General features: G+C 72.9%; 100 protein-coding genes and 8 tRNA genes (2 of these 108 cut by a window edge). 60 read left to right on the top strand and 48 right to left on the bottom strand.

What is annotated here, in order from left to right; translation table 11 throughout:
* The 3 genes from ACIA8R_RS07450 to ACIA8R_RS07440 form a co-directional block, all read right to left on the bottom strand.
* A protein-coding gene (locus ACIA8R_RS07450; protein WP_357706638.1) for a sugar ABC transporter permease crosses the window boundary here: on the bottom strand, positions 1-791 show its 5' portion. 124 nt of this gene lie to the left of the window's left edge; 791 of the gene's 915 nt are visible here — the first part of the coding sequence; it begins with the start codon at positions 789-791; its stop codon lies off the left edge, out of view.
* Positions 788-1,819 (bottom strand): LacI family DNA-binding transcriptional regulator, encoded by a 1,032-nt coding sequence (locus ACIA8R_RS07445; protein WP_357706639.1) that lies wholly within the window; start codon positions 1,817-1,819, stop codon positions 788-790. Before ACIA8R_RS07445 ends, ACIA8R_RS07450 begins: the two co-directional genes overlap by 4 nt.
* Before the next feature lie 306 nt (positions 1,820-2,125).
* Positions 2,126-3,352 (bottom strand): MFS transporter, encoded by a 1,227-nt coding sequence (locus tag ACIA8R_RS07440; protein WP_357706640.1) that lies wholly within the window; start codon positions 3,350-3,352, stop codon positions 2,126-2,128.
* 23 nt (positions 3,353-3,375) lie between these two features.
* Between ACIA8R_RS07440 and ACIA8R_RS07435 the strand changes: the two genes are divergently transcribed.
* From ACIA8R_RS07435 to mihF, 3 genes are all read left to right on the top strand, one after another.
* Positions 3,376-4,611 (top strand): ROK family protein, encoded by a 1,236-nt coding sequence (locus ACIA8R_RS07435; RefSeq protein WP_397037126.1) that lies wholly within the window; start codon positions 3,376-3,378, stop codon positions 4,609-4,611.
* A 108-nt stretch (positions 4,612-4,719) separates the two neighbouring features.
* Positions 4,720-5,124: a heme-binding protein gene (locus ACIA8R_RS07430; RefSeq protein WP_397037124.1), complete on the top strand. Its 405-nt coding sequence runs from the start codon at positions 4,720-4,722 to the stop codon at positions 5,122-5,124.
* A gap of 102 nt (positions 5,125-5,226) precedes the next feature.
* Entirely contained in the window at positions 5,227-5,532 is a 306-nt protein-coding gene (gene mihF, locus ACIA8R_RS07425; protein ID WP_043641121.1) for an integration host factor, actinobacterial type, read from the top strand.
* Positions 5,533-5,674: 142 nt separating this feature from the next.
* On the opposite strand, the gene ACIA8R_RS07420 is transcribed toward mihF, so the two are convergent.
* Together ACIA8R_RS07420 and ACIA8R_RS07415 are read right to left on the bottom strand one after the other, a co-directional pair.
* Positions 5,675-6,322: a response regulator transcription factor gene (locus ACIA8R_RS07420; protein ID WP_358285518.1), complete on the bottom strand. Its 648-nt coding sequence runs from the start codon at positions 6,320-6,322 to the stop codon at positions 5,675-5,677.
* Positions 6,313-7,560, bottom strand: coding sequence for a sensor domain-containing protein (locus ACIA8R_RS07415; protein ID WP_357706645.1), 1,248 nt, complete (start codon positions 7,558-7,560; stop codon positions 6,313-6,315). The genes ACIA8R_RS07420 and ACIA8R_RS07415 overlap by 10 nt, the downstream gene beginning before the upstream one ends.
* A 186-nt stretch (positions 7,561-7,746) precedes the next feature.
* On the opposite strand from ACIA8R_RS07415, the gene ACIA8R_RS07410 reads away from it, so the two are divergent.
* From ACIA8R_RS07410 to ACIA8R_RS07400, 3 genes are read left to right on the top strand one after another with little or no spacing between them, the layout of a single operon-like run.
* The gene (locus ACIA8R_RS07410) at positions 7,747-9,012 is read left to right on the top strand and encodes an acyltransferase (protein ID WP_397037121.1); all 1,266 of its coding nucleotides are present in this window, start codon (positions 7,747-7,749) and stop codon (positions 9,010-9,012) included.
* A 37-nt stretch (positions 9,013-9,049) separates the two neighbouring features.
* Positions 9,050-9,589: a GNAT family N-acetyltransferase gene (locus ACIA8R_RS07405; protein WP_397037119.1), complete on the top strand. Its 540-nt coding sequence runs from the start codon at positions 9,050-9,052 to the stop codon at positions 9,587-9,589.
* A complete protein-coding gene (locus ACIA8R_RS07400; protein WP_397037341.1) occupies positions 9,586-12,093 on the top strand; it encodes a DEAD/DEAH box helicase in 2,508 nt (835 codons plus the stop codon). The genes ACIA8R_RS07405 and ACIA8R_RS07400 overlap by 4 nt, the downstream gene beginning before the upstream one ends.
* A gap of 131 nt (positions 12,094-12,224) precedes the next feature.
* On the opposite strand, the gene ACIA8R_RS07395 is transcribed toward ACIA8R_RS07400, so the two are convergent.
* Positions 12,225-12,788, bottom strand: coding sequence for a hypothetical protein (locus tag ACIA8R_RS07395; protein WP_397037117.1), 564 nt, complete (start codon positions 12,786-12,788; stop codon positions 12,225-12,227).
* Positions 12,789-12,796: 8 nt separating this feature from the next.
* Here ACIA8R_RS07395 and ACIA8R_RS07390 point away from each other — a divergent pair, with 8 nt between their 5' ends.
* Entirely contained in the window at positions 12,797-13,300 is a 504-nt protein-coding gene (locus tag ACIA8R_RS07390; RefSeq protein WP_357706650.1) for a DUF2087 domain-containing protein, read from the top strand.
* Positions 13,301-13,317: 17 nt separating this feature from the next.
* On the opposite strand, the gene ACIA8R_RS07385 is transcribed toward ACIA8R_RS07390, so the two are convergent.
* Positions 13,318-14,238, bottom strand: coding sequence for a helix-turn-helix domain-containing protein (locus tag ACIA8R_RS07385; RefSeq protein ID WP_397037115.1), 921 nt, complete (start codon positions 14,236-14,238; stop codon positions 13,318-13,320).
* A gap of 41 nt (positions 14,239-14,279) precedes the next feature.
* Here ACIA8R_RS07385 and ACIA8R_RS07380 point away from each other — a divergent pair, with 41 nt between their 5' ends.
* Positions 14,280-15,059 (top strand): phytanoyl-CoA dioxygenase family protein, encoded by a 780-nt coding sequence (locus tag ACIA8R_RS07380; RefSeq protein WP_357706654.1) that lies wholly within the window; start codon positions 14,280-14,282, stop codon positions 15,057-15,059.
* Between the two features lie 56 nt (positions 15,060-15,115).
* On the opposite strand, the gene dusB is transcribed toward ACIA8R_RS07380, so the two are convergent.
* Positions 15,116-16,225, bottom strand: a complete 1,110-nt coding sequence (dusB, locus tag ACIA8R_RS07375; protein WP_397037112.1) for a tRNA dihydrouridine synthase DusB — start codon at positions 16,223-16,225, stop codon at positions 15,116-15,118.
* Between the two features lie 79 nt (positions 16,226-16,304).
* On the opposite strand from dusB, the gene ACIA8R_RS07370 reads away from it, so the two are divergent.
* The 6 genes from ACIA8R_RS07370 to ACIA8R_RS07345 all read left to right on the top strand — a co-directional run bounded on the left by ACIA8R_RS07370 (position 16,305) and on the right by ACIA8R_RS07345 (position 18,854).
* Positions 16,305-16,940: an ACT domain-containing protein gene (locus tag ACIA8R_RS07370; protein ID WP_364096385.1), complete on the top strand. Its 636-nt coding sequence runs from the start codon at positions 16,305-16,307 to the stop codon at positions 16,938-16,940.
* A 48-nt stretch (positions 16,941-16,988) separates the two neighbouring features.
* Positions 16,989-17,060, top strand: a tRNA-Gly gene (locus ACIA8R_RS07365).
* A gap of 16 nt (positions 17,061-17,076) precedes the next feature.
* Positions 17,077-17,150 (top strand) — tRNA-Cys (locus tag ACIA8R_RS07360).
* Position 17,151: 1 nt separating this feature from the next.
* Positions 17,152-17,226 (top strand) — tRNA-Val (locus tag ACIA8R_RS07355).
* A 176-nt stretch (positions 17,227-17,402) separates the two neighbouring features.
* Positions 17,403-18,023: a maleylpyruvate isomerase N-terminal domain-containing protein gene (locus ACIA8R_RS07350; protein WP_397037110.1), complete on the top strand. Its 621-nt coding sequence runs from the start codon at positions 17,403-17,405 to the stop codon at positions 18,021-18,023.
* Positions 18,024-18,107: 84 nt separating this feature from the next.
* Positions 18,108-18,854 carry a hypothetical protein gene (locus tag ACIA8R_RS07345; protein ID WP_364096379.1) on the top strand — a complete coding sequence of 249 codons (747 nt, stop codon included), beginning with the start codon at positions 18,108-18,110 and terminating at the stop codon, positions 18,852-18,854.
* 76 nt (positions 18,855-18,930) lie between these two features.
* Here the strand turns inward: ACIA8R_RS07345 and ACIA8R_RS07340 are convergent, their stop codons facing one another.
* The 5 genes from ACIA8R_RS07340 to ACIA8R_RS07320 form a co-directional block, all read right to left on the bottom strand.
* Positions 18,931-20,928, bottom strand: coding sequence for a DUF5107 domain-containing protein (locus ACIA8R_RS07340; protein WP_397037108.1), 1,998 nt, complete (start codon positions 20,926-20,928; stop codon positions 18,931-18,933).
* Entirely contained in the window at positions 20,925-21,764 is an 840-nt protein-coding gene (locus ACIA8R_RS07335) for a carbohydrate ABC transporter permease (protein ID WP_364096373.1), read from the bottom strand. Before ACIA8R_RS07335 ends, ACIA8R_RS07340 begins: the two co-directional genes overlap by 4 nt.
* An 11-nt stretch (positions 21,765-21,775) precedes the next feature.
* Positions 21,776-22,696 (bottom strand): carbohydrate ABC transporter permease, encoded by a 921-nt coding sequence (locus ACIA8R_RS07330; protein ID WP_397037106.1) that lies wholly within the window; start codon positions 22,694-22,696, stop codon positions 21,776-21,778.
* The gene (locus tag ACIA8R_RS07325) at positions 22,696-24,012 is read right to left on the bottom strand and encodes an ABC transporter substrate-binding protein (RefSeq protein WP_397037104.1); all 1,317 of its coding nucleotides are present in this window, start codon (positions 24,010-24,012) and stop codon (positions 22,696-22,698) included. The genes ACIA8R_RS07330 and ACIA8R_RS07325 overlap by 1 nt, the downstream gene beginning before the upstream one ends.
* Positions 24,013-24,090: 78 nt before the next feature.
* Positions 24,091-26,292 carry an RICIN domain-containing protein gene (locus ACIA8R_RS07320; protein ID WP_397037102.1) on the bottom strand — a complete coding sequence of 734 codons (2,202 nt, stop codon included), beginning with the start codon at positions 26,290-26,292 and terminating at the stop codon, positions 24,091-24,093.
* 245 nt (positions 26,293-26,537) lie between these two features.
* On the opposite strand from ACIA8R_RS07320, the gene ACIA8R_RS07315 reads away from it, so the two are divergent.
* A complete protein-coding gene (locus ACIA8R_RS07315; RefSeq protein WP_357706759.1) occupies positions 26,538-27,524 on the top strand; it encodes a LacI family DNA-binding transcriptional regulator in 987 nt (328 codons plus the stop codon).
* Between the two features lie 28 nt (positions 27,525-27,552).
* Here ACIA8R_RS07315 and ACIA8R_RS07310 read toward each other — a convergent pair whose 3' ends face one another.
* Both ACIA8R_RS07310 and ACIA8R_RS07305 read right to left on the bottom strand, forming a co-directional pair.
* A complete protein-coding gene (locus ACIA8R_RS07310) occupies positions 27,553-28,143 on the bottom strand; it encodes a phosphatase PAP2 family protein (RefSeq protein ID WP_357706667.1) in 591 nt (196 codons plus the stop codon).
* Between the two features lie 39 nt (positions 28,144-28,182).
* Complete coding sequence (locus ACIA8R_RS07305; RefSeq protein ID WP_357706761.1) at positions 28,183-29,169, bottom strand: LacI family DNA-binding transcriptional regulator; 987 nt, start codon at positions 29,167-29,169, stop codon at positions 28,183-28,185.
* 202 nt (positions 29,170-29,371) lie between these two features.
* Here ACIA8R_RS07305 and ACIA8R_RS07300 point away from each other — a divergent pair, with 202 nt between their 5' ends.
* The 4 genes from ACIA8R_RS07300 (at position 29,372) to ACIA8R_RS07285 (ending at position 33,605) form a co-directional block, all read left to right on the top strand.
* Complete coding sequence (locus tag ACIA8R_RS07300; RefSeq protein WP_397037100.1) at positions 29,372-30,217, top strand: sulfotransferase family protein; 846 nt, start codon at positions 29,372-29,374, stop codon at positions 30,215-30,217.
* Positions 30,214-31,392, top strand: a complete 1,179-nt coding sequence (locus ACIA8R_RS07295; RefSeq protein WP_397037098.1) for a glycosyltransferase family 4 protein — start codon at positions 30,214-30,216, stop codon at positions 31,390-31,392. The genes ACIA8R_RS07300 and ACIA8R_RS07295 overlap by 4 nt, the downstream gene beginning before the upstream one ends.
* A gap of 126 nt (positions 31,393-31,518) precedes the next feature.
* The gene (locus ACIA8R_RS07290) at positions 31,519-32,418 is read left to right on the top strand and encodes a D-alanyl-D-alanine carboxypeptidase family protein (protein WP_397037096.1); all 900 of its coding nucleotides are present in this window, start codon (positions 31,519-31,521) and stop codon (positions 32,416-32,418) included.
* Positions 32,419-32,549: 131 nt separating this feature from the next.
* Complete coding sequence (locus tag ACIA8R_RS07285; RefSeq protein ID WP_397037094.1) at positions 32,550-33,605, top strand: oxidoreductase; 1,056 nt, start codon at positions 32,550-32,552, stop codon at positions 33,603-33,605.
* Between the two features lie 30 nt (positions 33,606-33,635).
* Here ACIA8R_RS07285 and ACIA8R_RS07280 read toward each other — a convergent pair whose 3' ends face one another.
* Both ACIA8R_RS07280 and ACIA8R_RS07275 read right to left on the bottom strand, forming a co-directional pair.
* Positions 33,636-33,968 (bottom strand): hypothetical protein, encoded by a 333-nt coding sequence (locus ACIA8R_RS07280; RefSeq protein ID WP_364096352.1) that lies wholly within the window; start codon positions 33,966-33,968, stop codon positions 33,636-33,638.
* A gap of 54 nt (positions 33,969-34,022) precedes the next feature.
* Positions 34,023-34,652, bottom strand: a complete 630-nt coding sequence (locus ACIA8R_RS07275; protein ID WP_397037092.1) for an alpha-ketoglutarate-dependent dioxygenase AlkB — start codon at positions 34,650-34,652, stop codon at positions 34,023-34,025.
* A 190-nt stretch (positions 34,653-34,842) separates the two neighbouring features.
* Between ACIA8R_RS07275 and ACIA8R_RS07270 the strand changes: the two genes are divergently transcribed.
* The gene (locus ACIA8R_RS07270) at positions 34,843-36,189 is read left to right on the top strand and encodes an MFS transporter (protein ID WP_397037090.1); all 1,347 of its coding nucleotides are present in this window, start codon (positions 34,843-34,845) and stop codon (positions 36,187-36,189) included.
* A 47-nt stretch (positions 36,190-36,236) separates the two neighbouring features.
* Here ACIA8R_RS07270 and ACIA8R_RS07265 read toward each other — a convergent pair whose 3' ends face one another.
* The 5 genes from ACIA8R_RS07265 to ACIA8R_RS07245 form a co-directional block, all read right to left on the bottom strand.
* Positions 36,237-36,776 carry a CGNR zinc finger domain-containing protein gene (locus ACIA8R_RS07265; protein WP_357706681.1) on the bottom strand — a complete coding sequence of 180 codons (540 nt, stop codon included), beginning with the start codon at positions 36,774-36,776 and terminating at the stop codon, positions 36,237-36,239.
* Between the two features lie 59 nt (positions 36,777-36,835).
* Positions 36,836-37,792 (bottom strand): hypothetical protein, encoded by a 957-nt coding sequence (locus ACIA8R_RS07260; protein ID WP_397037087.1) that lies wholly within the window; start codon positions 37,790-37,792, stop codon positions 36,836-36,838.
* A 5-nt stretch (positions 37,793-37,797) separates the two neighbouring features.
* Positions 37,798-38,751, bottom strand: coding sequence for a TolB family protein (locus ACIA8R_RS07255; RefSeq protein WP_397037085.1), 954 nt, complete (start codon positions 38,749-38,751; stop codon positions 37,798-37,800).
* A gap of 73 nt (positions 38,752-38,824) precedes the next feature.
* Positions 38,825-39,187: a DUF2203 domain-containing protein gene (locus tag ACIA8R_RS07250; RefSeq protein WP_357706685.1), complete on the bottom strand. Its 363-nt coding sequence runs from the start codon at positions 39,185-39,187 to the stop codon at positions 38,825-38,827.
* A gap of 10 nt (positions 39,188-39,197) precedes the next feature.
* Positions 39,198-39,887 (bottom strand): GntR family transcriptional regulator, encoded by a 690-nt coding sequence (locus ACIA8R_RS07245; protein ID WP_397037338.1) that lies wholly within the window; start codon positions 39,885-39,887, stop codon positions 39,198-39,200.
* A gap of 82 nt (positions 39,888-39,969) precedes the next feature.
* Here ACIA8R_RS07245 and ACIA8R_RS07240 point away from each other — a divergent pair, with 82 nt between their 5' ends.
* Entirely contained in the window at positions 39,970-41,301 is a 1,332-nt protein-coding gene (locus ACIA8R_RS07240; RefSeq protein WP_397037083.1) for an MFS transporter, read from the top strand.
* 80 nt (positions 41,302-41,381) lie between these two features.
* On the opposite strand, the gene ACIA8R_RS07235 is transcribed toward ACIA8R_RS07240, so the two are convergent.
* Positions 41,382-42,680 carry an MFS transporter gene (locus tag ACIA8R_RS07235; RefSeq protein WP_364096328.1) on the bottom strand — a complete coding sequence of 433 codons (1,299 nt, stop codon included), beginning with the start codon at positions 42,678-42,680 and terminating at the stop codon, positions 41,382-41,384.
* 256 nt (positions 42,681-42,936) lie between these two features.
* Here ACIA8R_RS07235 and ACIA8R_RS07230 point away from each other — a divergent pair, with 256 nt between their 5' ends.
* The 4 genes from ACIA8R_RS07230 to ACIA8R_RS07215 all read left to right on the top strand — a co-directional run bounded on the left by ACIA8R_RS07230 (position 42,937) and on the right by ACIA8R_RS07215 (position 45,222).
* Positions 42,937-43,644: a hypothetical protein gene (locus ACIA8R_RS07230; protein WP_357706689.1), complete on the top strand. Its 708-nt coding sequence runs from the start codon at positions 42,937-42,939 to the stop codon at positions 43,642-43,644.
* Between the two features lie 41 nt (positions 43,645-43,685).
* Positions 43,686-44,234, top strand: coding sequence for a GNAT family protein (locus ACIA8R_RS07225; RefSeq protein WP_357706690.1), 549 nt, complete (start codon positions 43,686-43,688; stop codon positions 44,232-44,234).
* 72 nt (positions 44,235-44,306) lie between these two features.
* On the top strand, positions 44,307-44,786 hold the full coding sequence (locus tag ACIA8R_RS07220) for a hypothetical protein (RefSeq protein WP_397037080.1): 480 nt from the start codon (positions 44,307-44,309) through the stop codon (positions 44,784-44,786).
* A gap of 31 nt (positions 44,787-44,817) precedes the next feature.
* Complete coding sequence (locus ACIA8R_RS07215) at positions 44,818-45,222, top strand: nitroreductase family deazaflavin-dependent oxidoreductase (RefSeq protein ID WP_357706693.1); 405 nt, start codon at positions 44,818-44,820, stop codon at positions 45,220-45,222.
* A 3-nt stretch (positions 45,223-45,225) separates the two neighbouring features.
* Here ACIA8R_RS07215 and ACIA8R_RS07210 read toward each other — a convergent pair whose 3' ends face one another.
* On the bottom strand, positions 45,226-45,723 hold the full coding sequence (locus ACIA8R_RS07210) for a hypothetical protein (RefSeq protein WP_397037078.1): 498 nt from the start codon (positions 45,721-45,723) through the stop codon (positions 45,226-45,228).
* Here ACIA8R_RS07210 and ACIA8R_RS07205 point away from each other — a divergent pair.
* Positions 45,722-46,090, top strand: coding sequence for a PH domain-containing protein (locus ACIA8R_RS07205; RefSeq protein ID WP_357706696.1), 369 nt, complete (start codon positions 45,722-45,724; stop codon positions 46,088-46,090). The genes ACIA8R_RS07210 and ACIA8R_RS07205 overlap by 2 nt on opposite strands.
* A 66-nt stretch (positions 46,091-46,156) precedes the next feature.
* A complete protein-coding gene (locus ACIA8R_RS07200; protein ID WP_397037076.1) occupies positions 46,157-47,308 on the top strand; it encodes a hypothetical protein in 1,152 nt (383 codons plus the stop codon).
* 62 nt (positions 47,309-47,370) lie between these two features.
* Here ACIA8R_RS07200 and glgA read toward each other — a convergent pair whose 3' ends face one another.
* Entirely contained in the window at positions 47,371-48,546 is a 1,176-nt protein-coding gene (glgA, locus tag ACIA8R_RS07195; RefSeq protein WP_397037074.1) for a glycogen synthase, read from the bottom strand.
* Between the two features lie 236 nt (positions 48,547-48,782).
* Between glgA and glgC the strand changes: the two genes are divergently transcribed.
* Positions 48,783-50,018, top strand: a complete 1,236-nt coding sequence (gene glgC, locus ACIA8R_RS07190; RefSeq protein WP_352329862.1) for a glucose-1-phosphate adenylyltransferase — start codon at positions 48,783-48,785, stop codon at positions 50,016-50,018.
* Between the two features lie 250 nt (positions 50,019-50,268).
* Here glgC and ACIA8R_RS07185 read toward each other — a convergent pair whose 3' ends face one another.
* On the bottom strand, positions 50,269-50,577 hold the full coding sequence (locus tag ACIA8R_RS07185; RefSeq protein ID WP_364096307.1) for a hypothetical protein: 309 nt from the start codon (positions 50,575-50,577) through the stop codon (positions 50,269-50,271).
* Positions 50,578-50,842: 265 nt separating this feature from the next.
* Here ACIA8R_RS07185 and ACIA8R_RS07180 point away from each other — a divergent pair, with 265 nt between their 5' ends.
* Positions 50,843-52,174 carry an amidase gene (locus tag ACIA8R_RS07180; RefSeq protein WP_364096304.1) on the top strand — a complete coding sequence of 444 codons (1,332 nt, stop codon included), beginning with the start codon at positions 50,843-50,845 and terminating at the stop codon, positions 52,172-52,174.
* Between the two features lie 144 nt (positions 52,175-52,318).
* Here ACIA8R_RS07180 and ACIA8R_RS07175 read toward each other — a convergent pair.
* The 6 genes from ACIA8R_RS07175 to ACIA8R_RS07150 all read right to left on the bottom strand — a co-directional run bounded on the left by ACIA8R_RS07175 (position 52,319) and on the right by ACIA8R_RS07150 (position 57,913).
* Positions 52,319-52,394 (bottom strand) — tRNA-Pro (locus tag ACIA8R_RS07175).
* Positions 52,395-52,615: 221 nt separating this feature from the next.
* Positions 52,616-53,692: a mechanosensitive ion channel domain-containing protein gene (locus ACIA8R_RS07170; protein WP_364096301.1), complete on the bottom strand. Its 1,077-nt coding sequence runs from the start codon at positions 53,690-53,692 to the stop codon at positions 52,616-52,618.
* 205 nt (positions 53,693-53,897) lie between these two features.
* On the bottom strand, positions 53,898-54,848 hold the full coding sequence (locus ACIA8R_RS07165) for a tripartite tricarboxylate transporter substrate-binding protein (protein ID WP_397037070.1): 951 nt from the start codon (positions 54,846-54,848) through the stop codon (positions 53,898-53,900).
* A gap of 108 nt (positions 54,849-54,956) precedes the next feature.
* On the bottom strand, positions 54,957-55,730 hold the full coding sequence (locus tag ACIA8R_RS07160; RefSeq protein ID WP_397037068.1) for an SAM-dependent methyltransferase: 774 nt from the start codon (positions 55,728-55,730) through the stop codon (positions 54,957-54,959).
* 62 nt (positions 55,731-55,792) lie between these two features.
* Positions 55,793-57,613 (bottom strand): glutamine--fructose-6-phosphate transaminase (isomerizing), encoded by a 1,821-nt coding sequence (gene glmS / locus ACIA8R_RS07155; protein ID WP_364096292.1) that lies wholly within the window; start codon positions 57,611-57,613, stop codon positions 55,793-55,795.
* A 12-nt stretch (positions 57,614-57,625) separates the two neighbouring features.
* Entirely contained in the window at positions 57,626-57,913 is a 288-nt protein-coding gene (locus tag ACIA8R_RS07150) for a hypothetical protein (RefSeq protein ID WP_357706707.1), read from the bottom strand.
* Positions 57,914-58,133: 220 nt separating this feature from the next.
* Between ACIA8R_RS07150 and ACIA8R_RS07145 the strand changes: the two genes are divergently transcribed.
* The 5 genes from ACIA8R_RS07145 (at position 58,134) to ACIA8R_RS07125 (ending at position 60,625) form a co-directional block, all read left to right on the top strand.
* Complete coding sequence (locus ACIA8R_RS07145; protein ID WP_364096288.1) at positions 58,134-60,167, top strand: peptidoglycan recognition family protein; 2,034 nt, start codon at positions 58,134-58,136, stop codon at positions 60,165-60,167.
* A 90-nt stretch (positions 60,168-60,257) separates the two neighbouring features.
* Positions 60,258-60,329 (top strand) — tRNA-Gly (locus tag ACIA8R_RS07140).
* Positions 60,330-60,344: 15 nt separating this feature from the next.
* Positions 60,345-60,415, top strand: a tRNA-Cys gene (locus ACIA8R_RS07135).
* A 47-nt stretch (positions 60,416-60,462) separates the two neighbouring features.
* Positions 60,463-60,534, top strand: a tRNA-Gly gene (locus ACIA8R_RS07130).
* A gap of 19 nt (positions 60,535-60,553) precedes the next feature.
* Positions 60,554-60,625, top strand: a tRNA-Val gene (locus tag ACIA8R_RS07125).
* Between the two features lie 252 nt (positions 60,626-60,877).
* Here ACIA8R_RS07125 and ACIA8R_RS07120 read toward each other — a convergent pair.
* Complete coding sequence (locus ACIA8R_RS07120) at positions 60,878-61,057, bottom strand: hypothetical protein (RefSeq protein WP_364096285.1); 180 nt, start codon at positions 61,055-61,057, stop codon at positions 60,878-60,880.
* Between the two features lie 124 nt (positions 61,058-61,181).
* Between ACIA8R_RS07120 and ACIA8R_RS07115 the strand changes: the two genes are divergently transcribed.
* From ACIA8R_RS07115 to ACIA8R_RS07105, 3 genes are all read left to right on the top strand, one after another.
* The gene (locus ACIA8R_RS07115) at positions 61,182-62,423 is read left to right on the top strand and encodes a serine hydrolase domain-containing protein (RefSeq protein ID WP_364096282.1); all 1,242 of its coding nucleotides are present in this window, start codon (positions 61,182-61,184) and stop codon (positions 62,421-62,423) included.
* Positions 62,424-62,609: 186 nt separating this feature from the next.
* The gene (locus ACIA8R_RS07110) at positions 62,610-63,824 is read left to right on the top strand and encodes a glycosyltransferase (RefSeq protein WP_397037065.1); all 1,215 of its coding nucleotides are present in this window, start codon (positions 62,610-62,612) and stop codon (positions 63,822-63,824) included.
* 158 nt (positions 63,825-63,982) lie between these two features.
* Positions 63,983-65,806, top strand: coding sequence for an ArnT family glycosyltransferase (locus tag ACIA8R_RS07105; protein ID WP_397037063.1), 1,824 nt, complete (start codon positions 63,983-63,985; stop codon positions 65,804-65,806).
* Positions 65,807-65,877: 71 nt separating this feature from the next.
* Here ACIA8R_RS07105 and ACIA8R_RS07100 read toward each other — a convergent pair whose 3' ends face one another.
* Entirely contained in the window at positions 65,878-68,733 is a 2,856-nt protein-coding gene (locus ACIA8R_RS07100) for an ATP-binding protein (RefSeq protein ID WP_397037061.1), read from the bottom strand.
* 285 nt (positions 68,734-69,018) lie between these two features.
* Here ACIA8R_RS07100 and ACIA8R_RS07095 point away from each other — a divergent pair, with 285 nt between their 5' ends.
* From ACIA8R_RS07095 to ACIA8R_RS07065, 7 genes are all read left to right on the top strand, one after another.
* A complete protein-coding gene (locus ACIA8R_RS07095) occupies positions 69,019-71,301 on the top strand; it encodes a TOMM precursor leader peptide-binding protein (protein ID WP_397037059.1) in 2,283 nt (760 codons plus the stop codon).
* Between the two features lie 39 nt (positions 71,302-71,340).
* A complete protein-coding gene (locus ACIA8R_RS07090) occupies positions 71,341-72,699 on the top strand; it encodes a SagB family peptide dehydrogenase (protein WP_397037057.1) in 1,359 nt (452 codons plus the stop codon).
* A gap of 54 nt (positions 72,700-72,753) precedes the next feature.
* The gene (locus ACIA8R_RS07085) at positions 72,754-73,566 is read left to right on the top strand and encodes an HlyD family efflux transporter periplasmic adaptor subunit (RefSeq protein ID WP_357706722.1); all 813 of its coding nucleotides are present in this window, start codon (positions 72,754-72,756) and stop codon (positions 73,564-73,566) included.
* Positions 73,567-73,608: 42 nt separating this feature from the next.
* Positions 73,609-75,969, top strand: a complete 2,361-nt coding sequence (locus tag ACIA8R_RS07080; RefSeq protein WP_397037055.1) for an NHLP family bacteriocin export ABC transporter peptidase/permease/ATPase subunit — start codon at positions 73,609-73,611, stop codon at positions 75,967-75,969.
* A gap of 4 nt (positions 75,970-75,973) precedes the next feature.
* Positions 75,974-78,901, top strand: coding sequence for an NHLP bacteriocin export ABC transporter permease/ATPase subunit (locus ACIA8R_RS07075; protein WP_397037053.1), 2,928 nt, complete (start codon positions 75,974-75,976; stop codon positions 78,899-78,901).
* A 19-nt stretch (positions 78,902-78,920) separates the two neighbouring features.
* Positions 78,921-79,247 carry a YciI family protein gene (locus ACIA8R_RS07070; RefSeq protein WP_357706727.1) on the top strand — a complete coding sequence of 109 codons (327 nt, stop codon included), beginning with the start codon at positions 78,921-78,923 and terminating at the stop codon, positions 79,245-79,247.
* Positions 79,248-79,316: 69 nt separating this feature from the next.
* On the top strand, positions 79,317-79,661 hold the full coding sequence (locus ACIA8R_RS07065; RefSeq protein ID WP_357706729.1) for a YciI family protein: 345 nt from the start codon (positions 79,317-79,319) through the stop codon (positions 79,659-79,661).
* A 22-nt stretch (positions 79,662-79,683) separates the two neighbouring features.
* Here the strand turns inward: ACIA8R_RS07065 and ACIA8R_RS07060 are convergent, their stop codons facing one another.
* Genes ACIA8R_RS07060 through ACIA8R_RS07050 form a run of 3 tightly spaced genes read right to left on the bottom strand, consistent with a single transcriptional unit; the run spans position 79,684 to position 81,970 of the window.
* The gene (locus tag ACIA8R_RS07060; protein ID WP_189646391.1) at positions 79,684-79,869 is read right to left on the bottom strand and encodes a hypothetical protein; all 186 of its coding nucleotides are present in this window, start codon (positions 79,867-79,869) and stop codon (positions 79,684-79,686) included.
* Positions 79,866-80,717: a class I SAM-dependent methyltransferase gene (locus ACIA8R_RS07055; protein ID WP_397037050.1), complete on the bottom strand. Its 852-nt coding sequence runs from the start codon at positions 80,715-80,717 to the stop codon at positions 79,866-79,868. Before ACIA8R_RS07055 ends, ACIA8R_RS07060 begins: the two co-directional genes overlap by 4 nt.
* A complete protein-coding gene (locus tag ACIA8R_RS07050) occupies positions 80,714-81,970 on the bottom strand; it encodes a cytochrome P450 (protein WP_397037048.1) in 1,257 nt (418 codons plus the stop codon). The genes ACIA8R_RS07055 and ACIA8R_RS07050 overlap by 4 nt, the downstream gene beginning before the upstream one ends.
* A gap of 305 nt (positions 81,971-82,275) precedes the next feature.
* On the opposite strand from ACIA8R_RS07050, the gene ACIA8R_RS07045 reads away from it, so the two are divergent.
* Genes ACIA8R_RS07045 through ACIA8R_RS07035 form a run of 3 tightly spaced genes read left to right on the top strand, consistent with a single transcriptional unit; the run spans position 82,276 to position 84,501 of the window.
* A complete protein-coding gene (locus tag ACIA8R_RS07045) occupies positions 82,276-82,650 on the top strand; it encodes a hypothetical protein (protein WP_357706732.1) in 375 nt (124 codons plus the stop codon).
* A 40-nt stretch (positions 82,651-82,690) separates the two neighbouring features.
* Positions 82,691-83,647, top strand: a complete 957-nt coding sequence (locus ACIA8R_RS07040; RefSeq protein ID WP_397037045.1) for an ABC transporter ATP-binding protein — start codon at positions 82,691-82,693, stop codon at positions 83,645-83,647.
* Positions 83,644-84,501 carry an ABC transporter permease gene (locus tag ACIA8R_RS07035; protein WP_364096250.1) on the top strand — a complete coding sequence of 286 codons (858 nt, stop codon included), beginning with the start codon at positions 83,644-83,646 and terminating at the stop codon, positions 84,499-84,501. The genes ACIA8R_RS07040 and ACIA8R_RS07035 overlap by 4 nt, the downstream gene beginning before the upstream one ends.
* Positions 84,502-84,513: 12 nt before the next feature.
* On the opposite strand, the gene ACIA8R_RS07030 is transcribed toward ACIA8R_RS07035, so the two are convergent.
* Positions 84,514-85,707: a cytochrome P450 gene (locus ACIA8R_RS07030; RefSeq protein WP_397037043.1), complete on the bottom strand. Its 1,194-nt coding sequence runs from the start codon at positions 85,705-85,707 to the stop codon at positions 84,514-84,516.
* A gap of 51 nt (positions 85,708-85,758) precedes the next feature.
* Between ACIA8R_RS07030 and ACIA8R_RS07025 the strand changes: the two genes are divergently transcribed.
* From ACIA8R_RS07025 to ACIA8R_RS07010, 4 genes are read left to right on the top strand one after another with little or no spacing between them, the layout of a single operon-like run.
* Complete coding sequence (locus tag ACIA8R_RS07025; RefSeq protein ID WP_397037041.1) at positions 85,759-87,006, top strand: flavin monoamine oxidase family protein; 1,248 nt, start codon at positions 85,759-85,761, stop codon at positions 87,004-87,006.
* Positions 87,003-87,917 (top strand): Rieske 2Fe-2S domain-containing protein, encoded by a 915-nt coding sequence (locus tag ACIA8R_RS07020; protein ID WP_397037039.1) that lies wholly within the window; start codon positions 87,003-87,005, stop codon positions 87,915-87,917. The genes ACIA8R_RS07025 and ACIA8R_RS07020 overlap by 4 nt, the downstream gene beginning before the upstream one ends.
* Positions 87,914-88,735 carry an alpha/beta hydrolase gene (locus ACIA8R_RS07015; RefSeq protein ID WP_364096240.1) on the top strand — a complete coding sequence of 274 codons (822 nt, stop codon included), beginning with the start codon at positions 87,914-87,916 and terminating at the stop codon, positions 88,733-88,735. The genes ACIA8R_RS07020 and ACIA8R_RS07015 overlap by 4 nt, the downstream gene beginning before the upstream one ends.
* Positions 88,713-89,348 (top strand): VOC family protein, encoded by a 636-nt coding sequence (locus ACIA8R_RS07010; protein ID WP_364096237.1) that lies wholly within the window; start codon positions 88,713-88,715, stop codon positions 89,346-89,348. Before ACIA8R_RS07015 ends, ACIA8R_RS07010 begins: the two co-directional genes overlap by 23 nt.
* Here ACIA8R_RS07010 and ACIA8R_RS07005 read toward each other — a convergent pair.
* Positions 89,331-89,492 (bottom strand): hypothetical protein, encoded by a 162-nt coding sequence (locus ACIA8R_RS07005; RefSeq protein ID WP_357706742.1) that lies wholly within the window; start codon positions 89,490-89,492, stop codon positions 89,331-89,333. The genes ACIA8R_RS07010 and ACIA8R_RS07005 overlap by 18 nt on opposite strands.
* Before the next feature lie 164 nt (positions 89,493-89,656).
* Between ACIA8R_RS07005 and ACIA8R_RS07000 the strand changes: the two genes are divergently transcribed.
* From ACIA8R_RS07000 to ACIA8R_RS06990, 3 genes are all read left to right on the top strand, one after another.
* On the top strand, positions 89,657-91,030 hold the full coding sequence (locus ACIA8R_RS07000; RefSeq protein ID WP_357706743.1) for an NAD(P)/FAD-dependent oxidoreductase: 1,374 nt from the start codon (positions 89,657-89,659) through the stop codon (positions 91,028-91,030).
* Positions 91,030-91,641, top strand: coding sequence for a hypothetical protein (locus tag ACIA8R_RS06995; RefSeq protein ID WP_397037036.1), 612 nt, complete (start codon positions 91,030-91,032; stop codon positions 91,639-91,641). Before ACIA8R_RS07000 ends, ACIA8R_RS06995 begins: the two co-directional genes overlap by 1 nt.
* A 122-nt stretch (positions 91,642-91,763) precedes the next feature.
* Positions 91,764-92,591, top strand: coding sequence for a hypothetical protein (locus ACIA8R_RS06990; protein ID WP_397037336.1), 828 nt, complete (start codon positions 91,764-91,766; stop codon positions 92,589-92,591).
* Positions 92,592-92,692: 101 nt separating this feature from the next.
* On the opposite strand, the gene ACIA8R_RS06985 is transcribed toward ACIA8R_RS06990, so the two are convergent.
* Both ACIA8R_RS06985 and ACIA8R_RS06980 read right to left on the bottom strand, forming a co-directional pair.
* Positions 92,693-92,998, bottom strand: a complete 306-nt coding sequence (locus ACIA8R_RS06985; protein ID WP_357706747.1) for a DUF6401 family natural product biosynthesis protein — start codon at positions 92,996-92,998, stop codon at positions 92,693-92,695.
* 66 nt (positions 92,999-93,064) lie between these two features.
* Positions 93,065-94,225, bottom strand: coding sequence for a 4-hydroxybenzoate 3-monooxygenase (locus ACIA8R_RS06980; RefSeq protein ID WP_397037034.1), 1,161 nt, complete (start codon positions 94,223-94,225; stop codon positions 93,065-93,067).
* Positions 94,226-94,305: 80 nt separating this feature from the next.
* Between ACIA8R_RS06980 and ACIA8R_RS06975 the strand changes: the two genes are divergently transcribed.
* Positions 94,306-95,058 carry an IclR family transcriptional regulator gene (locus ACIA8R_RS06975; RefSeq protein ID WP_357706750.1) on the top strand — a complete coding sequence of 251 codons (753 nt, stop codon included), beginning with the start codon at positions 94,306-94,308 and terminating at the stop codon, positions 95,056-95,058.
* Positions 95,059-95,173: 115 nt separating this feature from the next.
* Here ACIA8R_RS06975 and ACIA8R_RS06970 read toward each other — a convergent pair whose 3' ends face one another.
* On the bottom strand, positions 95,174-96,940 hold the full coding sequence (locus ACIA8R_RS06970; protein WP_364096221.1) for a thiamine pyrophosphate-dependent enzyme: 1,767 nt from the start codon (positions 96,938-96,940) through the stop codon (positions 95,174-95,176).
* 87 nt (positions 96,941-97,027) lie between these two features.
* On the opposite strand from ACIA8R_RS06970, the gene ACIA8R_RS06965 reads away from it, so the two are divergent.
* From ACIA8R_RS06965 to ACIA8R_RS06955, 3 genes are all read left to right on the top strand, one after another.
* Complete coding sequence (locus ACIA8R_RS06965; protein ID WP_397037031.1) at positions 97,028-97,915, top strand: SDR family oxidoreductase; 888 nt, start codon at positions 97,028-97,030, stop codon at positions 97,913-97,915.
* A 102-nt stretch (positions 97,916-98,017) separates the two neighbouring features.
* Positions 98,018-98,644, top strand: a complete 627-nt coding sequence (locus tag ACIA8R_RS06960; RefSeq protein ID WP_357706755.1) for a cupin domain-containing protein — start codon at positions 98,018-98,020, stop codon at positions 98,642-98,644.
* Positions 98,641-100,059 (top strand): NAD(P)/FAD-dependent oxidoreductase, encoded by a 1,419-nt coding sequence (locus ACIA8R_RS06955; protein WP_397037028.1) that lies wholly within the window; start codon positions 98,641-98,643, stop codon positions 100,057-100,059. The genes ACIA8R_RS06960 and ACIA8R_RS06955 overlap by 4 nt, the downstream gene beginning before the upstream one ends.
* Before the next feature lie 149 nt (positions 100,060-100,208).
* Here ACIA8R_RS06955 and ligD read toward each other — a convergent pair whose 3' ends face one another.
* Positions 100,209-101,405 carry a non-homologous end-joining DNA ligase gene (gene ligD, locus ACIA8R_RS06950; protein ID WP_397037026.1) on the bottom strand — a complete coding sequence of 399 codons (1,197 nt, stop codon included), beginning with the start codon at positions 101,403-101,405 and terminating at the stop codon, positions 100,209-100,211.
* Positions 101,406-101,434: 29 nt separating this feature from the next.
* A complete protein-coding gene (locus ACIA8R_RS06945) occupies positions 101,435-104,641 on the bottom strand; it encodes a BTAD domain-containing putative transcriptional regulator (RefSeq protein WP_397037024.1) in 3,207 nt (1,068 codons plus the stop codon).
* Positions 104,642-104,696: 55 nt separating this feature from the next.
* Here ACIA8R_RS06945 and ACIA8R_RS06940 point away from each other — a divergent pair, with 55 nt between their 5' ends.
* Positions 104,697-105,977, top strand: a complete 1,281-nt coding sequence (locus ACIA8R_RS06940) for an FAD-binding oxidoreductase (RefSeq protein WP_397037022.1) — start codon at positions 104,697-104,699, stop codon at positions 105,975-105,977.
* 36 nt (positions 105,978-106,013) lie between these two features.
* Here ACIA8R_RS06940 and ACIA8R_RS06935 read toward each other — a convergent pair whose 3' ends face one another.
* Both ACIA8R_RS06935 and ACIA8R_RS06930 read right to left on the bottom strand, forming a co-directional pair.
* Positions 106,014-106,757 carry a crotonase/enoyl-CoA hydratase family protein gene (locus ACIA8R_RS06935; protein ID WP_397037020.1) on the bottom strand — a complete coding sequence of 248 codons (744 nt, stop codon included), beginning with the start codon at positions 106,755-106,757 and terminating at the stop codon, positions 106,014-106,016.
* A gap of 35 nt (positions 106,758-106,792) precedes the next feature.
* Positions 106,793-108,445 carry an acyl-CoA dehydrogenase family protein gene (locus ACIA8R_RS06930; protein ID WP_364097749.1) on the bottom strand — a complete coding sequence of 551 codons (1,653 nt, stop codon included), beginning with the start codon at positions 108,443-108,445 and terminating at the stop codon, positions 106,793-106,795.
* Positions 108,446-108,476: 31 nt separating this feature from the next.
* Between ACIA8R_RS06930 and ACIA8R_RS06925 the strand changes: the two genes are divergently transcribed.
* Positions 108,477-109,196, top strand: a complete 720-nt coding sequence (locus ACIA8R_RS06925; protein WP_397037018.1) for a PaaX family transcriptional regulator C-terminal domain-containing protein — start codon at positions 108,477-108,479, stop codon at positions 109,194-109,196.
* 207 nt (positions 109,197-109,403) lie between these two features.
* On the opposite strand, the gene ACIA8R_RS06920 is transcribed toward ACIA8R_RS06925, so the two are convergent.
* Entirely contained in the window at positions 109,404-110,261 is an 858-nt protein-coding gene (locus tag ACIA8R_RS06920; protein ID WP_397037016.1) for a hypothetical protein, read from the bottom strand.
* A gap of 64 nt (positions 110,262-110,325) precedes the next feature.
* Positions 110,326-110,329, bottom strand: partial view of a glutamate--cysteine ligase gene (locus ACIA8R_RS06915; protein ID WP_397037014.1) — the end only. The gene runs 1,394 nt beyond the window's last position; the window shows 4 of its 1,398 coding nt (coding positions 1,395-1,398); the start codon falls outside the window, past its right edge — the gene reads right to left on this strand; its stop codon occupies positions 110,326-110,328.

Raw genomic sequence — 110,329 nt, 5'->3', positions numbered from 1 at the left:
GCGAACAGCATGGGCAGCCGGGTCTGGCCGCCGGGCCCGCCCTGGGTGAGCACGTAGACCAGGCCGAACTGGTTGATGTTCCACACGAAGTCGAGCGAGGTGATCGACACGATCACCGGCCGGAGCTGCGGGAGCGTGATGCTCCAGAACCGCCGCCAGCGGCCGGCGCCGTCGACCTCGCCGGCCTCGTAGAGCTCCTTGGGGATGCCCTGGAGGCCCGCGAGCAGCACGACGGTGGTCTGCGGCATGCCGGTCCAGACGCCGACCACGATGATCGCGGGCAGCGCGAGCGAGAAGTCGGCCAGCCAGTTGACGTGCGTGCCGAGCAGGCTGTTCAGGATGCCCGCGTCAGGGTGGTAGACGAGCTTCCACATCAGGCCGATGACCACCGGCGGCATCGCCCACGGCACCACCGCGAGCACCCGGGCCAGGGTCCTGAAGCGCAGGTTCTGGTTGAGCAGCACGGCCAGGCCGAGCGCGGCCAGGAACTGCAGCACGGTCACCGAGACCGACCAGATCGCGCCGATCCGGAACGAGGCCCAGAAGTCGTCGTCGGTGAGCAGCCGGCCGAAGTTCTCCAGGCCGACGAAGCTGGTCTCGTGGACGCGCGTGTTGCGGGCGTCGGTGAAGGCCAGGCCGATGCCGTACAGGAGCGGGCCGATGCTGAACAGCGCGACGGGAACCAGCGCGGGCAGCATGAGCAGCCACATCTCGCGGTTCCTGCGCGACTTGGGGCGCCGCCGGGAAGGCGGGCGCCGGGGCGGTGCCGCCGTGGTCACGGTCGCGGTCACGTCCTGCCTCCCTCATGTCCGTAGGTCTCGCCCGCCGTCGAGGCCCGCACCACCAGGCGCGGCGGCACGGTGATCACGCGCGGCGCGGCGTCGTCGCCGTTCAGCCGGTCGAGCAGCAGCTCGGCGGCGGCCTTGCCGCGCTCGGCCGAGCCGAGCGAGACGCTCGACAGCGACGGCCAGGACGCGGCGGCCAGGTCGGTGTCGTCCATGCCGACCACCGCCACGTCGTCGGGCACCCGGCGGCCGGCCGCGCGCAGCACGTCCAGGGCGCCGAGCGCGATCAGGTCGTTGGCGCACATCAGCGCGTCGACGTCGGGCGCCCGGTCCAGCAGCTCGGCCACCGCGCGGCCCCCTTGCGCGCGGTAGAAGTCGCCGATCTGGACGAGGTCGTCGTCGTAGGGCAGTCCGAGCTGCTCCAGCGCCTCGCGGTAGGCCGCGCCTCGCGAGGCGCCGGGCCAGGTGTCGGGCGGGCCGTTGACCAGCGCGATGCGCCGGCGGCCGAGCGCGTGCAGGTGGTCGACGGCGAGCCTGACGCCGGTACGCGAGTCGGCCCGCACGTTGTCCACCGGCGTGCCCTCCGGCACCGTGCCGATGATCACGACAGGCGCCCTGGCCGCGGCCAGCATCTGCAGGTGGGCGTCGGTGACCCGGAGCGGGCTCATGATCAGCCCGTCCACGTACCGCTCGCCCAGGCTGTGCAGCACGTCGATCTCGTCGGCCACGACCGCGTCGGTCGAGTGCAGCACGAGCCGGTAGCCGGCCGCCTTGAGCACCGGCTGGATCTGACGCAGCATCGCCAGGTAGGCGGGGTTGCCGACGTCGGCCATGGCGAAGGCCACCTGGTGGGTGCGCCGGGACTTGAGCGACCTGGCCACGGCGTTGCGCACGTAGCCCAGCTCGTCGGCGGCGGCCATCACCTTGCGCACGGTCTCCTGCCTGGTCGGCAGGCCGTTGAGGACCCGCGAGACGGAGGCGATCGAGACACCGGCGCGCTCGGCGATCGTGGTGATCGTGGGTCCGTCGGCCAAGGCTGTCCTTCCAAGAAGGTAAACGTTTACGGGAAAGTGTCTGTAAACGTTTACCGTGTTTCGCACATGAAACCGGCCCGTAACTTCGGGGTCAAGTCACGATCCCATAACGCCAGGTCAGCGGGCATATCGGCAAAAGAAGAGCGCCCACTCCCCCGGGCTCGGGGAAGCGGGCGCACAAGGACCCGTGACGGCGGGCGCACAAGGACCCTTGGCGGCGGGCGCACAAGGGCCCTTGGCGGCGGGCGCGCGACGGCCCGTGACGGCGGGCGCGCGAGGGTCGGCGGCAGTGGGCGCCCGCCGGGGTTACGCGGGACGTTCGGCGGGGACGGGCGCGGGGGCCGTCCGCCCGGTGAGCGAGCGGATCGCCGGGGCGCCGCTGAGCGCGACGACGGCGGCCAGGACGGCCGGGATGATCAGCGCCACGGGCAGCGACTTCGTCGCCTCGGCCACGTACCCGAGGACCGCCGGGCCGAGCAGCAGCCCGCTGTAGCCGAAGGCCGTCACCATGGCCAGCGCGCGGCCCACCGGACCGCCCGCCGCGCCGACCGCGCTGAACAGCACCGGCACGACCGTGGCCAGCCCCACGCCCGCCAGCGCCCAGCCGGTCCACGCGCACACCACGCGCAGCGCCCCGCCGAAGACCGGCGCGCCGAGCACCAGGACGTACCCCAGGGTGGCGAAGCCGCCGGCGAGCTGGATCGTGCGCACCGAGCCGAGCCGGGCCCTGATCGGGTCGCCGAGCAGGCGGATCGTCGTCATGGCGACCGAGAAGATCGTGTAGGCGAGCGGCGCGGCGGCCGGGTCGGTGTTCAGCACCCAGCGGGCGTGCAGCGCGGCCCAGTCGATGGCGGCGCCCTCGCTCAGGTGCCCGGCGAAGGCCGCGACCCCGAGCAGCGCGATGAGCGCCCACTTCAGCGTGCCGCCACTCTCACCGCCGTCCGCCTCCTCGCCGGCCTGCCGGGCGGCGTCGGGCAGGAGCAGGCGGCAGGCCAGCAGGTACAGGAACGGCACCACGATCGCCGCCGTCACCAGCAGCGCCTGCGGGTCGATCGCCATCCGCAGCACGAGGGACGTCAGCAGGCCCCCGGCCGCCCCGCCCAGGCTCCACGTGCCGTGGAAGGCCGAGATGATCGGCCGGCCGTAGACCCGCTCGACCTCGACGGAGTGGGCGTTGATGGCGACCTCGACCACCCCCAGCCCGATCCCGAACAGCAGCGCCAGCGCCATCAGCGCCCCGTACGAGGGCGCCAGCGCGGGCCCGAGGAGCAGCACGGCCGACAGCGGCCCGCCGACCCAGCACACCCGCCGGCTCGACCACCTGTCCACCAGCCGCCCGGCCACCAGCATCGACACCAGCGCGCCACCGGAGATCAACAGCAGGACGGTGCCCAGTCTGGCGGCGCCGAGGCCGAGGCGGTCGTTCAACGAGGGCAGCCCGGCCGCCCACAGACCCATCACGAATCCGCTGAGAGTGAAGAGACCGAAGACTCCGACACGAGCCCGTTTGGCATCAATGAGGCTTTTGTTCACGCCAAGAGCATAAGCTGTGAGGTGTGAGAAGTGCTACGACGAGCGGCGAACTTCGCGCGCACAACCGGGTCCGGCTGCTGCGCGCCGTGCACGACTGCGGGGCGACCCGTACCAGGTCGCAGCTCACCCGCGACCTGAACCTGGCCAGGGGCACGGCGTCGGTGCTCGTCGCCGGCCTGGCCGAGGACGCCCTGCTGCACGAGGAGCCCGCCGCCGGGCACACCAGGGGACGGCCCACGCAGGTGCCCGGCCCCCACCCGCGGGGCCCGCTGGCCCTGGCCGCCGACGTGCGCGAGGACGCCTGGGAGCTGGCGGCGTGCGAGCTGGGCGGACGGGTGAGCGTCCTGGAGGTCCAGCCGCACGACGGCACCCCGGAAGGCGCCCTGGCCTCGCTGGGCCAGGCGGTGTCCGACCACCTGTCGCGGCGGGTGGTGGGCCTCGGGGTGGCGCTCGCGGGCCCGGTCCGGCACGACGGGCTGGTCGACATCGCCCACCTGGGCTGGCGGTCGGTGGACGTGCCCCGGCTGCTGGCCCTCGGCCGGCGGGCGTCCGGCCCGGACCCGGTCGTGGTGGGCAACGACGCGGGCCTGGCCGCCCTGGCCGAGGCCCGCCGGGGACGGCTGCGCGGCGTACGGCTGGGCCTGCACCTGCACGTGGACTTCGACCTCGGCGGCGTCCTCGTCGTGGACGGCCGGCCGCTGGACGGCGCGAGCGGCCCCGGCGCCGAGTTCGGCCACATGCCGCTGGGCGGCGGCGACCGGCCGTGCGCGTGCGGCGCGACCGGCTGCTGGGGCCAGGAGGTGGGCGCGAACGCGCTGCTGCGCCACGTGGGCCTGGCCTACGGCGGCGGCCGGGGCCGCGCGCAGGCGGAGGAGGTGCTGGCCGGCAGCCGGGAGGCGGTCGAGGCGGGGGCCCGCGCGCTCGGCCTGGGCATCGCCGCCCTGGTCAACGCCCACGATCCCGAGGTCGTCACGCTCTCCGGGCACGGCCCCGCGCTGCTGGAGCGCGCGGGCGAGGCCCTGACCGGCTCCTGCGCTCCCGCGCTGATGGCCATCCGGCGGGAGCGCCCGCCCCGGATCGAGGCCGCCGCGCTCGGCTGGCGCGGCACGCTGCTGGGGGCCATGGAGTCGGTCTTCGACGCCTTCCTGACCCCCGAAGGGCTGGAGAGATGGCGTGAAACAGGCCCCGACCAGGGCGCCGACACGCCCGGATCACGAAATGTGACGCATTCCACCCCAAAGCAGAAAATCCTGCAATAGCGCTCGGCCGTACGAGCCCCGACCAGGCGATCTTGCGGGCCCCGGCCCCGCCGCTGTACGGATGGAAGAGCCCGGCGCGCTCACGACCATCGACGGGGGTGGGAACGCATGGATCTGGAACTCGCGCTCCGCATGACCGAGGCCGCTCTGAAGCAGGCCGTCCGGGAGGGCGCGCTGGTCTCCGTGGCGGTCGTGGACGGGGGCGGACATCTGGTGTCTTTCCAGCGTATGGCGGGTGCGGAGATCGCCGGGCCGGTGCTCGCGCCGGGCAAGGCGTACACGTCGGTGGCCCTTCGCACGGCCACCGCCGACCTGGCTCCGCTGGTGGCGCCGGGAGGGGAGCTCTTCGGCCTGACGGGTGACCGATTTGTCTGTTTTGGAGGTGGTGTCCCCCTCTGGGCGGACTACGGCGAAGGGGAACGCGTGGTCGGCGGCGTAGGGGTCAGCGGCGGCACGATCGCCCAGGACGTGGCGTGCGCCGAAGCGGCCGCCCTGGTGTGGCGGACTCGTTGAGCGGGCGCTTTCCGCAACACGAACCGCTGGTATCCGCCATGATTAGCCACTGCACCACGGGAAACACTTTCCCGAACCCAACTCCCCGAGGAGAGAAACGAGATGGCACTTCCCACTCTCACCCCCGAGCAGCGTCAGGCGGCTCTGGCGAAGGCGGCCGAGGCCCGCGCGGCCCGCACGGCCCTGCTCGCCAAGGTCAAGGCGGGCGAGCTGACCTTCGCCCAGCTCCTGGAGCGCGACGACGACATCGCGAAGAAGATCAAGGTGTCCCAGGCCCTGCGCGCGGTCAAGGGCGTCGGCCCGGCCAAGGCCACCGCGCTCATGGAGGAGGCCGGCGTCGACGAGAAGCGCCGTCTCGGCGGCCTGGGCGCCCAGCAGCGCAAGAAGCTGGTCGACGCGCTCGGCTAGAACCGGGCGGCCGGGTCCGCGCGCCACGGCGCGCGGGCCGGCCGGCGACCCCTCGTAGGGCCAGGAGGGGCCGGAGAGCGGCGAGCGCTCCACGGCGGGCCCGGCCGAGGGGTCAACCTCAGGCAGTCGATCTCAGGGGAGGTCAGGACCGCAGGTAGGCCAGCACGGCGAGCACGCGGCGATGCTGGTCGCTGTCGTCGGCGTAGAGGCCGAGCTTGTTGAAGATGCTCCTGATGTGCTTCTCCACGGCGCCGTCGCTGATGACGAGCTGCCGCCCGATGGCCGGGTTGGACTTGCCCTCGGCCATCAGCCCGAGCACCTCGCGCTCGCGCGGCGTGAGCTGCGCCAGCGGGTCGTCCTTGCGTCTGCGGACCATCAACTGGGACACCACCTGCGGATCGAACACGGTGCCCCCCGCCGCCACCCGCCGCAGCCCCTCCAGGAACTCGTCGACGTCGACGACCCGGTCCTTCAACAGGTAGCCCACCGCGCCACGGGCGTCGGCGAGCAGGTCGTCGGCGTAGGAGACCTCGACGTACTGCGACAGGATGAGCACCGGGGCGCCGGACACCCTGCGCCGGGCCTCGACCGCCGCCCGCAGCCCCTCGTCGGTGAACGACGGCGGCATGCGCACGTCGACCACCGACACGTCGGGTCTGTGCTCGACGATCGCCTCCACGAGGGCGTCGCCGTCCCCCACGGTGGCGACCACCTCGCAGCCGAACTCCTCCAGCAGCCTGACCAGGCCCTCCCTGATCAGAACCGCGTCATCGGCCACGACTACCCGCACGGCACCTCCGCCACGATCACCGTCGGCCCGCCGTCCGGCGACCGAACGGTGAGCTCCCCGTCAACGGCGCGGAGCCGGTCGGCCAGACCGGCCAGGCCGTGTCCCTTGGCGACGTGTGCGCCGCCCACCCCATCATCCCCGATCGTGAGCATGAGGACGTCACCGATGCGGGCGAGCTGGACCGTGCAGATGGTCGCGCGGCTGTGTTTGGCCACGTTGGTGAGGGTTTCCGCGCAGACGAAGTAGATCGCGTTCTCGGTCGCCGCCTGGAAGCGGCCCACGGTCTGCACGTCGAGGTCGACCGGCACCGTGCAGCGGCCGGCCAGGGCCGCCAGGGCGGGCGCGAGGCCGCGGTCGGACAGGATGGGCGGCGCGATGCCGCGCGAGAGGGCGCGCAGCTCGTCGAGCGTCTCGCGGGTGGCGCTGATCGCCTCGCCGATCGTGGCCGAGGCGGCCTGCGGGTCCTTGGCGAGCTGCCGCTGCGCCCTGGACAGCTCCATGGCCAGCGAGACCAGGCGCTGCTGCGGGCCGTCGTGGATGTCGCGCTCCAGCTTGCGCAGCGCGTTGGCCTCGGCGGAGACGGCCGCCGCCCGGCCCTCGGCCAGGTCGTCGATGCGCTCCTGCAGCTCGGCGACGCCGGTCAGCAGCGCCCGGCCGAGCCCGGCCCTGACCAGCGCGGCCCCGCGCACCATGAACGGCATGATGAAGGCGAACACCAGGCCGAGCGAGACGTAGAAGATCGTGTTCACGACGTAGCCGGTGCCGATCCCGAGCAGCTGGGGCAGCTCCATGTTGCCGGGGATGCGCGAGGTGATCAGGCCGTAGAGCGGGTAGGTCAGCCCGAGGATCGGGATCGCCCAGAACACCACGGTCAGCACGAACGCCAGGACGGCGAACGGGAAGTTCAGGACGCCGTGCAGCAGGTCCAGCCACGACTGGCCGTTGGTCAGCGGGTTGACGATCCGGCGGAAGCGCCCCGCCCCCTCCGGCGCCGGACGGTAGCGCGGCCGTACGGGCGGCCGCTTGAGCACGTCGGACAGCCAGCCGCGCTCGGCGTCGGCGAAGCCCCTCGCCACCAGGAGCGTGCCGGCCAGCAGCGGCACGCCGATCCACACGACCGCGGTGCCGACGCCCGCGGCGAAACCGGCAATCATGATCACGAAGCCGATGACGGCCGTCGGGAATCCGACCAGCGTGTAGCGGGTGTCGAGAAGGACACGCCTCATCAGGGAGCGCATGCAATGAAGGCTAAGTCCCCCGGCGGAGCGGTACGAGCCGGTACGCAGGCGTCCGGTGGTAGGGCCAGCCCTACCACCGGGGGTGGTGTGATCTTGACCTGAAGAGTGCGGCCTGCGGCAATGTGCGCGAGCCCCCGGGACGGAAGCCTTGAGTCATCCGCTCCCCCGCTCGAAACGAGGCTCCCCATGACCGTCCTGCTCGATCGTCCGGCGCCGGTACAGGCGCCGGTCCGGGCGCCGCGCGCGACGGCGCGGGACCCGTTCATCGACCTGCTGCGCGTGCTCGGCATGGCGCTCATCGTGCTCCAGCACTGGACGATCCCCGTCCTGTCCTACGAGGGCGGCCGGCTGACCACGGGCAACGCGCTGTCCACGCCGGGGGTGTGGGTGGTGACGTGGCTCAGCCAGGTCATGCCGCTGGTGTTCTTCGCCGGCGGGGCGGCCAACGCGATCAGCCGCGGCCGGTCGGCCAAGAGCGACCAGGAGTGGCTGGCCGGACGCCTGCGCAGGCTCGCCTGGCCGTTGCTGCCGCTGGCGGCGGTGTGGATCCCGCTGCCCCACGTGCTGCTCACGCTGGGGGTGCCGGAGCAGCCGCTGGAGGTGGGCGCCAAGCTGACCGGGCAGTTGCTGTGGTTCCTGGCCGTGTACCTGATCGCGGTCACGGTCACGCCGTACGCGCTGCGTCTGCACCGCAGGTTCGGCGTGCTCGTCCCCGTCGCGCTGGCGGCCGGGGCGGCGCTGACGGACGTGGTGCGCTTCTCCACCGGCCTGGAGGCGGCCGGTTACCTGAACATCGTCTTCGTGTGGCTGGCCGTGCACCAGATCGGCTTCTTCTACGCCGAGGGCCGGGTGCGGATGGCCGGGTTGCTGGCGGCCGGCGGGTTCGGCGTGGCGGCGCTGCTGGTCGGGTTCGGCCCCTACCCCGGCAGCATGATCGGCCTGCCCGGCGCCGAGGTGTCCAACATGGCCCCGCCCACGCTGGCCATCCTGGCCGTCGGCGTCGGCCAGATCGGCCTGGCCGTGCTGCTGCGCCCCTGGCTGGTCCGGCTGCCCCTGCGCCGCGTCCTGGACTGGGCCGGCCCGCGGATCATGACCGTCTACCTGTGGCACATGCCCGCGCTGTTCGCCGTGACCGGCGTGGTCGTGGTCCTGCTGGGCGTGGAGACGCCGGAGCCGGGCAGCCTGTCCTGGTTCACCGGCTGGCCGGTGTGGTTCGGGATGTTGTGCCTGGTCATGTGGGGGCTGGTACGGGCGTTCGCCAGGTTCGAGACCCCACCGTCGCTGCCGTACGGGAACGCCGGCCGGGGGGCCATGCTGGTGGCCGCCGGGCTGGTCGGAGCCGGGCTCCTGACGCTGACCGTGGGCGGCTTCGCGCCGGGCGGCGGCCCGTTCCTGGCGGTGCTGGCGGTGCTCGGCGGCCTGCTGATGACGGCGCCCAAGGCCCGCGCGTAACACCGACGAAATCCGTCCCCGGCCACAATCGGGGACCATGACGATGATTCGCGACCTGACCGAGGACGACGTGCCCGCGGTGGCCTCCATCTACGCCCATTACGTGACCGGCGGCGTGGCCACGTTCGACGAGGTCCCGCCGGAGGCCGGCGAGTGGCGGGCCAGGGCGGCGGCGCTCACGGCGGCGGGGCTGCCGTTCCTGGTGGCCGAGGACGACGGCGTGGTCACCGGTTACGCCTACCTCGGCCAGTACCGGCCCAAGCCCGCCTACCGCCACAGCCTGGAGGTCTCGATCTACCTCGCGCCCGGGTCCACCGGCCGCGGGCTCGGCCGCCTGCTGCTGGGCGAGCTGATCCGGCGGGCGCCGGCGACCGGCGCGCGCTGCCTGATCGCGGTGATCGCCGACGGCGGCGACCCGGCCTCGCTGCGGTTGCACGCCGCCTTCGGCTTCGAGGACGTGGGACGGCTGAGGAACGTGGGGTTCAAGCACGGCCGCTGGATCGACACCGTGCTGCTGCAACTCGACCTCCCTCAGGGGGCGGCGGGTTCGACCATGCGGCAATCTTCGGCAGGATAGATACCGTGAGCCTTCTCGTTGACCGCCTGCCGGAAGAGATCGACGCCGATCCCGACGCCATATTCGACGCGTTCGTCGCCTGGAACGCCGAACGGGGGCTCACGCTCTATCCCGCCCAGGAGGAGGCCCTCATCGAGGTCGTCTCCGGCAGCAACCTGATCCTCGCGACGCCGACCGGCTCGGGCAAGTCGCTGGTGGCCGCCGGAGCCCACTTCGCCGCGCTGACCCGTGACGTGCGCACGTTCTACACCGCGCCGATCAAGGCGCTGGTGTCGGAGAAGTTCTTCGACCTGTGCGCCGTCTTCGGCACCGACAACGTCGGCATGATGACCGGCGACGCCAGCGTCAACCCGGGCGCGCCCATCATCTGCTGCACGGCCGAGATCCTGGCCAACGTGGCCCTGCGCGACGGCGCGGCGGCCGACATCGGCCAGGTCGTCATGGACGAGTTCCACTTCTACGCCGAGCCCGACCGCGGGTGGGCCTGGCAGGTGCCGCTGCTGGAGCTGCCCGACGTGCAGTTCGTCCTGATGTCGGCCACGCTCGGCGACGTGTCGATGTTCGAGCGCGACCTGACCAGGCGCACCGGGCGGCCCACGTCGGTGGTCAAGCACGCCGAGCGGCCGGTGCCGCTGGTGTACTCGTACCGGATGACGCCGCTGCACGAGACGCTGGAGGAGATGCTCACCACCGGGCAGGCCCCCGTCTACGTCGTGCACTTCACGCAGGCCGCCGCCATGGAGCGGGCCCAGGCGCTCATGTCGATCAACATGGCGACCAAGGCCGAGAAGGAGGCCATCGCCGCGATGATCGGCGGCTTCCGGTTCACCACCCGGTTCGGCCGGGCGCTGTCGCGGCTGGTCAAGCACGGCATCGGCGTCCACCACGCCGGGATGTTGCCCAAATACCGGCGGCTGGTCGAGCGGCTGGCCCAGGCCGGGTTGCTGAAGGTCATCTGCGGCACCGACACGCTCGGCGTCGGCGTCAACGTGCCCATCCGCACGGTCCTGTTCACCGCCCTGTCCAAGTACGACGGCAACAAGGTGCGCCGGCTGCGCGCCCGCGAGTTCCACCAGATCGCCGGCCGGGCCGGCCGCGCCGGCTTCGACACCATCGGCTACGTCGCCTGCCAGGCCCCCGAGCACGACATCGAGAACGCCAAGGCGCTGGCCAAGATCGGCGACGACCCCAAGCGGCGGCGCGGCTACGCCCGCAAGAAGCCGCCGGAGGGTTTCGTCGGCTGGAGCGAGGAGACGTTCGAGAAGCTGCAGCAGGCCGAGCCCGAGCCGCTCAACTCCCGCTTCAAGGTGAGCAACGCGATGCTGCTGGCCGTGATCAACCGGCCGGGCGACTGCTTCCAGGCGATGAAACACCTGCTCACCGACAACCACGAAGACCGCAAGTGGCAGCGGCGGCACATCAGCCAGGCCATCGCCATCTACCGGTCGCTGCTGGCCGGCGGCATCGTCGAGCAGTTCGCCGAGCCCGACGAGCAGGGCCGCCGGGCCCGGCTGACGATCGAGCTGCAGGAGGACTTCGCGCTCAACCAGGCGCTGTCCACGTTCGCGCTGGCCGCCTTCGACCTGCTCGACCGCGAGTCGCCCTCGTACGCGCTCGACATCGTCTCGATCGTCGAGTCCATCCTCGACGACCCCCGCCAGATCCTGTCGGCCCAGCTGAAGAAGGCGCGCGGCGAGGCGGTCGCCCAGATGAAGGCCGACGGCATGGAGTACGAAGAGCGCATGGAGGCGCTCGCCGAGGTCATGTACCCGATGCCGCTCGACACCCTGCTGCTCGGGGCGTACGAGACCTACCGGCGCGGCCACCCGTGGGTCGGCGACTACACCGTCAGCCCGAAGTCGGTGGTGCGCGACATGTTCGAGCGGGCCATGACGTTCGGCGAGTACATCCAGTTCTACGAGCTGGCCCGCTCCGAGGGCACGGTGCTGCGCTACCTGGCCGACGCCTACCGCACGCTGTCGCGCACGGTCCCGGAGCACCTGAAGACCGAGGACCTGGTCGACCTGATCGAGTGGCTGGGCGAGCTGGTCCGGCAGGTCGACTCCTCGCTGATCGACGAGTGGGAGAAGCTCACCAACCCCGAGGAGGCGCTGGAGCGCCAGGCGCAGCTGGAGACCAAGGTGCGGCCGGTCACGGCCAACCCGCGGGCCTTCCGCGTGCTGGTGCGCAACGCCATGTTCCGGCTGGTCGAGCTGTGCGCCATCGAGAAGGAGGACGAGCTGGAGGAGCTGGCCCCCGACGTCGACTGGGGCGCGGCGCTCGACGCGTACTACGCCGAGCACGAGGAGATCTTCACCGACGCCGACGCGCGCGGGCCCGCGCTGCTGCGGATCGAGGAGGAGAGCGGCCTGTGGCGGGTGCGCCAGACGGTCAAGGACCCGGCCGGCGACGGCGACTGGGGCATCGACGCCCAGGTCGACCTGACCGCCTCCGACGAGGAGGGCCGGGCCGTGCTGCACGTGCTGGGGCTCAACCGGCTCTAGAGGCTCCGCGAAAGAGAACAAGCCGTGTGCCGGAACGGACTGGCAAGGGCGTTCCGGCACCGGCTTGTCGCTTCATTGTCAGGCGGCGAAGTTAGGCGTCCGGTCATGACGATGTCTCAAGATCGAGACATTCAGCACTCCGCCAGGTCGCAGACCTTGGCGAGCATCGTGCCCGCGTCCTTGCGCTGCTGCCTGAAGTCGGACTTGGCGGGCTTGCCCCACTCACCGCCGGCCGTGTAGAGGATCAGGGCGTTCGCGCGGCGGGTCACGACGGCCCGCTCGCCGCCGACGGCGGGCTTGCCGTGGGAGTAGGCCTGGCCGACGACCTGCAGGCCCTCGTCGCCGAGCGCCAGCTTGGCGACGCTGTACCGGTAGCCCGCGGTGCCGCAGGTCCGTACGGCCGTCCTGAGGTCGCCGACCGCCTTGCCGGCGGCCTCCGGCGAGGAGTAGAGGATCACCTGCTCGGACTTGGAGTAGTCGGGCACCGACGTGTACACGATCGTCCTGGCCGCCGTGCGACCGGCCAGGCCCAGCCCGGCCTTCTGGCACGGGTTCACGACGAGCTGCGCGTTCTTCTTGCCCGACACCGTCCAGCTGTGCTCGGGGTTGGGGTCCTTCTTGGCGGCGGCCTTCTCGTACAGCAGGAAGTTGCCCGGGATGGCCAGGCTGGCCGCGACGAACAGTGCTGTGATCATGGGACAAAATGGTAGGGGTGAGCGACGAAAACCTCAGACGCGTGCTCGGGCTGCTCTGTCAGGACGACACCCTGCGCGCACTCGCGTCCCTGGTGCTCGGTGACACCGGCGATCTGCCCCCGAAGGCCCTCGACCGCCTGGCCAGCGGCGGCCTGGCCGAGCGCGGCGACGACGGCAAGTGGCGGGCGCGGCCGGAGCGGTTCCGCGAGCTGCTGCGGGAGCAGGCCGAGCCCCCCGCCGAGCTGAGCGCCGAGGAGCGGGTGCTGCGCACGTTCCTGGTCGACGGCCGGCTGACCACCATGGGCATGCGCCGCGACAAGCGGCTGGTCGTGCTGCGCTACATCTCGCGGGTGTTCGAGCCCGGCGTGCGCTACCCGGAGAAGGACGTCAACGTGGCTCTGCGGGCCTTCCACGACGACTTCGCGGCGCTGCGCCGCTACCTGGTGGACGAGGGGATGCTGTCCAGGGAGGGCAACGTCTACTGGCGCAGCGGCGGGCCGGTCGAGGTGTGATGCCGGAATGAGCGCGGTCAGGGGCGGCGCAGGCGGGCGCGGTAGTCGCGGGGCGGGAGGCCGTACTCGCGCCTGAAGGCGCGGCTGAAGTGGAACGGGCTGACGAAGCCCGAGGCGGCCGCCACCTGGCCGACGTCCAGGTCGGTCACCTCCAGCAGGCTCGCGGCGTGCCGCACCCGCGCCTTCCGTACGGCGCCCATCGGGGTCTGGCCGGTCCGGGCCGCGAACACGTGCGCGAACCTCGACGGCGACAGCGCCACGGCCCGGGCCAGCGAGGCGACCGAGTGCCGGGCGCCGGGCTCGGCGGCGATGAGGTCGAGCGCGCGGCGCACCCGTTCGTCGCCGTCCTCGGACCCGGGCGCGGGCACGGCTCCGGCCGAGGCCGTGGCCAGCACCAGCACCTCCTCCACCGCGCCGAGCACCAGCTCACGCGCGGGGCCCGACCTGACGACCGCCGGCGGCGGCGCGGTCGCGGCGGGCGGACCGGTGGGCGGGCCTGTGGGTGGACCGGTGGGCGTGGCGTCGCCCGGGATCCAGCGGGCGTCCTGGAGTGCGCGGCCGAAGGCCCGGTCGACGCGCTCACGCACCCCCGCGGGCACGCCCTCGACCAGGTGACAGCCGGTGGCCACGGCGTACGGCGCGAGCCAGCCCGTCCAGGAGGGACGCGGCTGGAAGTGCACCCACCAGAACCGCCACCGTTCCGCCCCCGGCGCGACCCGGTAGCGCTGCGGCGAGTCCGGCCCGAGCACCGCCAGATCCCCCTCCCGCACGGTGAACGCCGCCCCCGCCTGCTCGACGCGCCCCTCCCCCGCCTGGGTCCACAGCAGGAGCCAGCTCGGCGAACCGTGGGGGCGGCGCGCGCCGTAGCCGGCCGGCTGGTCGAAGTGGCCCACGATCGTCAGCTCGGCAGCAGGAACAGACAGGTTCTCAGCGGTCACGGTCATACCGTCCCACGAGCCGGGTCCCTACCGTGAAGGGCATGAGGCTGAACGACTTCCACGACCGGGGGTACGTGCTCGTCCCCGCGCTGCTGGCTCCGGAGGAGGTGGCCGAGCTGCGCGAGGAGTTCATGGCCCTGCACGCCGGCGGCCCGATCCCCGGACATTTCACCCCTCGCCCCCAGGATCCGGGCGCCCCCTACGACGTCCTGCGCGACTACCCCCGGATCATGCACCCCCACCAGGTGAACGACGTCGCCCTGCGCTACCTGCTCGACGCCCGCTTCGCCGAGATCCTGCGCGAGCTGCTCGGCGAAGAGCCGATAGCAGCCCAGAGCATGTTCTACTTCAAGCCGCCGGGGGCCCGGGGGCAGGCGTTGCACCAGGACAACTTCTACCTGCGCGTCGAGCCGGGCACGTGCGTGGCCGTCTGGGTGGCGCTCGACCAGGTCGACCGCGCCAACGGCGGCCTGGAGGTGGTCCCCGGCACCCATCTGATGGACCTGTTCTGTCCCGAGGAGGCCGACCAGGATCTCTCCTTCACCCGCGAGTACGTCCCGCCGCCCCCGGGCCTGGAACGGGCGCCCGTGGACATGCGGCCCGGCGACGTGCTGTTCTTCAACGGCAGCCTGGTGCACGGGTCGGAGCCCAACACCACGGCCGACCGGTTCAGGCGCAGCTTCATCTGCCACTACACCGGCCGCTCGGCCGAGCGCATCTCGGCCTACTACGAGACGCTGACGATGGACGGGGAGCGCGTGCTCCTGGAGCCGTCCACCGGGGGCGGCCCCTGCGGCACCGAAGCCACCGGCCCCCACTGACCGCACTCACATCACCGGGCGGGACACCGGCCGGGGCGCCCGCCGGTGTGCCGCCGTCAGCCGCCGGATATGTCGGACTCCGCCTCGTCCGGGACCACGCAGTCCCACGGATCGTCGAGCCACCCGTCAGGCAGTTGCACCTTCTGACGCTCGCCCGACTTCCCCCGGGGCGTGTCGGTGTTCGGCGGCCACGGCTGGTCGTGGTCCAGCCCGGCCAGCCCCTCCCGGAGCCCGTCGAGCGACTCGGCCGTGGCCAGCTCCCGCCGCAGCGCGCTCCCGACCTCGAACCCCTTCAGATACCAGCCGACGTGCTTGCGGAAGTCGGCGATCGCGTACCGCTCGATGTCGAAGCACTCGGTGAGGCCGGCCGCGTGGCGCTCCATCATCCCGGCCACCTCGCCGAGCGTCGGCCTGACCCGCTCGGGGCTGCCGTTGAAGGCGTTCTCCAGATCCTTGAACAGCCACGGACGCCCGAGGCACCCACGCCCGACCACCACGCCGTCGCACCCGGTGCGCGCCACCATGCGCAACGCGTCGTCGGCGGACCAGATGTCGCCGTTGCCCAGCACCGGGATCTCGGGCACGGCCTCCTTCAGGCGCGCGATCGCCTCCCAGTCGGCCACGCCGCCGTAGTGCTGCCTGGCGGTCCGCGCGTGCAGCGCGATCGCCGCCACGCCCTCCTCGACCGCGATGCGGCCCGCGTCGAGGTAGGTCAGGTGGTCGTCGTCGATGCCCTTGCGCATCTTCATCGTCACCGGCAGCGGCCCCGCGTTCGCCACGGCGGCCCGCAGGATCCGCCGCAGCAGGTTCCTCTTGTACGGCAGCGCCGACCCGCCCCCGCGCCTGGTCACCTTGGGCACCGGGCAGCCGAAGTTGAGGTCGACGTGGTCGGCGAGGTCCTCCTCGGCGATCATCCTGACCGCCCGCCCGACCACGTCGGGATCGACCCCGTAGAGCTGGAGGCTCCTGGGCCGCTCGGACTCGGCGAACCTGATCATCCTGAACGTCTTGGGATTGCGCTCGACCAGCGCCCGCGTCGTGATCATCTCGCACACGAACAGCCCGGCGCCCTGCTCCCGGCACAACACCCGGAACGCCGCGTTCGTGATGCCCGCCATGGGTGCGAGCACCACGGGCGGCCATACCCCAATCGGCCCAATCTTCACTCCGTCAGTTGTAGCGCAGCTCAGGCCGGAAGCGGTATTCGCCGGATAGGCTGTGGACCGGTATCCCAGGGAGGGATCGATGCTTCTTCGCGTGCGCGTGGCGCTGCCCGACCGTCCAGGATCTCTGGCCCAGGTCACCAAGGCCCTGGGCACGGCGGGGGCCGACATCACCCAGGTCACCGTCCTCGACCGGGGCGCCGGCACGGCGGTCGACGACATCACCGTCTTCTGCCCCGAGAGCACCCCGCGGGAGGTGCTGGTCAAGAGCCTGGAGAGCGTCGAGGACGTCCATGTGGCGGGCATCTGGCCCACTCGTGAGACCGCCGGCACCTATCCCGAGCTGGAGATCCTCAAGTACATCACCCTGGCCGGCGACCGCGCGCTGACCACGCTCGTCGACTCGCTGCCCGTGCTGTTCAGCGCCGACTGGGCCGCCACGGCCGCCGACCACGGCGTGGTCTACGCGAGCTGGCGCGCCCCGCAGGGCCTGGCCGTCCCCAGCCCGGCCCCGCCACGCCCGGCGGCCCTCACGCTGGACGGCGGCGCGCACGCCATCCACGCCCCGCTGCCGCCGCTCGCCCTCACCCTCCTGCTGGCCCGCTCCGAGGGCCCGGCCTTCCACCGCATCGAGGTCCACCGGCTCACCCGGATCCTGGAGATCTTCCTGAGCCTGCCGGCCACCGAACGCAGCGTCGCCCGCCAGCTCCGCAAATAGCGGGAGGCATCTGGTCTGAAAAGGCGCTAGAGTTAGGCACGCAACAGCGCGGAAGTGGCTCAGTGGTAGAGCATCACCTTGCCAAGGTGAGGGTCGCGGGTTCGAATCCCGTCTTCCGCTCGGAGTGGTTCGACTCGGTGGAGTGGCCGAGAGGCGAGGCAGCGGCCTGCAAAGCCGTCCACACGGGTTCAAATCCCGTCTCCACCTCCAAGGACGATTAGCTCAGCGGGAGAGCGCTTCCCTGACACGGAAGAGGTCACTGGTTCAATCCCAGTATCGTCCACCACGCTCCAAGGCCAGACTCGGAAGATCGGGTTCTGGCCTTTTCGCTGTCCGCTCCCCGATTCGTGCTTCAGGTGGACACCTGACGCCCGCGGAGTGGCGGGCGGGCCTCCGGGGCGCCCGTACCAGCGGGGCCGCCCGTCGGGGCGTAAGGGGCGGGCCGGGGGAAGGAACGTCCCCATGGACATCGAACGTGCCCGCGCGGCCTTCGCCGCCGCCTACCGCGAGCTCACGGTCGCGGTGAACGAGTCGGACCTGCTCAGGCCCACCAGGTGCGCCGGATGGGCCGGGGTCGACCTGCTCTTCCATGTGCTGTGCGACGCCCAGCGGGCCCTCGTCGCGTTCGCCACCCCCGCGGACGGGCCGCCCGACGTGGACCACGTCACCTATTGGAGCTCCTTCCAGCCCGCCGCCGAGGGCGCGGACGCCCACGCCTGGTGGGTACGCAGATCCGCCTCCGCCTTCGCACGGCCCTCCGGGGTGCTGCGGGTGTGGGCGGACACCGCCCCCGCCGCGGTGCGGGCCGCGCTCGCGGCCGACCCCGCCGGGCACGTCGCCACGCAGGGGCACGTGATCGCCGTGCCCGACTTCCTGGCGACCCTGGCCACCGAGGCCGCCGTCCACCACCTGGACCTCCAGGCCGGACGGCCGCCGGCCCGGGAGGCGCTGGAGCTGGCGGGCGAGACCCTCGACGGGCTGCTGGGCGCGGATCGCCCGTCCCATCTGGACCTGCCCGCGTACGTGCTGGAGGCCACCGGACGGGTGCCGTCGGCCGACGAGCGGTTCCCGCTGCTGGGGTGAGCGACGTCCGGGGGGCGTGGTATCGGCCCTTGTGTGAGGCGGCCGTGCTCCGGCCGTGACCGGCGCGCGGCATGATCGCTGCTCGTGAAGAAGACGATGATCGCCGCCCTGGCGGCCTGCGCCTGTGTGCTGACGGCGACCGTGCCCGCCCAGGCCGCCCCCAAGGACCCCGTACGCGCTCTCAAGGCCAAGCTCGCCACCGGGCACGGCGTGCGGTTCACCGAGACGACCATGCTCTCGGGCGAGAAGAAGGCCAAGATCCAGAGCCGCAAGGGGACCTTCCAGTTCAACGCCAAGGGCGTGGCGGCCTCCGACATCTCCGCCGTCCCTGTGGGCCGTCCCCGCGAGCGGACGATCAGCATCGGCAAGGTCAGCTACACCTCGGGCGGCATGTACGCCGAGCGCCTGCCCGAGGGCAAGTCCTGGCTCAAGGGCAACGGCCTGCTCGGCGGCGGCAGCGGCTTCTTCGGGCAGGTGATCAACCCCGTCGAGCCCACGACGCTGGCGGCGCTGGTCAAGAAGGGCGCCCTGCGCGGGAGCACGCTCACCGGGAAGATCACCTTCAAGGAGCTGGCGAAGGTGTCGCGCTGGTTCGACGCCTCGATCCCGCTGCGCATGCACGACGACACGAAGGTCTCCTACACGCTCACGCTGACCTCCGCCGGGCTGGTGAGCAGGGTGAAGTCGTCGTACGCGGCCACGGGGATCTTCGACACCAACCAGTTCGAGGGCGGGACGATCACGATCGACAGCCGCTTCACCGGGTGGGGCGCCAAGGTGTCCATCAAGGCGCCGGACTCCGAGAAGGTGACCTCCGACAGCGGCGAGTGACCGCCCTCCAGGCGCTGTGGCGCACGGGTACGGAGGTCCGGCGTCCGTACCCGTGCGGGTCTTCGTGAGGGACGGCTCAGAGGTCGTCCGGGTGCATGCGGAAGTCGTAGCGCTCGGGCAGCGGGCCGGTGGTCAGGCGTGACCAGGTGTCGTGCAGGGCGGGCTCTCCTTCGCGCAGGTCGTCGACGTCGAAGCCGGCGTCGAACAGCGCGCGGGCGCCGTCCCGGTCCCCGGCCGCGAGCAGGGCCCGGGCGCGCAGCAGGACGATCCGGCCGGTCGGGGGCAGGGTGTCCAGGACGGCCAGGCACTCCGCGTGCCTGCCGGCGTCCAGCAGGGCGACGGCGGCCTCCACCGCCAGGGCCCGCCTCAGAACGGCGACCTCCGGCACGGGCGGCCGGGCGTCGGCGTCCACACTCTCCGGCGCGGGCGGCCGGGCTGCGGTGTCCGGAGCCTCCGGGGCGGGGTGTGCCTGGTGGAGGGCGGTGAGGTGGAGGGTGGCGCGGTCGTCCGGGTCCGGGGTGGCGTGGGCCAGGCAGCGGGTCGCCCAGGGGTTGGGGCGCAGCTCGGCGGAGCGCCGCCACGCTCGTACGGCCTCCTCGCGGTCCCGCGCGTGCCAGGCGGCCACGCCCAGGTGGTAGGCCGTCACCCAGGTCTCCGGCGCCTGCTCCAGCAGCCGCCGCCACGGCCCGGACACCAGGCTGTGCCCGGGGTCCGCCGCCACGTCGGTGCGAGGAGGTTCGGGAAAGGCGCCGGTGGTGAGGAGGGTCTGCCAGGGGGACTGCGCGGGGCCGAGGGCGGATTCGGGGAAGGGGATGCCGGGCGTGCGCACGCCGGTGCGCAGCGTTTCCAGGGCGCCCCAGCCGGAGCCCTCCGCCAGGATCCGGGTGGGCTCCTGGTCGGCGTGCGGCCGCCACTTGTGCCAGGCGGCGGTCACCTCGGCGGCCGGCAGCCGGGCCGCCAGCTCCGCCTCCGCCGCGCGCACCGCCGCCGCCCAGTCCGGGCCGTGCACGGCCTCGGGGTCGGCGCGCAGCGGCCCGTACGCCTCCAGCCACGAGAACTCGCCCCCGCCCGGCAGCGGCACGTGTTCGAGCTGGGTACGGGCCAGCCCCGCCTGGATCTCCAGGTAACCGCCCGTGCCGGGCTCGGTGAGCCATTCCTGCCAGCGACGCCCGCCCCGCCCGCGTCCCCACAGGAAGAGCTTGCGCCCGCGCAGCAGCCCGGTGGACGTCTGCACCAGGCCCGCGCCGGAGCCGTCGAGCGCGGCGATCCAGGGACGGCGGTCGCCGAGCTCGAAGAAGTAGTCGGCGGCGTGGCCGGCGCGGGCCGGGTAGCTGCGGTCCAGGCCGTCCCAGGCCGGGAAGGGCACCTGTTCGAGCCGCTCGGTGTAGCCGAAGTGCCAGGCCGTGGCGGCCGGGGCGAGCACGCGGGTCCGCCCGGTCTCGGGGACGGCGATGTTCGACCACCAGTACGCCGGCACCTCGTGCCCGTGCGGGTTGCGCATGCGGACGCCCACGTAGAGGAAGTCCGACCCGCGCGGCAGCCAGAAGTCGACCTGGTACGGCAGGTCCCGGGTGCGCTCCCACTCCCACACGCGCAGCATCGGCGTGCCGTCGGGCCCCTCGGCCTCCCCGGCGAAGACCGGACGGCAGGTCAGGGTGGTGTGGCCGGTCGAGCCGGAGTTCCACTCGACGCCGCCGGAGAACCAGGCGCCGGTCAGCCCGAAGTTGGCCGGTTGCAGCACCGGGTTCCGGTAGAGCAGCTCGCCGTGGTCGCGATGGACCAGCGAGTACAGCCGTCCGCCCCAGCCGGGCAGCACGGTCGCGGTCAGCCGGTCGTTGGCGAGCTGGATCGCCTCGACCCGGCGGGGCCGGCGCGCCCGGTCGTAGCCGTCCTGCGTACGGCAGGGCAGCACGGAGGCGAGCCTGCCGTAGGAGAGCTGGAAGGCCATGTCGGGCGGCGCGCCGGCGACCGTGACGGCGTGCCCGGCGGCGTCGCCGAGGGGCGGCAGCGGGTTGTCCGGGCCGGGCAGCGCGACCGGCAGGGTGATCGTGGTCCGGCGGACGGTTGTCGTCATTTCCCCATTCCCAAGGTCATGCCTTCGGTGACGCGGCGTCCGACCCAGGCGAAGAGCACCACCATGGGCAGCACGACCACGCAGACGCCGGCGAACATGCCGCCCCAGTTGGTGCCGGTGTACTGCTGCTGCTGGGCGAAGCCGATCAAGGCCACCGGCAGCGTCTCCTTCTCGTCATCCTGCATCAGCACCAGGGCGAGCATCGTCTCGTTCCAGGACACGATGAGCTGCAGCACGAAGACGGTGACCAGCCCCGGCCGGGCGACCGGGACCACGATGCGCAGGAAGGTCCGCCACACCCCGGCGCCGTCCAGCGCGGCGGCCTCCTCCAGCTCGCCGGGCAGCGACCGGAAGAAGCCGGTCAGCAGGAAGACGGTGAACGGCATGGCGGTGCCGACGTAGGCCAGGGTGAGGCCGGTCAGGGTGGAGGTGAGCTCCAGGCTGCTCAGCATGAGGAAGATCGGCAGCAGGATGACCTGCGTGGGCACGCCGGTCCCCAGCGCGAACAGCAGCGTGAGCGGCCGTCCGGCGCGGTTCGTCGTCCGGGTCAGCGCGTAGGCGGCCGGCGCCGCGACCGCCACGGCCAGCAGCGAGGACAGCACGCCCACGACCGCGCTGTTGACCGCGGCCCGGCCGAAGTTCCCGACCTCCAGCGCGGTCAGGTAGTTGTCCGGCGTCGGCGGCATCGGCAGCCGCCACGGATGGTCGAACACCTCGCGGGTGCTCTTCAGCGAGGTGATCAGCACCCAGGCCAGCAGCGCCACGTCGGCGGCGACGACCGCCCACACGGCCATTCGCACGGGCGCGAGCCCCGTCAGTCTCAGGGTCGGTCTCATGGTCTGCCCTCTCAGAACCGGACGGCTTCACGGTCGAGCGCCCGCCGCAGCAGCAGCACCACGGCCGCCGCGATCAGCAGGCTGACCAGCGCGCTGGCGGCGGTCATCCCCAGCTCGGGCGGCGAGCCCGAGCCACCGTACGTGGCCGCGTAGCTGTAGAGGGCGACGGTCCAGGTGCTGCTCGGCGGGGTGCCCGCGGTGCCGCCGCCGAACACCAGCACCAGCTCGAACACCTTGATCGAGCTGATGGTCCACAGCAGCGCGCAGACGCTGAAGACGTCCCAGCTCAGCGGGATCGTGACGTGCCGCAGCCGCTGCCAGGACGTGGCCCCGAGAAGCGCGCAGTCCTCGTAGAAGTAGGCGGGGATGCGGTCGACGGCGGCCATGATGATCGTGGTGTAGTACCCGACCGCGGCCCAGATCGCCACGATCAGGATGAGCGTGAACGTGTTGTCCACGGCCAGCCACTTGGGCGGGTCGCTCACCCCGAACACGCCCCTCAGGACGGTGTTGACCAGCCCGTCGGGGTTGAACAGGAAGCCCGCCACGATCGCCGGGACCAGCGCGCTGACGATGTTGGGGAAGAACAGGATGTTGCGCGCGACCAGCCGCCCGCGCATCTCCCTGAGCACCATCGTGAGCGCGAAGCCGGTCACGAACGTCACGCCGCCGCCGATGACCAGCAGCTTCAGGGTGTTGAGCAGCGCGGTGTGGAAGACCGGGTCGCCCAGCAGGCGGGCGTAGTTGCGCAGCCCGACGAAGCGTGACTCGCCGTACCCGGCGGTCTGCTGGAGGCTGATCCACACCGCGTAGCAGGCCGGTCCCAGGACGAAGACGGTCAGCAGCGCGAGTGCCGGGGCGACCATGGGGACGAAGGCCCGCTGCCGGGCCCGTCCGGCGGGGCCGGGCCGCGGCTCGGGTGCGAGCGCCATCAGTCGCCCTGGTTCTTCCAGAAGGCGGCCTGGACGGCGGTGATCTTGTCCACGAACCCCTGCGCGGTGAGCTTGCCGTTGAACAGCTCGCCCACCGTCGGGTAGTAGACCTTGTCGGTCCAGCCCGGCACGCTCAGCCCGGACGCGAACGGATACGTGGCGGGCACGCCGTCGAGCTGCTTCTTCACCCCGGCCAGGGCCTCGGGCACGTACGCGTCCTCGCGCGGCGAGAGCACCGAGGCGGTCCTGGCCAGCTCGTCGGCGAAGGTCTTGGTCGTCATGTAGGCGATGAACCGCTCGCCGGCCTCGACGTTCTTCGCCTTGACGGGCATCGCGAAGCCGAACTGCACGACCTCCTCGCCCTCGGCCGGGCCGCCGACCTCGGGGAAGGGCATGGAGGCGGGCCTGAACCCGGCCTTGGCGTACGAGCCGACCTCGCTGGGCAGCCAGGAACCCATGATCATGAAGGCGGCCCGGCCCTGGGCCCAGTTCTTCTGCTGCTCGGGGTACTTGCCGGCGTCGTACCCCTTGAGCAGGTAGCCCTCCTTGGCGAACTTCTCGATCTGCCGAGCGGCGGCCAGCACCTCGGGCTTCTTCCACGACTGCCCGGTCCGGTCCTCGGCGATGGCCTTGAGGCCGTCGGCGCCGATCGTCCGGTACAGGTAGTAGTTCATCCAGTAGGAGTCGGACCAGTACTGCTCGCCGTCGGCCGTGAGCGGGGCCGTCCCGGCGGCCTTGAGCCTGCCGAGCAGCGCCAGGAACGCGTTCCAGTCCTTCGGCGGCGGCTCGGTGAGGGTGGCGGCGTCGTAGAACAGGCCGATGCCGGCGACGCTGTAGGGCACCATGTACGGCTCCCCGCCCGGCAGCCGCAGCGCAGGGCTCTGGAGGTACTTGGCCGGGATGACGTCCTTGACCTTCTTGCCCGCCTCGCCGGGCACGTCGGCCTCGTACACCTGGGCCAGGCTCCGGGCCACGCCCGGAGTGACCATGAACGGCCGGATCGTGTCGTCGGACTGGTCGACCACGTCCGGCACCTTGGACGTGGTGAGCGCGGCGGGCAGCTTCTGCTTGACCACGTCGCGGCCGGCCCACTCCACGCTGACCTTGATGCCGGTGGCCCGCGTGAAGCGGGTGATCGCCGCCTGCAGGGCCACCTGCTGGGGCTCGCCCTGCTTCCACATCGACCAGTAGACGAGCTCCTTGCCCGGCTCGTCCGGGGAACCGCCGCCGCAGGCGGTGAGCAGGCCGAGGGCCAGCGCGCCGGCGGCGAGGCCGGCGAGCGTCCTGCGGGAGGGGAGATGTCGGGATGAGCTCATCGAGCCGCACCGCCTGTCCTGTGAGTTCCGGGGGGTGGTCGGTCCGGCGGGCCCCGGACGGAGGCCCGCCGGAGGAGGTCAGCCGACGGTCCAGCGCTGCAGCGCCGAGCCGGTGTCGGCCTGCTGGGTGACGGGGGAGCCGTCGGCGGTGGAGGCCGTGGTGAGCGACAGCCCGCTCTTCTGCGAGGCGATCCGGTAGCCGCCCGCGGAGGCGGGGGTGACCTGCCAGCGCTGGTTCGCGGCGCCGGTGCACGTCCACTGGATGACCTTGGCGCCGGCCTCGGTCGAGCCGCCGCCGACGTCCGCGCAGAGCTTCGACAGGTCGTTGGCGATCTGGTAGGAGCCGTCGGACTGGCGGGTGAGGATCCAGCGCTGGTTGGCGCCGGAGTTGGGGGCCCAGGTGATGAGCGGGGTGCCCGGGGTGGTGGAGTGGTCGGGGTCGTCCAGGGCCTTGCCGGCGGCGGTCAGGGTGTGGACGCCGCTCAGGTCGCCGCCCGCCGCGCCGGTGTCGGTCAGCGTCAGGGTCTGCTCGGCCGCGGTGCGCCGCCCGCCGACCGTCCCGCCCGAGGTGTCGCTCCAGTGGCGTACGGGCGTGGTCTCGGCCGGCCGGGCCGCCTCCGCCGACAGGCCGAGCGCGAGGCCGCTGTAGCGGTTGACCAGCCGGTGGCCGCTCCCGCTCGGCACGGCGAACCACTGCTGGCCCGCGGTGGGCCCGCCGGCGCCGGGCGCGGTGACGACCGGCTTCGCCCCCCACGCCCGGCCGGCGGCGGTGGCCGCGTCCACGCCGAGCAGGCCGCCGGTCGAGGCGTTGGCGATCCGGTAGGAGCCGTCGCCGTTGGAGGTGAACGTCCAGCTCTCCAGGGCCGAGCCGGTCGGGGCGGCGGTGGAGGTGGTCGCCGCGCCGCCGGAGACCTGGGCCAGCACGCGGCCGGCGCCGTTGCCGATCCGGTAGGTCCGGCCCGGGTTCGCCGGGGCGGGAGCGGGCGCGGTGGAGGAGATGGTGAGGGTCGCGTACTCGCCGCTGGAGGTCGCGCACTCGATCGAGCAGTACGAGCGGAACGTCCTGCCGACGACGGTCGAGCCGGTCTTGCTGACCTGGTCGAGGAACCAGCGGTACCAGGAGCCGGAGACGTAGCCGCCGGAGTCGCCGATCAGGCGCCATTTCTGCGTCGAGAGGTCGTCGGTGACGTAGAAGCGCTGGGGCTGACGTCCGGAGACGACCTCGGGCTCGCCGACGTACAGGCCGAGGTGGGCGTCGTAGGCGATGTTCATGATGAACAGGTCGGACTTCGGCGGCAGTTTCCCGGCGGCGATCTGCTGGTCGACCGTGCCGGTGTTGGCCGGGTCGTAGTCGCCGCCCACGGGTGTGTAGCCCTGGGGGTCGGCGGCGGTGACCGGCACCATGTTGCTCTCCTTGCCGCCCACGCCGGGCTGCGACCAGGAGCCGTCGTACCACTTGGTCCACGAGCCGGTCGCCATCTTGGCCGACATCGGCGCCCGCGCCACGTGGGCCAGGCCGCCGTTGCCGCCGCCCACGCCGCCCTTGGGGATGATCCGCGAGCCGTAGTAGACGTAGAAGTAGCCGGAGACCGGGTCGGCGAACAGGCGCGGGTCGCCGTCGCCGTAGTCGTAGGTCTGGTTGGGGAAGGCCGTGCCGTCGTTGCGCCTGGTGCTGTACGGCGAGGTGATCGCGTGGCCGAGGATCGTCCACACGCGGCCCTGGTTCCGGGAGACGGCGTAGTCGAGGGAGTCGTAGTGCAGCCCGTCGCCGAAGGGTTGCGGGGTGAACTCGTTGTGGACCAGGCCGTACCAGTCGCCGGTGTCGGGGTCCACCCAGACGCCGACCAGGTCGCAGTAGTTCTTGTGGGCGTACCCCGAGCCGGCCCCGGCGGAGGTCGCCTCGACGCCGGTCGGGCTGTTGTTGCAGCGCCAGGTCGTGTCGTTGTTGCGGTCGGCGGAGTTGGCCGGGTTGACCGCGTCGCTGATCGCGGCCGAGCGGGTGGCGGTCTCGAAGTTCGTGCCGGTGAAGAAGTCCCAGTAGCGGGGGTCGGAGCTGCCGTAGAGGGCGGCCGACTGCTGGAAGTAGAAGGTGCCGTCCTTGTCGATGTAGGTGGCCGCCGGGGTGTCGGTGGGGTGGGCGTAGCGGCCGGTGGAGTCGACGGTGATGGTGTAGGAGGCGTCGGGCGGTGCGGCCGACGCGGCCGGGGCGGGCAGGGCGCCGCCCAGCACGAGCGTCAGGGCCGCGGCGGTGGCGGTGAGCACGTTGCGATGGGGGGACACGGGTGCTCCTTTCTGTCGGGCACGCCACGCCGGCGTGCCCCCGGTGAACCACGAGCCAGAACCGCGTGGCCGGACCATACGCCAGATTTGACCGCTCAAACAAGGCCCGATTTCGCGTTCTTGCTCTCTTGCCCGGTCAAACAGCACGTAATGAGCACGCTGGTTGACTCCGTCGAAGCTCGGCGGCTACGTTTCGGGGCGACGTGTTGGACCGGTCAAACCCTCTGGAGGCAGCGGTGGTCACGATGCAGGACGTGGCCGAACGGGCCGGGGTCACCAAGCAGACCGTGTCCAACGTCGTCACCGGCCGCGTACGCGTCCGCCCCGAGACCGAGGCCAAGGTGCGCGCGGCCATCGCCGAGCTCGGCTACACCCCCAACCTGGTGGCCCGCTCCCTGGCCACCGGCACCACCATGACCGTCGGCCTGTTCGTGCCGACGGTGGCCAGCTCGTTCTACTCGGCCGTGGTCGAGGAGGCCGAGAACGTCCTGGAGGAGCACGGCTACCACCTGCTGCTGTGCACCACCCGCCTGGACGGCGAGCGGGCCCGCCGGCACATCACCGGCCTGACCAGCCGCTCGGTCGACGCCCTGCTGATCGCCGGCGACAACGGCCTCACCGAGCACCTGCCGCTGCTGGCCGGCGCGCGCTTCCCCGTGGCGCTGTGCGCGTGGGAGAGCGAGGTGCCCGACAGCCTGCCGGTGGTCACGATCGACTACGAGCAGGCCGGCTACCTGGCCGGGCGGCATCTGCGCGAGCTGGGCCACGAGCGCGTCGCGGTGCTGAGCAGCGCGCCGCACGCCCTGCGCGTGCAGGGGTTCCGGCGCGCGTTCGCCCGCGACGGCCTCGACGTCCCCGCCTCGGCCGTCTTCACCGCGCCGGAGCCTACGGCGATGGGCGGCTTCACCGCCGCCACCGCCGCCCTGACCGCCGTCCCGGAGGTGACCGCGGTCTTCTGCACCCACGACATCCTCGCGCTGGGCGCGCTGGAGGCGGCCCGCCTCGGCGGCCGCTCGGTCCCGGGCGACCTGTCGGTGGTCGGCCACGACGACATCGACGAGGTACGCGTGACGCACCCCGCCCTCACCACGGTCGCCATCCCGAGCCGGGAGATGACCAGGCAGGCCATCGAGCTGCTGCTGCGCGCGCTGGACGAGGGCCGCCCGCCGGTCAACTCCCTGCAACTGCTGCGCTCGACCCTGATCGTCAGGGCCAGCAGCGGCCCCGCCTGACCTGCTCCGGCACCTGCTCCGGCATCTGCTACGGCGCGGCCTGCCCGGCGAGCGCGCGGCGGACCCACCGGCCGGCCCCGCGCCCGCAGCCCCGGACGCTCCAGCCCGCCGCCGCCCCGACGGCGACCCCGGCGAGGACGTCGCCCGGGTAGTGGGCGCCCACGTACACGCGGGAGGCGGCCACCGCGGCGGCCAGCAGCATGACCGGGGCGGCGACCGGGAGCGGCGCGTCCCTGGCCACCGCCACCGCGAAGGCGACCGCGGACGCGCTGTGCCCCGAGGGCAGCGAGGACGACGACGGCACCCGGCGGCGGCGGATCACCGGGATGAGGTCCGTCAGCGGGCGCGGCCTGCGGATCGCCTGCTTGACGACCATGCTGGTCAGCGGGCTGGCCAGCGAGATCGCCAGCAGCCCCCGTACGCCGGCCCGCTGCAACCGTGGCCGGCCCGTCAGCATCAGCACGCCCGCGACCAGCCCCCACAGGACCGAGTTGTCGGCGGCCGACGACAGGTGCGGGAGCAGGGCGTCGAGCACGGGCAGGTCGGCGCGCGCGACCCGGTCGAAGGCCCGCTTGTCCCAGGCGTCGAGACGTTCGAGCAGCATCATCCAGCCGATCACCTCCGTGACGGCCCTACACCTGCCCGCCGATCACGCCGATCATGCCCGGGACGGCCTGGCTCCCGTGCTCTCCCTGACCACGAGCTCGGGCTCGACCAGCCGCCGGGCCTCGGGCTCGTGCCCGGCCATGAAGTCGAGCAGCAGGTGGAAGGCGTGCCTGCCGACCTCGCCGAAGTCCTGTCGCACGGTGGTCAGCGGGGGCCAGAAGTAGGCCGACTCGGGGATGTCGTCGAACCCGGCCACGCTCACGTCCTCGGGCACCCGCCGGCCGGCCTCGCGCAGCGCGCGCAGCACACCGAGCGCCATCTGGTCGTTGGCCACGAACACGGCGGTGACGTCGGGGTTCTCGGCGAGGCGGCGGCCGAGCTGGTAGCCCGATCGGGCGCTCCAGTCGCCGCGCAGCACGTCGGGCGCCTGGCGGCCGGCGGCCTCCAGCACGCCGCGCCAGCCCTCGATGCGGCCGTTGGCGTCGAGCCAGTCGGCCGGGCCCGCGACGTGCCAGACCGTCTCGTGGCCGAGGCTGAGCAGGTGCCGGGTGACCCGCCTGGCCCCCGCCTGCTGGTCGACCTTGGCCACCGGCACGGGGATGTCGTCGCCCGCGTCGACGGCCACCACCGGCATCTCCGGCGGCAGGTGACGCAGGCCGTCGGCGGCCGACTCGTGCGGGGCCACGATGATCACGCCGTCGACCGCCTGGGCGCGTAACCGCTGCACGCCCTCCTCCATCGACCTGCGGCTGAGCGAGGGCAGGCTGGCGATGCTGACGTTGTAGCCGGCCCGCCTGGCGGCCTGCTCGATGCAGTAGAGCGTGGAGGCCGGGCCGTAGAGGGTGGTGTCGATGCTGACCACGCCGAGCACGCCGGACCTGCCGGTGACGAGCTGGCGGGCGGCCTGGTTGGGCCGGTAGTCGAGCTCGCGCACCGCGGCCATCACGCGGGCCCTGGTCTCCGCGCGGACCCGGTCGGGCGCGTTGAGCACGCGCGAGACGGTCATGGCAGAGACCCCGGCGAGGACGGCCACGTCCATGAGCACCGCGGGCCTGTCGCCCTTCGCTTTCACCGCCGCTCCCTCCTGTCAGCGGTAACGCTAACAGGCCAGGGACGAGATCGTGCGCCCGCGCCGATGCCCTGAGCGGGCCCGGTATGTGGTCCGGTGAGCCCCGGCGTGCCTGGTCGGCGGCTTGACACTGCCAGCTAACTGCCAGGAACGGTATGTAGTCTGCCTCGCCATGAACTGGCAGCGGCACGTCAACAATGCGCTGGTCAGGTTCACCGGATTCCAGATCGAGCGAGTGGGGAACGCCCCTTCTCCCCCGCCCGCTCCCGAGATCAGACCGCCCGCGGATCCGCTAACCGACCGGCTGCTCGAATCCCCCGTCTTCGTCCTGTCCCCCGTACGTTCCGGCTCCACCCTCCTGCGCGCGATCCTCAACGCCCACCCCGACCTGCACGCCCCGCACGAGCTGCACGTACGCCGGCTGCGGGTGCAGTTCGACACCTCGCTGGCCGCCAAGGCGATGGGCGCGCTCGGGCACAACCAGGCCGACCTGGAACACCTGCTCTGGGACCGGGTGCTCCACCGCGAGCTGGTCCGCAGCGGCAAGCGGTACGTCGTGGACAAGACCCCCGCCAACGCCTTCGCCCACCATCGCATCGCCGCCTGCTGGCCGGACGCCCGGTTCGTCTTCCTGCTGCGCCACCCGGCCTCGATCGCCACGTCCTGGCACGAGGCCGGCCCGGACCGGCGCACCCCGGAGGAGGCCGCGCTCGACGCCCTGCGGTACATGAAGGCCGTGCAGAAGGCCAGGGCCGCACTGCCGGGGCTGACCGTCAGGTACGAGGAGCTGAGCGCCGAGCCCGAGCGCGTCACCCGCGAGATCTGCGCCTTCCTCGGCCTGGAGTGGGAGCCGCGGATGCTCTCCTACGGCGAGCAGCGGGTGCTGGAGAAGGGGCTCGGCGACTGGCGGGACAAGATCAGGACCGGGACCGTCCAGCCCGCCCGCGAGCTGCCCTCCCCCGACCTGATCCCCGAACCCCTCAAGCCCATCTCCCGGACCTGGGGGTACCTCACGTGAAGATCCGCTACCTGATGCTGCACGCCTACGGCATGGGCGGCACGATCCGCACCGTGGTCAACCAGGCGAACGCGATGGCCGCGGCCGGGCACGACGTCGAGCTGGTCAGCCTGGTACGGCGGCGCGACACCCCGCAGTTCGCGATCGACCCCCGGATCACCGTCACCACGCTGGTGGACCAGCGCGACGGCAGGCTGCCCGACTCCGTCGGCCGCAAGGCGTGGCGGCGGATCCGCGGCAAGATCGTGCCGCGCGGCGAGTTCGCGGCCGACTACTTCACCGAGCGGGTGGAGCGCGCCGCGATGGACTACGTCTCCGGCCTGTCGGGCGGCGTCCTGGTGACGACCAGGCCCGCGCTGAACCTGATCTCCGCCCGCCGCACCCCCGCCGACGTCGTCAGGATCGCGCAGGAGCACATGAACCTGTCCGCCTATCCCGACACGATCCGCAGGGAGATCGCCCGCCATTACGGCAGGTTCGCCGCGGTGACCGTGCTGACCATGACCAACAAGCTCGAATACCAGCGGCTGCTGCCGGACACGCCGGTGGTCGTGATCCCGAACGCCGTCCACCGCGTGGAGCAGGAGCGGTCCCGGCAGGTCAACCCGGTCGTGGTGGCCGCCGGGCGGCTGGTGCCGCAGAAGGGATTCGACCTGCTCATCGAGGCGTTCGCGCAGGTCGTACGGGTGCATCCGGAGTGGCGGCTGCGCGTGTTCGGCACCGGGCCGCGCCGCAGCCAGCTCAGCGGGCTGATCGCGCAGCACGGGCTGGCCGATCACGTGACGCTGCCCGGACGTACCGAGCGGCTGGAGAAGGAGCTGGCCGAGGCGTCGGTGTACGCGCTCAGCTCCCGCTTCGAGGGCCTGCCCATGGTCATGATCGAGGCGATGACGCACGCGCTGCCCGTGGTCGCCTTCGACTGTCCGACGGGGCCGCGGGACGTGCTGACCGACGGCGTGGACGGCGTCCTGGTGCCGCCCAGGGACGTGGACGGGCTGGCCGCGGCGCTGATCCAAGTGATCGGCGACCGGGAGCGGCGGGTGCGGATGGGCGAGGCGGCGGCGGCGACGTCGCGGGCGTACGCGCCCGGGGTGGTGATGCCGATGTGGGAGGAGTTGTTCTCGGGGCTGGTGCAGGGGAACCGGACGGCGGGCAACTTCTGGGCGGGCCGCTGATCTACCTGGATCCGCGAAGATCTACCCGACGGATCCTGCGGCCGGGGCGGCGTTTCTAACGATTAGGTCACAGATTTAGCTGCAAATCGTTAAGAGCATGCCAAACCGGGCGGCAGCCTGGGGTACATGCGTAACCGGAAAGCTCGACTCACCGCGTTCGCAGGCGCCTTCGCCCTGGTCACGGGGTTCGGCGTGCCTGCGTACGCCCAGACCGCCGCTCCCGTCACCGGTCCTGTCGCCGCGGCCTCCGTGGTCGACGGCGCCCAAGCGCCCGCCGTCTACGGCCGGGCCGCCTACCTGATGGACGCCAGGTCCGGCGCCGCCCTGTTCGGCAAGGCCGCCGACACCCGCATGCCGATCGCCAGCCTCACCAAGACGATGACGGCGTACGTGGTGCTGCAGGCCGCCAAGCCCACGGACATGGTGGAGATCACCGCCCAGGACGCGCAGTACGCCGAGGACGGCGGCGGCACCACCGCCGACCTGCGGCCGGGCGACCGGCTCCCGGTCGGCGAACTGCTGTACGCGCTCATGCTGCCCTCGGGCGCCGACGCCGCCCACGCGCTGGCCCGTACGTACGGGCCCGGCGTGCCGGGGTTCGTCGACAGGATGAACGACACCGCCCGCTCGCTCGGCATGAACGACACCCGGTACGTCAACGCCGACGGCCTGCCCACCCCGGCCGGCGACGGCTGGTCCACGGCCCGCGACCAGTCCGTACTGGCCGCCAAGGCGCTCTCGGTGCCGCTGATCGAGGGGGTCGCCGGGACCCGCTACCACGAGGTGGCCGCGACGGACGAGCACGGCGCGTACGGCTGGCGCAACACCAACCGCCTGCTCGCCGAGCCCGGCGCGATCGGGCTGAAGACCGGGTTCACCCGGGCGGCGGGGTACAGCCTGGCGTTCGCCGGTGAGCGGGACGGGCGACGACTGGTGGGCGTGATCCTGGGCGAGTCGGTCTCCAGCCGCCGCTTCGACACCGCCCAGGCCCTCCTCACCTGGGCCCCCACCCGCGCCGCCGCCTGAGGCATCGCCCCCCGGGGGCCCCTTCCGGCGCCAACCCGCGCCGCCGCCTGAGGCATCGCCGCCGGCTCCCGGCCGCGCGCTCGGTGTCCGCATGATGGACGCTCGTGATCTGTTGGGTTAGTTTGCCCGACATGAACGTTCGCATCGCGATGAGCGTGATGTCCGCGGCGCTCGTGCTCGCCGCCCCCCTCCCCGCCCACGCGGCCACCCCCGGACTCGGCTGGGAGCTGAAGGAGACCGGCGTGACCGCCCGCTTCCGCGGCCTGGCCCCCGTGAGCAGGGACGTGGTGTGGGCCGCCGGCACCGGCGGAACCGTCCTGCGCACCGTGGACGGCGGGCGTACCTGGCAGAACGTCTCCCCACCCGGCACCGAGGCCCTCCAGTTCCGCGACGTGGAGGCGTTCGACGCCCGCCGCGCCCTGGTCCTGTCGATCGGCACCGGCACGGACGGCCGCGTCTACCGCACCGAGGACGGCGGCCGCACCTGGACCGAGTCCTTCAGGAACGACGAACCGAACGCCTTCTACGACTGCATGGCCTTCTTCGACCGCCGCCACGGCCTGGCCATGAGCGACCCGGTGGACGGCAGGTTCCGCGTCCTGGCCACCGACGACGGCGGACGGAGCTGGCAGGTGCTGCCCTCGTCCGGCATGCCGGACGCGCTGCCCGGCGAGGCCGGGTTCGCGGCGAGCGGGCAGTGCCTGGTGACCGCGGGCGGGCGCGACGCGTGGATCGCCACCGGCGGCGGCGAGCGGTCGCGCGTGTTCCGTTCGGCCGACCGCGGACGTACGTGGACCGTCGCCGACACCCCCGTCCCGGCCGCCGACGCCGCCAAGGGCGTCTTCGCGCTGGCCTTCCGCGACCGGCACCGCGGGATCGCGGTCGGCGGCGACTACCAGCCCGGCCTCCCCTCCCCGAACGCCGCCGCGGTCACCAGGGACGGCGGCGCCACCTGGCAGACCGCCACGACCCCGCCGCCCGCGTACCGGTCGGGGGTGACGTGGCTGCCGCACCTGCCGTTCGCGGCCATCGCCGTCGGGCCGACGGGGAGCGACGTGACGTACTCGGGCGGGGCCCGCTGGGAGTCCTTCGACGGCGGCTCGTTCGACACGGTCTCGTGCACCCCGGACCTGTCCTGCTGGGCCTCCGGCGAACAGGGCCGCATAGCCCGCCTCCGGCTCCGCTAGAGCGCGTCCGGCCATGTACGGACACGAAGCTCAGGACGGGACGGGCGGGCACTCCAGGACCTCGATCGAGTTCCCCGGCATCAGAGCGATGTGGGGATGGTCGCTGAAGAGCCGCGCCGCGTCTTCATGCGTCTCGGCCTCCACGATCGCGTATCCGGTCTTCGAGTCGGTGAAGTCCTCGACGCCTCGGGCCGTCACCAGCTTCTTGCGGAAGAGCGGCGCCCCGGGATCGATCAGGGCGTGCTCGTTCTTCTGAGCCCACACCGCCCACGCGTTCATGAACTCACTCTGCTGCTGCTCGGTGAACTCCGCCTTGTCGGCGTCGTCGGCCGCGCCGTTCAGGACAGCGAGAAACCTACCCATGGCCGGAGGGTAGCCCACGAACCAAGCGGAGGGAGGCTGTACCGAGGGGCGGGGTCAGCGGACGCCGCGGGGCCTGAACTGGATGCTGATGCGCGGCCCCGCGGGCCGGGCCGTCTTGGGGATCGCGTGTTCCCACGTGCGCTGGCAGCTTCCGCCCATGACGATCAGGTCGCCGTGCCCGAGGTCGCGCCGGATCGAGGGGCCGCCGCCGCGCGGACGCAGCAGGAGCGGACGCGGGCTGCCCACCGAGACGATCGCGACCATGGTGTCCTCGCTGCCGCCCCGGCCGATGGTGTCGCCGTGCCAGGCCACGCTGTCGCGGCCGTCGCGGTAGAAGCACAGGCCCGCCGTGCGGAAGGGCTCGCCCAGTTCCTCGCCGTAGTGGTCGTCGAGCGCCGCCCTGGCCTCGTCGAGGACGGGGTCGGGCAGCGCCTCCCCCTCGTCGTAGAACTTCAGCAGGCGCGGGACGTCGAGGACCCGGTCGTACATGCGGCGGCGCTCCGCGCGCCAGGGCACCGTCTCGGCCAGCCGCCCGAACAGCGTGTCGGCCCCGGCCAGCCAGCCCGGCCGCAGGTCGATCCAGGCCCCGTGGTCGAGGTACGTCCTGCGGACCGTGGCGCCCAGCCGCCCGACGCCGAGCTCCTCGTCGAGACCCAGCAGAGATGCTTGGAACGCGGCTTTCATGAGGCCGAGTCTACGTCATCTCTCAAACACATTTTCGACTGGGAGCGTGAGGGTGCCCGGCCTGTGCGGTACGCAGTCCGTACAGGCCGGGCAGGTCGCCGCCGGCGGGCGCGAGACCCGCGCGGGACGGTCGCCCAAGGTCCTTCCCGCCCGAACCAGCACCTAACGCTCATCCTGTAACGTCTTGCCAGTGTTATCCCGTTACATAGCCGGCGTGGTGGCGGCACGGACCGGCGACGAGATGTCCGGGCCCGCCCTCCTGGTCGCCGGGCTCGCCGCCACCGGCTCGCCGCTGCTCGGAGCCTCGCTGCTGGCCGGGCTGACCGTCTCGGCGGCCGTCGGCGGGCCGCTGCTCGGCGTGCTGCTGGACCGGGCCCGCCGTCCGGGCCGGTTGCTCGCGTGGTGCCTGCTCGGGTACGCGACCGGCCTGCTGCTGGTGGCGGCCGGTGTCGGCAGGGTTCCCGGGACGGCCCTGGTCGCGCTGGCCATGGTGACCGGACTGGCGGGCCCCGCGCTGACAGGCGGCTGGACGGGACAGCTCCCCCTGGTCTCCGGCCCCGACCGGCAACGGCTGGCCCGGGCCACCGCGCTCGACGCCATGACGTACAACGTGGCCGGCCTGGCCGGTCCGGCGGCGGTGGGCGTGGTGGCGGCCATGGCCGGCGGGACGACGGCGGTGCTCGTCTCCGTCGCCCTCCTCCTGTCCGCCCTCCCCACGGCCTGGACCCTCCCCACCCGCGACGACCGCGCCCACGACCGCCCCGCCCACGACGGGCCCGTCTGTGAGGGTCCCACCCGCGAGCGGCGGCGCGCCGGGCTCCTCGCCTCCACGGCGCGGGCCGGCAGGGAGGTCGCGGGTGAGGTGGTGGCCGGGGTCAGGGTGGTTCTCGGGAACCGGGTGTTGTGGCGGGCCACCGCCGGGTCGATGATCTCCTGCGCCGGGACGGGCATGTTCGTGGTGTCGGCGCCGGTGCTGGGCCTGGAGCTCTCGGGTGACAGTGGCCGCGGGACGCTGCTGCTGGCCGTCACGGCGGCGGCCGGCCTGGCCGCGAACGGCCTCCTGGCCTGGCGAGGCGGCTCCCGGAGGCGGAAGGCGACCCCGCCGTGGGACGCGACGCTGGTGTGGGCCACTGCCCTGGTCGGCGCGGGCATGGCAGCCGCGGCCGTCGCGGGACTGGTGGGGATGTCCGTCGCGGAGCCCTCCGTGGAGGGGCCGTCGGGGATGGGGGCGGCCGTGGCGGGGGCGTACTGGGTGGCGGTGGTCGGGGCGGGGTTGGTGGGGGTGGGCGAGGGGCCGCAGTTGACGGCGCTGTTCGCGGTGCGGCAGCGGGAGGCGCCCGCCGGGCTGCGAAGTCAGGTGTTCACGACCGGCGCCAGCCTCAAGATCACGTCGTTCGCCGTCGGCTCGGCGCTGGCCGGGCCGTTGAGCGCCCACTCGGCCGCCGCGGCCCTGCTGGCCGGCGCGGTGACGCAGCTCGTGGCCGTCTGCGTCCTCGCCCACCGCCGCGCACGGCGGGCGTCAGCGGAAAGCCGCTGACGGAGGCACGCGGGAACGCCATCAGGCGGCATCGGGAGCCAGGGACGTCAGGGGGTGGTGGGGAGGCGGGAGCGGTGGGCGGCGACGCGGGCGCGGGTGGCGCAGCGGGTGCCGCAGTAGCGACGTGGGCTGCCGCCGCCCAGGTCCAGGTACGGCCGCCCGCACCCCGCCGCCGCGCACAACCCGCCCGGGACGCGCTGATGATCGGCGAGCAGCACCGCCAGGGCCATCGCCGAGGAGGCCAGGAACCACTCGGCCCACGGCGCGTCGTCGCCGCTGTCGACATGGACATGCCAGGACGTCGTGCCCGCGTGGCTGGTCAGCCGGGGCGGCCGGGCCGACTCCGACAGCAGCCGGTTGAGCAGGTCCGCCGCCTCCCCGGCGTCGCGGGCCCCGAGCACGTCGCGCAGCCGGGCCGCCACCGCGCGCATCGCGGCCACGTCGGAGTCGCCGAGGCGCAGGTCGCCGTGCTCGCCGTGGCGGCGCAGGACGTGGGTCACCGAGGCGGCCGTCGGCTGTCCGTGCAGCAGCTCCGTGCACAGCTCGACGGCTCTGACGGCCATCGCCCTGGTCGAGTGAACCTCCACGCGGCAAGCGTATCCACGGCGGGGCTCCCCCTGCCCGCGCCGTGGACCGCGATCCCGGGTCAGCCGCCGCAGGCGGCGAAGACGAAGGTGTCCTTGAGCACGGTGTACCGGTCCCTGACCCGTACGGCGCCCGTCCCGGTGTCGATCTGCACGATCGTCATCCTGGACGACCCGGACACCAGGTGCAGCGTGACCTGCGTGTCGCCGGTCCAGTCGATCATGCTGAGGTCGCCGGCCGGCAGCTTGATCTTCTTGCGTCCGGTGACCTCGTCGGTGGCCAGGTCGTAGGTGAGCAGTTCGGTCTTCTTCCCGCGGATCACGACGGCCGCCGTGTGCCCGTCGCCGGCCAGCGCCTGCGGGCCGTTGGCGGCCACGACCTGCGGCGGCGTGGCACGGACGAGCTGCTCGCCCGTCTCGTCGCGGACGACCAGGTCGGTGACGGAGTCGTCGGAGTCGATCGTGGACAGCACCTCGTCGCCGTCGCCGCTGAAGCCCAGGACGGTCTCGTCCGCGGGCACGGTGCCGAGCAGGGCGCCGGTGGCCGTGTCGAAGATCCTGGCGTCGGCGGGCTTCTCGCTCCCGATCACGACGGCCAGCCGCGCGCCGTCGTCGGACAGCTGCAGCGTCACCTCGTTCTGGGCGACCCGCGGCAGCGCGTCCTTGGGCAGCAGGGTGACGCCGCCGCCGAGGACGCGTACGGCCAGGCGCCCGCCCTTGGTGAAGTACGCCACGCGCTGCCCGTCGCCGCTGACCGCGATCGGCGCCGGCGAGTCGACGACGGACCGTCGCCGGGCGTCGAGCGCGACGACCTGGGCGTCGGGCAGCGTCATGCGCCCGCCGTCGTGCATGACGAGCCGCCACTGCCCGCAGGGCCTGGAGGCGCCGTCCTTGCCGGGGCAGCCCTTGACGGAGGCGTACCGGATGCTGTCGTGACCGTGGTGCGGCGCCGCCTGGGCGGCGGCCGGCACGGCGGCGAGGGTGAGCAGGGCCGCGGCGAGCAATGGGACGATTCTCATGGTGATCATTCCCCCGGGAACACGATGGTGTGGGAGTCGGGGCCCACCTTGTAGGTGTCCGTACGGCGGGCCTGGCCGGAAGCGGGGTCGACGGTGAGCACCCGTACCACCGTCGACTTCGTGGTGCCGCTGTCGTAGGAGTAGGCGACGAGCGTGCCGTCAGGCGCCCAGCGGGCGTGGTCGGGCGGGGTGTCGCTGGTCAGGGGGAGGTTCACGCCGTCGGAGAGCCGCGCGGTCTCCAGGTCGTAGGTGCGCGTCCTGGGCGGGGTCCCGCGGCCGGGGTCGCCGGAGCTGAACGCGGCGACGGTGTGCCCGTCGGAGGACAGCGCGAGGGCGACGGCGTTGGCGACGAACTGCGGGGCCGGGCTCCTGAGCGTGCGGCCGTCGAGCCCGTGGGAGTAGAGCCATTTGGTGCCGTCGCTCAGGTCGCGGGTGGCCAGCACCTCGTCCCCGTCGCCGCTGAAGCCGGCCGGGTCGCCCTTGACGGTCAGGCGGGTGATCCGGCCGGTGGCCAGGGTGAGCACCTTGACGTGTCCCTTGCCGCCGGCGAGGACCCGGTCGCCCACCGGGGACAGGAACAGCGCGCCGTCCTCGCCGCCGGGCCGGAAGGAGCTGGGCAGCTCCCTGACCGGGCCGCCGGCCGCCGCCCGTACGACGAGGCGGTGGTCGCGGGCCCGCTGGTAGACGATCGTCCGGCCGTCGCCGCTGAGGGCGAACAGCGAGGTCGCGCGGCCCTTGGCGCGGGCGGCGGAGTCGCTCACGGTGACCTTGCGGCCGTCCCGTAAGAGCAGGTGCCAGGGGCCGCACGGGGACGTCCCCTCGACGGGGAGTTCGCAGGTGGTGACCCAGGCCGCGCGAGCCTGCGGCGGCCCGGTGTGCGCGGATGCGGCGGCCGGAAGCCCGAGCCCGCCGACGACCGCCGGCGCGAGGAGCGCGACGGCCGCTGAGGATTGCCTCATGAGTGGTGATCCTTTCGCTCACCTGGTTAGACCCATGGGCACGGTGGCGAGTTGGTCACATGTAGGCCACGCTTCAGGGCAGCGGACGGCGCCCCGCGAAGCCCAGATCCGTACGGTGGTACCAGGCGAGCTCGGGCTCCCCCTCGATCCAGCACAGCCGCACCGACGCCCCGCCGAGCACCGAGGGGAAGTCGATCAGCAGCGGCGCGATGCCCTTGACCTCGATCCCCTGTTCGCTCCAGCCGGTCAGCGTCTCCTGGATGCGCGCCTCGATGGCCTTGATCTCGGGCAGCCCGCCGAGCTGCGACCCGCCGGCGGCCTCCCGGTCGAAGGCGATCTCGGCCAGGTCGGCGCGGCCCGCGACGATCTCGCGCGCCTCGGCGATGATGCCGGGCAGCAGGGCACGCGCCTCGTCCAGGGTGAAGATCCGGTCCATGCGGAAAACGCTACCCGTTCGGCTGGTAGGCGTGGATGAGAAGCCGCTCGGCCTCGTCGAAGTAGTCGTCGAGGCAGGCCGCCGCCTCCTCGGTGCGGCCGGCCTCCAGCAGGGCGAGCAGCTCGCGGTTGCGGCCGATGAACGGCTCGTGGAAGGCGCGCGGGTTGTCCATCACGTGGAAGACCAGGCGCAGCTCGGCCAGGAGCTGCCGCATGGCCTCGTCGAGGCGCGGGCTGCCGTGCAGGCCGACGAGGGCCTGGTGGAAGCGGATGTTGGCGGTGCCGACGCCCTGCCAGTCGCCCTGGGCGGCGGCCCGTTCGGCGTCGCGCACGGCCTCCCCGATGAGCGTGAGCGCCTGCCGTGACGCCGCGCGCCGGACGGCGGCCCCTTCGAGCACCCGCCGCATCGTGTAGAGGTCGGAGACGTCCTCCACGGACGGGAGCCGGACGAAGACGCCCCTGTTGAGCCGGTGGTCGAGCAGGCGTTCGTGGCCGAGCAGGCGGAACGCCTCGCGCAGCGTGTTGCGGGAGACGCCGAGCCCTTCGGAGATGGCCTCCTCCGACAGCCGCTCACCCGGCGGGAAGGCGCCCTCGATGATGTTGTCGCGGAGGATGTCGGCCACGCGCTCGGCCGTGCTGCTGCGGCTCAGTCTCGACCGGTGCCGGGCGAGGTCCGCGACCACGTCTTCCACGTTCGCCAGGGAATCATGGAGCAAACCTCTTGTCGAATTGTTCAACAATCCTTACGTTGAAACTATCCCCTCGACCATCTGGGAGCCTTCGATGTCAAGCTCCGCGCACCAGACCCGCCGGGTGATCCTCGCCGCTCTCATCGGCACGTCCCTGGAGTGGTACGACTTCTTCCTCTACACCACCGCCGCGACGCTGGTCTTCGGCAAGCTGTTCTTCCCGACGCTCGACCCGCTCAACGCGACGCTGGCGGCCCTGACGACCAACGCCGTCGCGTTCGTCGCCCGGCCGCTCGGCGGCGTGGTGTTCGGCCACTTCGGCGACCGGGCGGGCCGCAAGACCGTGCTGGTCGTGACGCTGCTGCTGATGGGCCTCTCGACGTTCCTCATCGGCGTGCTTCCCGGCTATGCGAGCGTGGGGGTGGCCGCGCCGGTCCTGCTGGCCGTGCTCCGCTTCGTCCAGGGCTTCGGGCTCGGCGGCGAGTGGGGCGGCGCGGTGATCATGTCGCTGGAGCACGGCGACAGCAGGCGGCGCGGCTTCAACGCGAGCTGGCCGCAGGTCGGCGTCCCTGCCGGGTACGTGCTGGCCACCGGCCTGCTCGCGATCCTGTCCTTCAGCCTGTCGGACGCGGCCTTCCAGGCGTGGGGATGGCGGGTGCTGTTCCTGCTGTCGGGCGTGCTGGTGTTCGTCGGGCTGTGGGTGCGGACGCGGATCACCGAGTCGCCGCTGTTCTCCCGCGTCGAGAGGCACGGCGGCACGGCCAGGATGCCGCTGGTGGAGGTGGTGCGCACGCATCCGCGGGCCCTGCTGTCGGCCTTCACCGCGCGCATCGGCGTGGACGTGGCGTTCTACACCTTCACCGCGTACATCATCGTCTACCTCACCGGGCAGCTGAAGGTGGAGCGGTCGGTGGCGCTGTACGCGGTGCTGATCGGCTCGGCGCTGCAGCTCGGGCTGATCCCGCTGTTCGGCGCGCTGTCGGACCGGCTGGGCCGGCGGCCGGTCTACTTCGCGGGCGTGCTGGCGGCGGCCGTGTGGGTGTTCGCGTTCTTCCCGCTGCTGGACACGAAGTCGTTCCCGCTGATCGTGCTGGCGGCGGTGGTCGCGCTGGTCGCCCACGCCGCCATGTACGGCCCGCAGGCCGCCTTCATCGCCGAGCTGTTCAGCACCCGGCTGCGCTACAGCGGCGCCTCCATGGGCTACCAGGTGGCCGGGATCGTCGGCGGCGCGCTGGCCCCGCTCATCGCGCTCAAGCTCTTCGACCTGTACGGCACCACCCTCGCCGTGTCCCTGTACGTGGTTGTCGCGCTGGCCGTCACCGCCGTAGGTTTGGCCATCGCCCCGGAAACCCGCGACCTGGACCTCGCCGCCGGCGAGAGCGGCACCGCCAGGAGGCTGCCCGGCCAGGTGGGCCCCTTCGCCTGAGGCGGAGGGAGGCGGGAACGCCGCGAAGGCGTGGGCGGCGGCTGCCACCGCCGCCCACGCGGGCCGTTCAGACGAGCTGCTCAGACGGCGGTCTCGGGCTCGGTCACCCGGCGGCGCCTGCGCCAGTCGCCCTTGAACGCCGCCATCGAGGCCAGGAACACGACCTGCCCGGCCAGCGCCACGGTGAGCCAGGTGCCCCAGCCGCCCGCGGCCACCACCATGGGCGAGACGACCAGCAGCACCACGATCATGACGCGGACGACCATGCCCCAGATGCCCAGCGCCGAGCCCTGCAGGCGCGACTCGACGTCCTCGGCGTTCTCGGAGAAGTTGGCCATCCACGGGACGTACGCGACGCCCATGAACAGGAAGAGCAGCGCGTAGACGGCGGTGACGTGTCCCGGGGAGACGCCGGGGCCGACCAGGCCGATGAAGTAGGCCAGGGTGAGCACGGTCAGCGCGGTGCCGGCGGCCGTGAACGGCTTGCGCAGCCGCAGCCGGTCGGAGACCCGTCCGACGACCACGACGGCGACCGCGTTGAGCACGATGCCGAGCGCCACGACCCGGTTGGCCCCCGCCGGCTCCAGGCCGAACGCCTCCACCAGGATGGTCTGACCGAAGATCGCGAACGTCCAGTAGAGCACCTGCCAGCCGGTGTTGCCCAGGACGTGGGCCCACAGGTGGGGATGCCGGAACAGCTCGCGCACCCGTCCCGCGTCGACCTTCTCCTCGACGGCGACGGCCTCCTCGGCGTCGAGCACCTGGGCCCGCAGCGCCGCCGACGGCTCGGCGATCTTCCAGACGATGACCGCGCACATGGCCAGCGACACGACGCCCATGATGATCGCCTGCGACTGCCAGGCGTTGTCGAACAGCGGCAGCGTGAACCCGGCGATGAACGAGGCCAGGAAGGAGGCCCCCACCGGCCCCCACGTCCAGAACGCGAACGCCTGGGCCCGCCCGAGACGCGGGGAGAAGTCGCGGACGAGGGAGGCGGTGATGGTGATGCCCGCGCCCTCGATGAACAACATCAGGCAGCGCACCCAGAACAGGCCCGCCACGGTGTCCACGGTGGCCAGCAGGAAGTTGCAGGCGGCCGTGACGGTGAGGGTGGGCACCAGGAGCGTGACGCGTCCCCAACGGTCGGACAGGATGCCTCCGACGCCGGCCGACAGGCCGCCGATCAGGACCGATCCCGCGGCGAGCAGGCCATAGACCGTGAGCGACATGCCCAGGTCCTTCATCAGCAGCGGCAGGATCGTGGCGAGCGTGGTCTCGAAGTTGGCCACCAGGCTCGCCAGCACGGCTATCGCCAGCAGGAAGATCCGCCGGCGACCGACCGGGTACACGCTCAGCTCGCGGACATAGAACGGCTTCATTCCCATCCTCCGGGGACGGTGTGTGACGGTCGCTCTAGAACGCGTTTCTAGTTGCCTCAGGGTTTCCCTTTTCAAGGTGTCCGTCAACGGCGACGGCGGTCACGATGTGATCTCGATCACACCCCTTCCCCCTTGTGACGGATTCGCTCCCGATTCGCAGAACAACCTCCCCCGAATAGGCATAAAATGCGCGCCTGTGAGCCTGCCTGTACGTGAACGTTCCCCCCGGCCCGGCGGCGGCCGGCACCGTCGCCCCGTGCCCACGTCCCTGCCGCCGGACGCGCCCATGCTCGTGCTGGCCACCCCCGGCGGCACCGGCGGCGTGGCCGAAGAGATCGCGGCCGTGGTGCGGGTCGACAACCCGCAGATCGAGGTGCGGCTGACCGCCGTCGCCGACCTGGCAGACTCGCTGCCCTCGGGCCGCGACGCCGTCGTGGTGCCCCTGCTCACCTGGGACGACCCGGTCGTCATGGCCGAGATCGGCAAGGCCATCGCGGCCAGCGGCTCCGGCGCGGTCGCCACCGAGGCGCTCGGCCCCCACCCGCTGCTCGCCGAGGCCCTGCACATCAGGCTGGCCGAGCGCGGCCTGGCCAGGGCCGACCGCGTCCGCCTGCTCAACGTCTCCAGCCCCGTCGACGCCGTCATCCTCGGCACGGTGGGCGGCGAGCGCGCGGTGCACGCCGTCCAGGCCACGGCCGTGCTGCTGGCCTCCAGGCTCACGCTGCCGGTCGTCGCCGCCTCGCTCGACAGCGCGCCCGGCGTGGACGTCGCCGCCCAGCGCCTGCGCGCCGCCGGGGCCGAACGGCTGGCCATCGCGCCCTGCCTGATCGGCCACGAGGCCCCCGCGGAGATCGTGGAGCGCGCCGCCACCGCCGTCGAGGCCGGTCATGCCGAGCCGCTCGGCGCCCACAGCGCCGTCGCCGAACTTGTCGCGCGGGCTTACGGCAGTCAGCTCGCGACTTGACACCCTTGTAAAGATCACTACAGTCGCGTTACCTTCTGCGCATGCGGCGCGTGATGGTCATCGGCGAGCGAATCGGACTCCGTGACGTCACCGACGCCGACGTCGTCCCGCTGCACTCCGTGTACGGCGATCCGGCGGCCACGCAGTACATGCCGTTCGCGCCGCGCAGCGTGCAGGAGGTCGCCGCCCTGGTCGGCCAGGCCGTCGAGGCGGCCGCCGCCGACCCGCGCCACCTCTACGTGCTGGCCGTGGTCGACGCCGACCGCCGGCACGTGCTCGGCGTGGCCCGCCTGAAGATCGACCCCGACCTGCCCCACAGCGCCGAGATCGGCTTCGGCCTCCATCCCGACCAGTGGGGCCGCGGCATCGGCACCGACCTCGTACGGCTGTTGCTGTCGTTCGGCTTCAAGCAGCTCGGGCTGCACCGCGTCTGGGGCGCCAGGTCTCCCGCCAACCTGCCCGCCCAGCTCGCCATGCTGACCGCCGGCATGGTCGAGGAGGGGCTGATCCGGCACCACGTGCACACCCCGCACGGCTGGCGCGACTCCATCGTGCACGCGGCGCTCCAGGACGAGTGGACCGAGCGGTAGACGGCGAGTGGCGAAGAGCGGAATTGTCGGTGGCACGTCCTACGATGAGCCTCCTCACGGAGGGATAGCCGCATGCCTGACTCGCTGATCGTGCCCCTGTTCGTCACCACCGACCTCCCGCCGCACGCGGACCTGGCCGAGTTCGGTGAGCTGCTGGCCCGCACGGCGCGGGTGCTCGGCCCCGACGGCTACGAGGCGTCCCTGTCCGGCAACGTGTTCTGGCTCGACCGGCCCGTGCTGCCTGGGCAGCAGCCCGTCGCCGACGACGAGCTGCGCTTCGCCGGGATGCTCGGCCACCTCGCCGTGTCCGTCCCCGCCGCCGTGTCCGACCCCGCCGTGTCCGTCCCCGCCCGGCCCGGCCGCGACGTCCGGGAGGTCGTGCGTGACGTGCGGCGGGCGATCGGCGCGGCGGTGACCGAGCGCTACGGCGACGTGGGCGCGGCGCCCGCCGTGTTCGCGATCCGCGACCGTGACGTGCGCGAGCGCACCCCCGACTCGGCCCTGGCGGTCGCCATCCGGCCCGCCGCCGAGCTGGTCGGCGCGGCCCGGTGAGGAGACCCCGCCGCGGGGGTAGTGCAGAGGCATGCTCTTTGGCCAAGAACACGTGCAGCGCTATCAGGCGACCGACGGCGCGGAGGGGCACGACTGGAACAACACCACCGTCCTCCTCCTCACCACCAAGGGCCGCAACTCCGGCAGGTCGTACACCACGCCGCTGATCTACCAGCGGTTCGGGGACGACTTCCTCGTGGTCGCCTCCAAGGGCGGCGATCCCGACCATCCGCAGTGGTACAAGAACCTGCTGGCCCATCCCGACGTCGAGGTGCAGGTCAAGGGCGACCGGTTCAAGGCCCGCGCCCGCACCGCGTCCGAGGAGGAGAAGCCGGAGATGTGGCGGACGATGACCCGCACCTGGCCCCAGTACGACGAATACCAGGAGAAGACCGACCGCCAGATCCCGGTGGTCGTGCTCCAGCGCGCCACGTAGGCGTCAGGCGGTCACCAGGGCCTCGTCGGCCTCGGGAAGCCAGGAGTCCGGCGGGCGGCGCAGCCAGTGGTGGGCCCGTCCCAGCTCGGCCACAGCGGCCAGGAGCGCGGCGAGGCCCGGGTGACGCAGCTCCTGGGGATGCACCAGGTTCACCAGGCCGAACGGCACGGGCTCGGCCAGCGGCCTGGTCACCGCGCCCGGTATCCCGCCGATCCCCACGCTGGCCAGCACCGGCTCGCGATGCCGCCGCAGGTAGTGCCCCATCTCCGCGGCACCGACGGGCGCGGCGTGCGGCCGGGCCAGGCGCAGCCCGAACGCCTCGGCCAGCCGCTCCCCCAGGTCGCTCCACTCCCGCGTGCCGGCGTTCCCGGCCATGACGTGTTCGGGCTGCCGAGGCTGCCGGGTGCGTGCCGCTGCCTGCTCGACCTGCCGCACGACCCGTCCGCCCATCCCCGGGCGGGCATGGAACGCGGGGGCCCGTCCCGTTCGTTGGCCAGGCATGGCTGACATCCCCTACGACCGTAAAGAGCAGCTGAAGCAGATCGAGAGCGGCCTCCTCCCCGGCGAGCAGATCATCGCCGTCTACGACGCGATCGGCGCGGGCACCGGGTTCCTGGGGCTCACGGACCGGCGGGTGATCGTCCAGGACAAGTCGTTCGTGGGCAAGCGCATCGCGATCACCAGCATCCCGTACGGCAAGATCTCGGCGGTGAGCGTCGTGAGCAACAAGTCCCTGGCCGGCGGGTTCTTCTCCTCGGGCGCCATCGCCATCCACGTGGGCACGCACACCTACGAGGTGGACTTCCGGGGCGACAACAAGGCCCACCACGTGCACAACGTCATCCTCCACTACATTTCGCAGACCTGATCGGCGTCACGCGCGGTCTCCTGGGCAGGGTGAGCGTAATCTGCCGGTGATCGCGAAGGGGGCGAGGTGGGGCGTTCCGTACGTGCCCGTGCGGCCGGCGTCGGCATGCTGGTGGCGCTCTCGGCCTGCGCCGCGCCTGCTGGGCGAGATGTCGCGTCCGCTCCGCCGGCGAGCCCCACGGTACCGGCGCGCTGCTCCGAGCCCGGCGGCGACGACCTGCGGGCCGAGCCCGTACGGTCGCCGTGGCGGGCGATCCCGGCGGGCGAGGGGCACGGCACGCTCGACCGGCTCGCCGTCTCCGCCGACGGGGCGGTGTGGGCGGTGCGTTCCGTCCAGCGGGAGACGTCCGCCGGGATGGAGACGACGCCCGGCGGGCTCAGCCGATGGGACGGCGCCCTCTGGCGGACGTACGCGCTGCCGTCCGGGATGACGGTCGCCGCCGTCGGAGCGGTCTCCGGCGAGCGGGCGTGGGCCTTCGGGACCGGCGAGGACGAGCGTCCCGGCCTGGTCGCCGGCGTCGCGGACGGCGCCGTGAGCGCCCCCACGGCACCCGAGGAGGCCGCCTCCGCCATCGGTCTGCACGGCACCGCCGCGAGCGGCCCGTGGGCGGTGTCCGGGCACGACGCGCTGCGCTGGGACGGCTCGGCCTGGCGCGCGTACCGGCTGCCCGCCCCGGCGCGGGCCCTCGGCGGCGAGGGCGCGGACATGTGGACGGTGGGCGAGACCGCGCGCGACCCCGCCGCCCGCTGGAACGGCGCCGCGTGGCAGGCGGTGCCGCTGCCCGCGTTGACCGCGCCCCGGGGCGCGGCGTCCGCCCGGACGGGGCTCGGCGACGTCGCGGTGCTCGGCCCGGACGACGTGTGGGTGGTCGGCGGGATGTCCTGGTTCCCGCCCGGCGAGTACGACGCGCAGGGCGAACCCCTGGAACGCCGGCGCCCGCTGGCGCTGCACTGGGACGGCTCGGCCTGGCGGTGCCTCTGGGGCCCGGAGGGCGCGGCCTTCACCGAGGCAGAGCCCGACGGCCGGGCGGGCCTGTGGGCGCTCGACTCGACCCGCTCCCGGCTGCACCACTACACGACCGGCCGCTGGACGACGACGAGCGTGCCCGGCACGGTCACCGCCCTGGCCCGCCGCCCCGGCACGGCCGAGGTGTACGCGGCGGGCTGGACCGGCCCCGAGGGCGCCCTGACCAGCCCCGCCCTCTGGCTCACCCGCTGACCCGGCCCCGGGGCCCGCGCTCAGGGGCGCCGCAGCGAGGCGCAGAGGTCGAGGGTGCGGGCTCAGGGGCGTCGCAGCGAGGTGTAGAGGTCGAGGGTGCGACGGGCGATGCGCTCCCAGGAGAAGTGCTCGACGGCCCTGACCCGGCCCGCGCGGCCCATCGCGGCCGCCCGTGCCGGGTCGGCCAGCAGCTCGTTGACCCGCTTCGCCAGATCGGCGGCGAACGCCTCGGGGTCGTGCGGGGTGCCGTCGGGGCCCTGGTCGATCGGCACCAGCAGGCCCGTCTCGCCGTCGGCGACGACCTCGGGGATGCCGCCGGTCGCCGTGGCCACCACCGGCGTCTCGCAGGCCATCGCCTCCAGGTTGACGATGCCCATGGGCTCGTAGACCGAGGGGCAGACGAAGACCGAGGCGTGCGTGAGGAGCTGGATGACCTCGGGCTTGGGCAGCATCTCCGAGATCCAGAAGACGCCGTCGCGGTCGAGGCCGCGCACCAGCCCGGTCACCTCGGCGGCGATCTCCGGCGTGTCCGGCGCCCCCGCGCACAGGACGAGCTGGGCGGCCGGGTCGAAGGAGCGGGCGGCGTGCAGGAGGTGCACCAGGCCCTTCTGGCGGGTGATGCGGCCGACGAAGATCACGTAGGGCCGGCCGGGGTCGACGCCGTGCTTCTTCAGCACGTCGAGGCCGGGGTCGGGGGCGTACTCGGCGGTGTCGATGCCGTTGTGGATGACGGTGACCTTGCCGGGCGGGATCTCGGGGTAGGCGGCCAGCACGTCGCGCCGCATGCCCTCGGAGACCGCGATCACCGCGTCGGCCGCGGCCAGGGCGGTGCGCTCGGCCCAGGACGAGACCGTGTAGCCGCCGCCGAGCTGCTCGGCCTTCCACGGGCGCAGCGGCTCCAGGCTGTGGGTGGTGACGACGTGCGGCACGCCGTGGAGCATCTTGGCGACATGCCCGGCGAAGTTGGCGTACCAGGTATGGGAGTGGACGACGTCCGCGCCTTCGCAGGCGGCGGCCATCTCCAGGTCGACGCCGAGCACCTGGAGGGCGGCGTTGGCCCGCTCCAGGCCACCGGGCACCCGGTAGGCCGACACGCCGGGCTCCTCGCGATCGGCCCCGAAGCAGCGCACCCGGACGTCGGCCAGCTCGCGCAGCTCCCTGGCCAGGTACTCCATGTGCACCCCGGCGCCGCCGTAGACGTCCGGCGGGTACTCCCTGCTGAGCAGATCAACACGCATGCCCACGACCTTACGACGAGCCGGGCCCGGCGCCCCCTACCGAGCCGCGAGTTTCGCGGTGACCATCAACTCCGGCGCCGCACTTGTGAACCGGCGCAAGGCATAGGGAACACATCGATACAGCCCAATGTCGGTAAGTCCGGCCCGTGCTCTAGGCGGATAAGTCAGGACACGGGAGCACAGCACAGTGTGGGCTTTCGTCGATAGATCGGCCATTTACGGGTAGCGTCCTGGACATGAGGTCCCGAAGGGTGCTTGCGGTCGTGCTGGCAGGTGGAGAGGGCAAGAGGCTCATGCCGCTCACGGCGGATCGGGCCAAACCGGCGGTGCCGTTCGGGGGGATGTATCGGCTGATCGACTTCGTGCTGTCGAACCTCGCGAACGGCGGCTTCCTGAAGATCGTGGTGTTGACCCAGTACAAGAACCACAGCCTGGACAGGCACGTCTCCCGTACCTGGCGGCTGTCGGCGATGCTGGGCAACTACGTGACCCCCGTCCCCGCCCAGCAGCGGCTCGGGCCGCGCTGGTTCTCCGGCTCCGCGGACGCGCTGTTCCAGAACCTGAACCTGATCTACGACGAGATGCCGGAGCACGTGATCGTGTTCGGCGCCGACCACATCTACCGCATGGATCCGCGGCAGATGGTCGAGCAGCACGAGGACTCGGGCGCGGACGTGACGGTGGCGGCGATCCGCCAGCCGCTGTCGCTGGCCGACCAGTTCGGCGTGATCGAGACCGATCCCGAGGGCCGCCGCATCGTGGCCTTCCGGGAGAAGCCGAAGGACGCCGTGGGCCTGGCCGACTCCCCCGACGAGGTCTACGCCTCGATGGGCAACTACGTCTTCAAGACCCAGGCCATGATCGACGCGCTGCGCGAGGACGCGCTCGACCCGACCAGCAAGCACGACCTGGGCGGCAACATCATCCCGATGCTGGTCAAGTCGGGCGGCGCGGACGTCTACGACTTCAAGAACAACATCGTCCCCGGCTCCAGCGAGCGCGACCGCGGCTACTGGCGCGACGTCGGGACTCTCGACGCCTACTACGAGGCCCACATGGACCTCATCTCCGCCCACCCGATCTTCAACCTGTACAACGACAAGTGGCCGATCTTCACCGGGCACGACCCGCTGCCCCCGGCCAAGTTCGTGCACAACGACGGCGACCGGGTGGGCCGGGCGATCGACTCGCTGGTCTCCCCCGGCGTGATCGTCTCGGGCGGCATGGCGATGCGCTCGATCCTGTCGCCGAAGGTCGTGCTCCACTCGCACTCGCTGGTGGAGGACTCCGTGCTGATGGAGAACGTCAAGGTCGGCCGGGGCGCGATCGTGCGCAAGGCGATCATCGACAAGAACGTGGTGATCCCCGACGGCGCGCGCATCGGCTTCGACCTCGACTACGACCGCACCCGCTTCGCGCTGACCCGCGGCGGGGTCGTGGTCATCGGCAAGAACGAGATCGTCGACCGTTAGGGCCGGGGCGGCCGGTCCGCGAGCGCGCTCGGGGCCGGCCGGGCAGCACGTCGGCCGGAGAACGCCGCGCGGCGGCGAGCGGGCGCGATCCCCTCGTGGAACGTCCGGCGGGGGCGGGCGCGATCCCTTCATGAAAGGCGCGGCCACGACGGCGCCGCTGCCGGCGGGGTGCGAGGCGGCCGTCACCGGCCGCCGGCAACGCGTGATCCCGGGCCACGCGCGGCGCGGCCCGGGATCGGATGACGCGATCTCAGAGGCCGACGCCCATGCCGACGCCCATGCCGTAGGCCCACCCGCCGGGCCAGTAGCCACGGCCCGGCCAGAAGCCCCAGTTGTCGCCGTCGTGGGGACGCCCGTAGTCCCTGCGGTGCTCGCAGGCCTCAGCGTCACGGTGTCCGGCGAACACACCCCATGGCGTGATGCGCAGCGCGGTGGAGTCGTCGTCGGTGCTCAGGTCGCACCTCTCCGAGTGGCCGTAGCCGCTGGCGTCGGCCGTCCCCGCCATACCGAACAGCGCGGCGACAGCGAAGCCGCCCGCCACGATGAGCTTGGCTTTCATGAATCCCCCTGGATCACGAAGTGACATCGCTGATCACTGTACGTAATCGCCTTCGTACCGCCGTGTAACGCCACGCCAGGAAGCGACTCACCGCTTTCCGGTGCTTCCGGCCGATGTCCCGCCTTCTCCTGGCACTCCGGAAGCCCGCCGCGTCCCGGCACGCCGCAGGAGGCCGGGACGGGGGTTCGACTAGTCTGCTCCGGACGCCTGTTCCCGCCCTTCCCTTGCCCGGCGGGGTCGCCGTGACCTGCCAGGAAAGGACCCCATGCCGCCCACACCGCCCGGCCCGTTCACCGGCCGCTCCGTCACCGGCCTGGCCCGGGACCTGCGCGCCGGCCGCACCACCGCCGCCGAGCTGGCCCGGCTGGCGCTCGACGCGGCCGCCGCGCTGGGTCCGGCGCTCGGCGCCTTCGTCACCGTGGACCGGGAGGGCGCCCTGGCCGCCGCCCGGCGGGCGGACCAGGAGCTGGCCGCGGGGAGCGACCGCGGCCCGCTGCACGGCGTGCCGGTCGCCGTGAAGGACCTCATCGACGTCGCCGGCCTGCCCTGCACCATGGGGTCGCGGCACTTCGCCGGCCATGTCGCCGACGCCGACGCCGCCTGCGTGACGCTGCTGCGCCAGGCGGGGGCGGTGATCGTCGGCAAGACCACGACCCACGAGTTCGCGTACGGCCCCACCGGCGACCGCTCGGCCAACGGCCCCTCGCGCAACCCGCACGACCCCGGCCGCATGTCGGGCGGGTCGAGCGGCGGCAGCGCGGCGGCCGTGGCGGCGGGCATCGTGCCGCTCGCGCTCGGCACCGACACGGGCGGGTCGGTGCGCATCCCGGCTGCTCTGTGCGGGATCGCCGGGTTCAAGCCCGCCTACGACGCGATCCCCACCGCCGGGATGTTCCCCCTGTCGAGAAGCTTCGACCACGTCGGTGTGCTGGCCGCCGAGCCGCTGGACTGCCTGATCGCCTACCGGCAGCTGGCGGCCGGCGAGCCGCCCGCCGCCCGGGGCGGCTCCGGAGCGGCGGCGGCCGTCCGGGTCGGGTGGATCGATCCCACGGTCCTGTCGCCGTGCGACCCGCGCGTCGTGCAGGTCGCACGGGCGGCCGCCGGTGCCGGGGCGGGCGAGGCGCGGTTGTCCAGGGAGCTGGCCGAGGAGTTGCGGGAGACGTACGCGACGGTCCAGGGCGCGGAGGCCACCGCCGTGCACGCCGACCGGATGGCCGCGGCGCCCGGGCTGTTCGACCCCGAGGTGCTCGACCGGCTGGGCGCGGCCATGGACCTGCCCGCCTGGGCGTACGTCAAGGCCCTGGACGAGCGGCCCGCACTGGCCGCCGCGGCACAGGCGTTGTTCGACGACCACGACGTGCTGGCGCTGCCCACCGTGCCGCTCGTCGCGCCGCCGCTGGGCGAGCGCGGGACCGAGCTGGACGGCCGGGCCGTCGCCGTCCGGGCCGCGCTGCTGGCCCTGACCAGCCCGTGGAACGTGCTCGGCCTGCCCGCGCTGACCGTGCCGGTGGGCTCGGTGGACGGCCTGCCGGTCGGGCTGCAGCTCGTCGGCCGTCCCGGGCAGGAGGAGCTGCTGTTCCGTGTGGCCGCTCGCTGAGAGGTGAGGCTGAGGGGTGAGAAGGTGGGCCCCGGGTCGGCCCGGCGTAGGCCGCGCCCGGGGCGGGGGCCCGTGTCCGGCCGGGGGGCGCCATTCCCGTCGGCCAGGCCGAAGCCCACGGCCCTTTTCTTTCAGGGCCGTACGTCCGAGTGGCAGGATTCGAACCTGCGATGCTCCTGCACCCAAGGCAGGCGGGCTGACCAAACTGCCCCACACTCGGTCACGAAATCAAAGAAGCCGCCCCCGGCCGAGGCCCGGGACGGCTTTCCTGGTGGATTCTCCGTGGAATCACCGGGAAAGCCTTGGTCGCAGCTCAGGCCGGTCGGCAGCCGGCCTGGCGCATCGGGGTCCGCGCATGGCCACCGCCTTTCTCGTCGTTCCGGAAATGTCGTTCCCGGCGTGCTCCACGGTAGACCGGCGGCAGCCGGACATGCCAGGCATTTATCGCCGGTCGCGGTCGCGGTCGTTCGTCCAGGCCACGCCGGCGCGCGTTTCGGGCGCCTCGACGCGGAACCGGGGAAGGGCGTCCGGGTAATTGTCGCGGACGAAATTGACGAGGAATTCGCGGACGTCGCACTTGAGGTCCCAGGAGGAGGGCGAGTCGGCGGCGCTCATCAGGGCGCGCAGTTCGACCAGGCCGTTGGGCAGCACGTCGGTGACCTGGAGCGTCCAGTCCTTCTGGTCCCACAGCGGGTTGCCCTGGAGGAACTCGTACAGGGCGTCGCGCAGTTTGGGCACCGGCACCGCCCAGTCCACGCGCAGGAACACCACGGCGAGCACCCGGCTGCCGTGCCTGGTCCAGTTCTCGAACGGGTTCTGGGTGAAGTAGGAGACGGGCAGCACCAGCCGCCGCTCGTCCCACAGGCGCAGCACCACGTACGTGAGCGTGAGCTCCTCGATCCTGCCCCACTCCTTCTCCACGACGACCACGTCGTCCAGCCGCAGCGCGTCGCTGAAGGCGAGCTGCAGCCCGGCCAGCATGTTGCCGATGGTCGGCTGGGCCGCGATGCCGACGATGGCGCCGGCGATGCCGGCCGAGGCCAGCAGCCCGGCGCCGAGCGCCCGCACCTGCGGGAAGGAGAACAGCATGGCGCCGAGCGCGATGACGATGATGACGGCGGCGGCGATGCGGCGCACCAGCGCGATCTGCGTCCTGATCCGCCGCGCCCGCCGGTTGCGCTCGCCCTCGACCAGCACCAGCCGGTCGAGCACGACGTCCGTCAGCGCGTACGTCGCCTGGATGATCAGCCAGGTGACCGTGCCGATGGTGAGCAGGCCGATGATCCGGTCGATCGACTGGGCCGTGGGGGTGTCGCCGAAGCCGCCGGGGGCGAAGACCAGGTTGCAGGCCACCGTGGCGGCCACGAAGAACGCCGGCCAGGTGCAGTGTTCGACCAGGTGCCGGGCCAGGGCCCATTTTCGTCCGACCCTGATCAGCACCCGGCGGACCACCTCCACCAGGAGCACCGCTCCGACCACCGAGATGACGAGGATCGGCCAGGCTTCCGGCGACTGCACGTTTTGCGCCCCCTATGTTGTAGAACGTCGCTTCAAGGTCACATTGCCCTCAACCGCCACTTCATACGCGCGGACACGCCGCCGGAAGCCGAAGGAGGCGAACCGGCGGCGACGCCCGGAGCGGCCGTTCGGTGACCACTCAATGACCACTCAATGACCGCTCAGTGGCCGCTCAGTGGCCGCTCAGTGGCCGCTCAGTGGCCGTTCAGTGGCCGTTCCCGCAGCTGCCCCAGCAGGTCGTGGCCCGGGTGCTGGCCAGCAGCCCGAGGTCGCGCAGTACGGCCTGCGTGCGCTCGACCTCGGAGGTGAGCCAGAGCCGGAAGTCGTCCCCGCTGAGCGGGATCGAGATCCACCCCGCCTTGCGGCACGCCCGCCGCCACGAGGGCGAGGAGGTCACCACGTCGCACATCCGGACGGCCGACTCCCGGCCGTCCTCCGGCATGTCGTCGGGCCCGACGGCCGCGGCCCAGTCCGCGAAGTCCACCCGTACGCCGCACTCCAGCAGGGTCGGGACGTCGAGCCCCGGCACCCGGCGGGCGCACGAGACGGCCAGCGCCCTGACCCCGCCGCCGTCGATGACCGCCCGCCAGTCGCCGAGCAGGCCCGCCGCGGCCGCCGCCTTGCCGCCGAGCAGGGCGGAGACGGCCTCGTGGCTGCCCGGGTAACCGGTGTAGTCGATCTGCCTGGTGTCGGCGCCGAGCCCCTTGGCGATCAGGCCGAACAGCAGGTGGTCGGGCTCGCCCTGCGGCCCACCGGCCAGCATCGTCCCGCTCGGGTCGGTGCGCAGGTGGACGCCGAAGTCGTCGAAGTCCTTGAAACGGGAGTTGACGGGCACGACGACGACCTCGACGTCGCCGGTGAGCCTGGACAGCGGGGTCGAGGTGTCGAGCAGCGTCTGCCCGTTGTTCAGCTCGGAGGCGGCCAGCGCGGGCAGGCCGGTCACGGTGATCGGCGTGCCGGTGGACGACGTGCCGACACCGGAGGCGCGGGCGGCGGCGGCGAACGCCTCGCCGACGCGGGCCCAGCGGCGGCCCCCGGCCACGATGGAGAACCGGCCGCCCGCGTCGGCCGGGCCGCCGCCGACGTGTCCCGTCCCGCACCCGGCCGCGCACGCCGCCGCGCCCAGGGTCCATGCCAAGAATCGCCGACGACGCATCCGCCCTCCCCCGACCTTCGCGAGTCCGCCCTTACCTCAGGTTATTGACGCTTCACTCGCTGTTACACATCGGGATACGGTTAACCGATATTTCGGCGTATAGCGGGGTCACTCCGGCTTCGCGGCCACCCCGGCCATCAGGGACGACGGCAGCGACCAGTCGCCCACCAGCTTGGGCCGGTCCGGCCGCCAGTCCACGGCCTGCACCAGGCCCGGCGGGTCGAACGCGAAGCCGCCGAAGAAGGCGCGGATCTCGGCCGGACTGCGGTCGCCACCGCCCGAGCTCGACGAGCCGCGCCGGATGCCCCGCGCGTCCTCGTCGTCGGACAGGCGTCCCATCGAGGTGGCGTGGGAGATCACGAGGCGGCTGCCGGGCGCGACCGCCTCGCGCAGCGCCGCCACCGCGCCCTGCGGATCGGCCGCGTCGGGCAGGAAGTGCAGGATCGACACCAGCACGATCGCGACCGGCCGCGACAGGTCCAGGAACCGGCCCGCCCGGGCCAGCACCTCTTCGTGGTCGAGCAGGTCGGCTTCGAGGAAGGCGGCCCTGCCCGACCCGGCGAGCAGGGCCCTGGCGTGCGCGGCGACGACCGGGTCGTGGTCGACGTAGACGACCCTGGCCTCCGGCGCGACCTCGTGCACGCTGCCCTGCGTCGGCAGCCCGCTGCCCAGGTCGATGAACTGGGTGACCCCCGCGGCGCCGACGTAGCGCACGGCACGCTGCAGGAAGGCCCGGTTCGCCCGGGCCAGCGGGACCGCCTCCGGGACCAGCTCGGCGAGCTGCTCGATGGCCAGGCGGTCGACCGCGAAGTTGTCCTTCCCGCCGAGCATGTAGTCGTACATGCGTGCGAGGTTGGGCGTGTGTGGGTCGAACTGCCGCACAGTACTGAATTTAAGTGGTCCGCAGCCGGATAAACACTACCCCGCACGGATTGTGGCTGAATTTATTCGACAGTCACGCTCTTGGCGAGATTGCGAGGCTTGTCGACGTCCCTGCCGAGGGCGACCGCCGCGTGGTAGGCCAGCAGCTGGAGCGGGATCGTCAGCAGCATCGGGTCGAGCTCGATCTCGTTCTTCGGGATCACGATCACGTCGTCGGCCAGCTTGGTGCCGGGCTCGCGGTGGCCGACCATGAGCACCTGGCCGCCGCGGGCGCGGATCTCGCCGAGCGTGGTGAGGTTCTTGTCGAGCAGCTCGTCGTCGGGGACGACCGCCACCGTCGGCATGTCGGGACCGATCAGCGCGAGCGGCCCGTGCTTGAGCTCGCTGGCCGGGTACGCCTCGGCGTGCACGTACGAGATCTCCTTGAGCTTCTGCGCGCCCTCGCGGGCCACCGGGTAGCCCCGGACCCGGCCGACGAACATCATGCTCGGGTGCTTGGCGTACTTCTGCGCCAGCTCGGCGATCTTGTCGCCCTGGGCGAGGATCTCCTCGATCTGGCCAGGGAGCCGGCGCAGGCCCTCCACGATGCGCCGCCCGTCGGCGGGCGAAAGGTCGCGCACCCGGCCCAGGTGCAGCGCCAGCAGCGCGAAGGCGACCGAGGTCGAGGTGAACGCCTTGGTCGAGGCGACCGACACCTCGGGCCCGGCGTGCAGGTAGATGCCGCCGTCGACCTCGCGGGCGATCGCGCTGCCCACGGCGTTGACGATGCCGATCACCCGGCCGCCCTTGCGCTTGAGCTCCTGGACGGCGGCGAGGGTGTCGTAGGTCTCCCCCGACTGGCTGATCGCGACGTAGAGGGTGTCGGGGTCGACGACGGGGTTGCGGTAGCGGAACTCGCTGGCCGGCTCGGCGTCGGCGGGGATGCGCGCCAGCTCCTCGATGAGCTGCGCGCCGATCTGCCCGGAGTAGTACGCCGACCCGCAGCCGATGATCTTCACCCGGCGGAACGAGCGCGTCTCGCGGGCGTCCATGTTCAGGCCGCCGAGGTGGGCCACGTGGAAACGCTCGTCCAGGCGGCCGCTCATCGTGCGGGTGATCGTCTCGGGCTGCTCGGAGATCTCCTTGAGCAGGTAGTGCTCGTAGCCGCCGGTGTCGTAGTGGCCGGCGTCCCAGTCGACGGTCAGCGGCTCCTTGGCGGTCTCGCGGGCGTCGCCGGTGAAGGTGTGGAAGCCGTCGGCCTTGAGCACGGCCAGCTCGCCGTCCTCCAGGTGCACGACCTGGCGGGTGTAGCGGACCAGGGCGGCGACGTCGGAGGCGGCGAACATCTCCTTCTCGCCGATGCCGATCACGATCGGGCTGCCGTTGCGCGCCACGACCACCTCGCCGGGCCGCTCGGCGTCGATCACCGCGATGCCGTACGTGCCGACGATGGCCTTGAGCGTCTTCCTGACCGCCTCCTCCAGCGTGTCGTTCTCGTCGGCGGCGCGGGCGATCAGGTGGGCGAGGACCTCGGTGTCGGTGTCGGACAGGAACTCGACGCCGTCGGCCACCAGCTTGGCGCGCAGCTCGCCCGCGTTCTCGATGATGCCGTTGTGCACGACCGCGATGCGCTGGTCGGACGACAGGTGCGGGTGGGCGTTCTCGTCGCTGGGCACGCCGTGGGTGGCCCATCGGGTGTGGCCGATGCCGTGGTTGCCCTTGAACCGCACCGGCACGACCTTGGCCAGGTCGGCGACCCGGCCCTTGACCTTGCGTACCTTGAGGCCCTTGTTCGACACCACGACCCCGGCGGAGTCGTAGCCCCGGTACTCAAGCCGCTGCAGCCCTTCCAGCAGGATGGGCGCCGCGTCCTTGGGGCCGACGTAGGCCACGATTCCGCACATCGAGCTCTCCTCTTATCCGTAGACGATCCTGCGGAGCTGCCGCAGCGACAGCTCAGGTGCCGCTACCCGGCGTGCGGGTAACTCGGCGGCGATCCGGGGGAAGATCTCGTCGTTGGTCAGGCCGCGGGCCTTGAGCTCGCCGTGCCGGCGCCGTACGAACTCCTCGACCGTCTCGGAGAAGTACGACAGAACGTCGGCGACCACGCGGGCCGCCTCTCCAGGGTCGAGCGCGCTCGTCCTGGTGAGGTGGGCGATGAGGTCTTCATAGGGATGCCGCGCCGTGGACACAGACGAGGACATTACGCATCTGGAGCGGGACACGCCAACATCCTGCCCGGAATCGGGCAGGATTTAACTCCAAGACGCTTCCGCTTCTCCCCATCGCTCACTGATGAGCTGGTAGGCGGGTTGGCGGCGGATCCCGCGGTTCTCATCCGTATCATCCGACCCGTCTGACACATCCCTTTCTGGGAATGGTTACGCTCAGTGATCGAGTAGTGCCGTTCCGTGGGGAGATGTCATGCAGCTCCGGCTTGCCGTCCTGGTCGCCAGCGTGATCGCCGCCGTCGGCGGTCCGGCCGTCCCCGCCGTCCCCGCCGTCACGGGCGTCCGGGAGCAGGGGCGGCAGGCCGACTTCGCGGCCGCCGCCGCGGAGTTCGGGGTGCCGGTGAGCGTGCTGCTCGGCGTGTCGTACCTGGAGTCGAGGTGGGACGCCAACCGCGGCCGTCCCAGCACGGCCGGGGGCTACGGCCCGATGCACCTGGTGGACGCCGTCCCCGCCGGGCAGCCGCTCGCCGACGCCATGGGCGACGCCAGAGGCGACGACACCCGCCCGCTGCCCCGATCGGCGATGCGGTCGGCGGCCCGCCCGGCGGGCTCCTCCCGCACTGCGGCGATCCCGGACGCGACCCTCGCCCTGGCCGGCCGCCTGGCCGGGATCGCGCCGCGCGCCCTGCGCACGGACCCGCGCGCCAACATCAGGGGCGGGGCCGCCCTGCTCGCCTCCTACCAGCGGCGTCCCACCTCCGACCCGGCCGGCTGGTACGAGGCGGTCGCCCGCTACTCGGGCAGCAGCGACCCGCTCGCCGCACGGTCCTTCGCCGACGAGGTGTACGCGGTGATGGGCGAGGGCGTCGCGCGGCGCACCGACGACGGCTTCGACGTGCGCCTGGACGCCGTGCCCGGCCTGCGCCCGCCCACGACGCCGCCGAAGAGCGGGGCCGACGACGACTACGACGAGGACGACGACGACCCGTTCTTCTTCTCCGACATGGAACCCGAGGGCGACGACGACTCGGAGGCGGCCGACGAGTCCGACTGGGACGTGCCCGCGCAGGACGAGATGCCGCTGACCGCCGCCGACACGTCCGTGGAGTGCCCGAGCAGCCTCAGGTGCGAGTGGATGCCGGCCGCGTACAAGAGGTACGGCAAGAGGAAGGACCACGACTACGGCAACCACGACCGGGTCGAGGGCCGCAGGCAGGTCGACTACATCGTCATCCACGACACCGAGGGCGGCTACCAGGGCATCCCGTCGATGATCCGCAACCCGAAGTACGTGAGCTGGCACTACACGATCCGCTCCCGCGACGGACATGTCGCCCAGCACGTGCCGACGAAGGACATCGCCTGGCATGCCGGCAACTGGGACGTCAACGCCCGCTCGATCGGCATCGAGCACGAGGGCTACCTGGCCAAGGGCGCCTGGTACACCGAGGCCATGTACCGGTCGTCGGCCCGGCTGGTGCGCTACCTCGCCGGCCGGTACGGCATCCCGCTCGACCGCGCCCACATCCTCGGCCACGACAACGTGCCGGGCGCCACGGCCGACGCGGTCGCGGGCATGCACGAGGACCCCGGCCCCTACTGGGACTGGGCCCACTACTTCGAGCTGATGAACCATCCGATCAAGGGCGACGGGACGGGCTCGTCGGTGATCATCCGTCCCTCCTACGACGCCAACCGCCCGTACTTCACCGGCTGCGTGAGCACCAAGCCCGGCCGGCGGTGCCCGGAGCACGGATCGGCCAGCGTGTGGCTGCACACCGGGCCGAGCTCGACCGCCCCGCTGGTCACCGACCTCGGCAAGCACCCGGGGCCCAAGCCGAGCACGTACAGCGTCTACGACCACAGCGCCCGCGCCTCGACCGGGCAGCGGTACGCGGTGGCCGGGCGGGAGGGGGACTGGACGGCGATCTGGTACCTCGGGCAGCGGGCCTGGTTCCTCAACCCCGAGTCGGATCCGACTGCGGTGCCGGCGAAGGGCGCCCTGGTCACGCCGCTGGCCGCGGGCACCAAGGTGTACGGGCGCGCCTACCCGGAGCGGTCGGCGTACCGGGGCGGCGGTGCGCAGCCGTTGACGCCGTTGAAGTACCGGATCGGGCCGGGGCAGTCGTACTCGCTGGGCGGCACGGTCACCGGGTCCTTCTACTCGGCGAGCGCCTTCAACCCGGCCCGGCACGTACGGGTCACGGGGTCGGTCCGGTACCACCAGATCCAGCTCGGGCACCGTGTCGCGTTCGTCCAGGCCAAGGATGTGCGCGTCATCCGGTGAATTTCGCCCCACAGGGCTCGGGCTGCGCACGGGCACTCCGCGAAGACGATATGGTTTTCCCGTGGCCCCGCGAGTTCGCGGGGGATTCACGCGGAAGTGGCTCAGTGGTAGAGCATCACCTTGCCAAGGTGAGGGTCGCGGGTTCGAATCCCGTCTTCCGCTCGGAGTCAAACTCCTGGTGGAGTGGCCGAGAGGCGAGGCAGCGGCCTGCAAAGCCGTCTACACGGGTTCAAATCCCGTCTCCACCTCGGTGGTACAACGGACTCTTCTGGGTCCGGTAAAGTTAAGTGCGCATGCGGAAGTGGCTCAGTGGTAGAGCATCACCTTGCCAAGGTGAGGGTCGCGGGTTCGAATCCCGTCTTCCGCTCTGAGTGACAACTCAACAAGGACGATTAGCTCAGCGGGAGAGCGCTTCCCTGACACGGAAGAGGTCACTGGTTCAATCCCAGTATCGTCCACCTCTGCTCGTCGGCGGTCAGACCGGGTTTCGGCCCGGTCCGGACACCAGTCAAGCCCCAGCGACCGGCACATGCCGGACGACTGGGGCTTCTTCGTTTCGAGGGCCGGGCCCCGCCTCCCCTGGCAAGGTCCCCCCGTTCCTCCGGCCTGCCCCGCGGTCAGGCCGGAGGACAGCGGACGGCACCGACCATCAGCCGCCAGACGCACCCCGCTGGTCAACCCGCCCCGCGAGCGGCCCGGCTCGGCCGCCTTCAGCCGGAACCGGTGCCGGCGTCGTTCGTTCCCATGTCGCCGACCAGGTCGCGTTCGGCCTGTCCCCGGGCTGCGGCGTCGGCGTTCATCGCGGGCGGCAGGACCATCGCGCTGCCGGCCTGCGCCCGTTCCTTGATGCCGGGGATCTCGGTGTATCGCGGGCGTATCGAAATGCGCATACGCCACCGCAACAGTCCTCCGTCTTCAGTTGAGGCACCGGCCACGTGGCGGGTGATCGGTTGCCGACGGCGGTCGCCGTCAGACCTGCAACGGCCGGTTCGTCGTCAGGAAAGGACCGTGATCATGGACTCGGATTCTGCAGGTGGCATCGGCCGTCGGCGGCTGCTCGGGTGGAGCGGGGTGGCGGCTGCCGGCGTGGTGGCGGCCGGTGCGCCGCTGGTGGGCGGGCGGCCCGGCCCGCGACGGCACCCTCCGGCCACGACCGGCCCCGGCATCCCGCCGGCCACCCGTCCCGGCGGAGCCTACGACCGGTACGTGGCGAAGCTGGCCGCAGAGGGCAGGTTCTCCGGCGTGGTGCTGTTGTCGCACCGGGGCAGGACGGTGCTGTCCCGCAGCTACGGCATGGCGGACAAGGAGAAGGGGATCCGCAATCACGAAGGCATCGCGTTCAGCCTCAGTTCGGCGGGCAAGCCGTTCGGCGCGGTGGCCATCTTGCAGCTGGTGCAGCAGGGCAAGGTGAAGCTGTCGGACACGGTGGGCACCCACCTCAAGGGCTATGCCAGGGACATCGCCGAACGGGTGACCGTCCACCACCTGCTCTCCGGCACCTCCGGGCTGAACACCCCGGAGGAGGATCTGCGGCGCATCTTCCGGAGCCGGGAGGAGGTGCACGAGTTCTACGAGCAGTGGGCCCGGAAGGCGAAGCTGGTGGCCGCCCCCGGCACTCCCACCGAACACGCCGGTGCCGAGGTCGTCATCCCGGCGCTGATCGTGGAGGCGGTGACCGGCAGGACGTACTGGGACTACGTCGAGGAGAACATCTTCAAGCGCTGCGGCATGACCGGCTCGGCGTTCCGCACGAGGCCGCAGTGGCTCACCGATGCGCATATCGCGCACCCTTACATGAGGTTGGCTGACGGCAGCGTGGTGGACGCCGTCCGCCACCTGGACAAGAGCAGCTCCAACCAGTCCACGCCGGGCAAGAACCCGGGCCGCGGCTTCATCGACGTCCCAGGGGACGGTGGCTTCGCCACCGCACCGGACCTGGTCCGGTTCGCGCACGCCCTGAGCGAAGGCACGGTGCTGGAACGGCCCTACGCCGAGGTGCTCACCGCGCCCAGGTCCCCCCACGGGCCGCAGTCGTTCGGGGCTTACCAGATGCCGGTCCGCATCGTCAGCGGTCAGTGGGTGCACGGGCGCGCCGGTGCCAACCCTGGTGTCGGCGCCAGCTGGAACATCTACCCGTACACCGGCTGGGTCGGTGTCATCCTCAGCAACACCGACGGCGGGACGCTGCAGGAGCTGAACGAGCGGGAGGTACAGGCTGTCACCGGAGGCACGCCGGGCGGCGGCGGGGGTGGCTGAGGTGGTCCGGCGGTCGACACGAAGAGAACGGATCTCCTGACGTCTCCCGTGGCCACCGCAGCCCGATGTCAGCCGGTCGCAGTCCTTCCGCGTGCGTCCCGGCTTGGCGCAGCGGACGTCGCCGCCGGGTCATCGGCTCCGCGGCCACACCTTTGAGAGGCCCTTCGAGCGAGCGAGGAGTTGGTCATGGATCGCATGGTGGAGATCGCCATTCCGGTCTACAACGAGCAGCATGTGCTGGCGTGCAGCGTGCGCAGACTGCACGCCTATCTGGAAGAGACGTTCCCCTACCGGTTTCGGATCACGATCGCCGACAACGCCAGCGTCGACGGAACGTGGCAGATTGCGCGGGAGTTGGAGACCGAACTGCAAGGGGTCCGGGCAGTGCGGCTGGAGCAGAAGGGCCGGGGACGGGCGCTGCGGCATGTGTGGAGCCACAGCGACGCCGACGTGGTCGCCTACATGGACGTGGATCTGTCCACCGACCTGGACGCGTTCTTTCCGCTGGTGGCGCCGCTGATCTCCGGGCACAGCGATCTGGCCATCGGGACTCGGCTGACTCGCGGGTCGGCGGTGGTGCGCGGCCCGAAAAGGGAGCTGATCTCCCGGGGTTACAACGTGTTGTTGCGCACGACGCTGTCGGCCCGTTTCACCGACGCCCAGTGTGGTTTCAAGGCCGCGCGGACCGTGATCGCGAGGGCGTTGCTGCCGTCGGTGCAGGACGACAAGTGGTTCTTCGACACCGAGTTGTTGCTGCTGGCCGAGTGCAACGGGCTGCGCATCCACGAGGTGCCGGTGGACTGGGTCGACGACCCCGACAGCCGCGTGGACGTGCTGCGAACCGCGCTGGACGATGTGAAGGGCATGGCCCGGGTGGCGCGGCGCATGCTGACGGGCGCGTTCGACGCCCCGGTGGAGAGCCGGCCGAGGCCGCGGCTGCCGGCGGGGATGGCCCGGCAACTGCCGACTTTCGCGATCATCGGGGTGTTCAGCACGATCGCTCAGCTGCTGCTGTTCGTGCTGCTGCGCATGGTGATGGGGCCACTGTGGGCGAACGCGGTCTCGCTGTTGATCACCACTGTCGGCAACACCGCCGCCAACCGCCGTTTCACCTTTGGGGTGACGGGCCGTGAACGGGCGTTCAGGCAGCAGTTGGAAGGCGGTCTGGCGTTCCTGCTCGGACTGGTCCTGAGCACCGGCTGCTTGGCCCTGCTCCACACACTGGCGCCCGAGCCGCCACGGGCCGTCGAGGTCGCCGCGTTGGTGACCGCCAACGGGGTCGCGACGCTGGTGCGGTTCCTTCTGATGCGCACCTGGATCTTCCATCCACGGCGCCTTGGGCACCGGTCGACCCCGGCCGATCCGACCATCGACACGGCCCGGAAGGACGAGGTCGCATGACCATCCGCGTACGTCGTTCACAGACGCCCTCCGATCCGCCGGGCCTGCCTGACAGGCCCGGCGGGAGTCGCCGCTCGGATGCCGGATCGGGGTGGCTGCGCCGACTGGCCTTGGGCGGCCCTGAAGATCCGCGCTGGTCGCGTCCCGGGCTCTGGGGCGTGCTGTCGGCGGCTCTCGTGCTGTACGCGTGGAACCTGTGGTCGGCCGGCTACGCCAACTCCTACTACTCGGCGGCGGTCAAGAGCGGCACCGAGAGCTGGAAGGCGTTCTTCTTCGGGGCCCTGGACTCCGAGTCGTTCATCACCGTGGACAAGCCTCCGATGGCACTGTGGGCGATGGGGCTGCTCGCCCGCGTCCTGGGGTTCGGGACGTGGAGCCTGATGTTGCCGCAGGTGCTGGCCGGGGTGGCCGCCGTCGCGGTGCTGCACGCCACGGTACGGCGCGCGGCCGGGTTTCCGGCGGCGCTGATCGCTGCCGGGGTGCTGACGCTGACCCCGATCACGGTGGCCATCAACCGCGACAACAATCCTGACACGCTGCTGGTGCTGTGGCTGGTGCTGGCTGCGTGGTCGTGTCAGCGCGCGATCGAGTCGGGACGCCTGCGCTGGCTGCTGGCCTCGGCCGCGTTCGTGGGGTGCGGGTTCGACACCAAGATGCTGCAGGCGTTCGTGGTCGTCCCGGCGCTGGCGCTGGCCTACCTGGTGGCGGCCAGGCCGGGCACGCTGCGCCGGGTGTGGCATCTGCTGGCGGCGGGTGCGGCGCTGGTGGTGTCGAGTTTCTGGTGGATGGTGGTGGTCGACCTGACCCCATCCGGGAATCGCCCGTTCATCGGAGGCAGCACCGACGGCACCGTGCGTGACCTCGTCATCGGCTTCAACGGCCTGGGCCGGATCTTCGGCCTGGAGACGCACGGCGGCGGCCGTGGCGGCGGGGGGTTCGGTGGCGCCGCGGGCGTGGGACGGATGTTCAACGACATGGTCGGCGGTCAGATCTCCTGGCTGCTGCCGTTCGCGGTGCTCGCGCTGATTGCGGGGATGGTGCTGCTGTGGAAGCGGCCGCGCACCGACCTGGCACGGGCTGGGCTGGTGCTGTGGGGCGGCTGGCTGGCGACGTACTACGTGGCGTTCAGCTTCGCCAAGGGCGTGTTCCACCCGTACTACACCACATCACTGGCCCCCGCGATCGCCGTACTGGTCGGAGTGGGCGGGGTACTGCTGTACGGCGCTCACCAGGAGTCGGTCCGGTGGTCGTGGGTGCTGCCCGTGGGCGTCGCGGTCACAGGTGCGTGGTCGTTCGCGCTGCTGAACCGGACGCCCGACTGGAATCCATGGCTGCGCTGGGTGATCGTGGCGGCGACCGTGCTGGCGGTGCTCGCGCTGGTGGCCGCGCGGCTGCGGTGGGCGCCGGGCCCCGGCATCGACGTCGCGTCGATGACGTTCACGCTGGTCGCAGCCCTGGCAGGGCCGGGCGCGTACGCGGCGGTGACCGCGTTCGGCGGCGGCGACACCAGCGGCAACGCGCTGGCGGGGCCGTACGCGGCGCAGGCCCAGAACGGTCAGGCCCAGAACGGTCAGGCGCCGCCCCAGGGGCGGGGCGGCATGCTGGTAGTCGGCGGACCGGCCGGTGAGTTGAGCGACGACATGGTCGACTACCTGCTCAGGAACCGGGGCGGTGCGCGCTGGCTGGTCGCCGTGGTCAGTGCCCAGCAGGCGTCGTCGATCATCCTGTCGACCGGCGAGCCGGTGATCGCGATGGGCGGCTTCACCGGGCAGGACCCGGCGATGACGGTGGCCGGGCTGCAGGAGTACGTCCGCAGGGGCGAGCTGCGTCACATCGTGATCGACGGGTCGGGTGAGAGCGGCCCGATGAGCGGCGACCCCGCCGTCGCCCAATGGGTGCGGAAGAACGGTACGAGGGTTCCCGCGAGCACGTACGGCGGCACGTCCGACACGGGCGGCGGTGAACTGTACCGGCTCGGCTGAGGGAGCACGATGACGGCGCCCGACGAGGCGATGTTGGAAGCAGTGGGGTCCTGAGCTGCACGCCCCCGCCGTTACAGGTATTCGTGGGGGCCTGTGGGGACGGGCTCGGTCCGGGGTGGGGTGGGGTGGTCGTCGTCGGACAGGCCGGTGAGGATGACGGCGAGTTCGGCGCGGGTGTGGATGCCGAGTTTGCGGTAGATGCGGGCCAGATGGGTGTCCACGGTGCGCTTGCTGATGGACAGCGTCGTGGCCACCTCCAGGTTGCTCATCCCGCGCAGCACCAGGTCGGTGACCCGGCGTTCGCCGACGGTCAGCACATGGTCGTCCTGGCCGGGAACGAGCGTGGCGGCGCGCGCCGGGGCGGTGGCGGCGCGGTGCTTGTCGGCCAGGGCGGCCAGGCGGGCCGCGCCGCAGTCGGCGGCCAGCCGCAGCGCCAGGGCCAGCGTCTCGTGGGCCTTGCCGTCGTCGCCCGCCTGCCGCTGGGCGATGCCCAGGCGCAGCAGGGCCCTGGCGTGTTCGAGCCGGGCACCCCGGTTGCCCAGCAGGGCGACGGCCTCGTGCAGCATGTCGAGCCGGACCTGACCCTCGTGGGCGATGCTGGCCGCGCTCAGCGCGCGGGCGACGACGGTGGGCGCGCCCCACGCGCGGGCCAGCTCCAGCTCCCGTTCGGCCACGATGCGGGCCGCCGAACGCTCACCGGACAGGACGTACGCCAGGATCGAGTTCGTCCCCCAGGGCACGCAGGCCGGGTTCGTGATGCCGGCGGCGGTCAGGCGGCGGCCGCATTCCAGCAGGGTGAGCAGGCCGTCGCGCGGACGGCCCTGCGCGAGCCGGAGGCGGCCCAGCGCGTCGAGGGCCTGCCCGGAGATCATCGGGTGCCAGTCGCCGTACGGGGCCACGGACTTCAGCGCCGCCTCCGCGGCCTCCAGGTCGCCGTACTCCACCAGCACCCGGGCGGCGCAGGCGGCGGCGGCCACGTGGAAGCCCTCGGCCTGGCACTCGCGCGAGCTGACGACGGCGGCCTCGGCGTCGGCCAGCCCCGCCTCCAGGCTGCCGAGCTGGTAGCGCACCTCGGCCCTGGTCAGCAGCGCCAGTGCCAGGCCGGTGCCGGAGCCGGCGTCCTGGGTCTCGGTGACCAGCCGCTCGGCCCAGTAGGAGGCTTCGTCGAGGCGGTCGCCCCACACCAGCGGCAGGACGGCGGCCACCGGCACCGGGCCCTGGCCGTCGAGGCAGCGCCGGGTCTGGGCGAGCATGCGCGGCAGGCTGCGGCCGCGCGCGCCGGTGGCCAGGGCGAGCACGCTGACGAACTCCCTGGCCGCCGGGCTGACCAGTGTGCCGAGGGAGCGTCCCAGGCGGCGCAGGCCGAGCCGGCCGGCCGAGCGGCCCCACAGCAGCGCCTGGGCGGCGAACACCAGCAGCAGGTCCGTTCCGCCGAACTGCGGCGTGGCGGCGGCGGCCTCGGCCGCGCCGGCGAAGACCTCGGGGGCCTCGGCGGAGTTCGCGGTGACCAGGATGTCGGCGAACGGCGCCAGCGACATCAGGGCGTGCGGGGCCGTCCTGACCCGGCCGTAGACGGTGCGCAGGTGGCGCAGGCAGGCGGGCAGGTCGCGGTGCTTCTCCACGGCGCCCAGCTCGGCGGTGACCTCCAGGACGGTGTCCCGGTCGTCGGTCTCGGCCAGCGCGCGGTGCAGGTAGCCGGTCGCGTCCGCCCACGAGTGCTTGGCGGCGGCCTCGCCCGCGGCCTCGCGCAGCACGGTGACCGTGAGCGGGTCGCCGGTCGGGCCGGCCGACATCAGGTGGCGGGCCGAGCGTCTCAGCGGCGCGCCGAGCCGGTACAGCAGCGACGCGGTACGGCGGTGCAGCCGGTCGCGCTCGCCCGGGTCCATGCCGGCCAGCACGGCCTGCTGGATGCGCGGATGGGCGAAGCGGTCGGGCGGCGTGCCGGTGACCAGCCCGGCGCGGCGCAGCGTCTCCCCCGCCGCCCTGGCGGTGTCCTGGCCGTGCCCGGCGATCATGGAGGCGACCTCCATGCCGTCCTCGGGTGCGACGATGGCCAGGCTGCGCAGCAGGTCGACGCCCGCGGCGTCCACGCCCGACCCGCTGCCGGACAGCCAGCCGAGCGCGGTCTCGGTCAGCGCCAGCGCGCCGATCTCCAGCACCCGGGACAGCTCGGCGCCCACCGGGCGCACGCCGGACCTGGCCAGCCGCCCGGCCAGCTCCCGCAGCAGCAGCGGGTTGCCCTGGGTGAGCCGGTGGCAGGCGGCGGCGACCTCCTCGCCGATCTCCTCCTCCACGCCGAGCACGGACTCCATGAGCCGTCCCGCGCATTGGGCGCACAGGGGGGCGGGCCGCAGCAGCCGCGTGTACGGCAGCGTGGCCAGGTCTCTGGCCAGGTCGTCGGGGCCGCCGGTGTCGGCGGTGGTGAGGATCATCGCGATGGGCAGGCCGTCGAGCCGCCGGGCGATGTAGGAGCACCACTGGGAGGACTGCGGATCGGTGTGGTGCACGTCGTCGACGGCGATGATCAGCGGCCGGTCGCCGGTGAAGGAGCGGGTGGCCCGGTAGAGGCCGTGCAGCAGGTCGGGCGTGACGGGATGGCTCCGGTCGAGCCCGCCGCCCAGGTCGGGACCGACGACGGCGCCCTCGCCGGGTGGCGGCGCGCGGCCGGCGGTCATGACCGGTTCGAAGAGCTGGCGGACCACGCCGAACGGGTGGTCGCGCTCGGTGGGGTGCCCCCGCGCCATCAGCAGCAGCGCCCCCGCCTCGCCCCTGGCCGCCAGCGCGGCGTTCAGCAAGGTGGTCTTGCCCATGCCCCGGGACCCCTGGATCAGGAGGACGGAGGGCCCGCCGGCACGGACCCTCGACAGCGCCTCCCGCATCGCCGCGGTCTCGATGTCACGGTGTAGCAGCGGCTGTCCCGAAGACATCGCCACTCCCCACAGTTCGGCCCCCCTGAAACTGTCCACCAGGATCATGCCGCCTCGGGCGGGCGGGCTGTCAATACCTAGGCACGCAAATCCGACTAATCCGGACTATTGGCACCTGGTTCAACAGCGCGCCCACACCGGGGCGCATGCGCATTCCCGCCGGACCAATACGTATTTTCGCCCACCGTACCGGTGAAATGCGTACGCCGGAATTACGTCTTTACACCGGATCCGGCCCGGTGCGACTCTGCGATCAACCAATATGGACCCGATACGGGGAGGGTCATGGACCGCCCACGTCTCAAGGCGCACTTCACACCGCAGGTGATCGACGGGTCGAAGGTGTTTCTCCTGGCCGAGGGTCAGCACTACCTCGTCCAGTCGGCGGGGGCCGGGAAACTCCTTCCCTACCTGGACGGACGGCGTACCGTAGCCGAGATCGCGAGCGCGCTGATCGACGAACTGCCGCTCCCGCAGATGCTCATCGCCATTCGTAAATTCGCCGCATTCGGCCATCTCGCCAATGGCCGCCCCGATTGGCCGGACAGCACGCTGGCATTCTGGGACGCGCAGGGAATTGACCCGGTGCACGCGCACGACGCGCTCTCCCGCGCCGAATTCACCGTCGTGGCCTGCGAGGGGGCCGACGCCGCCGCGGTGGTCCCGGTGCTGGCCGAGCACGGGTTGCGTATACGTACGAGGAGCGTGGCGGAGGAGGCCGCCGGGCCCGAGGGGACGATGGCGGTCGTGGTGGCCGGCGACTACCTCGATCCGGCGCTCGACCGGCTCAACGCCGCCTATCTGGCCGCCGGGCACCCGTGGGCGCTGGTGAAACCGGGCGGGATCACGCTCTGGGTCGGCCCGGTGCTCCAGCCTGGACGCACCGGCTGCTGGGCCTGCCTGGCACAGCGGCTGGCCGGGAACCGGCAGGTCGAGCGGTACCTGGCGGGCAAGCGCGGCGGCGGCGTGCCGTACCACCCGGCGCGGGAGTCGGCGCCCGCCGGTCCGGCCGTGGCGGGCGGGTTGCTGGCCGTGGAGCTGGCGCGGATCGCCGCGGGGGCGGCCTCCTCGCGGCTGGAGGGCCGGATGACCACCGTCGACCTGCGCACCCTCGGCGTCATGGAGCACACCCTGGTCCGGCTGCCGCAGTGCCCGGCCTGCGGCGATCCCACGCTGATCAGCGAACGCAGCCCCAAGGTCGCGCTGTCGGCGCGCAGCGCCCGGCACGTCACCGACGGCGGATACCGCATCGAGCCGCCCGCGCGTACGTATGCCAGGCTGGAGAAGCACATCAGCCCGCTGATCGGGGCGGTCACCCGGCTGCACACCTTCGCCGACGAGGACAACGGCGTCACCTACAGCTTCACCGCGGGCCACAACTTCGCCATGATCGGCGACAACATGGACCTGCTGCGGCGCAACCTGCGCGGGCAGAGCGGCGGCAAGGGCCGCACCGAGGTGCAGGCCAGGGTGAGCGCGCTGTGCGAGGCCATCGAACGCTACTCGGGCGTGTGGCGCGGCGACGAGCCGGTCACCGAGGCCGCCTACGCCGACCTCGACCCGGCGGTGGCCGTCCATCCTGAGTCGCTGCTGCACTTCTCCGACGCCCAGTACGCCGGCCGCGAGGAGTGGAACAAGGACCCCGCGCACCGGCTGCACCTGGTGCCCGAGCGGTTCCGTACGGACCTGCCGGTCGACTGGTCGCCCGCCTGGTCGCTGACCGAGGAGCGGGAACGGCTGGTGCCCTCGGGTTACGCCTGGTACGGCCATCCCGACCTGGAACGCCACTTCTACTGCGTGGGCGACTCCAACGGCAACGCCTCGGGCAACTCGATCGAGGAGGCCGTCCTGCAGGGCTTCTGCGAGCTGGTCGAACGGGACGCGGTGGCCCTGTGGTGGTACAACCGGGCCCGGCGGCCGGCCTTCGACCTGGACTCGCTGCGCGACCCGTACGTCGACACCGTGCGCGAGTTCTACCGCGGCATGGACCGCGACCTGTGGCTGCTCGACCTCACGACCGACCTCGGCATCCCGGCGTTCGTGGGGGTCTCGCACCGCACCGGGCACCCGGTGGAGGACGTCATCGTCGGGTTCGGCGCGCACCTCGACCCGCGGATCGCCGCCATCAGGACGCTCACCGAGGTCAACCAGTTCCTGCCCTCGGTGGAGCGGCGCGACGAGCACGGCGAGACGCTCTACCTGGACGACGACGTCGCCACGCTGGCCTGGTGGAAGGAGACCAGGCTGGCCGAGCAGCCGTGGCTGGTGCCCGACCCCGCCGTACGCGCCCGCACCTTGTCCGACTACGCCCGCTCGGACGGCGGCGACCTGGCCGGTGACGTGCAGACGTGCGTGGCCAGGGCCGCCGCGGCCGGGATCGAGGTCATCGCGCTCGACCAGAGCCGTCCCGACCTGGAGCTCAGCGTGGTCCGGGTGATCGCGCCCGGCATGCGGCACTTCTGGCGGCGGCTCGGCCCCGGCCGGCTGTACGACGTGCCGGTCTCGCTCGGCTGGGTCACCGAGCCCGTGGCCGAGGACGAGCTCAACCCGACCAGCGTCTTCTTCTGACCGGTTCGCGGGCCCCTGGGTGAGGGAGAGGAGCGGGCCATGGACGAGACCAAGCTGCGGCTGCGGCGGGACGCGGAGCTGACCGAGGCGGACGGCGAGGCGCGCATCTCCACGCCCGCCGGCTCGCTCGGCCTGCGCGGGCTCGACGCCGGGACCGCGGCCGCCCTGCGGATCCTGGCCGGCGGCGACGCGGGCGAGACCGCCCTGGCGGCGACCGTGGGCGAGACCGGACTGCTGCGCTGGAACCTGCTGGTCCGCCGCCTGGCCAGGGCCGGCCTGCTGGAGTTCGCCGCGGCCGGGGCCCGGCTGCGGCCGGTCGGCGCCGGCGGCGTGGAGCCCGCCCCCACGCCGCCGGCGGACACGCCGATCAGGCTGTCGCGCTTCGCCGTCGTGACCGCCGGGGACGGCGTGCTGACCGTGCGCTCGCCGCGCAGCCCGGCGGTGGTGGAGCTGTCGCCGGCCGCCTGCGGGCTGCTCGGCGCGCTGGCGTCCTGGACCACCCCGGCGGGCCTGGCGGACGGCGGCCGGGCGCAGGACCAGGAGTGGGGGCCGGCGCTGCGGTTCCTCGCGGCGGCGGGCGTGCTCGCCACCGGCCCCGAGGACGACGACCTGGCGACGGCCCAGTGGCACCCGCGCGACCTGTGGCTGCACGCCCACAGCCGCGGCCCCCGCTACACCGGCCGCTACGGCGGCACGTACGCCTTCACCTCCCGCTTCGACCCGGTGCCCGCCGATCCGCCGCCGTTCACCGGCGAGCGGATCGAGCTGCCCCGGCCCGACCTGGAGCTGCTGGCCAAGACCGACCCCAGCCTGACCGACACGCTGGAACGCCGCCGCTCCCTGCGCGAGCACGACCCGGACGCGCCCATCACGCTGGCCCAGCTCGGCGAGCTGCTCTACCGGTCGATGCGGCGGCGGGCCGCGTTCACCTCGCCCGACGGGCAGGAGCTGACCGACCGGCCCTACCCCTCCGGCGGCTCGGTCCACGAGCTGGAGATCTATCCGCTGATCGTGTCCTGCCAGGGGGCCGAACCGGGACTGTGGCACTACGACACCGCCGGCCACGCCCTGGAGCTGGTCTCGCCGCCCACGCCCGCCGTGCGGGCGCTGGTCGAGCGGGCCAAGTCGGCGGCCCAGCTCACCGCCGACCCCCAGGTGGTGCTGACCGTCACCGCGCGCTTCGGCCGGGTGATGTGGAAGTACGAGACGATCGGCTACTCGCTGGTCCTCAAGCACGTGGGCGTGCTGTACCAGACGCTCTACCTGGCCGGCACGGCCATGGACCTGGCCGTGTGCGCGCTGGGCGGCGGGGACGCCGCCGACTTCGCGCTCGCCAGCGGCCTCGACTACCTGACCGAGGGCAGCGTCGGCGAGCTGATCGTCGGCAGCCGGCGGTGATGGGCACATGACGGCACGACGGCGGGCCGAGGGCCGCGTTCGGGGGACGGCGCGATGAAGTTCCGGTTCAAGGCGTTGCAGCGGATGCGGGAGCCCGACGAGCTCGACTCGCCGACGCTGCTGGCCTCGCCGCGCGGGTGGATCGCCACGTTCGTGGTGCTGATCATCGTGGTGGCCGCGGGGGTGTGGTTCTTCGCCGGGCGGCTGCCGGTCACGGTGCCCGCCGTGGGGCTGCTGACCCATCCCGGCGGCACGGCTCGGCTGCAGAGCCCGTACGGGGGGACGGTGCGCTCGATGCTCGTCCAGCCGGCCGAGGCGGTGCGCGAGGGCCAGGCGGTGGCCGTCATCGCCGCCGACGGCGGGGCGGAGCAGGTGGTGCGCAGCCCGTTCAGCGGGCGGGTGGTCGCCGGTTCCGCCGTGCCCGGCCACGTGGTCAGGGAGGGCGAGGAGCTGCTGCTCATCGAGCGTACGGACGCGCCGCGCGACCGGCTGGTGGCGATGTTGTTCGTGCCGGTCGACCGGGCGATGGGCGTGGTGCCGGGCAAGCCGGTCGATCTGTCGGTCTCCTCGGCGCCGCCCGGCGCGTACGGGCTGCTGCGCGGCCGGGTCGAGTCGGTCAGCGACTACCCCGTGATGACCGAGCAGGCCGCCGACCTGGTGGGCGGCGAGGACCCGGCGCGCGGCTACCTGCGGAACACGCCGTCCAGGCTGGTGATCGTGGACCTGGTGCGCGATCCCGCCACGCCGTCCGGCTACGCCTGGTCGACCGTGAAGGGGCCGCCGGTGGGCCTGCAGTCGCAGGTCTCCGTCAGCGGCGCGATCGGGCTGGGCAGCCAGACGCTGTTCGACCTGCTGCTCGGGCGCTGAGGTGAGCCGCGTGACCGCCCCCGCTCCCCCGCCGAAGGAGGGATGCGTGACCACGACCAGCGCCCCCGGGAGGGACGTGTGACCACCACCGGCGTCCCCGACCAGGGGCATGTGGACCAGGCACCCGCGAAGGACACCGGGAAGGGCGCCGCGCCCGCTCCCCCGGCGGCCCCGGCGGCCCCGGCGGCCCCGGCGGCCCCGGCGCGGCGACGGCGGTGGAGATGGCGGCGGCGCACGCCGACGGTGATCCAGATGGAGGCCGTGGAGTGCGGGGCGGCCTCGCTGGCGATGATCCTGGGCTACCACGGCAAGTTCGTGCCGCTGGAGGAGCTGCGTTCGGCCTGCGGAGTCTCCCGCGACGGCGCGAAGGCCTCCAGCGTGGTGGCCGCGGCCCGCCGCTACGGGCTGATCGCCAGGGGCTTCCAGATGGAGGCCGACGACCTGCGCTCGCTGACCGAGCCGGCCATCGTGTTCTGGGCGTTCCAGCACTTCATGGTCCTGGAGGGGGTGCGCAGCCGGTTCGGCAGGAAGGCCGTCGCGGTCAACGACCCGGCGGGCGGCCCCCGGATGATCGACTGGGACGACTTCGACTCCGGCTTCACCGGCGTGGTGCTGACGTTCGAGCGGGGACCGGACTTCCGGCCCGGCGGGCGGCCCACCCGCGTCGGGCAGGCCCTGCTGGCGCGGCGGATGCCGTCGGGCCGCGCCCTGCCGCTGGTGCTGCTGGCCAGCCTGCTGCTGGTGGTGCCGGGCATCATCGGGCCCGCGTTCAGCCGGGTGTTCATCGACCGGATCCTGACCGGGCGCGACCCCGGCTACCTGGTGCCGCTGCTGTTCGCGATGGGGGTCACCGCGGTCGTGGTGTTCGTGCTGACCTCGGTGCAGCGGCACTACCTGCTGCGGCTGGAGATCCGGCTCAGCCTGGTCAGCTCGGCCCGCTTCTTCCGCCATCTGCTGCGGCTGCCGGTGGAGTTCTTCCTCCAGCGGCGTCCGGCCGAGGTGGCCAAGCGGGTGCAGGCCAACGACGGCGTGGCCGAGATCCTGTCCCGCGACCTGGCCGTCACGCTGGTGAACCTGGTCCTGGTGCTGTTCTACGCGGCCGTGCTCATCCGCTACGACCTGCTGCTCGGGCTCGTCGGGGTGTCGATGGCGCTGCTGAACATCCTGGTGCTGCGCCAGGTGTCGCGGGCGCGTACGGACGCGGTGGCGGCGCTGCGGGCCGACCTGGGCAACCTGACCTCCACCACGTTCAACACGCTGCAACTCGTGGAGACCGTCAAGGCGACGGGGGCCGAGCCGACGGCGTTCCAGCGCTGGGCCGGGTTCCTGGCCAAGGCGGTCACCGCCAAGCAGCGGCTGGGCGTGGCCACGGCGACGCTGACCGTCGTGCCGCCGCTGCTGGCCGCGGTCAACAGCGGCCTGATCCTGCTGATCGGTGGGCTGCGGGTGGTGGACGGGGCGATCAGCGTCGGCATGCTGGTGGCCTTCCAGACGTTGCTGAACGCGCTGTCCAGGCCGGTCACCCAGCTCACCAACCTGGGCGGCCAGTTGCAGGACATCTCGGCCGACATCTGCCGCCTGTACGACGTCGAGAAGTACCCGATGGCCCGGACGTTCGAGCGGTCCGCGCGGGCCGAGGAGGAGGCCGGACCGAGCGGGCGCCTGGACGGGCGGCTGGAGTTCGCCGACGTGACCTTCGGCTACAACGCGCTCGCCACGCCCGTCGTCAGGAACCTGTCGTTCACCGTGGTGCCGGGCCGCCGGGTGGCGATCGTCGGCAACTCCGGCAGCGGCAAGTCGACCGCGGGCAAGCTGGCCGCCGGCCTGTACGCGCCGACCTCCGGCCGGGTGCTGCTGGACGGCCGGCCGCGGGACGACCTGCCGCGGGCCGTCGTGGCCGCCTCGGTCGCGTACGTGGACCAGGACATCACCCTGTTCGAGGGCACCGTGCGCGACAACCTGACGTTGTGGAGCGACGACGTGCCCGACGAGGTGGCGGTCTCGGCGCTGCGGGACGCGGCGCTGTTCGACCTGATCGCGGCCCGGCCCGGCGGCCTCAACAGCCGGGTGCTGGAGGGCGGCAGGAACCTCAGCGGCGGCCAGCGGCAGCGCCTGGAGCTGGCACGGGCCCTGTCGATCCAGCCGACGCTGCTGATCCTGGACGAGGCGACCAGCGCCCTGGACCCGGAGACGGAACGGATCATCGCCGACAACCTGCGCAGGCGCGGCTGCGGCTGCCTGATCATCGCGCACCGGCTGTCCACGGTGCGCGACGCCGACGAGATCATCGTGCTCGACCGCGGCGAGGTGGTCGAGCGCGGCAGGCACGCCGAGCTGCTGGCGCTCGACGGTCACTACGCCGCGCTGCTCAGGAGCTCACGCAAGAACGGCGACGGAGGATGACGCAGTGCTGAAAGTGGCTGGTTTCTCCCCGTTCTTCACCGACGCCGCCACGCCGGTGGACTACTCGGCGGAGAACCTGTTCGTGCTGTCGGGCGTGCGCGAGGTGCTGCTGGTGGAGGAGGGCGCGGTCGACCTGTTCGCGGTGCGCCTGGAGGGCGGCCGTCCGGTCGGCCGGTGGCACTACCTGTGCCGGGTCCGGCAGGGCACGTTGCTGCCGGGCTCGCCCAAGGGGCCCAGGCACGGCATCGTGGGCCGTCCGGTGCTCGGCACGCGGGTCTCGCGCCTGCCGCTGGCCAGGCTGGGCGAGCTGTCGGGCACCAACCGGTCGGCCACGATGTCCACCGCCGAGTACGGGCTGGCCGTGCGGCAGTTCGTCCGCGGGCTGGAGGGCGGGATGATCGCGCTGGCCACCGCGCTGCGCGACGCGCTGCCGCCGCGCGAGTTCGTCCCGCTGCTGCCCGACGCGGTGACCGAGCTGCCGGCCGGCCGCGCCGCCCGGTCGGTGGACGGCGTGCGGTGGATGACCGTCGAGGAGGGCGCGGTCGAGATGCCCGACGGCGTGGCCGGCGTGCTGACCGCGGGCGCCGAGCTGGCCGTGACCGAGCGGGACTGGATGGTCGCCGACGCCCCCGCCCGGCTGCGCGCCCGGTCGACCTGGCAGTTGCTGGCCGACGAGACGATCTGGGCCCGCTGGGTCGAGCACGCCATCCGCTTCCTCTACACGGTGGACCGCCGGGTCGAGCGGCGGCGGGCGCAGGAGCTGGAGGCGCTGCGGCGGCGCAGGGAGCGCGAGGCCGGCACGACGCGGGCGGCCCGCCGCGGCTTCGACACGCTGGTCAGCGACACCGAGGCCAAGGTGCGCGTGGCCGACGTCACCGCCGACCCGCCGGCGCTGGCCGCGGCCAGGCTGGTGGCCTCGCACGGCGGGTTCATCGTGACCGCGCCGCCACCGGGCCAGGCCCGGGGGGCCGACCCGCTCCAGGCCGTCGCGCTGGCCTCCGGGGTGCGCACCCGGTCGGTCCGGCTGGACGACGGCTGGTGGAAACACGACATCGGGCCCATGGTGGGCTACCGGGCCGACGACGGGACGCCGGTGGCCCTGCTGCCGATCGGCTCGCGGTACGTGGTCGCCCAGCCCGGCCACAGCCGGGTCACGCCCGTCACCAAGGCGGTGGCCGCCACGCTGACCGGCAAGGCCGAGGTGCTGTACCAGCCGCTGCCGCGCGAGGTGCGGACCGTGGCCGGGCTGCTGCGCTTCGGCCTGGCCCGCAACGGCCGCGACCTCTGGGTGCTGGCCTCCCTGGGCACGCTGGTGGCGGTCATCGGCCTGCTGGTGCCCGCGATGACCGGGCTGGTGCTGGGGACGTTCGTGCAGCGGGCCGAGCGCGACCTCATCGTGCAGGGCGCGGCGCTGGTGATCGGCGGCGCGCTGGTGGCGGGGGCGCTGTCGATCGTGCAGAACGTCGCGGCCCTGCGCATCGAGGGCCGCTCGTCGGCCCGGGTGCAGGCGGGCGCGTGGACGCGGCTGCTGTCCCTGCCCGTCACGTTCTTCGGCCGTTACTCCACCGGCGAGCTGGGCACGACCGTGCTGGGCGTGAGCGCGGCGCAGGAGACGTTGTCGGGCGTGATGACCACCGCGACGCTCGGGCTGTTCGGCGGGCTGGCCAACCTGGCGCTGGTGTACGTCTACGACGTCGGCCTGGCGCTGCTGGCGACCCTGCTGGTCCTGGCCGGCGTGCTGGTGTGCGCGGTCGCCGGCTTCTTCGAGGTACGCCTGCAACGCCGCCTGTACGAGCAGGAGCAGCGGCTGTCGTCGCGGGTGTTCCAGCTCCTGTCGGCGGTGCCCAAGCTGCGCGTGGCGGCCGCGGAGGACCAGGCGTTCGGCGTGTGGACGCGCGACTTCATGGCGACCAGGACCACCTCGGCCGCCGCCCGGCGGCTGCAGAACGTGGTGACCACCTTCAACGCCGGGTTCCCGCTGGTCTGCTCGGTCGTGATCTTCGCCGTGGCGGCCGGGCCGCTGCGCGGGCAGTTGCCGATCAGCGCGTTCCTGGCCTTCTTCGCCGCGTTCAACCTGCTCATCGCCTCGGTGCTGCAGTTCACCGGCGCGGCCATCACCGCCATGGGCGTGGTGCCGATGCTGGAGAAGCTGGCCCCGGTGCTGGGGGCCGAGCCGGAGGACCACGCGGGCAAGGCCGACCCGGGCGACCTGTCGGGCCGCGTCAGCCTGTCCCGGGTCTCCTTCCGCTACGGCGGGGACGGCCCCGCGGTGCTCACCGACATCGACCTGTCGATCGAGCCCGGCGAGTTCGTCGCGATCGTGGGCCCGACCGGCAGCGGCAAGTCCACGATCCTGCGCCTGCTGCTCGGCTTCGAGCAGCCCGACGTCGGCTCGGTCCTGTACGACGGCCAGGACCTGGGCGAGCTGGACCTCGGCGCGGTGCGCCGGCAGTGCGGCGTGGTGCTGCAGAACGGCGCCCTGCTGGCCGGCGACATCCGGCAGAACATCGTCGGCAGCACGAACCACACCGTCGACGACGCCTGGGAGGCGGCGGCGATGGCCGGCATCTCCGACGACATCACGGCCATGCCGATGGGCATGAACACCGTCCTGTCGGAGGGCACGAACACGCTCTCCGGCGGCCAGCGGCAGCGCATCATGATCGCCAGGGCGCTGGTCTCGCGGCCCCGCATCGTCTTCTTCGACGAGGCGACCAGCGCCCTGGACAACCCCGCCCAGAACGTCATCGCCGAGAGCACCCGCCGGCTCAACGCCACCCGTGTGGTCATCGCCCACCGGTTGTCCACCGTCCGGGACGCCGACAAGATCCTGGTGCTCGACGGCGGCCGCATCGTCCAGCAGGGCACCTACGACGAGCTGCTCACCGAGGAGCAGGGGCTGTTCGCGCGGCTGGCGCGGCGGCAGATGTGAGCGCACGGAAGGAGCCGTCATGGAGTTCGCGCTGCTGATCCACGGGCCGGAACGGGCCTGGGCGGAGCTGTCGGAGCAGGACCGCTCCGCGCTGTTCTCCGCCTACCTCGCCTTCGGGCGGGAGCTGCGGGAGGCGGGCGTCACGGTGGTGTTCGGCGCCCGGCTGGCCCGCCCGGACGCGGCCGAGGGGGAGCCGCGCGAGGACGGCCGTCCGGAGCTGGGCGGCATGTGGATCCTCGACCTGCCGTCGGAGGAGGCGGCCCTGGAGTGGGCCGGGCGCCTGCCGTCCGGGCCGGGCGACCGGGTCGAGTTACGGCGCTGCGACCGTGGAAGGATGTCACGATAGTGCCAACCGGGGCTCTGCCCGCGCCCCACCACGCCTTTGGGGCAGAACCCACAGGGAGGTAGACGACTCATGGACTTCGTGCTGCTGATCCACGGCGACGAGATGCTCTGGGACGCCTTCAGCGAGAGCGAGCGGGAGCGGATGGCCGAGGCCCACCGCCAGTTCGGCCGGGCGATGGCGATGGCGGGGGTCAAGGTCAAGTACGGCGCGGGGCTGACCAGGTCCGGGGAGGGCAAGCTGGTCAGACCCGACGGGCCCGCCGTCGACGGCCCGTACGCGGTCGGGCGGGAGCAGATCGGCGGCATCTGGGTCATCGAGGTCCAGTCGGCCGAGGAGGCCGAGTCGTGGGCGCGCAAGATGCCCTACGCGCCCGGTGACATCGTCGAGGTGCGCCCCTGCGACCCGGCCTCCTGACGGCCGGGCCCCGGGAGCGCCCTCAGTAGCGGGCTCTGCGGCTGAGCAGCACGCCCACGGCCAGGAACAGCAGGCCGGCGGCGCCGTACACGATGGCCAGCGAGGTCGCGGGTGGCTTCTCGCTGGCGTTCACGACGGCCAGCCCGAGGCCGACGATCGCGCTGATGTAGCTGAAGATCGCGATGAAGATCTTCCAGAACGGACTCATGACGTGCTTCCTTCCGATGAGTGCTGAGCCGGTCCGTACGGTGCGGTCCCGGCGACGACGAAGCCGAGCAGCATGACCCAGGCGTCCGGGTCGGCCAGGAAACGCCGCCAGCGGTCGGCGGCCAGGGCGAGCCCCGCGATCGGCAGCGCGCCCGAGGCGACGAGCGGCGCCAGGCGTTCGGGCCCCAGGTGCGGGGCGAAGGCCGCGGTGGGGTGGGTGTCGTTGGTGGTGGCGAACGGGCGCAGCACCACGTCGGCGAACCCGCCGCCGCGCAGCAGCCGGGTGAGCTTCCTGCCGATCTGCCGGTCCCCTCCGGCGCCGCGCTGGGCCTGGGCCATCGTGGCGTGGACGGAGGCCAGCTCGGGGTACATCGGGTCGGCCAGCCCCCACAACATGCTGTCCACCTCGACGACCACGATCCGGCCGCCGGGACGCAGCACGCGCAGCGCCTCGGCCAGCATCGGCGCCGGATCGCCCACGTGCTGCAGTACGTACCGCAGCAGTACGCCGCCCACGCTGCCGGTACGCAACGGCAGCCGGGCGCCGTCGGCGGTGACCAGCGGGGCGCCGCAGCCGCCCGCGTTGCGCAGCAGGGAGGCGTCCACGTCGAGCGCGATGACGGGCAGCCCCGGCTCGGCGGCGCGCAGCCGGCGGGTGACCGCGCCCGAGCCGGCGCCCAGCTCCAGCAGCGGGCCCTCGCGGGTCAGCCCGAGGTCGCGCATGATGCGCAGCTCCTCCTCGAAGGAGAGCGCCGCCTGGGCCTCCAGCCGGGCCAGCTCGCCGGTCACGCCGCCCCACGTGGTGGTGGCGGCGTCGTAGGAGCCGGTGGCCGCCGGCGCCGCGCTCATCGGGGCCTCGGGGTCATCATCAGGCCGTGCCTGGGCCGCAGCGTGACCAGCGCCTCGGGCTCGACGGGGAAGCCCTCCACCAGTTCCATGCGCAGCCCGCGCAGGATCACCGCGAGCACGAGCGTGGCCTCCGCCAGCGCGAAGTGCCGTCCGACGCAGATGCGCGGGCCGCCGCCGAAGGGCAGGTACTGGTGGCTGAGCAGCCGGGCGGCCCGGTCGGGGTCGAACCTCTCCGGCCGGTACGCATCCGGCTCCTCCCAGTACCTCGGGTCGCGGTGCAGCACCCACGGGCTGACGCACACCAGCGACCCGGCCGGTACGTCGTAGCCGTCCAGCACGTCGTCGGCCGTGCCGCGGCGGGAGATCAGCCAGACCGGCGGGTAGAGCCTCATGGCCTCCTGGACGGCCTGCCGGCAGCGGCGCAGCCTGGGCAGGTCGGCGGCGGTGGGCGACCGGCCGGCCAGCACCTCGTCGATCTCGGCGCGCACGCCCTCGGCCGCCTCCGGGTGCCGGTCGAGCAGGTAGAGCGTCCAGGTCAGCGACTTGGCGGTGGTCTCGTGCCCGGCCATGACGATGGTCAGCACCTGGTCGCGCAGGTCGGCGTCGGACATCGCGTGCCCTTCGGCCAGCATCGCGCCGAGCAGGTCGTCGCCCGCGCCGCCGGCCCGGCGGGCGGCGATGATGAGCCTGGTGACCCGGTCGAGGAAGGCCCGCGCCCGCAGGAAGCCGGCGTGCCGCGCGGCGGTGTCGGCCGGGTCGGGGTCGTCGCTGGGTACGTAGTGGCCGATGAAGCGGTTGACCGCGTCCACGGCGCGGCCGAAGCCCTCGCCGGCGACGCCGATGTCGGTGCCCAGCATGGCCTTGACGATCACGCTGAGGGTGAGCGAGGTCAGGTCGTGGTCGACGCGTACGGGCCGGTCGCCGGCCCAGTGCGTCACCAGGTGCTCGGCGGCCTCGACGATGACCTGGTCGAACCGGCCCACCTCGGCGGGCCTGAACGCGGGCGCGCACATCCTGCGCTGGGCCGCCCACTCGGCGCCGTCGCTGGTCAGCAGGCCGTTGCCGAGCAGGGGGCGGAGCATGTCGTCGTCCGGCGTGCGTTCCTTGGTGTAGGCGGCGCCGTTCTCCTTCAGCACGTGCCTGGCCAGGTCGGGGCGGTTGAGCATGTAGACCGGCTCGCCGTCCGCGTCGTGGCGGGTGACGTCGCCGAGGGCCGCCATGGCGGTGACGAACTCCAGCGGCGCGTCGCGCATGGCCCTCAGGCTCTGGGTTCCGGCCGGTCCCGGCGGCACCCGGGGGGATACGTACGTCCCGGACATGGGTTCTCCCGATGGCTTACGCAAACGAATATTCCGATACGCATTTCCGGCCACCGAATACGTATATCGCTTCGTATTGTTCCGGTCGGCGTATTTGCAGAGTACCTTTTAAGCAGAGGGCTCTCAATACTTAATCCGGAGCCCCGGAAATTAAGTCTAGGCACCTCGAATTCGGCTGTGTAAGACTCCGTTCCGAGACGGCGCACCGCGCCGAAGGGGAAAAGCTCCAGGAGGACGCAATGGCCCTGAACCCCAGAGAGCGGACCGAATTCGTCAACGCCTACACCCGAGTCCTGATCACCGCGTGGTCGAGCGAGGAATTCTCGGCGAAGCTGGACAGCAACCCGCGCGAGGCGCTGGCCGAGGCCGGCCTCGAGGTTCCCGCGGGCGCCCAGATCACCCTCGTGCGCAACGTGCCCGACGGCCACCACGACACGAACCTCGACGTGCAGGTCTCGCTGTGGGAGCGCGGCCTGGAGACGGGGACGTTCGAGTTCCACATCCCCGAGACGCCGCAGATCGACATGGCCGAGCTGAGCGAGGGCGACCTCGACTCGATCGCGGCCGGCGTCGACGTCAACTGCTGCTGCTGCCCCTGCTGCTGCTGCACCTGACGCCGGGAGCCACGCACGCCAAGAGGAGGAAGAGGAGATCATGTCCGACGACCAGGCGAACCCCATCCACGTACGGGGGCTGCGCAAGCAGTACGGTCCCGCTCTCATCCTGCAGGGTGTGGACCTGGACGTTCGTCCCGGAGAGGTGTTCGCCTTACTCGGCCCCAACGGCGCGGGCAAGACGACCACGGTCGAGATCCTCGAAGGCGTGCGCCGGCGTTCGGGCGGCGACGTGAGTGTCCTCGGCCGCGACCCGGCCGAGGACGCCCCGCAGTGGCGGGCGCGGCTCGGCATCGTGCCGCAGACGACGGGCGCCTACGCGGACCTGACCGTCCGCGAGGTCGTCGAGCACTTCGCCGCCTTCTACCCCGCGCCGCTGCCCGCGGCGCAGGTCATCGACATGGTGGGCCTCGGCGCGAAGGAGCGCAAGCAGGCCCAGACGCTCTCGGGCGGCCAGCTGCGCCGCCTGGACGTGGCCGTCGGCGTCGTCGGCGACCCCGACCTGATCTTCCTGGACGAGCCGACCACCGGGCTGGACCCGGAGGCCCGGATGGAGGCGTGGGACCTGGTCCGCTTCTTCGCCGACCAGGGCAAGACGACCGTGCTGACCACCCACTACCTCGACGAGGTGGAGGCGCTGGCGCAGCGCGCGGCGGTGATCGTGGCCGGCCGGATCGTCGAGACCGGGCCGGTGAGCGAGCTGGGCGGCCGGCGTGACACGCCCGCCGCGGTGAGCTTCACCCTCACGCCCGAGCTGAGCGCGGCCGAACTGCCGGACCTGCCTCCGGGCACCGCGCTGGACCCGTCCTGCGCGCCCGGCGTGCCCGGCGGCACGCTCACGCTGCTCACCCACACGCCCACGCGGGCCCTGGCCGCGCTGCTGCCCTGGGCCGCGCGCGCGGGCGCCGACGAGCTGCCCGACCTGCGCGTCCACCGGCCGACGCTGGAGGACGTCTACCTCAAGCTGATCCGCGAGAACCAGGGGGCCCAGTCATGACCAGCTCGAACGCGATCGTGGCCGAGCAGGGCCGTCCCGTGCGCGCACGGGGCGGCGGGTCGGGGCTCTGGCGGGCGTCGGCGGCCCGTTCGTCGGTGGAGCTGAAGTCGTTCTTCCGCAACCGCCAGTCGCTGTTCTTCACGCTGCTGCTGCCGATCGTGCTGCTGCTGGTGCTCGGCTCGATCTTCTCCGGCACGGTCCCCGGCACGCACACCGACTTCAAGCAGATGTTCGTGGCCGGGATCATCGCCTGCGGCATCATGAGCGTCAGCTTCAACGGCCTGGCGATCAACATCGCGATCGAGCGGGACAACGGCATGATCCGCCGCCTGGCCTCCTCGCCGATGCCGAAGACGGCGTACTTCGTCGGCAAGATCGTCCGGGTGGTGGTGACCGGCTTGCTGGAGGCGGCGATCCTGCTGGCCGTCGGCGTCGCGCTGTTCCGCCTGCCGATGCCGCCGGACGCCGCCCACTGGCTCACGTTCGCCTGGGTGCTGCTGCTCGGGGCGACGTCCTGCTCGCTGCTGGCGGTGGCCTTCAGCGCGATGATCCCGAACGCCCGCTCGGCCGCGGCGATCGTCACGCTGCCGTTCCTGGTGCTGCAGTTCATCTCCGGGGTGTTCTTCCCCTACAGCGAGCTGCCCGCCTGGATGCAGAGCCTGGCGGCGTTCTTCCCGCTGAAGTGGATGACGCAGGGCCTGCGCTCGGTGTTCCTGCCGGCCGACTTCGCGGTGGTGGAGCCCGCCGGCACGTGGGAGCTGGGCAGGACGGCCGCGGTGCTGGGCGCCTGGTGCGTGGCGGCGCTGCTGCTGAGCCTGCTGACCTTCCGCTGGCGCGGCGCCAACGTCCGCTAGCCGGGGAGGGGCTCAGATGGCGAGGGTGAAGCCGGTCAGCCTCCTGGGCACCAGGCCCGGGGCCCACGCGGGCGGCTTCCCCGTCCGGCGCAGCCCGGGATACCGCTCCAGCAGCCCGCTCAGCAGCAGCCCGCCGGCCTGCCTGACCAGCGGCGCGCCCAGGCAGAGGTGGGTGCCCGCGCCGAAGGCCAGATGGGGGTTGGGCGAGCGGGTGACCAGCAGCTCGTCGGGCCGGTCGAACACGGCCGGATCGCGGTTGGCCGCCCCGACCAGGGCCAGCACCCTCGCCCCCGCCGGGATCACGCCGCCGTCCAGCGGGACCGCCTCGGTGGTCACCCTGGCGGTGAACGGGATCGGCGACTCCAGCCGCAGCAGCTCGTCCACGGCCGACTCGGCCACCTCCCGGCCGCCGTTCCTGATCCGGTCGGCGGCCTCGTGGCACGGCAGCAGCCAATGGAGCGCGTTGCCCACCATCTCGGCCAGCGGCTTCCATCCGCCGACGACCGTGAGCGCGGCGATGCCGAGCATCTCGGCCCTGGTCAGCCGGTCGTCGGCGGCCAGCCGGCCGAAGGGCGAGCCACCCGGCCCGTTCCCGGCGGCGGCGGCGGTGGCGGCGTCGGCGCGCTCGCCGAGGAAGCGGGTGAGCTCGCCCATCGCGGCCCGCCCGGCCGCGGCGGCCTGGGGCCCGGCCAGCGGGTCGAGGTTGACCGACACGCGGGCGGCCAGCCCGGCGAAGACCGGCACGTCGGCGGCCGGCAGCCCGAACAACCTGGCCAGCACGCCGGTGGCCAGCGGCTCGCCGATGTCGGCGGTGGCCTCGATCTCGTCGCGGCCGGCCAGCACGTCGAGCACCGCGCCGATCCCGGCCTCGATGTCGCCCGCGACGCCGCGGATGGCGGCCGGGCCCATCAGCAGCGCGCCGGGCGAGCGCAGGCGCTGGTGCTCGGGGGGATCGGTGGTCAGCATCGACGGCGGCAGCTCGTCGTCCCTGACCCGCTCCCGCTGCCCGAGCGCGGCCGAGAAGCGCGGGTCGCGCAGCGCGAGCGCGCAGTCGGCGTGCGTGGTCAGCAGCCACATGCGCGAGGTGACGTCGAAGTGCACGGGGTCGTTCTCGCGCAGCCAGCGGTACGCCGGATACGGGTCGAGCCGCCCGCGAGGAGAGAACGGGTGCGCTAAGTGGCCGGGCAGCGTGCGGGGTGCCGTCATCGCGTCTCCTCGTGATCAGGCCGAGGACAAACTACTACAGAGGATGTGCCGGTGGCAGAGCTTGACGTCGTCGTGATCGGCGCCGGGGTGAGCGGGCTGGCGGCGGCCGCGCGCCTGGCCGGCGCGGGCCTGGCGGTCGCGGTGCTGGAGGCCGGGGAGCGGGTGGGCGGCCGGATCCGCACCCACCGGCCGTCCCTGCTGGAGCTGGGCGCGCAGGTGATCCACGGTGACCGCAACCCGATCGCGGCGCTGCCCGGTCTGGAGGCGCCGGTGCCGGTGCCGCGGCGCGCGGCGCGGGTGCTGCTGCCCGGCGGGCCGCGTCCGCTGACCGCGCTGCGGCCCACGCCGCCGCTGCTGGAGGACCGGCTGACGTCGGGCGCGGCCCGGGAGCCGCTGCGCCGCCTGGCGGGGGCGAGCCCCTGGGACGTGCCGGTCGCGGCGTGGCTCAAGGAGGAGACCGCCGACAGCCCGCGGGCGCTGGAGCCGGCCGCGGAGTGGTTCAGGCAGAACTGGGCGGCCGAGCCCGAGGCGCTGAGCGCGCCCGCGCTGGCCGCGCTGCGGCGCGCCGACCCGGCGGGACGGGGCGAGTTCGCGCTGCCCGGCGGCTTCGACCGGCTGCCCGCGCGGCTGGCCGAGGGGCTGCGGGTGCGGCTCGGCGACGCGGTCGTCCGCCTGTCCTGGACGCGCGGCCGGGTGCGGGTGCTGACCGCCGCCGGGCACGTGGAGAGCGCCGCCGCCGCCGTGGTCACCGTGCCGCCGCCGGTGGTCGCCGAGGGGCGGCTCGTGGTGGACGCCCTGCCCGTGCGCAAGCAGGCGGCGGCGTACGAGCTGCGTCCCGGGGACGCCTGGTGCGGGCTGGTCGCCTATCCCGAACAGGCGCCCGAGTCCGTCGTGGTCTTCGACGCCGGGGGCCGTCTGGGGTTCGTCAGCACGACGGCCGGGCGGCCCGAGGTGCTGGTGATGGCCAAGGCCCGCGCCGCCGCGGCGGCCAGGAGCGCCTGGGCCGAGCCGGGCGGGCTGGTCGCGCTGCTGGCCGGGGCCCTGCCGTGGACGCGGGGGCTGAACCCGGCGGAGGTGGTGGTGTGCGACTGGGGCGCCGACCCGTGGACGGGCGGGGCCTACACGTACCCGGGCGTGGGGGCGCTGTGGGCGTCCCCGGCCTGGGCCGAGCCGCTGGGCGGGACGGTCTTCTTCGCCGGGGAGGCCACCGTCGGCCTGTCCGGTCCGCCCATGGCGCACATGGCGATGGCCAGCGGGGAGCGCGCGGCCACAGAGGTGATTGGGGCGCTGGAGAGATGACGGCTGGCAACGGGGAGCTCCACGGCGGGTGGTTCCTGCTCGCCCTCGACGACGAGATCGGCCCGGGGATCACGCCGCTGCGGCTGGGCGGTACGCGCCTGATGGCCGTGCGCGACGGCGAGCGGATCCGGGTGTTCGAGGCCACCTGCCCGCACCGGGGCGCCCACCTGGCCTACGGCGGCAAGCTGGACGGCGACTGCGTGATCTGCCCCTTCCACGGCAAACGCATCTCGCTGGGCGGGTCCGGCCGCCGCTGGGCGGTGGACGAGCTGCGCACGCTGCGCGCCGGGGCGGCGCTGTTCGCCCGGCTGTCCGGCGACCCCGGCGACGACCGGGGCTTCGAGCAGGCGATCAAGCAGGCGGCCGAGGACCTGGTGATCGTGGCGGCGGTGAACCAGCCGGTGACGGTCCCGGCCGAGTACGTCGTCGAGAACGCCTTCGACGCCCAGCACTTCAGCACCGTCCACCTGGTGCCCTCGGTGCGCGGCATGCGGGTCAGGATGGGCGAGCGCGACGAGCTGGTGATCGAGGGCGAGTTCCGTACCAAGGCGCCGCCGTGGGAGAAGGAGCGGCGGCTCGACTTCGCCTCCCGCTTCGTGGCCCGCGCCTACAGCCCGCATCTCGTGGTGACCGAGCTGGGCACGCCGGAGGCGCCGTACACGATCGTCACCGGCGCGGTGCCGGACGGGACGGGCTGCGTGGGACGGGTGGCCATCGGCGTGCGGCCGGACCGGACGGACTCGCTGCCCGCCCTCGTGCACGGCGCCCGCTACGCCTTCGACCAGGACCGCGTCGTCTGGGACCACCTCGACACGGACGCCCCGCAGCGGCTGGACGCCGGCGACACCCCGGTCATCGCCTTCCGCCGCTTCTGTCAGGGTTTCGCCGCCGTCCCCGGAGCGTCCTCATGAGCCTGTACGTGCGCTCGACCGGCCAGGGCCGGGCCGTGTTGTGGATCCACGGCTACACGATGGACGCCTCGGTGTGGGAGCCGCTGTGGAACCTGCTGCCCGGCTGGCGGCACGTCGGCGTGGACCTGCCGGGCCACGGGCGTTCCGGGCCGCTGCGGCCGGGCACGTCGCTGCCCGCGCTGGCGGCCGAGCTGGCCGGGCTGGCCAGGGCCGAGTCGGCCGCGCTGGTGGTGGCCGAGTCGATCGGCTCGATGATCGCCCTGCAACTGGCCATCGACCATCCGCGTGACGTGCGCGGGCTGATCGTCGGCTCCCCGACCATCGCGGGCGCGCCCCCCGAGCCGGGCACCGCCGGGCGGTACCGGGCGCTGGCCGGGCTGGCTCGGATGGGCGCGGGGGGCGAGCAGCTCGCCGACCTGTGGATGTCCTCGCCGCCGGACATCTTCCGCGGCACCGAGGACCACCCCGAGCTGCGCGCCAGGCTGCGCGCGATCGTGGCCGGGCATTCGTGGCGGGAGCTGCGCGACGGCGCGATGCACGGGCTGAGCAGGCACGTCCACACGGTCGAGGACCTGCGCGGCATCCGGGCGCGCACGCTGGTCGTCGTGGGCGACCGGGACATGCCGACGTTCCGGGCCGGCGCCGCGCTGCTGGGCGGGTCGGTCCCGCTGTGCCGTACGGTCACCGTCCCCGGCGCGGGGCACCTGTGCATGATCGAACGGCCCGAGGTCGTGGCGCCGCTCATCGCCGGGCACCTGCGGCTGTCGGCCCTCGAAGCGGACGAGGAGGCCGGGCGTGCCGATTCACGAGCACTATGAGCCGGGCGAGCCGTGCTGGGTGGACTACGGGGCGCTCGACCCGGCCGGCGCACGGGCCTTCTACGGAGAGCTGTTCGGCTGGACCTTCCGCGAGGAGGGCGGCTACTCCTTCGTCGAGCTCGGCGGCCAGGTCGTGGCCGGTTTCGGCCGGGTGCCGCCGGGCCTGCCGGCCTCCTGGAACACCTACCTGGCGGCTCCGGACGTGGACGCGGTGGCCGTAGGGGTGAAGGAGCTGGGCGGCGGCGTCGTCTTCGGCCCGATGGCGGCCGGCCAGGACGGCCGCGTGCTGTTCGCGACCGACCCGGCGGGGGCGGCGGTCGGCTTCTGGGAGGGACACCGTCCGGCCGGGATCGTGCTGGCCGGCGAGCCGGGGACGTGGTGCGGGCACGAGCTGTGGTCGGCCGGGACCGCGTTCTACCGGGACCTGCTCGGCGCCGCGCCCGCGACCCGCGAGGGGACGGGGGCACGCCCGCAGTGGATGACGTTCTTCGCCACCGCGGACCGCGCCGCGGCGGCGGCGACGGCGGCCCGGCTGGGCGCCACGACCGCCCCCGGGCATCCCCGGGCGACGATCGTGCGCGACCCGTGGGGGGCCCTATTCGCGCTGACGTGACCGGCCGGACAGGACGAAGAACAGGGCCACGAGGACGGCGCCGGCGATGACGACCACCGAGCCGACCGTCTTGCCGATCAGAAAGGCCACGACCACCGCGACGGCGTAGACCAGGGGAACGACCAGCCGGAGGTTCAATCCCATGCGCGCTCCTTGAAGAAAGACGGAACGGAACTCAGACGCATCATCGACCAGGCCGGGCCGGCGGTCCAGAATAACGCCGGAATATACGTATCGGCCTACGTATTGGGCCCCGCTTGCCGGGCCCGCGACTGCGTAATACGCATCGATTATCGGAAGGGCTCGCGATGACCAAGGTATTAGTGATCGGCGGCGGCCCGGCGGGCTCGATCGCCGCCACGCTGCTGGCCCGCAACGGAATGGACGTGAGGCTGCTGGAACGCGAACGTTTCCCGCGTTACCACATCGGCGAGTCGGTGTCCCCGTCGTGCCGGACGATCATCGACTACGCCGGGGCGCACGACAAGGTCGAGGAACGCGGCTACCCGGTCAAGGAGGGCCTGCTGCTGCGCTGGGGCGCCGAACGCGACTGGACGGTGAACTGGGCGGCCACGTTCGGCCCCGACGTGCGCTCCTGGCAGGTCGACCGGGACGACTTCGACCAGGTGCTGCTGGACCACGCCGCCTCCCAGGGCGTCGAGGTGATCCAGCAGGCCAGGGTCCGGCGCGTGCTGTTCGAGGACGGCCGCGCGTGCGCCGCCGAGTGGGACCGCGGCGTCGAGCGCTTCGATCACCTGGTCGACGCCTCCGGACGCGCCGGGGTACTGTCGGCGCGGCACTTCCGTGACCGACGACCGCACGACGTCTTCAGGAACGTCGCGATCTGGGGCTACTACCAGGGCGGCGACCTGCTTCCGGACACGCCGGGCGGCGGCATCAACGTCATCTCCTCGCCGGAAGGGTGGTACTGGGTGATCCCGTTGCGCGGCGAGGTGTTCAGCGTCGGCTTCGTCACCCACCAGACGCGCTTCCTGGAGCGGCGTCCCCACTACGGGTCGCCGGAGGAGATGTTCCACGCGGTGGTGGCCGACTCGCCGACCGTGGCGGGGCTGGTCGGCAGGTTCACCGGCCCGGTCCGGATCGAGCAGGACTTCTCGTACGTGGCCGACTCCTTCTGCGGCCCCGGTTACCACATCGCCGGGGACGCCGCCTGCTTCCTCGACCCGCTGCTGTCGACCGGCGTGCACCTGGCCATGTACAGCGCCCTGCTGGCCGCGGCCTCGATCACCGCCACCGACCGCGGCGAGGTGAGCGAGCAGGAGGCCCAAGGGTTCTACGAGTCGCTCTACCGCAACGCCTACCAGCGGCTGCTGACCATGGTCTCCTCGGTCTACCGGCAGTACCGCGGCCGGGCCAGCTACTTCTGGCTGGCCCAGCACCTGGTCAGGGGTGAGAGGTCCGACCACGCGTTCGCCGCGATCACGGCCGGGCTGTCGGACCTGACCGACGCCACCACCGCCGGCGGCACCGCGCCGATGAGCGAGCTGGTGACCGCCGCCCACGACGCGGGGCTGCGCGCCCTGCGCAACGTCACGCCCGCCGGCAGCACCATGGCCCCCATGCGCATGGACGCCAACGACCTGTACGACGCCGCCACCGGCCTCTACCTGACCGCTCACCCCCGGCTCGGCATCAGCCGCTCACTGACGAGGACGCCTTGATGAAGTCACTGGTCCGCCTGCTCCTGCCGCTCGCCCTGCTCGCGGCCCTGCTCTCCCCCGGCCCGGCGACGGCCGCCCGGACGCCCTCCCCGGCGCTCAGCGGGCAGGCGCTCAGCGGGCAGGCATCCGTCGAGCAGGCACTCAGTGGGCAGGCACTCGTCGGGCAGGCGGAGGCCATGCGGCGGCTCTCGTTCATGATCGGGACCTGGGCGGGGCCGGGCTGGACCGTCACCCCGTCCGGGACGCGGCAGGAGTTCCTGCAGACCGAGCGGGTGCGCCGGCAGGCGGGCGACCTGGTGATCTCGGTCGAAGGGCAGGGCCGCGACAAGGCCGACCCGCGCACGATCGCGGACAGCGCCCTGGCCGTGATCAACTACAACGAGGCGACCGGCCAGTACCGGTGGGAGGCGTTCTCCCGCGGCTACGTCACCACGGTCGTGCCGGAGGTCGGCGACAACACTTTCCGGTGGAGCCTCCAGACGCCCGCCTACACCAGCCGCTACACGCTGACGTTCACCGCCACGACCTGGCACGAGATCGGCGAGACCACCGTGGACGGCGGGCAGACCTGGCACCAGAACTTCCAGATGGACCTGCGCCGGCTACGCTGACGCCCGCGCACACTTGTACAAATGTAACAGTCTGCAAAAATTCGGTTGCTTTGGGTGCATAGTCCCAGTTCAGGCGGGTAGCGCGACTCCATTGGCTCCTCGTCCTGGAGGAAACCGTGGACATCAATATTGGCCAAGGCCTGACGGACGCCTGGCGACAGGTGGCGACGTTCGTGCCCAGGCTGGTCGCGTTCCTGGTGATCCTGATCATCGGGTGGATCGTGGCGAAGGCGCTGCAGAAGCTCGTGGACAAGCTCCTCGACCGCGTGGGGTTCGAGCGGGCCGTGCAGCGCAGCGGCGTACAGCGGTGGCTCGAAAGCAGCCGGTACGACGCCAGCGGCCTGCTCGCCAAGCTCGTCTACTACGCGATCCTGCTGATCACCCTGCAGATCGCCTTCAGCGTCTTCGGGCCCAACCCGATCTCGGCGCTGCTCAACGGGGTGGTCGGCTGGCTGCCCAAGGCCGTGGTCGCCATCGTGATCATCGTGATCGCGGGCGCGATCGCCAGGGCCGTCAAGGATCTCGTCGACGGCGCGCTCGGCGGCCTGTCCTACGGGCGCTGGCTCGGCATCGCGGCGGCCGTCTTCATCTGGGCGCTGGGCATCATCGCCGCGCTCAACCAGATCGGCGTCGCCACGACCGTCACGACGCCGGTGCTCATCACCGTGCTCGCCACCATCGGCGCGATCCTGGCCATCGGGCTGGGCGGCGGGCTCGTCCGTCCGATGCAGCAACGCTGGGAGCGCTGGATCGGCCGGATCGAGGCGGAGGCGCCGCAGGCCAGGGCGCACGCCGAGGCGTACCAGCGGGGACGTGAGGACGCCCGCACGATGGCCCGGCCCGCCGAGCCGGCCCAGACCACGCCCGGCGCACCCGGCACGACCGGCACGACCGGCACCACCGGCACGACCGGCGGGGCGACCCGCGCGGACATCCCGCCCGGAACCTGAGCTCCGTGTGGCCGGGACGAGCGCCCGGTCACGCGGACCCACCAGGGCCGGCCCGCACCACCCGACCCCGCGGACCGGCCCCGCCCCCGTCTTGGGGGCGGTCAGGCGGGTTCGGCGAGGAAGCCCTGTTCGCGGGCGAGCCAGCAGACGGCCGTCAGCCGCAGCGCGGGTGCGTCGTGGTCGCCGCTGAAGATCCAGCCCAGGTGGCGCAGCTCGTCGAGGAAGCCCAGCAGGTAGTCGCCGAGGGTCTCGCGGTCGAGCGGGATCGCGTCACGCAGCAGGGCCGCGTGCTGATCCACGGCCGCGACCAGCGCCGGCTCGCTCTCCATCCTGGCGAGCTGGGCGTGGCCCAGCGTGTCCATCAACCACCGCAGGGGCGAACGCGCCCAGCCCTCCTCGAAAACCACGCGCCAACCTTAAGGCATCACCCGAGGTCAGACCGCCCGGGGGGGTGGTCGCACGGGCCGGACGGGTCAGTCGAAGGGCAGCCCGACGTAGTTCTCCGCCAGCGTGGTCGCCGCCGCCTCCGAGGAGGTGACGTAGTCCAGGTAGGAGGTCTGGAGCCGCCGCCCGTACGCGTCGTCCTCGTCGAAGGTGTGCAGCAGCGTCGTCATCCACCACGAGAAGTGCTGCGCCCGCCACACCCGCTTCAGGCACGCCCGCGAGTAGCCGTCCAGCAGTTCCGGCGAGCCGTGCTCGAAGAAGGCCGTCAACGCCTCGGTCAGCACCCGGACGTCGGCCACGGCCAGGTTCAGGCCCTTGGCGCCGGTCGGCGGCACGATGTGCGCGGCGTCCCCGGCCAGGTAGAGCCGCCCGTACTGCATGGGCTCGGTGACGAAGGAGCGCATCGGCGTGACGCCCTTCTCGATGATCTCGCCCGTGGTCAGCTCGAAGCCCGGGACGGTCTCCAGCCGGGCCTTCAGCTCGGCCCAGACGCGCTCGTCCGGCCACTGCGCCACGTCGGCGTCGGCCGGGACCTGCAGGTAGAAGCGGCTGACGGTGGGCGAGCGCATGCTGTGCAGGGCGAAGCCGCGCTCGGTCCTGGCGTAGATCAGCTCCTCCGACGAGGGCGCCACCTCGGCCAGGACGCCGAGCCACGCGAAGGGGTACTCCCGCTCGAACACCTCCAGGACCCCGTCCGGGACGCTGGGGCGGGAGACGCCGTGGAACCCGTCGCACCCGGCGATCACGTCGCAGTCGAGGCGCTCGCCGCCGAAGGTGAGGTACGGCTGCGACTCCGGCGAGTGCACCGCGACGTCCTCGACCTCGAACCGGACGTCGCCGCCCGCCGCCAGCCGGGCCGCGATCAGGTCCTTGACGACCTCCTGCTGGCCGTAGACGGTGATGGCCCGGCCGGGGACGAGCTTGTCGAAGGCGATGCGGTGGCCGGCGCCGCCGTACCGCAGCTCGATGCCGTGGTGGGGCAGGCCCTCGCGCAGCAGGCGCCCGCCCACGCCCGTCTCGACGAGCGTGTCCACGGTGCCCTGCTCCAGGACGCCCGCGCGCACCCGCCGCTCGACGTAGGCGCGGCTGCGCTTCTCCAGCACCACCGAGGAGATGCCGCGCAGGTGGAGCAGATGAGACAGCAGCAGGCCCGCGGGGCCCGCGCCGATGATCCCGACCTGAGTTCGCATGAGGGAAGTCTGCTGCCTTCAGGCCCCGGGAGCCGAGTAGCCTCTTCCACTGAGTGGAAGAACTGTGCAGGAGTGTGGTCATGTCCGGAGGAGCCCGGCAGCCGGGGCAGACGGTGACGTCCAAGGTGCTGGCGATCCTGGGGGCGTTCGACGCGGCCCATCCGCAGCTCACGCTGACCGACCTGGCCAGGCGGAGCGGGGTGCCGCTGAGCACGGCCCACCGGCTGGTGGCCGAGCTGGAACGGTGGCAGGCGCTCAGCCGCTCCCCCGACGGGCGGCTGCGGGTGGGGCTGCGGCTGTGGGAGCTCGGCCAGCTCGCCCCCGGCAGCCTCCAGGGCCGCGCGCACCCCTGGCTCCAGGAGCTGTTCGCCACCACCGGCGAGAACGTGCACCTCGCCGTCCGCGACGGCCTGGAGGTCCTGTACGTCGACAAGGTGTACGGCAGGCGGGCCGTGCCCATCGTCTCGCGCACCGGCGGGCGGCTGCCGATGCACCCGACGGGCGTGGGCAAGGCGCTGCTGGCCTTCGAGCCGGAGTGGTTCGTGCAGGCGTACCTGGCCCGTGCCCTCGAACGGCCCACGCCGCACACCGTCACCGAGCCCGGCCGCCTGGCCAGGGAGCTGGCGGCGGTGCGGGCGCAGGGCTACGCGCTGACGCACGAGGAGATGACGCTCGGCTCGTGCTCGGCGGCGGCGCCGGTCGTGGTGGACGGGCGGGCGGTGGCCGCCGTGGGGATCGTGCTCGCCTCGCGGCGCTCCCGCGAGCTGCCCCGGCTGGTGGACCCCCTCCTGGAGACCGCCGCCCGGATCGCCCACGCCCACCAGACCCCCTGACCGGCCGGCCCGCCCGGGTCGCCCCACCCCTGACCGGCCGGATCCGCACGCGAGCGGCCTCTCAAGGCAGGGGTCCCAGGTGTCCCGAGGTGGGGCGGTGTCCGGAGGTGGGGGATCAGTCGGTGAATCTCTGGATGCGGTCCTTGAACAGGGTGGTCGCGATGGCCGCCTTGTGCGGCTGGCCCTTCAGGAACGCCTGGGCGAAGCTCTTGGCCTGGTCGTAGGAGACCTTGCCGGGCATGGGCGGCTCGTTCGGGTTGACGTCCACGTCCACCAGGGCCGGGCCGTCGTGGGCGAGCGCCTGCCTGATCGCCGCGGCCACGTCCCCGGACTTGGTGACCTTGGCGCCGAACCCGCCGCACGCCCTGGCCCACACCGAGTAGTCGGCCTCGGGCTGGGCGAAGCGCACGCCGTGCTCGGGGTAGCCGAGGACCATCTGCTCCCACAGGATCTGGCCGAGGGAGTTGTTGTTGTTGATGACGACCTTGACCGGCAGCCGGTGCTGGGCGGCGGTCAGGAACTCGGCCATCAGCATCGCGAACCCGCCGTCGCCGACGTAGGCGATGACCTGGCGGCCGGGGAAGGCGTGCTGCATGGCGATGGCGTACGGCAGGCCCGGGGCCATCGTGGCCAGCGTGCCCGACAGGTAGAACTCGCGCCCGCCGCGGATCGTCCAGTGGCGGGCGGCCCAGGTGGCGATCGTGCCGCTGTCGCAGGTGAGGATGGCGTCGTCGGAGGCCAGGTCGTCCAGGACGGCCATGGCGTACTGGGGGGCGATCGGGTCCCTGTCGGGGTTCTCCAGGGCGTCCATGTCGGAGCGCCACTTGGCCATGAGCTTCTGGTACTTCGCCAGGTGGCCGTTGCCGTTCCCACGGTTGAGCAGCGGCAGCAGCTCCCGCAGTCCCTCCTTGGCGTCGCACACCACGGGCACGTCGGTCGGCACCCGCGCCCCCGCCCTGGTCGGCTCGGCCTCGAACTGCACCACCCGCGCCTTGCCCGGCTCGGGGAGGAACTTCGAGTACGGGAAGTTCGTGCCGATCATGAACAGCACGTCGGCCTCGTCCATCAGCTCCTCGCTCGGCCTCGTGCCGAGCAGCCCGATCCCGCCCGTCGTGTACGGCGAGTCGTCCGGGACGACCGCCTTGCCGGGCAGCGTCTTGACCACCGGCGCGCCCAGCGCCTCGGCCACGGCCAGCACCTCGTCCCGGGCGTGCAGCGCGCCCTGCCCGGCCAGGATGGCGGGCCGTTCGGCGGCGTTGAGCACCTCGGCGGCCCGAGCCAGGTCCTCCTGGCGCGGCAGCCCCGGGGGCCGCAGGTAGATCGGCGCGGTCTCCGGCGCCCGCACCGGCGCGACCGTCCGGTACGGGTCCTCCCCCGCGTCGGCCACCTGGATGTCGTTGGGCAGCGTGAGATGGGCGACGCCGCGCCGCGCGTAGGCCGTCCGGACGGCCAGGTCCACCAGCGAGGGCAGCTGGGCCGGGTTGGTGATCATCATGTTGTACTCGGCCACGTCGGCGAACAGCTTGTCGAGGTGGACCTCCTGCTGGTAGCCGGTGCCGAGCACGGCGGTCTCCTGCATGCCGGTGATGGCCAGCACGGGGACGTGGTCGAGCTTGGCGTCGTAGAGACCGTTGAGCAGGTGGATGCCGCCGGGGCCGGAGGTGGCCAGGCACACGCCGATCCGTCCCGTGGCCTTGGCGTAGCCGGTGGCCATGAAGGCGGCGGCCTCCTCGTGGTGCACCAGCACGAACCGCACCCGGTCACGATGACGGCGCAGCCCCTCCATGATGCCGTTGATACCGTCGCCCGGCAGGCCGAAGACGGTGTCCACGCCCCACTCGGCGAGCCGTTCGATCAGGGATTCGGATGCGATACGAGCCATATTGGCGGCTCTACCCCGCACCGCCGTCCACAGACCTCGTCACGAAAATCATTGTCATCTCTGGGGATTCGCGGGTATGGACCCGGCATGCGCATTCTGGTCACAGGAGCCACCGGCACCCTCGGCAGGGCACTGGTGCCCGTCCTGCTCAAGGCGGGTCATCGCGTACGGGCGCTCAGCCGTACCCGGCACGAGAGCCGCGGGGGCGTGGAGTGGGCTTGGGGCGATCTGGCCTCGGGCAAGGGCGTCGCGGAGGCCGTACGGCAGATCGAGGCCGTCGCGCACCTGGCCACCGGCGGCCGGCAGGGAGGCGCCCAGGTGGACCTGGCCGGCACCCGCACGCTGACCGCGGCGGCCCGCTCGGCCGGAGCCTCGCACCTGCTGCTGCCCTCGGTCGCCGGCGCGGACCGCGCGCCCGGCCACCGGCACAAGCTGGAGGCCGAACGGCTGGTCAAGGAGAGCGGCATGGCCTGGACGGTCGTCCGCGCCACCCCGTTCCACCAGTCGGTCGACCGGCTGCTGCGCGACCTGGCCACGCTGCCCGTGCTGCCCATGGACCGCTCGCTGCTCTGGCAGCCGGTGCACGTGAACGACGTCGCCGGCCGCCTGGCCGCGCTGCTGGCCGGCGGCCCCGCCTGCGCGGTCCTGGAGTACGGCGGCCCGCAGGTCCTCGGCACCGAGGAGCTGGCCAGAACCTGGCTCGACGCCCGTCACCTGCGCCGCCTGTGCCTGCCGGTGCGCATCCCGGGCAAGCTGGCCGCCGCGCAGCGCGCGGGCGCGTTCACCACCGAGGCCGATCCCAAGGGCCGGATCACCTGGCACGACTACCTGTTCCCGCCGCCGCCCACGCCCTCGGACGACTTCGCCGAGGAGCACACCGCCTCGCCGACCAGCCCGGCCACCCAGCCCGAACACGACCCGTCCCGGCACGTCTACGGCGGCGACGAGGGCTACCAGCGGCCGACCCGCGGCTGAGACCGGTTACCGATTCGTTAGGCACCCCCCTCTTGCTGGGCTTTCTCCGCCGTCGGTACGGTCACTGAACAACTTGTTCAGCCTGACCGATCGAGGGGTTCGATGACGGACCTGGGCACCCGCATCCGGGCCTACCGCGGCATGCGCGGCATGACCGTGCGCGCGCTGGCCGGCGAGGCCAAGGCGAGCCCGAGCTTCATCAGCCAGCTCGAACGCGGCCAGACCAGCGCGAGCATCGGCATGCTGCGCAGGATCGCCTCGGCGCTCGGCATCACCGTGGCCGACCTGTTCAACGAGGACGACGAGCCCGCCCACCGCGTGGTGCGCCGCGCCGAGCGTCCCGAGCTGGCCACCGGGCCGGGCACCCGCAAGTTCCTGATCTCCCAGCGCCCGCTGCGCACCCTGGAGATGTACGCCGGGGAGTTCGAGCCGGGCGCCTCCACCGGCGACGAGCCGTACACGCACGGCGACTCGCAGGAGATCTTCCTCGTGCTGCGCGGCAACCTCACGCTCTGGCTGGGCCCCGCCGGGTCCGCCGCCGCGCACCCGATGGGGCCCGGCGACAGCGTGGAGTACCGCACGTCGGTCCCGCACCGGGTGGTCAACGACGGCGACGAGACCGCCGAGGTGCTCTGGGTGATCAGCCCGCCCACCCCGTCCGCCGGGGACAAAGCGGACGGGGAAACAGCGGAGGGGCAAGCAGCAGCCGTGGAGGCAGAACAGTCATGACAGGCATCCCGCTCACCGACGACTTCGCCAACGGGGGCGTCTCGTTCTGGTACCGGCAGATCGGCCTGCCCGCCAGGCGGCCGTCGCTGCCCGGCTCCCGCGAGTACGACGTGGCGATCGTCGGCGGCGGCTACACCGGTCTGTGGACGGCGTACTACCTGAAGAAGGCCCAGCCCGACCTGCGGATCGCGATCCTGGAGAAGGAGTTCGCCGGGTTCGGGGCGTCCGGGCGCAACGGCGGCTGGCTGTCGGCCGAGTTCGCCGGCTCACGCGAGCGGCACGCCGAGGCGCGCGGCCGGCAGGCCATGATCGACCTCCAGCACGCCATGTTCCGCGCGGTGGACGAGGTCATCGACGTCACCCGCGCCGAGGGCATCGACGCCGACGTGCACAAGGGCGGTCTCGTGCACGTGGCCACCAACCCGGCCCAGCGGCGACGGCTCCGCGAGGAGGTCGCCGACCTGCGCTCCTGGGGGTACGGCGAGGACGACATGCGCCTGATGGACCGCGACGAGCAGCGCGAACGCCTCCAGGTGGCGGGCACGCTGGAGGCCGCCTACTCGCCGCACTGCGCCCGCGTGCAGCCGGCCAAGCTCGCCGTCGGGCTGGCCACGGCCGTCGCGGCGCTGGGCGTGGACATCTTCGAGGGCACGACGGTGACCGAGATCCGGCCGCGCGTGGGCGGCGGCAAGGCGACCGCGCACACGCCGCTCGGCATCGTCTCGGCCGACTACGTCATCCGCGCCACCGAGGGCTTCACCGCGTCCCTGGCCGGGCAGCACCGGCAGTGGCTGCCGATGAACAGCTCCATGATCGTCACCGAGCCGCTGCCCGCCGAGGTGTGGAAGCACATCGGCTGGGCCGGGCACGAGCTGCTCGGCGACCAGGCCCACGCCTACGTCTACGCCCAGCGCACGGCCGACGACCGGATCGCGATCGGCGGGCGGGGGGTGCCGTACCGGTTCGGGTCGCATACCGACCGCCGGGGGGCCACCCAGGCGCGGACGGTGGCGCTGCTGTGGCGGATGCTGGTGAAGCTCTTCCCCGCGGCGGCCGACGCGCGGGTGCAGCACTCGTGGTGCGGGGTGCTCGGCGTGCCGCGCGACTGGTGCTCGACCGTGCACCTCGACCACGCGAGCGGGCTCGGCTGGGCCGGCGGGTACGTCGGCAGCGGCGTGACCACCACGAACCTGGCCGGGCGCACGCTGCGCGACCTGGTGCTGCGGCGGGACACCGAGCTGACGGCGCTGCCATGGGTGGGCCGGCAGGTGCGGCAGTGGGAGCCGGAGCCGCTGCGGTGGGCGGGCGTGCAGCTCATCTACACGCTGTTCCGGGCCGCCGACCGCCACGAGAACGACCGCGGCACCGGCACCTCGCTGTACGCCCGCCTCGGCAACCTCGTCTCCGGCCGCTGACCCGCCCTCCCCGTCTCCGGCCGCTGACCCGCCCCCTCGGCCTTCCGGGGCGCTACCTCCCTCAGCGCCCTGGTTCCCGGCCGCCGATCCGCCCCCCTGATCGGCGGCCCTGGCCGGCGGCCCCTGACCGGGCGCCCTGCCGCGCCCGGTCAGGGGCCGCCGGCGCCCTGCCAGGGGTCGTAGTCGACCTCCAGCGGCTCCTGCGCCGGCCGCTCCTCCTCCGGCACGTGCTGGAGGTTGACCCGGATCCGGTACCAGACGCTGCTGCGCCCGCGCATGCCGTCGACCAGCACGTCGGCGGCCTCCAGCAGGGCCGCGACCTCGGGGTGGCGGGCCTTCCAGCGGTCGAGCCCCGCCAGCGCCTCCTCCTTGTGCTGGGCCCTGGCGATCTCGATGACCGGCATGGTCTGCTGCCTGCGCCCGCTGCCCTTGGGCGGCTTGGGCGCGGGCCCGAGCTCCTCGGCCAGCTCCAGCAGCCCGTCGAGCGACCCGGCGTGCAGATCCATGTCCTCCCACGGGTCGCCGAGCTCGGCCAGCCGCTTGGGCACGCTGTCGACCGTGAACGTCTCGGGCCGGCAACCGGGCACCTCGTCCCAGGTCAGCGGCGTGGACACGCGGGCGTCGGGCACCGCGCGCACCGAGTACGCCGAGGCGACCGTGCGGTCGTAGGCGTTCTGGTTGAAGTCGACGAACACGCCGTGGCGCTCCTCCTTCCACCACCTGCTGGTCGCCAGGTCGGGGGCCCGCCGCTCGACCTCGCGGGCCACGGTCTCGGCCGCCTTGCGCACCTTCGCGAACGGCCACCGCCGCTCGATCCGGGCGTAGACGTGGAACCCGCGCGACCCGGACGTCTTGGGCCAGGCGACCAGCCCGTGGTCGGCCAGCACCTCCCGCGCCACCTGCGCGGTGGCCAGCACGTCGGCCCAGGCGACGCCGGGCACGGGATCGAGATCGATGCGCAGCTCGTCGGGCCTGGCCAGGTCGTCGGCGCGCACCGGGTGGGGGTTGAGGTCGACGCACCCCAGGTTGATCACCCAGAGCAACTGTGCCAGATCGGTGCAGACCACCTCTTCCGCGCTCAGCCCGGACCGGTAGCGCAGCTCGGCCACCTCGATCCAGTCGGGCCGCTTGGCGGGAGCCCGTTTCTGGAAGAACGCCTCCTGCTCGATGCCGTGGACGAACCGCTTGAGCACCATCGGCCGCCCGTGCACGCCGCGCAGCGCCGCCTCGCCCACCGCCTGGTAGAACCGGATCAGGTCGAGCTTGGTGTGGCCCGACTGCGGGAAGACCACCTTGTCGGGGCTGGTGATGCGGACGGAACGCCCCGCGACCTCGATGTCAGGCATGAGATCACAGTACGCGGCGGGTCCGACAGTCAGCCGGGACGCCACCCCCGGCTGCGCGCCTCCCAGTACGTCAGCCCGAGCCGCCGGTGCAGCGCGACCGCCGCCTCGTTGTGCTCGCGCGCCTCCCGGTCGCGGCCGAGCCGCCCGGCCAGCTCGGCCAGCACGTCGTGCACCGAGCCCCAGGCGGCGCTGCCCATCCCCATGACGATGAGCTGGCCGGAAATGGGCAGCAGCCGTTCGTACAGGTCGGCCGGGTCGGGCGTGCCGAGCCGGGCGGCCACCAGCCCCCAGACCGGGTGGAGGAAGTCCGCCGACCAGTCCTCGCGCAGCTCCACACCCCACCGGCCGATCAGCTCCCTGGCGAGCTCGGGCCGCCCTGCCTCCAGCGCCGCGAGGACGGCGAGCGGGCGCACCGGGCTCATCAGCGGCCGCTCCCCCGCCGCCACCAGCTCCTCCAGCAGCTCCGCGCCCCGGTCCTGGCCGCGCCGGCAGGTGTAGAGGGCGGCCAGGCGGCGCGCCTCGATCCCCCACAGGCTGCCGCCGTACGTGAGGCCGGGGAAGCGGCCGAGCAGGGCTTCGGCCTCGTCCCAGCGGGCGTGCAGGGTGTGCGCGGCGGTCTGCGAGACGCGGACCATCGCCTCCAGCTCGGGCCTGGCCACCTCGTGCAGGAGCTGCTCGCAGCGGTCCAGGTCCCTGGCCCACTCGGCCAGGTCGCCCGCGCGCAGCAGGCACGACATGCGCAGGACGCGTCCCACCAGCCGGGCCTCCCTGGGCAGGCCGGGAATGGCGAGCATCTCCTCGGCCGCCTTGAGCCGCACGTCGTTGCGGCCCGGGACGAACCCGGCGATCAGGTAGTTGTTCAGCGCCGTGGCCAGCAGCATCGGGTCGTCCAGGCCGCGGGCCAGCTCGACGGCCTCCAGCGCCAGCCGTTCGCCCTCGGCGCGGCGCGGGCCGTAGTGCAGCTCGATGCCGAGCGTGCCCAGCAGCGCCGCCCTGGACGCCGGGTCGAGGCCGCCGGCCAGCAGGTCCTCCAGCACCGTGACCATCGCCTCGTCCACGACGCCGTACGGCCGCCAGTTCCACACCGACAGGCCGCCGAACACCGAGACGGCGGCCACCAGCGCGTCCTTGTCGCCGAGCCGCTGGGCCTGGGCGACGGCCTCGTCCAGGTCGCGGCGGGCGCCGGCGGCGTCGCCCAGGGTGCGGCGGGCCCGGCCCAGCTCGACGAGCAGCCGGCAGCGCCGCGGCGAGTCGCCGGGCGGGAGGTGGGCCAGCGCCAGCTCCCACAGCTCGACGGCCTCCTGGTAGCCGTGCCGGGCGGCGGCCTGGGCCGCGGCCTCGGTGGCGTGCTCGACGGCCTTGGCCGCCCCGCCCAGCCTGGCCGCCGCGGCGAAGTGGCCGGCCAGCAGCGCCGGGTCGGCGCCGGGCACGCCCTCCAGGGAGCGGCCGGCGCGCAGGTGCAGCCGGGCGCGGGCCAAGGTGGTCAGGCCGGCGTCGAGGGCCTGGCGGACGAGGGCGTGCGAGAAGCGGTAGTCGGCGGCCTCGGTCAGCAGCCCGGCGGCCAGGGCGGGCTCCAGGCCCGTCATGACGTCCTCCACCGGCTGCTCCACGAGCGCGGCCAGCAGATCGACCGAGACCTCGCGGCCCGCGACGGCGGCGGCCCTGAGCAGGTCCCGCGTCGGCCCGGGCAGCCTGGCCAGCCTGCGGTCGATCACGTCGGCCGCGCCGGGCGGGACGAGGTGGCGTTCGCGTTCGGGCAGGCGCAGCAGCTCGGCGAGGTAGAACGGGTTGCCGCCGGAGCGGTCGAGCAGCTCCCCGGGGTCGGCGCTCACCTCGCGCAGGCGCAGGAAGTCGCGCACCCCCTCGGCGTCGAACGGCGCGAGCGGCAGCCTGCGGCCCTCCCTGGACAGCGTGCCCATCGTCTCGCGGAGCTGGGCCGGCTGGTCGGCAGGCTCGGGCCGGAGCGTGGCGATGATCAGGGCGGACGTGCTCGCCAGCTCGCCCGCGACGTGGCCGAGCAGCTTCAGCGACGAGGCGTCGGCCCAGTGCAGGTCCTCCAGCACCAGCAGGAGCGGGCCGCCGCGCAGCGAGGCGAGCACGGCGTCGTAGAGGTCGAACAGCTCGGCGTGCGGGGACGGCGGGATCATGCCCGCCCGCGCCCACGGCCAGAACGCCGGGGCCCTGGGGTCGTCCAGGCATCTGCCCCACTCCACCCGGAACCCGCGGGCGGCGGCCAGGTCGGCGGCGGCCCTGACCAGGCTGGTCTTGCCGATGCCCGCCTCGCCGGTGACCAGCGCCAGGCCGCCGTGCCCGGCCCTGGCGCCGCCCAGCAGCTCTTCCAGCGTCCGCAGCTCCGCCTCCCGTCCGACCAGGCGCTCTCCCGCCGCCCGTCCGCCCGCCGCGGCACTCGGTGCCGGTGGGGCCTTCGCGTCGTCCGCGTCCGGTCGCCGGGGCGGTTCAGCGGCGGTCGTCCCGCCGGGGGCGTCCAGGGCCGGGGACTGGTCGAAGACGGCCTGCTCCAGGCGTTTCAGCTCCGGGCCCGGCTCGATGCCCAGCTGTCCGGCCAGCAGCCCGCGCACCCGGCGCAGCGCGGCCAGCGCGTCGGCCTGCCGGCCCGCCCGGTAGAGCCCGAGCACCAGCAGCCGCCAGGCCCGCTCCCGGTACGGATACGCCTCGGTCAGCGCCTCCAGGTCGGGCACGGTGGCCTCCCCCAGCTCCAGCCGGGCTTCGAGCAGGTCCTCCTCGGCCGCCAGCCGCAGTTGCCCCAGCCGGGCCGGCACGTCGGGCGCCAGCCCGGGGAACTCGGCCAGCGGCTCGCCGCGCCACAGCCCGAGCGCCCGGTCCAGCACCCGCGCCGCCTCGCCGTGCCGCCCCTGCCGCACCAGCCGGGCGCCGTCGGCCGCCCAGGTGGCGAAGCGGGCGACGTCCGTCTGGCCGGGCGCGATGTCGAGCAGGTAGCCGGGCTCGCGGGTGAGCAGCACTTGAGGCGGCGTGCGCGGCTTGCGTCCGGGTTCGAGCACCCGTCGCAGGTGCGACACGTACGCCTGGAGCGTGGCGGTGGCCCTGGCCGGGGCCTCCCCCGCCCACAGCTCCTCGATCAGCCGGTCCAGCGGCACGATCCGGCCCGGCTCCAGCGCCAGCATGGCCAGCACCGCCCGCTGCTTCCTGGTGCCGAGGTCGAGGCGGGCGCCGTCGTCGTCGTCCACCTCAAGCGGACCGAACAGTCTGAACTCCACAGGGCTCAAGTCAACCCCAATTCCCACGCAAGTGGGACCAAGCATCATCGATCACATGAACGAACTGAGGAACATGACGACCGGCCCCGTTCTCCTTCCCGGCGACGACGGCTTCGACCAGGCGCGCCGTCCCTGGAACCTGGCGGTCGAGCAGCCGGTGCGCGCGGTGGTCGAGGCCGCCGACGCCGACGACGTGGCCGCCGTGATCGGCTACGCCCGCCTGCACGGCCTGGCGGTGACCGCGCAGCCGGGCGGCCACGGCGCGTCGGGCGACACCGAGGGGACGATCCTGCTGCGTACCGGCCGTCTGGGCGGAGTGGCGATCCGCGACGGGGTGGCGCGCGTCGGCGCGGGCGTGAAGTGGGGCGAGGTGCTGGACGCCGCGAGCCCGCTCGGGCTGACCGGCCTGGCGGGCAGCTCGCCGGTGGTGAGCGTGACCGGTTACACCCTGGGCGGCGGTCTGAGCTGGTTCAGCCGCAAGCACGGCTTCGCCGCCGACAGCGTGCGCGCCTTCGAGGCCGTGGACGCCGACGGCGGCCGGATCACGGTCACCGCCGAGAGCGACCCCGAGCTGTTCTGGGCCCTGCGCGGCGGCGGTGGCGACTTCGCGATCGTGACGGCCATGGAGTTCGACCTGCACCCCGCGCCCTTCCTGTACGGCGGCCGGATCATGTGGCCGGCCGCCCGCGCCGAGCAGGTCATGGCGGCCTTCCGCGAGGTCACCGCCGACGCGCCCGAGGAGCTGTCGGTGTGGTTCCAGCTCCTCACGCCGCCCGGCGCCCCCGGCTTCGTCATGGTCGAGTGCACCTACCTCGGGGCCGACCCCGGGACGCTGCTGCGGCCGCTGGAGGCCGTGGGCGGGGCGATCGCCGACACCAGGCGGGTGCTGCCGGTGGCCGAACTGGCCTCGATCTGCGACGAACCGGTCGACCCGAGCCCCGGCATGGGCCACACCGAGCTGCTGACCAGGCTGGACGACGAGGTCGCCGGCGTGCTGACCGGGGAGCCGATCGAGCCGCTGCTGGCGGTTCAGGTCCGGCACCTGGGCGGGGCGGTGGCCAGGCCGGTCGAGGGCGGCGGCGCGGTGGAGCGGCTGCCGGAGCCGTACCTCGTGCACGCGCTGGGCCTGCCGTCGCCGGAGGTGTCGGAGCGCATCGAGCGGCTCGGCAAGGTGCTGGTGCCGTTCAGCAGCGGGCGGCGGCCGTTCACGATGCTGCACGGTGGGGAGCAGGCGGCGGCGGCGTTCTCGCCCGAGACGCTGGCCCGGCTGCGCGACCTCAAGCGCGCCCGCGACCCGCTCAGCGTCATCCGGTCCAACTTCCCTGTGCTCGGCTGACCGGGCCCGATGGGCCCGGGAGCCGCGGGCGGCGGGCTAGGTGAGGTCGCCGTGACGGCCGGCGCCGGCGGCGAACCTGGCGGCGCCCGCCGCCGCGCCGGGCAGCGAGACCAGCCCGTGGCGCAGCTCGTTGCGCATGGCCTCCTCCTCGGTGAGGCCGTGCTGTTCCAGCAGCGACATGCGGTCGCCGCGCAGGCACGCCTGCGGGAACGCGGCGATCCGCGCGGCCAGCTCCTCGGCGTGCCGCCGGGCCGTGCCGGTGGGCACCAGGCGGTTGATCAGCCCCATGTCGAGGGCCTCCGGCGCGTGCACGGCGCGGCCGGTGAGTATCAGGTCCATGGCGCGCGAGGCGCCGATGAGCCGGGGCAGCCGGACCGTGCCGCCGTCGATCAGCGGCACGCCCCAGCGGCGGCAGAAGACGCCGAACACCGCGTCCTCCTCGGCCACCCGCAGGTCGCACCAGAGGGCCAGCTCCAGCCCGCCGGCCACGGCGTGCCCGGCGACGGCGGCGATCACCGGCTTGGACAGGCGCATCCTGGTCGGCCCCATCGGGCCGTCGCCGTCCTCGCCGACGTGGTTGTCCAGCGCCTTGAGGTCGGCCCCCGAGCAGAACGTGCCGCCCTCGCCCCACAGCACCGCCACGGCCGCGTCGGAGCGCTCGAAGTCGCCGAACGCGTCCGTGAGCGCGCCGGCGGTCTCCCTGTCGACCGCGTTGCGCGCCGCCGGCCTGCTCAGGACGACGGTCGTGACGGGTCCTTCGCGCTCGACGCGTACGGTCATGCGGCCCTCCTCGGGGAGACCTGGCGAGCGTACTGTCAGGCGAGCGCCCCGGCCAGCAGCTCGTCGAAGTGGTCGGCGGCCGGGGCGTCGACGCCGCGCAGCGGGCCGCGGTCGGCCAGGTGCGCCTCGGCGTACAGGCGGGCGACCAGGGCCTTGCGCCCGTCGTCCAGCCCCCAGGCGGCCTGGTCCTCCAGCAGGGCGGCGGCGTAGACGTCGGCCATGAACTGGGCCAGCGGGTAGAGGCGTTCCTCGGCGAGCGCCGGGTCGAGCCCGTGCCAGGCTTCGACGGCCTTGGACAGGTCGTCGATCCGCGCGTTCACCAGGTCGGAGGTGGCCAGGGCGCGCAGGCGGGCCAGGAAGGGCACGTGGGCCTCCTCGCGCAGCATGGCGCGGCGCACGTCCAGGCACAGGATGTTGTCGCCACCCTCCCAGATCGGGTTGACCTGGGCGTCGCGCAGCAGCCTGGCCACCGGCCACTGCTCGATGTAGCCGTTGCCGCCGTGCACCTCGATCGCGTCGCTCGCCGCCGTCAGGCCGAGCCGGGCGGCGCGCAGCTTGATCAGCGCGGGGCCGAGCCGCAGCCGGGGGCCGACCAGGCCGTCGAACACCATCGCCTGGGCGGCCTCGACCTCGACGATCAGTTCGGCGAGCTTGCGGCGCATCAGCGGCTGGTCGATGAGCGGGCGGCCGAACGCCTCGCGGGAGCGGGCGTAGCAGATCGACTCGACCAGCGCCCGCCTGGCCACGCCGACGCCCATCATGGCGACGCCCAGCCGGGAGGCGTTGGTGAGCTTCATCATCGTCCCGAGCCCGGAGCCGGAGCCCTGGCCGGCCAGCAGGAACGCCTCGGCGCCGGTGAACTCGACCTCGGCCGAGGCGACCGAGCGGGTGCCCAGCTTGTCCTTCAGCCGCCGGATGCGCACGCCGTTGCGCGAGCCGTCGCGCCGCTCCCACAGCGCCAGGAACGGCGCCACCGCGCCGTCGGGCGTGCGGGCGAGCACCACGAACGCCGACCCGTTGGCGTTGGAGGCGAACCATTTGAACCCGGTCAGCCGCCACGCCTCCCCGTCGGGCTCGGCCCACGCCTCCAGGGCGGCCAGGTCGGACCCGCCGGTGCGCTCGGTGAACATCTGAGCGGCCTCGCCGGAGTAGTAGCCGTCGGCGAAGATCTCCCGGACCCGGTCGCGTATGTCCGGGGGCGCGTGCTTCTCGGCCAGCGAGACCACCATGTCCCCGCCGGTGCCGAGCGCGCAGCCCATCCCGATGTCGGCCTGGTCGAGCAGGTACGTCCAGGCCGCCGCCAGCGCGGACGGGTCCGCCCCGTTCGCCCGTGCCTCCTCGGCGAACGACGGCGAGGTGAAGTTGTCCTCCATGAGCGCCGCGCGGGCGGCCTCGAAGGACGGCGGCATGACGACCCGGCTGACGTCCCTGCCCCACTTGTCGTACTTCTCCAGGCGGGGCGGGTTGCGGTCGGTCTCCTCGGCGCACTCGGCGACCAGGCCGCCCATCAGCGCGCCGAGCCGTTCCAGGCGGGGCTCGGCCCAGGCGAAGCCGTCGCCGAGGTGGCGCCGCATGAGCAGGCGCAGCGTGGGGTCGCAGGTCCACCAGTTGCGCCCGGCCGCCCCCTGGTAGCGCTCGGTGGCGTAGCGGTCGCTGTGGTCGAAAGGTTCGATGAGATACCGGCCCATACTCGCGAGTGTTACATATAATCAACACGCGATGGAAGACCGTAACACCTCACTCAGCGCCCGGTCGGCGGTCCTGAGCGCGCTGCTGGGCAGCCATCCGCCCCGGCTGCCCGTCCGGCATCTGGTGCGCATCGGCGCGCTGTTCGGCATCGCCGAGGGCACGGTCCGGGTGGCGCTGTCGCGCATGGTGGCGGCCGGCGACCTGACGCAGCAGGGCGGCCGCTACACGCTGTCCGAACGGCTCGTCGAGCGCCAGGCCCGCCAGGACGAGAGCCGCGACCCGCACACCAAACCGTGGGACGGCACGTGGGAGGTGGCGGTGGTCACCGCCGAGCGGCGCGCCCCGGCCGACCGGGCGGCGTTCCGGCACACGATGTCCGCGCTGCGCATGGGCGAGCTGCGCGAGGGCACCTGGCTGCGTCCGGCGAACCTGGTGCGCGCCTGGCCCGAGACCGTCACCGCGCAGTGCACGCTGATCGACGGCCGCCCGCACGGCGACCCCACCCCGCTGCTGTGGGACCTCGACGGCTGGGCGGCCGAGGCACACCGGCTGGAGCGGGCGCTCGACCGGGCCGACGGGCTGGCCGAGGGCTTCCTGGTCTCGGCCGCCGTGCTGCGCCACCTGCTGGCCGACCCGCTGCTGCCCCCCGAGCTGCTGCCCGCAGGCTGGCCGGGAGCCGCGCTGCGGGCCCGCTACGACGCCTTCGACCACCGCTACCGCGAGGTCCTGCGCGCCCACATGGAGGGCTGATCCCCGCCCCCACCTGGTGCCCCGCCCCGGCCCCGGCTCAGAGTGCGACGGCGAAGACGATGCGCTTGTTCCTGAACTCGGTGACGCTCCACAATTTGCCGCCGCGCACCGTCAGGTCCTCGGGCCCGATCGGGTAGGGCCTGGTCAGCAGCTTGTCACCGCTGTGGACGAGCAGCCTGCCGTTGGTGTTGCCGTCGGCCGCCTGGCTCAGGTACCACTTGCCGCCCCAGGAGACCGCCCCTGGATCTTGGGGTGTCCCATGACGAAGGCGTCCTTGGGCGTGCCGTCGGTCAGGGGCAGGTTCCAGCGGGCGACCCACCCGCCGGGGTCGTTCTCGCGGTACTCGCCCGAGACCAGCGCGGGCGTGGCGCCGCTGCGGTCCACCGACAGGAACGAGAAGTGCGGCCCGCGCCGCGCGAGCTTCCAGCAGTCGGTCTGCGGCAGCAGGTAGCGGTAGCCGAAGGCGTGGAACTTGCCGCCGGAACGCCCGACGCGCGCGGGATCGCCCAGGTCGCTCTGGGCGGTGCGCAGGTCGAGCAGGTTTCCCAGGTCGAACACGCGCAGGCCGTTGTAGGTGTCGGCGACGTAGAGCAGGTCGCCGTGGCAGGCCAGGCCGCCCGCGTGCACGTCGATCGGCTTGTACGTCCCGTCGGGCGCGGCCTCGACCAGCAGCGCGTGCTGGTACTTCAGCGTCCGGGGGCTCAGGAACGACACCCTGATCCCCCGGTCACCCGGCGTCGGCTTGAAGTACCAGCTCACCAGGAGCACCGGCACGCCGATGCTGCCGGACTCCTCGCCGCAGGTCACGCCCTGCGGGTACCAGTCGACGGTGTCCTGGTCCTTGCCGTCGAAGGCGTACCAGTCCGACGGCCTGGGCTGCATCGAGCCCAGCGCCGCCGCGGCGCCCTTGTGGACGGCGGTCCTGTTGGCGTGGGCCAGCAGGGCCTCGACCCCGGTCGCGCCGATCTCCCCGGCCAGCTTCGCCGCCCCCTCGGCCAGGGTCCCCGTGGCCCGCGTTAACGCGTAGGGCGCCTTGTCGGCCGGAACCATCCCCGTCGCCGCCATATCTGCCTCACTTCGTCCGTCTCTCGGAGTAGTTTGACGGACGAGCGGCGGCATTTGTTGGCGTTCAG

The organism is Nonomuraea sp. NPDC051191, from assembly GCF_044455665.1.
GTDB lineage: Bacteria > Actinomycetota > Actinomycetes > Streptosporangiales > Streptosporangiaceae > Nonomuraea.
Note: the sequence above shows the minus strand (reverse complement) of the source record. Positions and strands in the feature narration are given on the sequence as shown.

Excerpts from the sequence above, each read along its gene's own strand:
- ACIA8R_RS07095 (WP_397037059.1), top strand. The coding sequence starts at position 69,019 with ATGGACCGCCCACGTCTCAAGGCGCACTTCACACCGCAGGTGATCGAC.
- ACIA8R_RS07060 (WP_189646391.1), bottom strand. The coding sequence starts at position 79,869 with ATGAGTCCGTTCTGGAAGATCTTCATCGCGATCTTCAGCTACATCAGC.
- ACIA8R_RS07335 (WP_364096373.1), bottom strand. The coding sequence starts at position 21,764 with ATGAGACCGACCCTGAGACTGACGGGGCTCGCGCCCGTGCGAATGGCC.
- ACIA8R_RS07005 (WP_357706742.1), bottom strand. The coding sequence starts at position 89,492 with ATGGGATTGAACCTCCGGCTGGTCGTTCCCCTGGTCTACGCCGTCGCG.
- ACIA8R_RS07080 (WP_397037055.1), top strand. The coding sequence starts at position 73,609 with ATGCGTGACCACGACCAGCGCCCCCGGGAGGGACGTGTGACCACCACC.
- ACIA8R_RS07055 (WP_397037050.1), bottom strand. The coding sequence starts at position 80,717 with ATGAGCGCGGCGCCGGCGGCCACCGGCTCCTACGACGCCGCCACCACC.
- ACIA8R_RS07090 (WP_397037057.1), top strand. The coding sequence starts at position 71,341 with ATGGACGAGACCAAGCTGCGGCTGCGGCGGGACGCGGAGCTGACCGAG.
- ACIA8R_RS06920 (WP_397037016.1), bottom strand. The coding sequence starts at position 110,261 with ATGGCGGCGACGGGGATGGTTCCGGCCGACAAGGCGCCCTACGCGTTA.
- ACIA8R_RS07110 (WP_397037065.1), top strand. The coding sequence starts at position 62,610 with ATGGATCGCATGGTGGAGATCGCCATTCCGGTCTACAACGAGCAGCAT.
- ACIA8R_RS07290 (WP_397037096.1), top strand. The coding sequence starts at position 31,519 with ATGCGTAACCGGAAAGCTCGACTCACCGCGTTCGCAGGCGCCTTCGCC.
- ACIA8R_RS07050 (WP_397037048.1), bottom strand. The coding sequence starts at position 81,970 with ATGCGCGACGCGCCGCTGGAGTTCGTCACCGCCATGGCGGCCCTCGGC.
- ACIA8R_RS07280 (WP_364096352.1), bottom strand. The coding sequence starts at position 33,968 with ATGGGTAGGTTTCTCGCTGTCCTGAACGGCGCGGCCGACGACGCCGAC.
- ACIA8R_RS06925 (WP_397037018.1), top strand. The coding sequence starts at position 108,477 with ATGGAAGACCGTAACACCTCACTCAGCGCCCGGTCGGCGGTCCTGAGC.
- ACIA8R_RS07430 (WP_397037124.1), top strand. The coding sequence starts at position 4,720 with ATGGATCTGGAACTCGCGCTCCGCATGACCGAGGCCGCTCTGAAGCAG.
- ACIA8R_RS07370 (WP_364096385.1), top strand. The coding sequence starts at position 16,305 with ATGCTTCTTCGCGTGCGCGTGGCGCTGCCCGACCGTCCAGGATCTCTG.
- glgA (WP_397037074.1), bottom strand. The coding sequence starts at position 48,546 with ATGCGTGTTGATCTGCTCAGCAGGGAGTACCCGCCGGACGTCTACGGC.
- ACIA8R_RS07315 (WP_357706759.1), top strand. The coding sequence starts at position 26,538 with ATGCAGGACGTGGCCGAACGGGCCGGGGTCACCAAGCAGACCGTGTCC.
- ACIA8R_RS07330 (WP_397037106.1), bottom strand. The coding sequence starts at position 22,696 with ATGGCGCTCGCACCCGAGCCGCGGCCCGGCCCCGCCGGACGGGCCCGG.
- ACIA8R_RS07165 (WP_397037070.1), bottom strand. The coding sequence starts at position 54,848 with ATGCGTCGTCGGCGATTCTTGGCATGGACCCTGGGCGCGGCGGCGTGC.
- ACIA8R_RS07070 (WP_357706727.1), top strand. The coding sequence starts at position 78,921 with ATGGAGTTCGCGCTGCTGATCCACGGGCCGGAACGGGCCTGGGCGGAG.
- ACIA8R_RS07380 (WP_357706654.1), top strand. The coding sequence starts at position 14,280 with ATGAGGCTGAACGACTTCCACGACCGGGGGTACGTGCTCGTCCCCGCG.
- ACIA8R_RS07410 (WP_397037121.1), top strand. The coding sequence starts at position 7,747 with ATGACCGTCCTGCTCGATCGTCCGGCGCCGGTACAGGCGCCGGTCCGG.
- mihF (WP_043641121.1), top strand. The coding sequence starts at position 5,227 with ATGGCACTTCCCACTCTCACCCCCGAGCAGCGTCAGGCGGCTCTGGCG.
- ACIA8R_RS07325 (WP_397037104.1), bottom strand. The coding sequence starts at position 24,012 with ATGAGCTCATCCCGACATCTCCCCTCCCGCAGGACGCTCGCCGGCCTC.
- ACIA8R_RS07285 (WP_397037094.1), top strand. The coding sequence starts at position 32,550 with ATGAACGTTCGCATCGCGATGAGCGTGATGTCCGCGGCGCTCGTGCTC.
- ACIA8R_RS06965 (WP_397037031.1), top strand. The coding sequence starts at position 97,028 with ATGCGCATTCTGGTCACAGGAGCCACCGGCACCCTCGGCAGGGCACTG.
- ACIA8R_RS07035 (WP_364096250.1), top strand. The coding sequence starts at position 83,644 with ATGACCAGCTCGAACGCGATCGTGGCCGAGCAGGGCCGTCCCGTGCGC.
- ACIA8R_RS07305 (WP_357706761.1), bottom strand. The coding sequence starts at position 29,169 with ATGGACGTGGCCGTCCTCGCCGGGGTCTCTGCCATGACCGTCTCGCGC.
- ACIA8R_RS07150 (WP_357706707.1), bottom strand. The coding sequence starts at position 57,913 with ATGTCCTCGTCTGTGTCCACGGCGCGGCATCCCTATGAAGACCTCATC.
- ACIA8R_RS07235 (WP_364096328.1), bottom strand. The coding sequence starts at position 42,680 with ATGAAGCCGTTCTATGTCCGCGAGCTGAGCGTGTACCCGGTCGGTCGC.
- ACIA8R_RS07240 (WP_397037083.1), top strand. The coding sequence starts at position 39,970 with ATGTCAAGCTCCGCGCACCAGACCCGCCGGGTGATCCTCGCCGCTCTC.
- ACIA8R_RS07115 (WP_364096282.1), top strand. The coding sequence starts at position 61,182 with ATGGACTCGGATTCTGCAGGTGGCATCGGCCGTCGGCGGCTGCTCGGG.
- ACIA8R_RS07220 (WP_397037080.1), top strand. The coding sequence starts at position 44,307 with ATGCCTGACTCGCTGATCGTGCCCCTGTTCGTCACCACCGACCTCCCG.
- ACIA8R_RS07065 (WP_357706729.1), top strand. The coding sequence starts at position 79,317 with ATGGACTTCGTGCTGCTGATCCACGGCGACGAGATGCTCTGGGACGCC.
- ACIA8R_RS07300 (WP_397037100.1), top strand. The coding sequence starts at position 29,372 with ATGAACTGGCAGCGGCACGTCAACAATGCGCTGGTCAGGTTCACCGGA.
- ACIA8R_RS06970 (WP_364096221.1), bottom strand. The coding sequence starts at position 96,940 with ATGGCTCGTATCGCATCCGAATCCCTGATCGAACGGCTCGCCGAGTGG.
- ACIA8R_RS07205 (WP_357706696.1), top strand. The coding sequence starts at position 45,722 with ATGGCTGACATCCCCTACGACCGTAAAGAGCAGCTGAAGCAGATCGAG.
- ACIA8R_RS07225 (WP_357706690.1), top strand. The coding sequence starts at position 43,686 with ATGCGGCGCGTGATGGTCATCGGCGAGCGAATCGGACTCCGTGACGTC.
- ACIA8R_RS07040 (WP_397037045.1), top strand. The coding sequence starts at position 82,691 with ATGTCCGACGACCAGGCGAACCCCATCCACGTACGGGGGCTGCGCAAG.
- ACIA8R_RS07020 (WP_397037039.1), top strand. The coding sequence starts at position 87,003 with ATGACGGCTGGCAACGGGGAGCTCCACGGCGGGTGGTTCCTGCTCGCC.
- ACIA8R_RS06975 (WP_357706750.1), top strand. The coding sequence starts at position 94,306 with ATGTCCGGAGGAGCCCGGCAGCCGGGGCAGACGGTGACGTCCAAGGTG.
- ACIA8R_RS07045 (WP_357706732.1), top strand. The coding sequence starts at position 82,276 with ATGGCCCTGAACCCCAGAGAGCGGACCGAATTCGTCAACGCCTACACC.
- ACIA8R_RS06960 (WP_357706755.1), top strand. The coding sequence starts at position 98,018 with ATGACGGACCTGGGCACCCGCATCCGGGCCTACCGCGGCATGCGCGGC.
- ACIA8R_RS06980 (WP_397037034.1), bottom strand. The coding sequence starts at position 94,225 with ATGCGAACTCAGGTCGGGATCATCGGCGCGGGCCCCGCGGGCCTGCTG.
- ACIA8R_RS07415 (WP_357706645.1), bottom strand. The coding sequence starts at position 7,560 with ATGCGCTCCCTGATGAGGCGTGTCCTTCTCGACACCCGCTACACGCTG.
- glgC (WP_352329862.1), top strand. The coding sequence starts at position 48,783 with ATGAGGTCCCGAAGGGTGCTTGCGGTCGTGCTGGCAGGTGGAGAGGGC.
- ACIA8R_RS07030 (WP_397037043.1), bottom strand. The coding sequence starts at position 85,707 with ATGACGGCACCCCGCACGCTGCCCGGCCACTTAGCGCACCCGTTCTCT.
- ACIA8R_RS07215 (WP_357706693.1), top strand. The coding sequence starts at position 44,818 with ATGCTCTTTGGCCAAGAACACGTGCAGCGCTATCAGGCGACCGACGGC.
- ACIA8R_RS07185 (WP_364096307.1), bottom strand. The coding sequence starts at position 50,577 with ATGAAAGCCAAGCTCATCGTGGCGGGCGGCTTCGCTGTCGCCGCGCTG.
- ACIA8R_RS07210 (WP_397037078.1), bottom strand. The coding sequence starts at position 45,723 with ATGCCTGGCCAACGAACGGGACGGGCCCCCGCGTTCCATGCCCGCCCG.
- ACIA8R_RS07120 (WP_364096285.1), bottom strand. The coding sequence starts at position 61,057 with ATGCGCATTTCGATACGCCCGCGATACACCGAGATCCCCGGCATCAAG.
- ACIA8R_RS06940 (WP_397037022.1), top strand. The coding sequence starts at position 104,697 with ATGAACGAACTGAGGAACATGACGACCGGCCCCGTTCTCCTTCCCGGC.
- ACIA8R_RS06935 (WP_397037020.1), bottom strand. The coding sequence starts at position 106,757 with ATGACCGTACGCGTCGAGCGCGAAGGACCCGTCACGACCGTCGTCCTG.
- ACIA8R_RS07395 (WP_397037117.1), bottom strand. The coding sequence starts at position 12,788 with ATGATCACAGCACTGTTCGTCGCGGCCAGCCTGGCCATCCCGGGCAAC.
- glmS (WP_364096292.1), bottom strand. The coding sequence starts at position 57,613 with ATGTGCGGAATCGTGGCCTACGTCGGCCCCAAGGACGCGGCGCCCATC.
- ACIA8R_RS07275 (WP_397037092.1), bottom strand. The coding sequence starts at position 34,652 with ATGAAAGCCGCGTTCCAAGCATCTCTGCTGGGTCTCGACGAGGAGCTC.
- ACIA8R_RS07085 (WP_357706722.1), top strand. The coding sequence starts at position 72,754 with ATGAAGTTCCGGTTCAAGGCGTTGCAGCGGATGCGGGAGCCCGACGAG.
- ACIA8R_RS07405 (WP_397037119.1), top strand. The coding sequence starts at position 9,050 with ATGACGATGATTCGCGACCTGACCGAGGACGACGTGCCCGCGGTGGCC.
- ACIA8R_RS07260 (WP_397037087.1), bottom strand. The coding sequence starts at position 37,792 with ATGAGAATCGTCCCATTGCTCGCCGCGGCCCTGCTCACCCTCGCCGCC.
- ACIA8R_RS07340 (WP_397037108.1), bottom strand. The coding sequence starts at position 20,928 with ATGACGACAACCGTCCGCCGGACCACGATCACCCTGCCGGTCGCGCTG.
- ACIA8R_RS07145 (WP_364096288.1), top strand. The coding sequence starts at position 58,134 with ATGCAGCTCCGGCTTGCCGTCCTGGTCGCCAGCGTGATCGCCGCCGTC.
- ACIA8R_RS07180 (WP_364096304.1), top strand. The coding sequence starts at position 50,843 with ATGCCGCCCACACCGCCCGGCCCGTTCACCGGCCGCTCCGTCACCGGC.
- ACIA8R_RS07350 (WP_397037110.1), top strand. The coding sequence starts at position 17,403 with ATGGACATCGAACGTGCCCGCGCGGCCTTCGCCGCCGCCTACCGCGAG.
- ACIA8R_RS07100 (WP_397037061.1), bottom strand. The coding sequence starts at position 68,733 with ATGTCTTCGGGACAGCCGCTGCTACACCGTGACATCGAGACCGCGGCG.
- ACIA8R_RS07390 (WP_357706650.1), top strand. The coding sequence starts at position 12,797 with ATGGTAGGGGTGAGCGACGAAAACCTCAGACGCGTGCTCGGGCTGCTC.
- ACIA8R_RS07000 (WP_357706743.1), top strand. The coding sequence starts at position 89,657 with ATGACCAAGGTATTAGTGATCGGCGGCGGCCCGGCGGGCTCGATCGCC.
- ligD (WP_397037026.1), bottom strand. The coding sequence starts at position 101,405 with ATGCCTGACATCGAGGTCGCGGGGCGTTCCGTCCGCATCACCAGCCCC.
- ACIA8R_RS07255 (WP_397037085.1), bottom strand. The coding sequence starts at position 38,751 with ATGAGGCAATCCTCAGCGGCCGTCGCGCTCCTCGCGCCGGCGGTCGTC.
- ACIA8R_RS06930 (WP_364097749.1), bottom strand. The coding sequence starts at position 108,445 with ATGGGCCGGTATCTCATCGAACCTTTCGACCACAGCGACCGCTACGCC.
- ACIA8R_RS06955 (WP_397037028.1), top strand. The coding sequence starts at position 98,641 with ATGACAGGCATCCCGCTCACCGACGACTTCGCCAACGGGGGCGTCTCG.
- ACIA8R_RS07015 (WP_364096240.1), top strand. The coding sequence starts at position 87,914 with ATGAGCCTGTACGTGCGCTCGACCGGCCAGGGCCGGGCCGTGTTGTGG.
- ACIA8R_RS06995 (WP_397037036.1), top strand. The coding sequence starts at position 91,030 with ATGAAGTCACTGGTCCGCCTGCTCCTGCCGCTCGCCCTGCTCGCGGCC.
- ACIA8R_RS07250 (WP_357706685.1), bottom strand. The coding sequence starts at position 39,187 with ATGGACCGGATCTTCACCCTGGACGAGGCGCGTGCCCTGCTGCCCGGC.